At 55.8% G+C, this 115343-nt stretch carries 89 protein-coding genes and 1 pseudogene (2 of these 90 running past the window's edge); 41 read left to right on the top strand and 49 right to left on the bottom strand.

Going from position 1 to position 115343, the window contains the following annotated elements; all coding sequences use genetic code 11:
• The 3 genes from ACYVHX_RS14015 to cysM form a co-directional block, all read right to left on the bottom strand.
• Positions 1-2384, bottom strand: partial view of an FtsK/SpoIIIE family DNA translocase gene (locus tag ACYVHX_RS14015; RefSeq protein WP_460672278.1) — the 5' portion only. The gene continues 121 nt to the left of window position 1, outside the view; only the first 2384 of its 2505 coding nucleotides appear in the window; the start codon lies at positions 2382-2384; the stop codon falls past the left edge of the window.
• Positions 2385-2400: 16 nt separating this feature from the next.
• On the bottom strand, positions 2401-3444 hold the full coding sequence (locus ACYVHX_RS14010; protein ID WP_460672277.1) for a quinone-dependent dihydroorotate dehydrogenase: 1044 nt from the start codon (positions 3442-3444) through the stop codon (positions 2401-2403).
• A gap of 120 nt (positions 3445-3564) precedes the next feature.
• Complete coding sequence (gene cysM / locus ACYVHX_RS14005; protein ID WP_460672276.1) at positions 3565-4440, bottom strand: cysteine synthase CysM; 876 nt, start codon at positions 4438-4440, stop codon at positions 3565-3567.
• A 227-nt stretch (positions 4441-4667) separates the two neighbouring features.
• Here cysM and ACYVHX_RS14000 point away from each other — a divergent pair, with 227 nt between their 5' ends.
• Positions 4668-5114 carry a LytR/AlgR family response regulator transcription factor gene (locus tag ACYVHX_RS14000; protein ID WP_460672275.1) on the top strand — a complete coding sequence of 149 codons (447 nt, stop codon included), beginning with the start codon at positions 4668-4670 and terminating at the stop codon, positions 5112-5114.
• Between the two features lie 36 nt (positions 5115-5150).
• On the opposite strand, the gene ACYVHX_RS13995 is transcribed toward ACYVHX_RS14000, so the two are convergent.
• The 5 genes from ACYVHX_RS13995 to ACYVHX_RS13975 form a co-directional block, all read right to left on the bottom strand.
• A complete protein-coding gene (locus ACYVHX_RS13995; RefSeq protein ID WP_460672274.1) occupies positions 5151-6857 on the bottom strand; it encodes an AMP-binding protein in 1707 nt (568 codons plus the stop codon).
• A 286-nt stretch (positions 6858-7143) separates the two neighbouring features.
• Positions 7144-8127 carry an N-acetyl-gamma-glutamyl-phosphate reductase gene (gene argC, locus ACYVHX_RS13990; RefSeq protein ID WP_460672273.1) on the bottom strand — a complete coding sequence of 328 codons (984 nt, stop codon included), beginning with the start codon at positions 8125-8127 and terminating at the stop codon, positions 7144-7146.
• Positions 8124-9377, bottom strand: a complete 1254-nt coding sequence (locus ACYVHX_RS13985; protein WP_460672272.1) for a glycosyltransferase family 4 protein — start codon at positions 9375-9377, stop codon at positions 8124-8126. The genes argC and ACYVHX_RS13985 overlap by 4 nt, the downstream gene beginning before the upstream one ends.
• Positions 9378-9469: 92 nt before the next feature.
• Positions 9470-10669, bottom strand: a complete 1200-nt coding sequence (locus tag ACYVHX_RS13980; protein WP_460672271.1) for an argininosuccinate synthase — start codon at positions 10667-10669, stop codon at positions 9470-9472.
• Positions 10670-10833: 164 nt separating this feature from the next.
• Positions 10834-11538, bottom strand: coding sequence for a GNAT family N-acetyltransferase (locus ACYVHX_RS13975; RefSeq protein ID WP_460672270.1), 705 nt, complete (start codon positions 11536-11538; stop codon positions 10834-10836).
• 364 nt (positions 11539-11902) lie between these two features.
• On the opposite strand from ACYVHX_RS13975, the gene aat reads away from it, so the two are divergent.
• The 4 genes from aat (at position 11903) to ACYVHX_RS13955 (ending at position 16026) form a co-directional block, all read left to right on the top strand.
• Positions 11903-12529 (top strand): leucyl/phenylalanyl-tRNA--protein transferase, encoded by a 627-nt coding sequence (aat, locus tag ACYVHX_RS13970; protein WP_460672269.1) that lies wholly within the window; start codon positions 11903-11905, stop codon positions 12527-12529.
• A 113-nt stretch (positions 12530-12642) separates the two neighbouring features.
• The gene (gene proB / locus ACYVHX_RS13965; protein ID WP_460672268.1) at positions 12643-13671 is read left to right on the top strand and encodes a glutamate 5-kinase; all 1029 of its coding nucleotides are present in this window, start codon (positions 12643-12645) and stop codon (positions 13669-13671) included.
• Between the two features lie 15 nt (positions 13672-13686).
• On the top strand, positions 13687-14937 hold the full coding sequence (locus tag ACYVHX_RS13960) for a glutamate-5-semialdehyde dehydrogenase (RefSeq protein ID WP_460672267.1): 1251 nt from the start codon (positions 13687-13689) through the stop codon (positions 14935-14937).
• 123 nt (positions 14938-15060) lie between these two features.
• Positions 15061-16026 carry a sterol desaturase family protein gene (locus ACYVHX_RS13955; protein WP_460672266.1) on the top strand — a complete coding sequence of 322 codons (966 nt, stop codon included), beginning with the start codon at positions 15061-15063 and terminating at the stop codon, positions 16024-16026.
• Positions 16027-16241: 215 nt separating this feature from the next.
• On the opposite strand, the gene uvrA is transcribed toward ACYVHX_RS13955, so the two are convergent.
• Both uvrA and ACYVHX_RS13945 read right to left on the bottom strand, forming a co-directional pair.
• The gene (uvrA, locus tag ACYVHX_RS13950; RefSeq protein ID WP_460672265.1) at positions 16242-19142 is read right to left on the bottom strand and encodes an excinuclease ABC subunit UvrA; all 2901 of its coding nucleotides are present in this window, start codon (positions 19140-19142) and stop codon (positions 16242-16244) included.
• A 106-nt stretch (positions 19143-19248) separates the two neighbouring features.
• On the bottom strand, positions 19249-20343 hold the full coding sequence (locus ACYVHX_RS13945; RefSeq protein ID WP_460672264.1) for a 2Fe-2S iron-sulfur cluster-binding protein: 1095 nt from the start codon (positions 20341-20343) through the stop codon (positions 19249-19251).
• Between the two features lie 136 nt (positions 20344-20479).
• Between ACYVHX_RS13945 and ACYVHX_RS13940 the strand changes: the two genes are divergently transcribed.
• Entirely contained in the window at positions 20480-22408 is a 1929-nt protein-coding gene (locus ACYVHX_RS13940; RefSeq protein WP_460672263.1) for a hypothetical protein, read from the top strand.
• 1 nt (position 22409) lies between these two features.
• On the opposite strand, the gene ACYVHX_RS13935 is transcribed toward ACYVHX_RS13940, so the two are convergent.
• The 5 genes from ACYVHX_RS13935 to ACYVHX_RS13915 are packed head-to-tail and all read right to left on the bottom strand — an operon-like array spanning position 22410 to position 27106.
• On the bottom strand, positions 22410-23213 hold the full coding sequence (locus ACYVHX_RS13935) for a sugar phosphate isomerase/epimerase family protein (protein WP_460672262.1): 804 nt from the start codon (positions 23211-23213) through the stop codon (positions 22410-22412).
• A gap of 60 nt (positions 23214-23273) precedes the next feature.
• Positions 23274-24065, bottom strand: a complete 792-nt coding sequence (locus tag ACYVHX_RS13930; RefSeq protein WP_460672261.1) for a phytanoyl-CoA dioxygenase family protein — start codon at positions 24063-24065, stop codon at positions 23274-23276.
• Positions 24066-24091: 26 nt separating this feature from the next.
• On the bottom strand, positions 24092-24988 hold the full coding sequence (locus tag ACYVHX_RS13925) for a sugar phosphate isomerase/epimerase family protein (protein WP_460672260.1): 897 nt from the start codon (positions 24986-24988) through the stop codon (positions 24092-24094).
• A gap of 13 nt (positions 24989-25001) precedes the next feature.
• Entirely contained in the window at positions 25002-26372 is a 1371-nt protein-coding gene (locus ACYVHX_RS13920; protein ID WP_460672259.1) for a Gfo/Idh/MocA family protein, read from the bottom strand.
• A complete protein-coding gene (locus ACYVHX_RS13915) occupies positions 26369-27106 on the bottom strand; it encodes a 3-keto-disaccharide hydrolase (RefSeq protein WP_460672258.1) in 738 nt (245 codons plus the stop codon). The genes ACYVHX_RS13920 and ACYVHX_RS13915 overlap by 4 nt, the downstream gene beginning before the upstream one ends.
• A gap of 116 nt (positions 27107-27222) precedes the next feature.
• Here ACYVHX_RS13915 and ACYVHX_RS13910 point away from each other — a divergent pair, with 116 nt between their 5' ends.
• From ACYVHX_RS13910 to ACYVHX_RS13900, 3 genes are all read left to right on the top strand, one after another.
• Positions 27223-28092: a helix-turn-helix domain-containing protein gene (locus ACYVHX_RS13910; RefSeq protein ID WP_460672257.1), complete on the top strand. Its 870-nt coding sequence runs from the start codon at positions 27223-27225 to the stop codon at positions 28090-28092.
• A gap of 117 nt (positions 28093-28209) precedes the next feature.
• On the top strand, positions 28210-28914 hold the full coding sequence (locus tag ACYVHX_RS13905) for a PAS domain-containing protein (protein ID WP_460672256.1): 705 nt from the start codon (positions 28210-28212) through the stop codon (positions 28912-28914).
• Between the two features lie 12 nt (positions 28915-28926).
• Positions 28927-29754, top strand: coding sequence for a sensor histidine kinase (locus ACYVHX_RS13900; protein WP_460672255.1), 828 nt, complete (start codon positions 28927-28929; stop codon positions 29752-29754).
• A 191-nt stretch (positions 29755-29945) separates the two neighbouring features.
• Here ACYVHX_RS13900 and ACYVHX_RS13895 read toward each other — a convergent pair whose 3' ends face one another.
• The 4 genes from ACYVHX_RS13895 to ACYVHX_RS13880 all read right to left on the bottom strand — a co-directional run bounded on the left by ACYVHX_RS13895 (position 29946) and on the right by ACYVHX_RS13880 (position 36349).
• On the bottom strand, positions 29946-30878 hold the full coding sequence (locus ACYVHX_RS13895) for a sugar phosphate isomerase/epimerase family protein (RefSeq protein ID WP_460672254.1): 933 nt from the start codon (positions 30876-30878) through the stop codon (positions 29946-29948).
• 197 nt (positions 30879-31075) lie between these two features.
• Positions 31076-32077, bottom strand: coding sequence for a glycoside hydrolase family 43 protein (locus tag ACYVHX_RS13890; protein WP_460672253.1), 1002 nt, complete (start codon positions 32075-32077; stop codon positions 31076-31078).
• A 19-nt stretch (positions 32078-32096) separates the two neighbouring features.
• Positions 32097-33593, bottom strand: a complete 1497-nt coding sequence (locus ACYVHX_RS13885; RefSeq protein ID WP_460672252.1) for a DUF1501 domain-containing protein — start codon at positions 33591-33593, stop codon at positions 32097-32099.
• 5 nt (positions 33594-33598) lie between these two features.
• Complete coding sequence (locus ACYVHX_RS13880; protein ID WP_460672251.1) at positions 33599-36349, bottom strand: DUF1553 domain-containing protein; 2751 nt, start codon at positions 36347-36349, stop codon at positions 33599-33601.
• A gap of 526 nt (positions 36350-36875) precedes the next feature.
• Between ACYVHX_RS13880 and nagB the strand changes: the two genes are divergently transcribed.
• The 5 genes from nagB (at position 36876) to ACYVHX_RS13855 (ending at position 44476) form a co-directional block, all read left to right on the top strand.
• Positions 36876-38834: a glucosamine-6-phosphate deaminase gene (gene nagB, locus ACYVHX_RS13875; protein WP_460672250.1), complete on the top strand. Its 1959-nt coding sequence runs from the start codon at positions 36876-36878 to the stop codon at positions 38832-38834.
• 92 nt (positions 38835-38926) lie between these two features.
• On the top strand, positions 38927-40063 hold the full coding sequence (locus ACYVHX_RS13870) for an acyltransferase family protein (RefSeq protein ID WP_460672249.1): 1137 nt from the start codon (positions 38927-38929) through the stop codon (positions 40061-40063).
• Positions 40064-40129: 66 nt separating this feature from the next.
• Positions 40130-43027, top strand: a complete 2898-nt coding sequence (locus tag ACYVHX_RS13865) for a M16 family metallopeptidase (protein WP_460672248.1) — start codon at positions 40130-40132, stop codon at positions 43025-43027.
• A gap of 104 nt (positions 43028-43131) precedes the next feature.
• Positions 43132-43950 (top strand): DUF6597 domain-containing transcriptional factor, encoded by an 819-nt coding sequence (locus tag ACYVHX_RS13860; protein WP_460672247.1) that lies wholly within the window; start codon positions 43132-43134, stop codon positions 43948-43950.
• A gap of 82 nt (positions 43951-44032) precedes the next feature.
• Entirely contained in the window at positions 44033-44476 is a 444-nt protein-coding gene (locus ACYVHX_RS13855; RefSeq protein WP_460672246.1) for a nuclear transport factor 2 family protein, read from the top strand.
• Here the strand turns inward: ACYVHX_RS13855 and ACYVHX_RS13850 are convergent.
• Complete coding sequence (locus ACYVHX_RS13850; protein ID WP_460672245.1) at positions 44452-44820, bottom strand: winged helix-turn-helix transcriptional regulator; 369 nt, start codon at positions 44818-44820, stop codon at positions 44452-44454. The genes ACYVHX_RS13855 and ACYVHX_RS13850 overlap by 25 nt on opposite strands.
• Positions 44821-44911: 91 nt before the next feature.
• On the bottom strand, positions 44912-45268 hold the full coding sequence (locus ACYVHX_RS13845) for a VOC family protein (protein ID WP_460672244.1): 357 nt from the start codon (positions 45266-45268) through the stop codon (positions 44912-44914).
• A 102-nt stretch (positions 45269-45370) separates the two neighbouring features.
• On the opposite strand from ACYVHX_RS13845, the gene ACYVHX_RS13840 reads away from it, so the two are divergent.
• The 3 genes and pseudogenes from ACYVHX_RS13840 to ACYVHX_RS13830 all read left to right on the top strand — a co-directional run.
• A complete protein-coding gene (locus tag ACYVHX_RS13840) occupies positions 45371-46510 on the top strand; it encodes an amidohydrolase (RefSeq protein WP_460672243.1) in 1140 nt (379 codons plus the stop codon).
• Positions 46511-46668: 158 nt separating this feature from the next.
• Positions 46669-47547 carry a c-type cytochrome gene (locus ACYVHX_RS13835; RefSeq protein ID WP_460672242.1) on the top strand — a complete coding sequence of 293 codons (879 nt, stop codon included), beginning with the start codon at positions 46669-46671 and terminating at the stop codon, positions 47545-47547.
• A gap of 63 nt (positions 47548-47610) precedes the next feature.
• Positions 47611-48057: pseudogene (locus ACYVHX_RS13830) on the top strand (DinB family protein); the annotation flags it as partial.
• Here the strand turns inward: ACYVHX_RS13830 and ACYVHX_RS13825 are convergent.
• Positions 48026-48994 carry a sterol desaturase family protein gene (locus tag ACYVHX_RS13825; RefSeq protein ID WP_460672241.1) on the bottom strand — a complete coding sequence of 323 codons (969 nt, stop codon included), beginning with the start codon at positions 48992-48994 and terminating at the stop codon, positions 48026-48028. The pseudogene ACYVHX_RS13830 and the gene ACYVHX_RS13825 overlap by 32 nt on opposite strands.
• Before the next feature lie 232 nt (positions 48995-49226).
• On the opposite strand from ACYVHX_RS13825, the gene ACYVHX_RS13820 reads away from it, so the two are divergent.
• From ACYVHX_RS13820 to ACYVHX_RS13810, 3 genes are all read left to right on the top strand, one after another.
• The gene (locus tag ACYVHX_RS13820) at positions 49227-49946 is read left to right on the top strand and encodes a glucosamine-6-phosphate deaminase (RefSeq protein ID WP_460672240.1); all 720 of its coding nucleotides are present in this window, start codon (positions 49227-49229) and stop codon (positions 49944-49946) included.
• 328 nt (positions 49947-50274) lie between these two features.
• Positions 50275-52548, top strand: coding sequence for a catalase/peroxidase HPI (gene katG / locus ACYVHX_RS13815; RefSeq protein WP_460672239.1), 2274 nt, complete (start codon positions 50275-50277; stop codon positions 52546-52548).
• Between the two features lie 150 nt (positions 52549-52698).
• A complete protein-coding gene (locus ACYVHX_RS13810) occupies positions 52699-53757 on the top strand; it encodes an acyltransferase family protein (protein WP_460672949.1) in 1059 nt (352 codons plus the stop codon).
• 54 nt (positions 53758-53811) lie between these two features.
• On the opposite strand, the gene ACYVHX_RS13805 is transcribed toward ACYVHX_RS13810, so the two are convergent.
• Positions 53812-54798 (bottom strand): FAD:protein FMN transferase, encoded by a 987-nt coding sequence (locus tag ACYVHX_RS13805; protein ID WP_460672238.1) that lies wholly within the window; start codon positions 54796-54798, stop codon positions 53812-53814.
• 671 nt (positions 54799-55469) lie between these two features.
• Here ACYVHX_RS13805 and ACYVHX_RS13800 point away from each other — a divergent pair.
• The 6 genes from ACYVHX_RS13800 to ACYVHX_RS13775 all read left to right on the top strand — a co-directional run bounded on the left by ACYVHX_RS13800 (position 55470) and on the right by ACYVHX_RS13775 (position 65090).
• Positions 55470-55832, top strand: coding sequence for a hypothetical protein (locus ACYVHX_RS13800; protein WP_460672237.1), 363 nt, complete (start codon positions 55470-55472; stop codon positions 55830-55832).
• A gap of 120 nt (positions 55833-55952) precedes the next feature.
• Entirely contained in the window at positions 55953-59138 is a 3186-nt protein-coding gene (locus tag ACYVHX_RS13795; protein ID WP_460672236.1) for a SusC/RagA family TonB-linked outer membrane protein, read from the top strand.
• 10 nt (positions 59139-59148) lie between these two features.
• Positions 59149-60597, top strand: a complete 1449-nt coding sequence (locus tag ACYVHX_RS13790) for a RagB/SusD family nutrient uptake outer membrane protein (protein WP_460672235.1) — start codon at positions 59149-59151, stop codon at positions 60595-60597.
• Between the two features lie 47 nt (positions 60598-60644).
• Entirely contained in the window at positions 60645-62369 is a 1725-nt protein-coding gene (locus ACYVHX_RS13785; protein WP_460672234.1) for an amidohydrolase, read from the top strand.
• Between the two features lie 120 nt (positions 62370-62489).
• Complete coding sequence (locus ACYVHX_RS13780) at positions 62490-63656, top strand: LLM class flavin-dependent oxidoreductase (protein WP_460672233.1); 1167 nt, start codon at positions 62490-62492, stop codon at positions 63654-63656.
• Between the two features lie 3 nt (positions 63657-63659).
• Complete coding sequence (locus ACYVHX_RS13775; RefSeq protein WP_460672232.1) at positions 63660-65090, top strand: APC family permease; 1431 nt, start codon at positions 63660-63662, stop codon at positions 65088-65090.
• Between the two features lie 328 nt (positions 65091-65418).
• Here ACYVHX_RS13775 and ACYVHX_RS13770 read toward each other — a convergent pair whose 3' ends face one another.
• Positions 65419-67068, bottom strand: coding sequence for a DUF4980 domain-containing protein (locus tag ACYVHX_RS13770; RefSeq protein ID WP_460672231.1), 1650 nt, complete (start codon positions 67066-67068; stop codon positions 65419-65421).
• A 122-nt stretch (positions 67069-67190) separates the two neighbouring features.
• Here ACYVHX_RS13770 and ACYVHX_RS13765 point away from each other — a divergent pair, with 122 nt between their 5' ends.
• Complete coding sequence (locus ACYVHX_RS13765) at positions 67191-68897, top strand: hypothetical protein (protein ID WP_460672230.1); 1707 nt, start codon at positions 67191-67193, stop codon at positions 68895-68897.
• Positions 68898-68910: 13 nt separating this feature from the next.
• Here the strand turns inward: ACYVHX_RS13765 and ACYVHX_RS13760 are convergent, their stop codons facing one another.
• The 13 genes from ACYVHX_RS13760 to ACYVHX_RS13700 all read right to left on the bottom strand — a co-directional run bounded on the left by ACYVHX_RS13760 (position 68911) and on the right by ACYVHX_RS13700 (position 87161).
• Complete coding sequence (locus ACYVHX_RS13760; protein WP_460672229.1) at positions 68911-69810, bottom strand: SMP-30/gluconolactonase/LRE family protein; 900 nt, start codon at positions 69808-69810, stop codon at positions 68911-68913.
• Positions 69803-71368 (bottom strand): sodium:solute symporter family transporter, encoded by a 1566-nt coding sequence (locus tag ACYVHX_RS13755; protein ID WP_460672228.1) that lies wholly within the window; start codon positions 71366-71368, stop codon positions 69803-69805. The genes ACYVHX_RS13760 and ACYVHX_RS13755 overlap by 8 nt, the downstream gene beginning before the upstream one ends.
• Positions 71349-72761 carry a neutral/alkaline non-lysosomal ceramidase N-terminal domain-containing protein gene (locus tag ACYVHX_RS13750; protein WP_460672227.1) on the bottom strand — a complete coding sequence of 471 codons (1413 nt, stop codon included), beginning with the start codon at positions 72759-72761 and terminating at the stop codon, positions 71349-71351. Before ACYVHX_RS13750 ends, ACYVHX_RS13755 begins: the two co-directional genes overlap by 20 nt.
• A 15-nt stretch (positions 72762-72776) precedes the next feature.
• Positions 72777-74156, bottom strand: a complete 1380-nt coding sequence (locus tag ACYVHX_RS13745) for a sugar porter family MFS transporter (protein ID WP_460672226.1) — start codon at positions 74154-74156, stop codon at positions 72777-72779.
• 20 nt (positions 74157-74176) lie between these two features.
• Positions 74177-75007 carry a phytanoyl-CoA dioxygenase family protein gene (locus ACYVHX_RS13740; protein WP_460672225.1) on the bottom strand — a complete coding sequence of 277 codons (831 nt, stop codon included), beginning with the start codon at positions 75005-75007 and terminating at the stop codon, positions 74177-74179.
• A 12-nt stretch (positions 75008-75019) separates the two neighbouring features.
• Positions 75020-75787: an SDR family NAD(P)-dependent oxidoreductase gene (locus ACYVHX_RS13735; RefSeq protein ID WP_460672224.1), complete on the bottom strand. Its 768-nt coding sequence runs from the start codon at positions 75785-75787 to the stop codon at positions 75020-75022.
• Positions 75788-75818: 31 nt separating this feature from the next.
• Entirely contained in the window at positions 75819-76997 is a 1179-nt protein-coding gene (dgoD, locus tag ACYVHX_RS13730) for a galactonate dehydratase (RefSeq protein ID WP_460672223.1), read from the bottom strand.
• A gap of 18 nt (positions 76998-77015) precedes the next feature.
• Positions 77016-78368: an aspartate aminotransferase family protein gene (locus ACYVHX_RS13725; RefSeq protein WP_460672222.1), complete on the bottom strand. Its 1353-nt coding sequence runs from the start codon at positions 78366-78368 to the stop codon at positions 77016-77018.
• A gap of 175 nt (positions 78369-78543) precedes the next feature.
• Positions 78544-79770, bottom strand: a complete 1227-nt coding sequence (locus ACYVHX_RS13720; RefSeq protein WP_460672221.1) for a Gfo/Idh/MocA family oxidoreductase — start codon at positions 79768-79770, stop codon at positions 78544-78546.
• Positions 79770-81035, bottom strand: a complete 1266-nt coding sequence (locus ACYVHX_RS13715; RefSeq protein ID WP_460672220.1) for a Gfo/Idh/MocA family protein — start codon at positions 81033-81035, stop codon at positions 79770-79772. Before ACYVHX_RS13715 ends, ACYVHX_RS13720 begins: the two co-directional genes overlap by 1 nt.
• 17 nt (positions 81036-81052) lie before the next feature.
• Positions 81053-82825: a RagB/SusD family nutrient uptake outer membrane protein gene (locus tag ACYVHX_RS13710; protein ID WP_460672219.1), complete on the bottom strand. Its 1773-nt coding sequence runs from the start codon at positions 82823-82825 to the stop codon at positions 81053-81055.
• 27 nt (positions 82826-82852) lie between these two features.
• The gene (locus tag ACYVHX_RS13705; RefSeq protein WP_460672218.1) at positions 82853-86029 is read right to left on the bottom strand and encodes a SusC/RagA family TonB-linked outer membrane protein; all 3177 of its coding nucleotides are present in this window, start codon (positions 86027-86029) and stop codon (positions 82853-82855) included.
• A gap of 493 nt (positions 86030-86522) precedes the next feature.
• Positions 86523-87161, bottom strand: a complete 639-nt coding sequence (locus ACYVHX_RS13700) for a GntR family transcriptional regulator (RefSeq protein ID WP_460672217.1) — start codon at positions 87159-87161, stop codon at positions 86523-86525.
• A gap of 416 nt (positions 87162-87577) precedes the next feature.
• On the opposite strand from ACYVHX_RS13700, the gene ACYVHX_RS13695 reads away from it, so the two are divergent.
• The 3 genes from ACYVHX_RS13695 (at position 87578) to ACYVHX_RS13685 (ending at position 90575) form a co-directional block, all read left to right on the top strand.
• A complete protein-coding gene (locus ACYVHX_RS13695) occupies positions 87578-88816 on the top strand; it encodes an esterase-like activity of phytase family protein (protein WP_460672216.1) in 1239 nt (412 codons plus the stop codon).
• Positions 88817-89127: 311 nt separating this feature from the next.
• On the top strand, positions 89128-89376 hold the full coding sequence (locus ACYVHX_RS13690) for a hypothetical protein (protein ID WP_460672215.1): 249 nt from the start codon (positions 89128-89130) through the stop codon (positions 89374-89376).
• Between the two features lie 683 nt (positions 89377-90059).
• Entirely contained in the window at positions 90060-90575 is a 516-nt protein-coding gene (locus ACYVHX_RS13685) for a YcxB family protein (protein WP_460672214.1), read from the top strand.
• 235 nt (positions 90576-90810) lie between these two features.
• On the opposite strand, the gene ACYVHX_RS13680 is transcribed toward ACYVHX_RS13685, so the two are convergent.
• Positions 90811-91545, bottom strand: coding sequence for a hypothetical protein (locus tag ACYVHX_RS13680; protein ID WP_460672213.1), 735 nt, complete (start codon positions 91543-91545; stop codon positions 90811-90813).
• Between the two features lie 421 nt (positions 91546-91966).
• Between ACYVHX_RS13680 and ACYVHX_RS13675 the strand changes: the two genes are divergently transcribed.
• The 4 genes from ACYVHX_RS13675 to ACYVHX_RS13660 all read left to right on the top strand — a co-directional run bounded on the left by ACYVHX_RS13675 (position 91967) and on the right by ACYVHX_RS13660 (position 98775).
• Entirely contained in the window at positions 91967-95242 is a 3276-nt protein-coding gene (locus tag ACYVHX_RS13675) for a SusC/RagA family TonB-linked outer membrane protein (protein WP_460672212.1), read from the top strand.
• An 18-nt stretch (positions 95243-95260) separates the two neighbouring features.
• Positions 95261-97060: a RagB/SusD family nutrient uptake outer membrane protein gene (locus ACYVHX_RS13670; protein WP_460672211.1), complete on the top strand. Its 1800-nt coding sequence runs from the start codon at positions 95261-95263 to the stop codon at positions 97058-97060.
• Positions 97061-97126: 66 nt separating this feature from the next.
• A complete protein-coding gene (locus tag ACYVHX_RS13665) occupies positions 97127-98380 on the top strand; it encodes an alkaline phosphatase family protein (protein WP_460672210.1) in 1254 nt (417 codons plus the stop codon).
• Between the two features lie 140 nt (positions 98381-98520).
• Positions 98521-98775 (top strand): CBU_0592 family membrane protein, encoded by a 255-nt coding sequence (locus ACYVHX_RS13660; RefSeq protein ID WP_460672209.1) that lies wholly within the window; start codon positions 98521-98523, stop codon positions 98773-98775.
• Here ACYVHX_RS13660 and ACYVHX_RS13655 read toward each other — a convergent pair.
• The 3 genes from ACYVHX_RS13655 to treZ all read right to left on the bottom strand — a co-directional run bounded on the left by ACYVHX_RS13655 (position 98671) and on the right by treZ (position 102481).
• Entirely contained in the window at positions 98671-99315 is a 645-nt protein-coding gene (locus tag ACYVHX_RS13655; RefSeq protein ID WP_460672208.1) for a TetR/AcrR family transcriptional regulator, read from the bottom strand. The two genes, ACYVHX_RS13660 and ACYVHX_RS13655, sit on opposite strands and share 105 nt — an antisense overlap.
• A 324-nt stretch (positions 99316-99639) precedes the next feature.
• Positions 99640-100608, bottom strand: coding sequence for a TIGR03885 family FMN-dependent LLM class oxidoreductase (locus tag ACYVHX_RS13650; protein ID WP_460672207.1), 969 nt, complete (start codon positions 100606-100608; stop codon positions 99640-99642).
• Between the two features lie 10 nt (positions 100609-100618).
• The gene (gene treZ, locus ACYVHX_RS13645; RefSeq protein ID WP_460672206.1) at positions 100619-102481 is read right to left on the bottom strand and encodes a malto-oligosyltrehalose trehalohydrolase; all 1863 of its coding nucleotides are present in this window, start codon (positions 102479-102481) and stop codon (positions 100619-100621) included.
• 25 nt (positions 102482-102506) lie between these two features.
• Between treZ and ACYVHX_RS13640 the strand changes: the two genes are divergently transcribed.
• Both ACYVHX_RS13640 and ACYVHX_RS13635 read left to right on the top strand, forming a co-directional pair.
• Entirely contained in the window at positions 102507-102680 is a 174-nt protein-coding gene (locus tag ACYVHX_RS13640) for a hypothetical protein (RefSeq protein ID WP_460672205.1), read from the top strand.
• A gap of 133 nt (positions 102681-102813) precedes the next feature.
• Entirely contained in the window at positions 102814-103278 is a 465-nt protein-coding gene (locus ACYVHX_RS13635; RefSeq protein WP_460672204.1) for a response regulator, read from the top strand.
• A gap of 57 nt (positions 103279-103335) precedes the next feature.
• Here the strand turns inward: ACYVHX_RS13635 and ACYVHX_RS13630 are convergent, their stop codons facing one another.
• Both ACYVHX_RS13630 and ACYVHX_RS13625 read right to left on the bottom strand, forming a co-directional pair.
• Positions 103336-104760 carry a glycoside hydrolase family 30 protein gene (locus ACYVHX_RS13630; RefSeq protein ID WP_460672203.1) on the bottom strand — a complete coding sequence of 475 codons (1425 nt, stop codon included), beginning with the start codon at positions 104758-104760 and terminating at the stop codon, positions 103336-103338.
• Positions 104761-104988: 228 nt separating this feature from the next.
• Positions 104989-105648: a DUF6766 family protein gene (locus tag ACYVHX_RS13625; RefSeq protein WP_460672202.1), complete on the bottom strand. Its 660-nt coding sequence runs from the start codon at positions 105646-105648 to the stop codon at positions 104989-104991.
• A gap of 252 nt (positions 105649-105900) precedes the next feature.
• Between ACYVHX_RS13625 and ACYVHX_RS13620 the strand changes: the two genes are divergently transcribed.
• The 5 genes from ACYVHX_RS13620 (at position 105901) to ACYVHX_RS13600 (ending at position 109387) form a co-directional block, all read left to right on the top strand.
• On the top strand, positions 105901-106089 hold the full coding sequence (locus tag ACYVHX_RS13620) for a hypothetical protein (protein WP_460672201.1): 189 nt from the start codon (positions 105901-105903) through the stop codon (positions 106087-106089).
• A gap of 110 nt (positions 106090-106199) precedes the next feature.
• Positions 106200-106952, top strand: a complete 753-nt coding sequence (locus ACYVHX_RS13615; protein WP_460672200.1) for a succinate dehydrogenase/fumarate reductase iron-sulfur subunit — start codon at positions 106200-106202, stop codon at positions 106950-106952.
• Positions 106945-107712, top strand: coding sequence for an OBAP family protein (locus tag ACYVHX_RS13610; protein ID WP_460672199.1), 768 nt, complete (start codon positions 106945-106947; stop codon positions 107710-107712). The genes ACYVHX_RS13615 and ACYVHX_RS13610 overlap by 8 nt, the downstream gene beginning before the upstream one ends.
• A gap of 309 nt (positions 107713-108021) precedes the next feature.
• Positions 108022-108816, top strand: coding sequence for a hypothetical protein (locus ACYVHX_RS13605; protein WP_460672198.1), 795 nt, complete (start codon positions 108022-108024; stop codon positions 108814-108816).
• Positions 108817-108898: 82 nt separating this feature from the next.
• Positions 108899-109387 (top strand): ferritin-like domain-containing protein, encoded by a 489-nt coding sequence (locus ACYVHX_RS13600; protein ID WP_460672197.1) that lies wholly within the window; start codon positions 108899-108901, stop codon positions 109385-109387.
• A 108-nt stretch (positions 109388-109495) separates the two neighbouring features.
• Here the strand turns inward: ACYVHX_RS13600 and ACYVHX_RS13595 are convergent, their stop codons facing one another.
• The 6 genes from ACYVHX_RS13595 to ACYVHX_RS13570 all read right to left on the bottom strand — a co-directional run.
• Positions 109496-110215, bottom strand: coding sequence for a DUF72 domain-containing protein (locus ACYVHX_RS13595; RefSeq protein WP_460672196.1), 720 nt, complete (start codon positions 110213-110215; stop codon positions 109496-109498).
• 121 nt (positions 110216-110336) lie between these two features.
• Positions 110337-110855, bottom strand: coding sequence for a hypothetical protein (locus ACYVHX_RS13590; RefSeq protein WP_460672195.1), 519 nt, complete (start codon positions 110853-110855; stop codon positions 110337-110339).
• A gap of 6 nt (positions 110856-110861) precedes the next feature.
• The gene (locus ACYVHX_RS13585; protein WP_460672194.1) at positions 110862-112016 is read right to left on the bottom strand and encodes a zinc-dependent alcohol dehydrogenase; all 1155 of its coding nucleotides are present in this window, start codon (positions 112014-112016) and stop codon (positions 110862-110864) included.
• A gap of 72 nt (positions 112017-112088) precedes the next feature.
• Positions 112089-112427, bottom strand: coding sequence for a hypothetical protein (locus ACYVHX_RS13580; RefSeq protein WP_460672193.1), 339 nt, complete (start codon positions 112425-112427; stop codon positions 112089-112091).
• A 147-nt stretch (positions 112428-112574) separates the two neighbouring features.
• Entirely contained in the window at positions 112575-114338 is a 1764-nt protein-coding gene (locus tag ACYVHX_RS13575; protein WP_460672192.1) for an ATP-binding protein, read from the bottom strand.
• 763 nt (positions 114339-115101) lie between these two features.
• Positions 115102-115343: the 3' portion of a response regulator gene (locus ACYVHX_RS13570; protein WP_460672191.1), read on the bottom strand. Its footprint extends 175 nt past the window's final position; the window shows 242 of its 417 coding nt (coding positions 176-417); the start codon falls outside the window, past its right edge — the gene reads right to left on this strand; its stop codon occupies positions 115102-115104.

The raw sequence follows: 115343 nt of genomic DNA, 5'->3' as shown, positions 1-115343 counted from the left end.
CCGGCCCGGTTATACCCCAGTTTCAACCGGCGTTGAATCAGCGAGGTGCTGCCCTGCTGGTGGTTGACCACCAGGCGGGCGGCTTCGTCGAACATCGGGTCCCGGTTTTCCAGGTCAATTTCGCGCTCTTCGCCATTCCCGGAATCGTCACCGGCAAACTCCGGCAGGCTGTAGGCGGATTCATACCCGCGCTGGTTGCCCACAAATTCGCAGATTTCTTCAATTTCGTTCGTATCCACGAACGGGCATTGCAGCCGCGTAATGTCCGAATTGGAGGAGAACAGCATATCGCCCATGCCGACCAGTTGTTCCGCTCCGCCCGCGTCCAGAATGGTCCGGGAGTCGATTTTGGACGTTACTTTGAACGACAGCCGGGCCGGGAAGTTGGCTTTGATCAACCCCGTAATGACGTTCACCGAAGGCCGCTGCGTGGCCACCACCAGGTGAATGCCGATGGCCCGCGCCAACTGCGCCAGCCGCGCAATCGGTTGCTCTACTTCCTTACCTGCCGTCATCATCAGGTCGGCCAGCTCATCGATCACCAGCACGATGTAGGGCAAAAACTTGTGTCCTTTTTCGGGATTCAACCGGCGCTGGATGAACTTGGCATTGTATTCTTTCAGGTTCCGGCACTGGGCATCTTTCAGCAGGTTATACCGGTTGTCCATTTCGATACAAAGCGAGTTGAGCGTGTTGACCACTTTTTTCGTATCGGTAATGATCGGTTCGTCGCTGTCGGGCAGCTGGGCCAGAAAGTGCCGCTCGAGCTTGTTGAACAGCGTTAATTCCACCTTCTTGGGATCGACCAGAATAAGCTTGAGCTGCGAGGGGTGCTTTTTGTAAATGAGCGAGGTCAACAGCACGTTCAGACCCACGGACTTCCCTTGCCCGGTGGCACCGGCCATGAGCAGGTGCGGCATTTTGGCAAGGTCGGCCACAAAGATTTCGTTGGAAATGGTTTTGCCCATCACCACCGGCAATTCAAAGTTGGACTTGGAAAATTTCTCCGTGCTGATCACCGACCGCATGGCTACCATCTCCCGGTTTTTGTTCGGCACCTCAATTCCGATGGTTCCCTTGCCCGGCATGGGCGCGATAATCCGGATGCCGAGAGCCGCCAGACTGAGCGCAATGTCGTCTTCCAGGCTCTTGATTTTGGAAATTCGCACCCCGGCTGCCGGAATGATTTCGTACAACGTGACGGTCGGGCCAATGGTGGCCTTGATGCTGTCGATCGTAATGCCGTAGTTCTGGAGCGTATCAACAATCCGGTCTTTGTTGGCTTCCAGTTCTTCCGCCGACACCTGCGCTTTCTGATTTTCGGGGTATTCGGTCAGGAGTTCGATGGTCGGGAATTGATACCGGGGCAGATCGAGCGTCGGATCATACAAGCCGTGCAGTTTCAGCGCATCTTCATCTACCTCATCGGTCGGACCCGCGTACGGCTCGGCCACGGGCTGCGAAGCGTCGGCGGCCGGCTCGGCTGGCGTTGTGTCCGTAATGGTAAAGGTCAGCGGTTTTTTCACCGACGATCCCAGGCCGTTCACTTTTTCCGGTTTGGGTTCGGCTTCGATTTCTGGCTCATCCAGCGGTTCCGGCGCCGTGGCTACCGGCGGTTGAACCGCTCGGGGCATCGCGCTGGGTTTCGGCTTGACGTCGATAAAATCTTTCACATCCTCATCGTCATCCTCGTCCGGTTCATCCTCCAGATCCTCATCCGACGAGCGGGGCGAAAAAGACGGTTTTTTGGGCAGAGAGACCGAGGGCAGGCGGGTAATACCAAAAAAGAAAACCAGAAAGACAAAGAGAGCAAAGCCAATGATGGCCAAACCTCCCCAGCCGATCAGGTTGAAGAGCCAGACGTTGATTTCATACCCGAGACCTCCGCACCAGACGCTGCCCTGCCCGACGGAATCGGTGGACAGCACGATGTAGCCCGCCAGCGCACTGAACCAGGCCATAAAGAAAAGCGTGGCTTTCGTGGTTCGGCTGAGCGGAAGCAGCTCCCGGTTGAAGGCCAGCTTGCCGCCCGCTAAAAACAGAATGAGTGGCAGCCCGATGGCCGCAACGCCGAACCAGCGGAAAATGAAGACGTGGGCGATGTAGGCACCCAGAACCCCCAGAAAATTCCGCATTTCGTTGCCCGATTCCCGCAGGGGCGCATCCGTCACCTTGCTCAGCACGCTCTGGTCGTCCTGTCCGGTGAGTAAATAAGAGCAAAAAGCCACGGTCAGACCGACGGCCAGCAACATCAGCAACCCGCCAAAGGCCAGCTTCGACCGTTGGTCGGCTTGCCAGGTAGGCCACTTCATCGAAACCGACGAAGGTCGCGCTTTCGTCCGCTCGTTCCGAATAGAGTTTTGTCGGTTGATGGGTTGAGTCATGTTATGTTAAACTGCATTAAACTACCTCTTCTGCCAATACTTTGCAAATCTGTTTAGCTAACGTTGGGCCCTCGTAAATAAAACCCGTGTAAACCTGCACCAAACTGGCCCCGGCCCGCAGTTTTTCGAGCGCATCTTCCGCAGTGGCAATGCCGCCCACCCCGATCACCGGGAAAGCATGACCCGACTGTTGACAAAGATAGCGAATCACTTCCGTCGAACGATGCTTCAGGGGTGCCCCACTGACGCCACCCATTCCGATTTTTTCAACCGTCTGGGTGTCAGTCTGTAAATCGTCGCGGCTAATGGTGGTGTTGGTGGCAATAATGCCGGCAATGCGGGTTTTTCTGACAATGTCGATGATGTCGTCCAGTTGACTGTCGGTCAGGTCGGGCGCAATCTTGAGCAGAATTGGTTTCGGGACCGGTTTTTGGCGGTTTTCGTCCTGCAACCGCTGCAGCAGCGCCATCAGCGGTTCTTTTTCCTGCAAGGCCCGCAGGCCCGGCGTGTTGGGCGAACTGACGTTGACGACGAAATAATCGACCGCATCGAACAGATCGTGGAAGCAGGCCAGGTAGTCGTCCAGGGCCTGTTCATTCGGCGTCGTCTTGTTCTTGCCAATGTTTCCGCCAATGATCAGCTGCGGGCCGGTTTTCCGTTTGCGCAGGCGGCTGGCGGCAGCTTGGGCCCCTTCGTTGTTGAACCCCATGCGGTTGATGAGCCCTTTGTCGGCTTTCAGCCGGAACAGCCGGGGGCGGTCGTTGCCGGGCTGGGGGCGGGGCGTAACGGTGCCAATCTCAATAAAGCCAAAACCGAGGCAGGCCAGCTCATCGACCCATTCCGCATTTTTATCGAAACCGGCCGCCAGCCCGACGGGGTTGGGAAACGAAATGCCAAACACTTCGCGCTTCAGCCGCGGATCATCCAGGGTGAAGAATTGACGGGCCAGCCAGCGACAACCCGGAATCGCCAGCGAAAAGGTCAGGAGAGAAGTAACAAAGTGGTGGATTTGTTCAGCATCAAAACGGAAGAGAAGAGGCAGGACGACGCGCTTGTACATAACACAAATGTACAGAACTGCAGGGATGCCGTGCAAGCCGCCGAATGGATAATTGATGGCGGACGCAACTATTTCGGAGCCGGCCTGGCAACCCTGCGGGATGGAAGCAGCCTTGTTTGGTTACTCGCCAAACAGATCGGAGGACAGATACCGGTCACCCCGGTCGCAGATGATGCAGACCACAACGCCCTCCTGCAGTTCGTCAACGACTTTCAGCGCGGCATGAACGGACCCTCCGCTGCTCATACCGGCGAAAATCCCTTCTTCGCGGGCGAGTCGGCGGGTCATGTGCGTCGCTTCCTCCTGGGATACCTCCACCAGCCGGTCGACCCGCTGGGGTTCGAAGATTTTGGGCAGGTATTCCGCCGGCCATTTCCGGATGCCGGGAATCTGCGAGCCCTCCGAAGGCTGGCATCCGATCACCTGAATGGCGGGATTTTGTTCCTTTAAAAACCGGGACGTGCCCATGATGGTGCCGGTGGTTCCCATGGCCGAAACGAAATGAGTAATTTTACTCTGGGTATTTTCCCAGATTTCCGGCCCGGTTGTGCGGTAATGGGCCAAATAATTGTCGGGATTGGCAAATTGGTTGAGCAAGAAATAAGCGCCTTTGGTGGCTTGCTCTTCGGCAAAGTCACGGGCACTTTCCATGGTTTCCATCAGCACCACTTTAGCGCCGAAAGCCTGCATGGTCAGAATGCGTTCGCGGGTTGAATTCTGGGGTAGAATCAATTCAATGTCAACATTATAAAGGCGGGCAATCATGGCCAGGGCAATACCAGTATTTCCGCTGGTTGCTTCGATCAGCTTCATGCCCGGTTTCAGATCGCCCCGGTCCAGGGCTCCCTTGATCATGCTGTAGGCCGGACGGTCTTTTACGCTGCCACCGGGGTTATGCCCCTCCATTTTACCGTATAATCTAACGTTTGGATTCGGATTAATGTGCTTTAACTCAACCAGGGGCGTGTTGCCAACAAAATCTAATAAGGTCGCCATGACTACGAAATGGGGAGAAGTGATTTTTGAAAAAACGCAAAGGCGCTTTTCAAAGTTGCAATCGGTTTAAATGTTACTGAAAACGATGCTGAAGGTTCGTTAAACGACGAAAATGAAATAAAGTGAAAATATTTTTGCGGCTTGCTGATAAATTGTTGAAAAAATATTGCTTTTATTGGATAATATGCGCCACTTTTGTAGATATTTAATATACACCGGCTACGTATATGAAAATAAACACCCAGTCCGCACCCCGGAACAATTACTCCGAGTATCAATTACAGGCAGTAACCCGTCACCTGAATTTACCCGACATTGTCCTGCCGTTTTGGGGTCATCGGAAGCGCATCCCGGCCTACCGGATTACGTGGCTTGAAGGGAAAGGAAATTACACCGTCGTGCATTTCACCGACGGTTCAGAAATGATCGTATCGTTAACGCTCAAAAAGCTGGAAGGGCGTCTTTCGTCAGAGATCTTCGTGAGACCCCACAAAAAATGCATCATCAATCTGCTGTATTTGCAGGAAATTCGTTCCGGTAAAAACACGTCCATCTGTCTGACAAACGGCTGCGAAATCGAAGTTTCCCGCCGGAAAACCACCCAGTTCATGAAACTGGTCATCGCCTTTCAGCAGGAATTTTTGCCATTGACGGCCCAGTATGCGATGGCGTAATGAAAAAAAGAAAAGCGGTTTTTCAACCGCCTTTCTTTATTTTTTATTCAGCTTTGCGAGTTCCTCATCGCGCAACGGGCGTCGCAGAATTTTCCCTACATTACTTTTGGGCAGCTCCTCCCGAAACTCAATGTGACGCGGTCGTTTGTAGTTGGTCAGCTGATCCTTGCTGTATTTGAGAATCGCTTCGGCCGTCAGGGTCGGATCTTTCCTGACCACGAAGATTTTAACGGCTTCGGTTGATTTTTCGTCGGGAACGCCAATGCAAGCAACTTCCAGCACGCCCGGGCAGCGGGCAATCACCTCCTCAATTTCGTTCGGATAAACGTTGAATCCTGACACCAGGATCATGTCTTTCTTGCGGTCGACAATCCGGAAAAAACCGTCTTCGTCCATAACACCGATATCGCCGGTTTTAAACCAGCCGTCTTCCAGTACCTTGGCGGTTTCGTCCGGGCGGTTGTAGTAACCGGGAAATACCTGAGGTCCCTTTGCCCAGATTTCCCCGGGCATGCCCATCGGTGCTTCGGTGCCGTCTTCCTGCATAATTTTTAGTTCGGTGCTCGGCAAGGGCAGGCCAATCGTTCCCAGACGGGCGGTTCCATCGCAAGGATTCGACGTCAGAATGGGCGACGTTTCGGAAAGGCCGTAGCCTTCGGCAATGGTAATACCGGTTATTTTTTTCCAGCGCTCGGCTACGGCACTTTGCAGGGCCATTCCGCCGGCGGAAGAAATCTGAAGGTGACTGAAATCGACCTCGCCGATCCGCGGGTTATTCACCAAGCCGTTATAAAGCGTATTCAGGCCGACGAACATGTGAAATTTGTACTTCTTCAGCTCGTCGATAAAACCGTTCATATCGCGCGGATTGGTGATGAGCACGTTGAGGCAGCCACTTTTCAGCGCCAGCATTGCGTTCACGGTCAGCGCGTAAATATGATAAAGCGGCAATGGCGTGATCATAACACACTGCGTGGTTTTCAGCCGGTCGATCTGCATCCAATAGCAGCCGGCTTCGGTATTGGCGATGATGTTTCGGTGGGTGAGCGCGGCCCCCTTCGAGACGCCGGTTGTGCCGCCAGTATACTGCACAAACGCCAGATCGGAACCCACCACCCGCACTTTCTGCAACGGCTGGCGGCTCCCCCGGCTCAGGGCGTCACTCAGCGCAACAGCCTCGGGCAGGTGATAGGCCGGGACCATCTTCTTGACGTATTTCACCACTGCATTGACAATCAGCTTTTTGGGAAAACCCAGCAAGTCGCCGATCTGGGTAATGATGACGTGTTTGATGTCGGTTTGATCAATGATTTTTTCCAGATTAGCCGCAAAATTGGCCAGGATAACAATCGCTTTTGCCCCGGAATCCTTGAATTGGTGTTGCATTTCCCGGGGCGTGTACAGCGGATTGGTGTTCACGACCACCAGCCCGGCCCGCAGAATTCCGAAAATAGCCACCGGATATTGCAGCAAATTCGGCATCTGTACCGCCACACGGTCGCCTTTTTGCAGCTTGAGGTCATTTTGCAGATACGAAGCAAAGTGTCCGGAAAGGGTATAAATCTCCTCGAACGTCAGTTGCTTATCCATGTTGGCATAAGCCGATCTTCCGGAAAACCGCTGGCAGCCTTCATCAATCAGTTCGACAAGCGATGGATAAGCGTCGGGATTTATTTCGGCGGGTATGCCCTCCGGGTAGTGTTTCAACCAGGGATATGCTTTAGCCGTGGATGGATTTTCCATGGGTTTACAATGTTTTTTGTAAAAATAAGACAAAACTTGAAACCACCTACGCACTTTCGTCCGTGTTTATAGAAACGAAAAGGATTCCCGGTTTTGTTTGCGGTTTTCAAAATGAATGGGTGCGACAAAGGTAAACGCTTGGCACGGCTTAGCCAGCCGAAGTCGATAACTGGCGGCACCGGGTGAATACTTGACCGGGAAGCGTGGATAGGAGGCAGAAAAAAGCCAACCCCAGGGCGCTGCTTCGGGTTGGCTAAAACAAAAAGGAGTTCGTTGGGACGGTCCGCTAGAAAGCGACGGCTTTCAGGCGCAGACCCGCGTCTTCCGGCAAACCAAACAGCAGATTCATGTTCTGAACGGCGTGGCCCGATGCACCTTTGGTCAGGTTGTCGATGATGCTGCTGATGAGCAGCTGGCCGTCGTGTTTTTCCAGGTGAATCAGGCATTTGTTCGTATTGACGACCTGCTTCACATCCACCGGCGCGTCGCTGAGGTGCGTAAAGGGATGGCCGGTGTAATAATTCTGGTAAAGCTGACGCGCTTCTTCCAGACTCCCGGCGTAAGGGGTGTAAACGTTCGCCATGATGCCCCGGGTAAAGTCGCCCCGGTAGGGCACGAAATGGATGGCCTGATCAAAACCGGGTTGCAGGGCGGTCAGGCTCTGGCGAATTTCCTTCAGGTGCTGGTGCGTAAACGCTTTGTAAATCGAGACGTTGTTGTTGCGCCAGGTAAAATGCGTCGTCGGGCTCAGGGCCTGTCCCGCGCCGGTCGAGCCGGTAACGGCGCTTACCTGAACCGCATCGGTCAGCAGCCCGGCCTGCGCCAGTGGCAGCAGCGCCAGTTGAATGCTGGTGGCAAAACAGCCGGGATTGGCAATGTGCGTTGCCGACTGGATGCGTTCGCGCTGGAGTTCCGGTAACCCGTAGACAAAACCGTTCGACTCATCGCGGAAATCCGTGCTGAGGTCCACCACTTTCAGCGTTTCGGGAATCGGGTTTTCGGCCAGAAACTTCGCGGATTCGCCGTGACCAGAGCACAGGAAGATCACGGAAAGGCCGGTTTGCTTAACGAGTTCGCGGGTGTCTTCGCCCGAAAACTTCAAATCCGTATCGCCCAGCAAATCCGTGTGGGTGCTGTAAACCGGTTTTCCGGCCTGGCTTTTACTGTGCACAAAGGCAATGTTCGCGTTGGGGTGGTTGAGCAGAATTCGCAGCAATTCGCCCCCGGTATACCCCGCTCCGCCGATAATTCCAATGTTAATGGTTGTCATAATAAAGTCTGATAGAGCCGAATGTGCTCCTGGATGAAACGCTCCCACGAGAACATTTGTGCCCGCAAAAGTGCTTTGGTTGTTAATTCATTGCGCAAACCGGCCGATTGAACCACCCGCAAAATGGCCTGCTTCAGGGCGTCGGCGTCGGTGGGCGAAACCTGAATGGCCGCATCGCCCACCACTTCGGGCAGGGACGAGACGTTGGAGGTAATGACCGGCAAACCGCACTGCATGGCTTCCAGCGGAGGAAGCCCAAACCCTTCGAATAGCGACGGATATACGAAGGCCAGCGCCCCGGAGTAAATAGCCGCCAAATCTTCGTCGGGCACAAAACCGGTGAACACCAGTCGCGACCGAATTTGCTCGCTTTTCGCCAGTTCCGTTAAAATTTGGTCTATTTTCCAGCCCTTCGACCCCACCAGGACCAGCTTTATCTCCGGCGGCAGGTCACCGCTCTCGGCCAGGTCGACAAAGCTGCGGATCAGGTGGTCCAGGTTTTTGCGGGGTTCGAGCGTCGCCAGACTGAGCAGGTACGGTTCGTCACCCAAGCCAAAGCGCTGCTGCGTCGTCCTGATGCGGGCGGCATCGGTTACGGGGTAAAACAACTCCGGTGATGCGGCCAGGTGAATAGGCGTCACGCGGGCGGGATCGAAACCGGTGAACTCGCAGAAGTCGGTTTTGGTGGCCTGCGAAACCGTTACCACGCAGGCATCCGGCGGCAGCGTAGTGAGCGCATCCTTCACCGCCCGCTCGCCCGCCGGAAACCATTCCGGATGATGAATCGGAATCAGATCGTGGACGGTCAGCACTTTCCGGATGTGCGGCATCCGGCCGATGTCGCCGGGGATCGCAAAAAACGGCGAATGATAAACCGCCCCCCGGGGAAACAAATCCGCCGAAAACCGGGCCTGTTCGGCCTGAAGCGCTTTGCGACTCCGGTAAAAAAGCTGCCGGATCACCTTCGACGGCAGGCTTTGGGGCGCAAACGGATTCAGCAGCGCATTCTCAAACTTGGCCCAACCCAATTCGCCCGGCCGGTTGACCAGCGAAGGCGCCTGCTTCCCGAAGGTTTCCCGGGCGTAGCGCAGCGTTTCGGCCTGATGGGTTGGTGCCGCCAGCGAGAGCTGCACCTGATCCGATTCAAGCAGGCCCCTGATCAGGTACTCGGCTACGCGACTCACGCCCGTTTTGGCCTGGCGGTGGTAAAACCCAATTCCCGGTAAGCTGGCGTCGATGACGATATTCAACGGATTTGAAATAAGAATGTTGAATTATAAAGGATGAACGATGAATGAGCTGCCGCGGAGCAATTAATTCATCGTTCATCGTTCATAACTCGTCATTGGTTTGATTTTACTTTCTCGTAAATCATCACCTGATTCGACATGACTTTCGAGAAGCCGCGCACGTCGTCGCCGGTCCAGGCGTTGTTCATTTCGCCGTAGCTGCCGAAAGTTGACGACATCAGATCGAACGGCGATTCGATGCCGAGCACCTGAAACCGGTAGGGCGCCAGCAGCACATGCACTTTGCCGGTGACGTGGGTTTGCGTGTCGCTCAGGAAGATTTCGATGTTCCGCATAACAGGGTCCAGAAACTGGCCTTCGTGGAGCATCGTACCGTACCAGTTGGCCATCTGGTCTTTCCAGTATTGCTGCCATTTGGTCAGGACGTGTTTTTCGATGGCGTGGTGCGCTTTCAGAATGATCAGCGGAGCGGGGGCTTCAAAACCGACGCGGCCTTTGATGCCGATGATGGTGTCGCCCACGTGAATATCGCGTCCGATGCCAAACGGCCCGGCCAGCTCGGTCAGTTGCTGAATCGCCTGAATCGGATCACCGGCGGGTTCGGCACCAATGCCTTTGAGTTCTCCCTTTTCAAAGTGCAGCGTAATCTGCTCCGGCTCGGTTTTGGTCACCTGCGTCGGCCAGGCCGATTCGGGCAGAAAACCGTGTGACGTCAGCGTTTCGCGGCCACCCACCGACGTGCCCCACAAGCCTTTGTTAATGGAATAAGCGGCTTTGTGCCATTCCTGCTCCACCCCTTTCGCTTTGAGGTAGTCGATTTCGGCTTCACGCGAAAGCCGCAGATCGCGGATGGGCGTAATGATTTCGGCCTCGGGTGCAATGATCCGAAAGGCCATATCAAACCGGACCTGATCGTTGCCCGCGCCCGTACTGCCGTGGGCAATGGCGTTGGCACCGATGCTTCTGGCGTATTCGGCGACGGCAATGGCCTGGAAAATCCGCTCGGCGCTCACACTAAGCGGATAGGTATTGTTTTTCAGGACGTTACCATAAACCAGGTATTTCAGGCATTGCTGGTAATAATCATCGGTTTTGGCAATGGCGACGTGGTTTTTGACGCCCAGCGAGTAGGCCCGGTCTTCGATGGCTTTCAGGTCGGCTTCCGAAAAACCGCCCGTATCCACCAGAACGGAATAAATCTCGTACCCCAGATCTTCGGATAAGTATTTGACACAGAACGAGGTATCAAGACCTCCGCTAAACGCAAGAACTACTTTTTTCTGTTGGGACATTACAGTGAACTATGAAACGGATGGAAGTAAAACTGCTGGTCTGGCCGGATCGGGGTCCGGCCAGATCGTTGATAATTCGGATTCGGGCACAAAACTAAAAAATCCCTTCCAGCCAACCGCCGAAAGGGACTTAAAATCACTTGACTAACAAGAATATGACCTTATTACCCGACGGTTTCCAACTCACGTTCGGGTTTCCTCGTCCGCGGACGATCTTGAAAACGCATCAGAATACGCTGCTTGATGCGCATCCAGCGTTCGTAGAGTTTGGATTCTTTCAGAAAATTCCACTTCTCGGTTTTTTCCGGTTTTTTGTTCTGCTCGGGATCGTACAGCATACCCGTGCAGAGGCAGTGTTTCCGGTTGGTCCGGCTTAGAATATCATAATTGACGCAGCTCGAGCAGCCTTTCCAGAACGCATCGTCTGCCGGCAACTCATTGAGCGTCACGGGTTCATAACCCAAATCGGAATTTATTTTCATAACGGCCAGGCTCGTCGTCAAACCGATGATTTTGGCCTCGGGGTATTTCCGGCGCGAAAGCTTGAAGGCTTCGTTTTTAATGCGGGTGGCAATTCCGCTCTTGCGGTGATCCGGGTGCACGATCAGGCCCGAGTTGGCGACAAACTTGCCGTGTTCCCAGGTTTCGATGTAACAAAAACCGACCCAGTCTCCGTGTTTGGTCGTGGCAACAATGGCTTTGCCTTCCATCATTTTCTCCATCAGGTACAAAGGCGAGCGTTTGGCAATGCCCGTACCCCGCGCCTTGGCGCTCTGCTCCATTTCGTTGCAGATCGTTTCGGCCAGTTGAAGGTGGTTTTCGTCGGCAACCTGAACTATATAAGTATCGTCGTTTACGTCGGGAATCATCGTCGTTTGATCGAATAAATGCGCTCCTGGCCGGTAGAAAACCGGTTTGGATCTTGAGATCAAAAAGTTTGTTGAAAGTTTAAATCAGAAAAGGATTGAGCCGCAGGGGCGGATGCTCACCGCATAGGCGAACAAATAGATCGGGTCCTTTCGGACCTGAACCGAAATGGCGTTGTGTGGTAGAAAGTCGGTCGATAGACAGGTGTTGCCATTTTATGAAAACCCAAAAGCGCGACAATGATAAATGAATTGTTTCGATTGTGCAATATCATAACGAAAATATTGAGTAAACGTTCATCGATTAGCCCATTTTTTAGAAAATGATATTTTTATACATTTGTTATAAGAACCTTCCGCTTTTGGTATGTACCGTCTGTCCTCCGATGACCTGATTTATGGCTACATCAACGGAATTTTTCCGATGGCCGACACGGACAATACACTGTACTGGTATTCGCCGGACCCCCGCGCCATCATTCCACTGGACACCTATCAACCCGCCAGATCGCTGCGGCCCGTTCTAAACAAAAAAACGTTTGAAATCCGGATTAATACTGATTTTGAGCAGGTTATGCGGGCGTGTGCGCTGCCTCGTTCGGAGAATGATGGCACCTGGATTTCCGACGAAATCATCGACGCTTACGTGAATCTGCACCAGCTGGGAATGGCCCACAGCGTAGAAACCTACGTCGATAATTGCCTGGTGGGCGGCTTGTACGGTGTCGCGCTGGGGGCGGTTTTTTTTGGCGAATCAATGTTTTACCGGGTTCCGAATGCGTCGAAAGTAGCGTTTCACCATTTAATCGAAATCCTGCGAAAACAACAATTTGAGTTGCTGGACACGCAGTTTATCAACGACAACGTCCGGCGGTTTGGCGCCGTTGAAATCCCCCGGCCGGAATACATGAAGTTGTTAAAGCAATCCCTCCCCAAAAAAGCCCATTTTACCGAACCGGTGCTGGAAAACCTGTTCCGGAATCAGCCGGATTAGGTCCGGAGTTTTCGGCTCCTTCATCCGTCTGAATAATCTTTTGTATTTTCGCAGCTTCTTGCACTTCATCGCGAACAAAAGCATCGGTTCGTATCCTTAATGTCTGTTCAATTGTGTCTGTTTTAGTTATTAAATTCGGTACGGCGTCAATTACCCTTCCGGACGGTTCGCTGAATGAAGCGGTAATTGCCGACATTGCCCGGCAGGTAGCCGAACTGCGTCGTTCGTATCGCATCGTGCTCGTTTCGTCCGGGGCCGTGGGCGCCGGCAAAGGGCTGATCGAAGGGTACCGGGGCGAGATGGCCCAGCGGAAGGCGGCTGCGGCCGTTGGTAATCTGCTGCTCCTGAATGTGTACAACCGGTTTTTTTCAGTTTATAACATCCCGATTGCGCAAACCCTCTGCGAACGCCACCATTTTGCGGATCGCCAGCAATTTCTGCAACTGAAAGAAACCGTGCAGGAACTCTGGAAAAATGGCATCATTCCCATTGCCAATGAAAACGACGTGGTCAGCGACCGCGAATTGAAATTCTCCGACAACGACGAACTGGCAACCCTGATGGCCGTCGGATTCGGCGCTTCGACGCTGATGCTGTGCACGTCGGTGGGCGGTTTGCTCGACGAAGAAGGACACATCATTCCAACGGTTCGCCAGGTCGATGAGTCTATTTTTGGGATCGTCCGGAACGAAAAATCGGCGCTGGGACTGGGCGGCATGGCTTCCAAACTGACGTTTGCCAAACTGGCAACCCGCATGGGCATTCGGGTAACGATTTTCGGGCTCAAACAGCCCGACGGTATTCTGCGGGCTCTGCGGGGCGAAACCGGTACGGTTTTTACGCCCCAGGTGGGCTCGCCGTCGTCGCGCCAGCGCTGGCTCGGTAGCGGAAGCCTGACGGCGGGCGTGTTGCGCGTCGATGCCGGGGCGGTGAAGGCCCTGGGCAAAAGGAACAGTTTGCTGGCCGTTGGTGTTCGGACGGTGGAAGGCGAATTTGCCGCGGGTGAGGTGGTTGAGATTTGTGACGAAGCCGGTTCGACCGTGGCGGTGGCCCGCGCCCGTTTGTCGTCCGCCGAACTGGTGCCCCGGCTCAACCAGCAAAATGTGGAAGTGGCCAACGCCAACGATATTGTACTATTGTGAAAAATACCGCCTGCTATGAATCAAGTAACCCCGCTGCTTCAGGAAACGAAATTCGCTTCGGCTTCCGTCCGCCGTTTATCGTCCGAACAGAAAACCGCCCTGCTCAACCGGCTGGCCGATGTGGTTTTCGAAAATACGGGAGCCATACTGATTGAAAATCAGAAAGATCTGGACGCCATGCCGGACGGCGATCCGAAGAAGGACCGCTTGTTGCTGAACGAAAAACGGATTGGTGACCTGGCCGAAAGCCTGCGGGTGGTGGCGCAGTTGCCCGATCCGAGCGGGGCGGTTTTGCTGGAAAAAACGATTGAACAGGGGCTGCAACTCCGAAAGCTGGCGGTGCCGCTGGGCGTGGTGGGGGTGATTTACGAATCGCGGCCCAACGTGACACTGGACGTGGCTTCGCTCTGCCTGCGGTCGGGTAATGCCTGCGTGCTCAAAGGCGGAAAGGAAGCGCATCATTCCAACCAGGCGCTGGTCGGCCTGATTCACCGGGTTCTGGCCGAATTTGGCGTGCCGGAAGCGGCCGTTTCGCTTATGCCGCCCGACCGGGCCGTGGTCAACGAATTGCTGACGGCCACGCGCTACATCGACATCATTATTCCGCGCGGATCGGAGTCGCTGATTCAGTACGTCCGGCAAAATTCGCTGGTGCCGACCATCGAAACCGGTGCGGGCGTGTGTCATACCTATGTGGAACGAACCGGCGATCTGGACAAAGCCCGGGAGATTGTGGTGAACGCGAAAGTGTCGCGACCGTCGGTTTGCAACTCCCTGGATTGCGTCCTGGTCGATCAGGCCGTGGCCGACGATTTTCTGCCGATGCTGGTGGCCGATTTTATGAAGTGGAACGTGGAGGTTTTCGCGGATGAGGAAGCGTTCCGGGTGCTGGCGTCGGTCGATTTTCCGGCGCTCCAGCGGGCCCAGCTGAGCGATTTTGGCCGGGAGTTTCTGGACTACAAATGCGCCATCAAGGTGGTAAGCGGTTTGGAAGAAGCCCTGTCGCACATTCAGAATTATTCGTCGCGGCATTCCGAAGCGGTTATTTCCCGCGATCCGGCGGTAATCGACCGGTTTTTGCATGAAGTCGATGCGGCTGCGGTGTATGCCAATGCGTCGACCCGGTTTACGGACGGGGGCGTATTTGGGCTGGGCGCCGAAATCGGGATTTCGACGCAGAAATTACACGCCCGCGGTCCGTTTGCGCTCGAAAAATTAGTGACCGAAAAATGGGTGGTGACCGGCGACGGGCAGGTGCGTTGGTGAAACCAAAAGATTTTGTAATTTTCGACGATTAGAATTCATTTTTAATTTATTTCTAATCCTAAAACCAATACGAACCGCCTGCCAGTGCCGTAACTTGCGATGTAGTCATCGTAACGTAAGAAAATGGTTGAATACCGGGAATCTCTGCTCTTGCTGATTTCTACTCCACTCTATGCTCTTGTCATCGGAGCGGAGGTCCTTTTTAGCTATCTTCAGCACAAATCGTATTATTCCGTTAAGGGGATTCTGCAAAATTGCTACCTGACGCTGCTCAACATGAGCCTTGACCTACTGGTTCGGGGCTTTTACGTGGGCGTGCTGGTCGGGGTGTACCAATACCGCATTACCGAAATCACCAATCCCTGGCTGTACTGGGGAACGCTGTTAATTCTGGAGGATTTTGCTTTTTACTGGCTGCACCGGGTCGATCACTACTGTCGTTTGTTCTGGGCGATTCATGTCACGCATCATTCCTCCGAAGAATTTAACCTAACCGTGGGATTCCGGTCTTCGGTGTTCCAGCCGCTCTACCGGTTTGTTTATTTCCTGCCGCTGGCGTGGCTCGGTTTTCGGGCAGAAGACATTGTTTTCATGTACTCAGCGACGCAAATTTACGGCATTATCGTTCATACCCAATACGTTGGCCGACTCGGTTTTCTGGAGTGGTTTCTGGTGACGCCTGCTCACCACCGGGTTCACCACGCTTCGAATGTCCGGTATCTCGACCGGAACATGGGCATGATGCTGATCGTCTGGGACCGCCTGTTTGGTACGTTCGCGGAAGAAGTTCCGGCGGATCCGGTTCGCTACGGCCTGACCACGAATCTAACCGACCACTCGCCGAGCAATCTGGTGCTACACGAGTGGAAGAAACTGCTTTCAGACCTTCGTATACCCGGTCCGTTGGCCCAGAAAATAAAATACCTGCTGGCCCCGCCGGGCTGGAGCCACGACGGCCGGAGCCTGACGGCCGAAGGAATGCGTCAGGAACTGGGGTTGAGCACGGTCCAGTCAAGCCTGAACCGGATTGCGGATGAGTTTCCTGAAGTAGAAAAGCTCCAGGCGGCCCCGTCTGAAGTGACCGAGTAAGAAGAACACCACCAAAAAATGACGTTTGCCGGTAAATACAAGCGGTTTATGTCCATCACGGATTGGTGATGCCGGAGGGTGAGGGAATGAAAAACCGTTTTAACGGTTTGTGGATTATCCAGAATAAGCGCGTTATCAGCCCACGGTTTTAAACCGCGGGCTGATAAATGATATGTTTGATCACAATGTAACGCGCTCGTTCTGCCAACCTAGGTTTAGACCTTGGTTTTTCCACCCGCAGCCAACTCCACCGCCAGAAATTTGCCGGTATAACTGCCCTTGACCTTCGCTACTTTCTCGGGCGTTCCTTCGGCAATGATTTGGCCGCCTTTGTTCCCGCCTTCCGGGCCCATATCGATGAGGTGATCCGAAACCTTGATTACATCGAGGTTGTGTTCGATAATTAAAACCGTATTGCCCCGGTCGGCCAGCTTGTTGAGCACATCCAGCAAATGCGAAATGTCCTGAAAATGGAGTCCGGTGGTGGGTTCGTCGAGGATGTACATGGTTTTGCCCGTGTCCTTTTTCGACAGTTCTTCGGCCAGTTTCACCCGTTGCGCTTCGCCCCCCGACAGCGTAGTGGCATGCTGACCCAGCGTGATGTAACCCAGACCCACGTCGTTCAGGGTTTGGACTTTGCGCAGAATCTTCGGCTGGCTGGTGAAAAATTCCAGCGCCTGCTCCACGGTCATGTCCAGCACATCGGCGATGGATTTGCCTTTGAAACGGACCTCCAGTGTTTCGCGGTTGAAGCGTTTGCCCTTGCAGGTTTCGCACATCACGTGTACGTCCGGCAAAAACTCCATCTCAATTTTCTTCATTCCGGCGCCTTCGCATTCTTCGCAACGACCGCCCTTGACGTTGAACGAAAACCGCCCCGGTTTATAGCCCCGGATTTTGGCTTCGGGCAGTTCGGCGAAAAGGCTGCGGATATCGGAAAACATGCCCGTGTAGGTCGCCGGGTTGGAGCGGGGCGTCCGGCCAATCGGCGACTGGTCTACCTCAATCACCTTGTCCAGTTGCTCCAGTCCCTCGACGGATTTGAACGGCAGGGCTTCGCGTTTCGACTTATAAAAATGCTTGTTTAAAACCGGGAACAGCGTTTCGTGAACCAGCGACGACTTGCCACTGCCCGACACGCCCGTGATGGTCACCATTTGTCCCAACGGTAACTTCAGCGTTACATTCTTCAGATTATGACCCGTGGCGCCCTTGATGATGAGCTGATTACCGTTGCCTTTCCGGCGTTCTTTCGGGACTTCGATGGCCCGGCGGCCGCTCAGGTAAGCCGCCGTCGTGCTGCCGTTTTGCAAAAACTGCTCGGGGGTGCCGGAGCCCACCACCTGACCGCCGTGCCGACCCGCGCCGGGACCAATGTCCAGAATGAAATCCGACTCGAGCATCATGTCCTTGTCGTGCTCAACGACCAGAACCGTGTTGCCCAGATCCCGGAGATTCTTCAGCGAATCGATCAGTTTGACGTTATCGCGCTGGTGCAGGCCAATGCTCGGTTCGTCCATAATATACAGAACGCCAACCAGTTGGGTGCCAATCTGCGTGGCCAGCCGGATGCGCTGGGCTTCACCACCGGAAAGCGTCCGCAGCGGCCGGTCGAGCATGAGATAGTCCAGCCCAATGTCGAGCAGAAAACCGATGCGCTTGCGGATTTCTTTCAAAATTTCCTTGGCAATGACGTTCTGACGATCCGACAGGCGGTTTTCCAGATCCGTCATCCAAACCGCCAGTTCGGTAATGTCCATCCGGGCCAGCTCGGAAATGTTTTTGGTATCGATCCGGAAAAACAGCGATTCTTTCTTTAAACGGGCGCCTTCGCATTCGGGGCAGGTTTTCACGACCGTAAAATCCCGGAGCCATTCCTGAATCTTATCGGAGCGTCCCGCCGAATCCGCCGTTTCCTGCTGCCGTTTCAGAAACGTGATGACACCCTCGAACTTGAAGTTGTAGTAATCCTGGCCCGGAAATTTCTTCGATGGCATCGTGGCATCTTCTTCCGTTCCGTAGAGCAGCGCGTGCAGCAACTCCGGCGGATATTTCTCGACCGGCGTCGTCAGGCTTAGTTTGTATTTTTTCAGAATGACCTCAATCTCCCGGAAAAACCAGAGTTCGCGGTATTCGCCCAGCGGAGCAATGGCGCCCCGGCTGATGCTCAGTGATTTATCCGGAATAACCGACTCTTCCGTAATTTCTTCGATGACGCCCAACCCGTTGCAAACCGGGCAGGAACCGTAGGGTGAGTTGAACGAAAACGTGTTGGGCGACGGTTCGTCGTAGCTGATGCCCGATTCGGGATCCATCAGGTTCTGCGAAAAATAGGTTAACTGATTTTTCTCGTCCAGAATCTGCATGGCCCCCTTGCCCTGCTTCAAGGCCGTTTGCACGGATTGACTTAAGCGATACCGGTCTTCCGGTTTGGGAACAACCCGGTCGATCACAATCTCGATATCGTGCACCTTGTAGCGGTCGAGCTGCATTTTCGGCACAATGTCCTGCACGGCCCCGTCAACGCGCACCTTGGCGTAACCCAGTTTGGCAATCTGAACGAACAGTTCGCGGTAATGTCCCTTCCGACCTTTCACGATGGGGGCCAGCAGCGTCAGTTTTTTTCCGGCGTAATGCGTCAGAATCGAATCGATGATCTGATCCTGCGACTGCCGCTCCATTTTCCGGCCCGTTACGTACGAAAACGCTTCCCCGGCGCGGGCGTACAAAAGCCGCAGAAAATCGTAAATCTCCGTCGTGGTGCCGACCGTCGAGCGCGGGTTTTTGGAGGTGGTTTTTTGCTCAATGGAAATCACCGGACTCAGCCCGTTGATCTTGTCCACATCGGGCCGTTCCATGTTGCCGATAAACGAGCGGGCGTAGGCCGAAAAGCTTTCCATGTACCGGCGCTGGCCTTCGGCATAAATGGTATCAAACGCCAGCGAGGATTTGCCGCTGCCGCTGATGCCGGTTACCACCACCAGCTTGTTGCGGGGGATGGCAACATCAATATTTTTCAGGTTGTGTTCGCGGGCGCCCAATACCTCAATCTGCTCGTAGCCCGTTAAATCAATGTCGGTAAGCCCGGTGTTGCGGGCGATGTTGTTTTCTGTCACGTTGTGAAGACCTTATTCTAAACGCTAACAGAAAATAAAGTGATGAAGTTTCGGACCCCCCAAACTAAAAGAGGGAATGGATCGGGCGGGAAAAACCGGGCCGGAATCAGACGTCGAGCACCACCCCCTCGCTGGCCGGATAGCCCGTGCAGGTCAGCACCCAGCCATTGCCCAGATCGCGTTCCGTCAGCACGTCGTTAATGGTCATGTGCACCTGCCCCGCTTTCAAACGCCCGGCGCAACTCGAACACCGCCCCCCTTTGCAACTGTACGGCAACGGAATGCCGTGATCCAGCGCGGCTTGCAGCATGGATTTGTAAGCCGGTACGTCGATGTCGTATTCCGTACCGCGAAACCGCAGCAGCATCCGGTGGTCACGGGCCAGTTCGGGCGGTGGCGTGCGCGTAACGGGTTCAATGACAAAATTCTCTTTTCGGATGTGGTCAAGCGGAATACCGGCATAAACCAGCGTAAACTGCACCATCCGCATAAACGAAAACGGCCCGCAAACGTACCAGAGCGCTTTCGCCCGCTCAAACCGGAGCAGTTCGGGAAGCATCGTTTCCAGCAGCCAGTTGTTCAGCCGACCCCGCCGGATGGTACCGGTTTGCTGCCAGTGGTCCGACGGCTGGCTCAGCAGATGAATCAATTGAAACCGGTCCGGATATTGCTTTCTCAGCGCTTCCAGCTGGGCGTAAAAAATAATCGTCTGTTCGCTGGTGTTGCAATCGAGCAGCGTAATGTGGCTGTTGGGCTCCTCCTGCAAAGCCTGTTGCAAAATACCGTACAAGGGCGAAATCCCGCTTCCGGCCCCGATCAGCACCAGATCGCGTTGCTGGTCAGGATCGGTTTCCAGCGTAAACCGGCCGGCGGGGGGCAAACTGGTGAGCGTATCGCCCACGCGCAAATGATCGAGCAGAAAGCGGGAAATTTCGCCGTTCTGCACCCGTTTAATCGTCAGACGAAGCGGTTTTGAAGCGTCGCCCGGCGAAGCGTCGCCCGGCGCCGAACTCAGCGAATACGACCGGCGGACTTGGTGGCCGGGCGACGCTTCGCCGGGGGGATGAAACAGCAGCGTCAGAAACTGACCCGCGCGGTACGGAACCGTTCGCCCGTCGGCCGGTTGCAAAAGAAGCGTCTTGGTGTCGGCGGTTTCCGGAATTATTTCCGTTACCTGAAGCTGAATCAATTCCTCGTTCATGCGAGCGTGTTACCTTTGTACTAGGGTTTGCCAACTTTCCGTTATAGTTAGCGAACTTTGTTTTGAAAACGGGTTGCGCAAAGTTCGTTAACTTGGAGGGAAAGAGCATCACGTTTGACGTTGAAACCGCAGTTGCATGAATAAGTTTACCGTATTGAGTATCGTTTTGGGGGTGGTTGGAATGATCGCCATTGGCGCGTCGGGAGTCGGCAAAAGAACCGATCCGCGGATGGCCCGGGCGGATACCCTGATTGAAATTCGGAAGGATACCCTGATTGAAAAGTACCTGAAAGACAGCGCCTACAGAGCCATTTTCCAGCGTGACACCACGATGCGGATCGACTCGGCGGCCCTGCGCGCTCAGGCTGACAGCCATAAGGTGGCGCTGCCGGAAGTGGTGACGGGCGACCTGAACGGCCTGGCAGTTTGTGCCGGATCGCCGGTTTCGGTGCCGTATACGTCGTCGGGCGGGCGGTTTTCGCCGGATAACCAGTTTGTCCTGCAACTGGTCGATGCGGCCGGAAAAGTGACGAACCTGAGCGAACCCGCCAAAGCCGGGCCGTTCGGTAACGGCACCCTGGCGGGCGTCATTCCGGTCAGTACGGCGGCCGGCAGCCGGTATAGTTTGCGGGTGGCTTCCACCAATCCCGTGGTCAGCGGCACCGCCAGGGCGCTCCGGGTTTTGCCCGCGCCCACCGCCCGCATCGAACTCCCCGATGGCAGCAATGCCGTGACGGTTTTGCCGGGGCAACCCGCCACCTTCCGTGTCGCTTTGAGCGGGCACGGCCCGTGGTCGTTCCTGCTGTCGGACGGAACCAGGGTGCAGAACACGATGACGACGCCCTACGAGGTAACCGTAACGCCGGATAAGCCAACGATTTACAAGGTAGTCAACGTGAGTGGCCCCTGCGGCAGCGGTACGGTGGCGGGCGAAATTATTGTCAACGTCAACGAGAATCCGAACCCGGAGATTGCCGTCAAAGCACCGAACGGCGGTTTTCGAATTTGTACCGGAACGCCGTTTCAGGTGGCCTTTACGGCCACGGGGAAATACCAGGCCGGGAACGGTTTTGTGGTGCAACTAACCGATTCGACCGGCAACTGGACCACGATTTCTGCTTCCGGAACGGCCAGCCCGCTGGTGGCCCGCTTGCCCTACGGCGTTTCGCCCCGCAACGCCTACAAAATCCGGGTGATGTCTACGCTGCCCTCGATCAGCAGCAACGCCGAAACGCTGACGGTGGCGGCTCAGGCCGTGGCGGTTTTGCGGAACGATACGGTTCGGGTTGATGAAGGAAAAACCGCTGAGCTGACCGTTGATTTCGGGGGAGGAGGGCCGTGGTTCGTTTTGCTGTCGGACGGAACCTACGAAAACAACATTACCAAAAGTCCGCACACCATCCGCCTAAGTCCGAATAACCCGACGCCCTATGCCATCACCTCGGCGGGGGGCGCCTGCGGGGTTGGCGAATACAGTGGCCGGGCGTTTGTGAAGGTGAATATTCCGCCTTCGACCATCGCAACCGGGAACTTGTCGGCCCGCACGATCTGCCACGGCGCGGAAATTACGGTGCCGTTTACGACTGGCGGGCGGTTTTACGCCAACAACAAATACATCGTGCAGGTGGCCGACACCAGCGGGCGGTTTGTCAACCTGCCCACGACTTACAAAGACGGGGTACTGAAATCGGTGATCAGTCCGGCTTATCTGAAAGATACGCTCAATACGGTGCGGTTGCGCGTGGCATCGACCAGCCCGGCCGTGGCCGGTTCTGAAACGACCCTTAAAGTGATGGCTCCGAATGTCAGTCAGGCAGTGGTCGCGGGCGTGGGCACGATCCGGCCCGGGCAGACTTCCAAAGTACGGGTGGCTTTCAAAAACGGCTTGCCACCCTGGTCGTTTGTGCTTTCCGACGGCACGAAAGTGAACGGTACGTTTCTCAATCCGTACGTGCTGACGGTCGCGCCAACCACCTCCACCGAGTACACGGTTACGTCCTTAAACAGTTCCTGCGGCCTGGGAATGGCGATGGGAAGGGCAAAGGTGACCGTGGAGCAAAATTAAGTCAATACCGCGCTTTGAGCAGATTCAGCATAAAAACATTGATGTCCCACTGGCTGGCAACGGGCATCTGGGTGTAGGGCAAAACCGGCAGGTAGGTCGCGGGGCCAAACTCGGTGGTGACGGTCAATACGGTTTTTTGCGCCCGATGACGGGCAACGACCTGGTCCCACCAGGCCAAGTGGGCGTCCAGGGTTTCGGCCCATTCCGGCGCGCGGGGGTCATTGACCTGCGGACCTTCGGGGTGCCCGACCCGGCTGTGAATGTGGTCGGTATGCTGAATGGCCAGTTGAACGGCTTCTGGTTGATTCTCAAGCAGTGATTCGTGGACGTTGCACCAGTGCGATATGTCGAGTGCCAGCCGGATTTCGGGCAATTTCTCTAAATAACCGCGGGTGATGTGGGCCGCAAACAGCGCCTTGCCCCGGTGCGTTTCGTGCGTGATTCGCACCCCGGTTTCGGCCGAAACCCGATCGGCCAGGGCAAAAAGCCGTTGGTTCTGCTCGAATGAATAAAAATCTTTCCCGGTCTGGCAATTGATGAACAGCGGTTGGGCCGAACTCAGGTGGCGCAGGTACTTTTCGTAATTCCGGGCGTGTTCGTCGGGGTCAGTTTCGAGCGACTGCCAGTACTGACCGATCAGCTTTAAACCGTATTTTGCCAGACTTTCCAGCAGGGCGGTTTTTTCGGCTTCCTCAAACGGCAGGGCCATTTCAACCCCATCATAACCAGCTTCTTTCACGTTCCGGCAGAACAGGTCGAAGGGCAGGGTATTTCCCCAGGCGGGTGCAAAAAATTGAATGGTCATGGTTTTACGGACCAGTGAGGTGAGACAAGAGAAGAAAATAACGCGCTGATTTTGTCGCTTTTATTTCTTCACCAGAAAATCAGCCGTCTCCGAAATACCGGCTTCGTTTTCGGCCAGTAAATCACCCGCATAAGGCTCAATGGGCGTGTAACTACTTTCGTGGACGTCTTTGTACGGTTTGTTGCTCGCCAGATTATACGCCGTGATGATCGACCAGCGCGGTTTGTCGGACCGGTTGGCCGCCGAAGCGTGCAGCGTATTGCAGTGGAAAAAAGCCGTGTCGCCGGGGCCCATTTCGAGGTATTCCAGCGGCATGATCTTCAGGGCCTGGTCTACTTTTTCCTGATCCGCCCCCACCTGTTCGCCGGTAAAACCGTGTTCGACGCGGCCCATTTTGTGCGAGCCTTTGATCATTTGCAGACAGCCGTTTTCCTTCGTTGCGGGGGTGAGCGCCGTTAGCACCGAGAGCATGTCGGGAAACAGAAAACCGTTGTTTTTATACCAGTAGCCGTAATCCTGATGCCATTCCCAGGCCCCGCCCGTGCGCGGTTCTTTCTGCATCAGCTTGGAATGATAATGGGCCGCCGTGCCGCCCAGAATCCGCTCGACGCCCTCCAGAATCCGGGCCGAGCGGGCAAATTTGCTGTATAAACTGTCGTCCAGCGTATACCAGAGCGCCAGCCGGGTTTTCATCCCCGACGCATCGACCCGGTCGTAGGTTTTGCTGTTCAGCACTTCGTCGCCCACGGCAATGTCGTAAAGCCGCTCTACTTCCGCTTCGGAAAACAGATTGCGCACAATGACGTACCCGTCGCGCTGGTAGGTCTGGAGGTGATTGTTGGTGAATGTCATGGAAAAAAAGGATAAGGGCGGAAAGGTTAACGGTGGGCCAGCCGGTTTTTATACTGTTGCCAAACGGCCATCGTGTTGCGTAAGTTGGTGGGTTTGTCGCCCTTCATGGCGTAGCACTGCACCCCGATCGGTCCCCGAAAATTCAGGTCCTGAACCGTGTAGCGCAGCAGTTCGTAGGTGTCGAACGAGCCGGTTCCCAGCGGCAGAATATACTGGTTCCAGATGCCGGTCGGGCCGTTGTCCATTTTCTGGGCATCCACGTCGTTCGCTCCGCTGATGGTAAGCATTTTCAGGTGCGGTTTCAGGGTTCTCAGCGTGCCTTTCCAGTCGCCCCGGTGGGCCTGGGGCGTGGTGGCCAGCCAATGGCAGAGGTTGAAGGTCAGGCCCACCTGCGGCCGGTCGATCTGCCGCACGAGTTGCAGGGCGTGGTCGACCCGTTCGACGTAAAAGCCAAGGTGCGGATAGATGGCTACCGGCAAATCAGCACTTTTGGCCCAGTCGGCCAGGTGGCCGATGGACCGTACGGCCATGGAATCGGCCTGCGCCGAGGGGGCCGTAAACCGCTTTTTGTCGCTGACCAGGTAAGGTGCCAACACGGTTTTGCTGCCTTTCAGGGCCCGGATGGCGGGTTCGATGCGCGCATCCAGGGGCGCGTCCAGGTCAATTTTGATGTAAAAATAAGAGCCGGTAAACTGGTGTTTATCCAAAGCCGCTTTCATGCCGTCGAACGAATCGAGCTGGTTAATCTCCACGCCGTCGAAACCGAGGCTTTTGATGAAAGCCACCTGCTGATCAAAAGTTTTATAGGTCGAATCGCCCCGGATGGCGTTGTGCAGCACAAAAAAATGGTTCTTCGGGCTGCGCTGCGCAAAACCGTACCCGCTCAACAGCAGCAGAACAAACAGCGAAGCGATCTTTTTCATGGTCGGGTTGGGGTTACATCACCCATTCTTTCCGGGCCAGCGGAGCCGCCAGCAGGGCATTGGCCGCGTTGTTGCCCACAAACAGTTCTTTTTCCGGATTCCAGCTTAATTTCTCGTTGATCTGGCAGGCAATCAGGCCAATCTGCGAAATCGAAATGGTGCGGTGGCCGGTTTCAATCGGTTCCAGCGTTTTGCGCCCGGTTTTAACGGCTTCCACAAAGTCGGTTTTGTCCCAGAGCGTTTTCGACAGATCCAGTTCCTGACCCGACGGTTTGGACGTGAGCAGCGCCGGATGGCTGCAGCTGATCACACCGGGGTAATTGTCGACCAGAATCCAGCCTTCTGAACCGATGTATTTGATAGCCGGTTTGCTGGTCGGCGACTGCTGGCAGGTCATTTCGACGCCGTTGGCGTAGCGGTACGTCACCGTGAAGTTGATCATGGAGTTCCACAGACTTTTCGGAAACTCGCCTTTGCCTTCAATTTCCACCGGCCCCGAATATTCGCTGTTGTTGGCCCACTGCGCCATGTCAAAATAGTGGGCGCCCCAGTTGGCAATCATGCCCTGCGCGTAGGTGTCGATCCGCATCCAGTTCGGGCGTTTGCCCATGTCGAAGGGCGTGTGAACCCGCATGTCGGTGTAGGGAACGTACGGCATCGGCCCCAGCCACAGGTCATAGTCCAGCTCTTTGGGAATGGGCATATCGGCCTGCGCCGGAACCGGGGGCGGGTCGGCGGGAAACGAAATCTCGATTTTTTGCAAGGTGCCGATGCGGCCGTTCCGGACCAGCTCGACGGCCTGATTCTGGGGGCGAATGGAGCGGAATTCGCTGTCCGTCCGGTTGACAACCCCGTATTTTTTCAGCGCATCGACCAGCGCCCGGCCCTGGTGGACGCTCATGCTGAGCGGTTTTTCGCAACTGATGTGTTTTTTGGCCTTGGCCGCCAGAATCCCCATCGGTACGTGCCAGAAATCCGGCGTCGAAATCATCACGGCGTCGATGTCTTTGCGGGCGATGATCTCCCGAAAGTCGCGGTGGGCCGAGCAGCCTTTGTAGTTGCCGGTGGCCGTTTTTTTGGCGTAATGACCGTCGACGGTTTTCCGGGCTTTGTCCAGCCGCCAGCTATCCACATCGCAAACCGCCACCACCTGGGCATCGGGCAGGTCGAGCCAGCCCGGAATGCGTACGCCCAGACCGCTCAGATCGGTACCCTGCAAATTCTGGCCGTAGCCCTGCCGACCGGTGCCAATCAGGCCGACCGTAATCCGGTTGGACGGGGCTTTTTTGCCAAATACCGTTGCGGGCACGAGCGTGGGTACGCCAAAGGCCGAAGCCGTGCCGGCCGCAGCAAAACCGGATTTCAGGAAGTGACGGCGGTTCATGGCAAAGGCTTGATTTTCAGGTTCCGAAACGCGACGCTGTGGCCGTGATCCTGGAGCAGAATGTGGCCTTCCGGAATCTGGGCAAAACCCGCGTAATCCTTGAATTTACTGTCGGTTACACCCTGCCGGAACGCATCGGAGGTGCGGTCAGCTACCAGCACTTTCACCCCGTCGAGCCAGTGTTCGATCCGGTTGTTGTTGACCACAATGCGCGACTGGTGCCACTGCCCCAGCGTCACATCGGGTTTGTCGGCGGCCACCACGTCGTAGATCGAAGCGGTTTTAAGGTCGGCGGGCAGGTGCTTATCGTTATAAATATAATCGGCATCGTCGATCAACTGGTATTCGTACCCCGCCTGCGACCCTCTGGCCGGTTTGGGCTGGCGTTCTTCAATAAAGTACTTGACCCCGCTGTTGCCGCCTTTGCCCAGTTTCCAGTCGAAGGCAAATTCGAAATTGCGGTATTTTTTAAGGGTCACAATGTCGCCGGCATCACCCGACTCGGCCCCTTCGTGCAGTTCGCCCCGCAGTTCGCCGTCTTTCACCACCCAGCCTTTGGCCGGAAACTGCCCGGCGTAGGCACCCCGCCAGCCCGTGGTGGTTTTTCCGTCAAAAAGCAGCTGCCAGCCCGCCTTGCGCTCAGCGGAACTGAGCGTATTGGCGGACTGCGCAACGGCATTCAGGGTTAGCAAGCTGGAACAGAACAAAAAGAGTTTAGGAATAATCGAATTCATAACAGCAAAAAACGGCTATTTTCTTTCATTTTTCTGATAGGTGATTTGCCAGTTTTATCACGTAATTTGCACCTCGTCGTATCCCTGATAGAATACCTGCAAATTAATCCGTTTCCATGCGTCCCGACCGTCTGCTCGTTCCCCAACAACCGTACCGCTCGTTCGATCTGCGGCACGAACGGCTTGCCTTTTTTACCAATCCCTGGCATTTTCACCCGGAAATCGAGCTGAATTACGTGGTGAGCAGCGCCGGAATGCGGTTTATCGGCCACAGCATTGAGCGGTTTTCGGCGGGCGAAATTATTTTGCTGGGGTCGAATCTGCCGCACTACTGGAAAAACGATGCGGTTTATTCGGAAGGCGGAAACAGCCGCCCGGCAGAAGCCATTGTGGTGCGGTTTGCGCCCCATTTTGCGGGGGAGACCTTCTGGGAAATGCCCGAAACCAAACCGATTCACCGCCTGCTCAGCCGCGCGGGCGTGGGTCTGAAGCTGTTGGATCCGTTGCGGGCCGAGGTGGGCCGCCAACTGGAAAGACTGGTGGAGCAGGAGGGGTTGATTCAGTTGACGTCGCTGCTGCACATTCTCGATCAGATTGCGCGCTCCGAAGCCGTGGAGCCCATTTCACCGACCTACGTGCCCAGCCAGCAGCTCATCCGGCAAAGCGAGCGGCTCAGCCGGGTAATCGGTCACCTGATGCAGCGGGTCGATGCGCCGTTTTCTTTGTCCGACATTGCCGAACTAGCCAACATGAACCCGGCGGCTTTTTGCCGGTATTTCAAATCCCAGATGGGCCAGACCATGACGCAGTTTGTTACTGATCTGCGCATCCGGTATGCCTGTGATCTGCTGACCCGATCCGACGAAAGCATTACGCTCGTGAGCGAGCAGGCCGGATTTGAAAATGTTTCTTATTTTGTGCAGGCTTTTCGGAAAAAGCAGGGAATAACGCCCGCCCGTTTTCGGCAACAGTTGCGCGCGGTCTAGCCCCTGGCAGAGACGGCTGAACGCCGGGCGCGTGGGCCTGCGTTAAGACTTGAATTCTGATTCTAACAATTAAGTAAGTGTGTCTGTTTATACCAACGACCGACAGCGATTGATTCTATGAGCGTTTCTACGACGAAGTATTCTGAAAATACTCCTCTTTTCTACCAGATTGTTGCGAACAGCCAAACCGGCGTGGTCGTATTTGATGCGGTTTACGACGAAACCGGACAATTTTCAGACTTTCGTTTTGCGTTTGTCAACGCGGCAGGGGCCGCCATTTTAGGTCGGTCACCGGAGCAACTCCTGGGCAGGAGTTATCGGACTTATTTCCCGCAGACTGAAAACACTGATTTACCGGGTTTCTACCGGCAGGTATTGACCACCGGCGAACCGCTTCGGGTGCCCGAACTGGCTTACTTCGCCGACGGGATTCAGGGGTGGTTCGATCTGTGGATCAGCAGGTTTGGTGATTCGGTGATTGTCACCTTTACCGACATTACGGCCGCCAAACAGAGCCAGCTCGCCCTCGAAGCGCAGACGTATCAATTGCGAACCACCCTGGATGCCTCCATCAGCAGTATTTTCTACATGACAGCCGTGCGGAATGAGCAGGGAAACGTTATTGACTTTTTGATGGTGATGTCTAACAAAGCCGTGTTGCGGAGCAATAACATGACGCCCGAGCAGGTGGAAGGCAGGCAACTGCTGGAGGTGTTCCCGGGGAATGTGGACAACGGTTTTTTTGACCTCTATGTACGGGTAACCGAAACCGGTCAGCCGGAAAGCAGCATCAGTTACTACCGCGATGATGTAGGCCTGTAAGGCTGGTTCGAGGTGTCGGCGGTGAAGCAGGGCGACGGAATTGTGGTGACGTTTATGAACATTACGGACCAGAAAAAAACCGAAAGCGAACTGCAGCAGAAGAATGAGGCCCTGCAACGCTCCAACCAGAGCCTGCAAACCTTTGCCTACGTGGCCAGCCACGATTTACAGGCTCCACTCCGCAAAATCCAGTCGTTCGGAAATTTACTGACCACGCAGTACGGCCCGGATTTAAAACCGGAAGCCCGGGATGTTCTTCAGCGACTCAACGCGGCTACCCAGCGGATGTCCAGCCTGATTCAGGACTTGCTGATGTACTCCCGAATCACCACGCAACCCCACGAACTGAAGCCCGTTACCCTGTCAAACGTGATCGCCGAAGCCATCAGCGATCTGGACCCGCTGATTCAGGAAACCGGCGCTGCGATTGAGGTCGATAGCCTGCCCATAGTCACCGGCGATTCCGTCGAGCTGGGACAACTGTTTCAGAACCTGCTCAGTAATTCGCTTAAATTCCGGCGTCCGGACGTGCCAGCGGTGGTGACGATCCGGTGTCTGCTGATGGCCCGGGCCGACCTGCCCGCTTCGGTGCTGCCCGGTCATCCGACCGCAACCCGGTTTTATCGGATTGCCGTGGCGGATAACGGCATTGGGTTTGACCCCAAAAATGCCGAACGGATTTTCCAGATGTTTCAGCGATTGCACACCCAGAACGAATACGCAGGCACGGGCATTGGGCTGGCCATTTGCCAGCGGGTGATCGAAAATCACGGTGGAGCCATTACCGCCATCGGAAAACCGGGGCAGGGCGCTGTTTTTGAGGTGTATTTCCCCGCTTAAGCGAACAAAATAGATTCGGTCAGTAGAAAACCGGTTCAGGTGGCTTCTAAGGCTACGGACACGGAACCGGATTCCGTACTTTTCGTGAAGAAACCGTGCGCTCTTGTCCACTTACCGTCTCTATCAGAACCAGCCCGGATCAGTGATCCGGGCTTTTTTAGGGTTCCTGAAATTGGTAACGGACTCGCTTTTTATCCCCAGCTTTCCTTCTGAATGTAGTCGATGCTCATTTTGATGCTTTCCAGCGGAGGGCGTTTGCAGATGTCCTGCTCTACAAAATAGTGTTTTAGACCCGCTTCGTCGGCCTGCGCAAACAGCGCCCCAAAATCAATCGAGCCGGTGCCGACTTCGGCAAATTCCTGTTCGGGCGTTTTGGCCATGTCCTTGACGTGCCAGAGCGGAAAACGCCCCGGGTATTTGGCAAAATAATCAATGGGTTTCTGGCCCGCTTTCGTGATCCAGTACAGATCCACTTCCATTTGCACCGACGTATTTTTCAGAATCAGGTCATACGGCATCTGATTGTCAACCCGTTCCGTAAACTCGAAATCGTGGTTGTGATACCCCAGCGTCATCCCGGCTTTTTTCACGGGTTCTTCGCCTTTGCTAAGCAGCTCGATCAGTTGTTTATAATCATCCGGTTTTCGTTCGTCGGGAAACAGGTACGAAATCACGACGTATTCCTGACCAATCGCGGCCGCATCATCGACCAGCCGCTGCCAGTTGCGGGTCAGGCCGTCCGTGGCCCCCATCTGCTTGGACCGGCCCGTTACTGCATGGCCGCTCGGGGCCGACAAGCCGTTATCTTTCAGAAGTTTCAGGTACTCGACCGGCGTTTTTCCAAAGAACTTGCCTTCGTTATAGCCAAAATTTTCCACTTCCTTGTAGCCCAATTTGGCCACCTGCGCCAGAATGGCTTCGATGCCCTGTTTCTGAATGTCGTCCCGGAGGGTATACAATTGCAGCCCGATGGTTTTGGTCTTTGCTTCCCCGGCTGCACCGGCGCTGGCAGTTGAGTCGGAACCGGTTTTCGAGTCGGAGCCCGAATTGTTGCAGGCATTCAGCGCAAGCACTGAGAGGGCGCTCAGGCCCAATGAACTTCCAAGAAAATTTCTACGATTCATGTGTTTCACGTATCAATCCGTCTGTTTTACGCAATGATACAAGATTTTAGGGAGGCACGCCCAGTTTGCAGGAAGGAATAATTTAATTTTTTCGTTTTTTAATACCGAATTAATTCACCCGTCTGATGGGAAGCGAGAAGCGGTCCCGCTGAGTTTTTGCTACCGCTGCGAAGACGGAGCCGAAAAACCGTTCATTTTCAGTGAGGAGTGTACGGCTTCCCGACCAGCAGTTTATCGCCCGTAAAGTCGACTTCAAATAAATGCGGATACCGGATGGTCCGGCCATTGACGCTTCTGTGACTATGCACGGACATCAGCCATTTGCCGTCCAGGGTCTGGAACAGCATACCATGACCAAAATTCGGTGGGGTAATGGGCGCTTTTTCCTGGACCCAGGGACCATCCAGCGTGCCGCTTTTCGAATAAGCAACGCCCTGGGTATACACATCATAAACCCAACTGGTCCAGATCATGCCCAGCCGGCCGGTTCCGGTCCGGAACAACCAGGGGCCGTCCGTCACTTTGTTGGGACCAATCCGGTCTTTGGTGTTCTCCCGACTCCACGGACTGTCGCTGGCCCGAAAAAGCAGCTTTCCGTCGCCGACTGAGCCGCTTAAATCCGGCTTGAGCTCTACTTTTTCAATGGTTCCGTTCAGGTTTTGCAACCATTCGTAACAATACACCATATACGTTTTTCCGTCCGTATCCACCCAAAATGTGCCATCCAGCGTGGGTTTGTCGGCGGGCAGATAGGTCGGGTCTTTCATGGGGACATAAGGCCCCTCGGCTTTGTCGCTGACCAGCACATGGCTGGCCCGGCGTTCGATGATGTTCTCACCGACCGTATCAATTTTCACCGCCCGGTTGGTGAAGGTCGCAAAGTAGTAGTAGTTATTCTTGTACAGGTGCAGTTCGGCGGCCCAGATCATCGGGTTTTTGCCCATCCAGGATTCCGGATCAGTCTGGGCAACGGCAAAGGGACCGGTCCATTTTTTCAGATCTTTGCTTTTCCACAACCGGCCTCCCGTACCGGTCATGTAGTAGGTCGCCGTGTTTTTATCCGCCAGAATACACGGGTCGCTCAGGCGAATGGAGTCCAGTGGCACGTCCTGCCGGATGACAGGCTCCCGGTTTTGCGAAAAAACCGGGTTCAGCGTACCCAGTAGCAGGAGGGCCAGGAAAAACGCTTTTTTAATCATGGCGCGAAAAGTTACCTCACTACGCCAAAACCGGCTTGACCACTTTTCCGGCCACGTCCGTTAAGCGGAACGGACGCCCCTGAAACTGGTAGGTAAGCTTGGTGTGATCGAAACCCAGCAGGTGCAGAATCGTGGCCTGAAGGTCGTGAACGTGCACTTTGTCTTTGGCTGCGTAATAACCAATGTCGTCGGTTTCGCCGTAGCTGAACCCGCGTTTTACCCCGCCCCCGGCCATCCAGACCGTGAAGGCATCCAGGTGGTGATCGCGGCCCATGAACGGCAGCGTCTGGCCATCCCGGTTTTCCTGCATGGGCGTCCGGCCAAATTCACCGCCCCAGACCACCAGCGTTTCGTCCAGCAAACCGCGTTGTTTCAGGTCTTTGAGCAAAGCCGTTACCGCCTGATCGGACTCCGTACACTTGTCCCGCAAGCCGGTTTCAATCGAACCGTCCTTGCTGGTGCCGTGCGTGTCCCAGCCCCAGTCGAACAGCTGCACAAACCGGACCCCCCGCTCAATCAGTCGCCGTGACAACAGGCAATTACGGGCAAAGGAGCCTTTGTTGGGATCAACCCCGTATTCCTTTAGAATGTAATTGGGCTCGCTCTTGATGTCCATCGCGTCGGGCACCGACATCTGCATTTTGAACGCCATCTCGTACTGCGAAATCCGGGTCAGAATTTCCGGATCTTTTACATCATCGTACTGCTGCTGATTGATGTCGTTAATCGCGTCGATGGTTTGCTTCCGGATGTCGCGGTTCATGCCCTTCGGGTCGGAAACATACAAAACCGGGTCGCCGTCGGTGCGGCACTGAACGCCCTGATAGACCGTCGGCAGAAAACCGCTGCCCCAGACCGATTTGCCCGCATCGGGCTGTTTGCCACCCGACGCCAGCACGATAAAACCGGGTAAATTATCATTTTCCGACCCCAGACCGTACGTCACCCACGAGCCAATGCTGGGCCGGCCCAGGCGCGCGTTGCCGGTATGCATCAGCAACTGCGCCGGGGCGTGGTTGAACTGGTCGGTGTGCATCGATTTGATGAACGTCAGCTCGTCGGCCACGGTTTGCAGGTGCGGCAGGTAATCCGAAATCCAGGCGCCCGACTGGCCGTGCTGCGCAAACTTGCCCTGCGGTCCGAGCATCTTCGGCACACCCCGGATGAAGGCGAACTTTTTGCCTTCCAGCAACTCCTGCGGACAGTCTTTGCCGTGGTATTTCTGCAGCTCCGGCTTGTAATCAAACAGCTCCAGTTGCGAGGGCGATCCGGCCATGTGAATGTAAATCACCCGCTTGGCTTTCGGCGAAAACTGCGACGGACGCGGCATCATCGGCTCGTTGGAAACCGGGGCACCAACCGCCCGGTTTTCTTCCTTTTTATCAAAAAAACCGCAGCTCGTCAGGGTGGAGCCCAGCGCCATCGCGCCCAGACCCGTTGAACAGGTGTGCAAAAAATGCCGCCGGGTTTCGCGCTGTATGGCCGCTTCCTGAAGTTCTCTGAGTAATTTTTTCATCGGGATTATTCTTTCGTAATCACTTCATCCAGGTTCATCATGGTATTGGCCGTCACGGTCAGAGCCGCCAGCTGGGGCGTCGCATCCTCGCAGGCCAGCAGCGTCTTCGCTTCTTCCGGATGTTGCTGATAATAGGTTTCGGTATTGCGGTACAGTTTGGTCAAAACCGCCAGTTTTTTCGGGGCCAGATCGCGCAGCATGATCAACCGAAAACCGGATTGGATCTGCTGTTCGGGCGTTTTGCCGCGGAGTTTCATGGTTTCGGCCAGGCGCTGGGCGGCTTCCACGTACACCGGGTCGTTGAGCGTCACCAGGGCCTGTAGGGGCGTGTTGGTGCGCAACCGGCGCAACTGGCAGAATTCCCGGCTGGGGCTGTCGAAGGTGATCATTGACGGATAGGGGGCCGTGCGTTTCCAGTAGGTATACAAGGCCCGGCGGTAGCGGTCTTCGCCTTCGCTCAGGTTCCATTTTTCTCCGCTGTAGGGCGACTGCCAGATGCCGTCGGGCTGGGGCGGCATCACGCTCGGGCCGTATAATTTGTTGCTCAATAAACCGGTTACGGCCAGCGCCTGATCGCGCACCTGCTCGGCCGCCAGCCGAACCCGTGGGCCGCGCGCCAGCAGTTTGTTGAACGGGTCTTTTTCCAATAATTCGGGTGAATAAACCTCGGACTGCTGACGATACGTGGCCGACAGCACGATTTTTTTCAGTAATTTCTTAACGCTCCACTGGTCGGTTTCCATAAAATCGGCCGCCAGCCAGTCGAGCAGTTCGCGGTGCGTCGGCGGAATGCCCTGCGTGCCCACATCTTCGACGGTTTCGACGATTCCGGTGCCGAACAGTTGCTCCCAAAACCGGTTGACGGCAACCCGCGCCGTCAGCGGATGTTCGCGGCTCACCATCCATTTGGCCAGTCCCAGGCGGTTTTTGGGCAATTCTTTCGCCATTGGCGGCAGCGATTTGGGCACGTCCGGTTTTACTTCCTTGCCCTTCACCAGCCAGTTGCCGCGTTCAAAAACGTGGGTTTTCCGGGCCAGATCGCCGGTTCCGTCCTGCATGATGGGCGTCGTTTCGGGCCGGGAGTTCAGAATTTCCGTCAGTTTCAGGTCCATTTCACCCAATTCGTGAGCAGGTTGGCCGGGCAAAGCCGTCTGGAACGACACCCATCGGATCTGCACCCAGTCCTTCGGCGTTTCGGGGCTGTGCAGCGTCCAATACAGATCGTGCCGCCCCGAAACCGCCGGTAAGGCCACGATGATGGTCGTGTCGCGGCCATTGGTCGGGGTCGGCAGGGTGAGCAGAACCGGCCCGTCGGTTTTATCCTGATGCAGGGTCAGAACGGCGTTTTTGGCTTTTGTTCCCCATTGCATGATCAGCCGGTTTTTGCCGGTCAGATCGATGTTTTTGATCCGCCCCGAACCGGTGTCCATGACCCCGAAAAATTTGGCGTCAATCAGCGACGCGTTGACGTACTCATCGAAGTCGTGGGAGTTGATTTTCGGCTCCGTAATCCGGACAAAATGCATCACATCCTGCGCCTGCCGGGATTGTTTCGCATGGCCCTGCAACCAGCTATTCAACTCCGCAACTTTCAGGGAATCTTCTTTTTTGTAAAACCGCAGTGTTGGTGTTTCGGTCGTCACATCTTCGTCGCGGGCGTTGTTGAAAAACGCCATGTACTTGTAATACTCGTCGTTGACAAACGGATCGTACGGGTGCGTGTGGCACTGAACACAACCAAAGGTCGTTCCCTGCCAGACGTCCCAGGTTGTATTCACGCGGTCGATGACAGCCGCCACCCGGAACTCCTCGTCCTGCGTACCGCCCTCGTCGTTGGTCATCGTGTTGCGGTGAAAACCGGTCGCAATCAGTTGATCATCCGTTGGCTTGGGCAGTAAATCGCCGGCGAGTTGTTCAATGGTAAACTGGTTGAACGGTTTGTCTTCATTGAACGCTTTGATGAGCCAGTCGCGGTACCGCCAGATGGTGCGCCCCGGATCGCGTTCGTAGCCCTTCGTGTCGGCATAACGCGCCAGATCGAGCCACATGCCCGTCCAGCGTTCGCCGTACGCGGGCGACGCCAGCAGACGATTCACCACTTTCTCGTAGGCATTCGGCGCCTGATCGGCCACAAAATCGGCCACTTCTTTTTCCGTGGGTGGTAAACCGGTCAGGTCGAGCGACACCCGGCGAAGGAGCGTGGCACGATCGGCTTCGGGCGACGGTTTCAGACCCTCCGGTTTTAGTTTGTCAAGGACAAAATGGTCAATTTCGTTTTTCGCCCACGTCAACTCGTCGTTTTCGACAAGGCCCAGCCTTGACCAGAACGTGCCAATTTTCGGCACATCCGGTTTTTCGACGGATTGGTAGGCCCAGTGATCCCCCCATTCGGCACCCTGGTCGATCCATTTGCGGAGTAATTCAATTTCGTCCGGTTTGAGCGGGGGCGCTTCGAGCGGCATCCGTTCGTCGTGGTCGGTGAGCGTCAACCGGCGAATGAGTTCGCTGTTGTCGGCGTCGCCCGGAACAATGGCCAATTTGCCGGACTTGGCCGGTGCCAGGGCTTCGTGTTTAAAGAGCAGGCTGTAATTCGATGCTTTTTTAACCCCGCCGTGGCAGGCAATGCAGTTTTTATTGAGGAGCGGTTTGATCTGGGTATTAAAATCCACCTTGTCCTCGAAGATTCCGAGAAACGACGAAAGCGTAAGCGCAACCACTACGGCCAACCCGCCAACCACCAGGAGTTGAGGTTTCATATCAAAGGTTCAGGTTTCAATTCATCGACTCTTTATAAAGAGTTCGGAACTGGTAATGTACTGAATGTTACTACAAAAATTATAAATTTTCCGGACTTTTCCTCATTAATCCTTGCAGCAGGCTTAATTTATCCTAGTAATCCCGTGCACGATGCAGCACTACCACCTGCCCAGCCCGGCCGCCCAACCCCGGCCGGGGTTGACGGTGAATAACCCTGTACGCAGTGCGGGGTTACCGTGGCGTGCCCCGCCGAATCCAATCCTGAAGAGGTTGCCGTGCTGTACCACGTTGGTAGGTCAACCCCGGCCGGGGTTGTTGGACCTTTTCGGATTGGCGAGGAAATTTTTGGGAACCAGTAGTACAAGATGCGTTGAAAACCGTAACACGATCAATCCGAATTTGCAGCGATTCCGTAATTTGAGGGGCATCCGTACTTCTTAAAAAAATTTAAAATATTTTTATTGGTGTTACGAATCAATATGCCGAATTTTGCCGCTCCGCTCGAACCACAATCTACCATTCGTTATGATTTCTGAAGCTTCCGTTACCGAGAACGCGTCGGGTCGCCAGCCGGGAGAGCCGGTGCAATCGGCCATCACGTACGAGAAAATTCCGACCCACATTTACGCCGATGCGAAAGATGCGTCCCGCGCGGTGGCCCGCGAAATTGCCGAACTGATCCGCGAAAAACAGCAGCAGGATAAGCTGTGTGTACTGGGTCTGGCAACCGGCTCTTCGCCCAAAACCGTCTACGCCGAACTGATCCGTCAGCACCGCGAAGAAGGACTGAGTTTCCGCAACGTGGTGACCTTCAACCTGGATGAGTATTATCCGATGGAGCCCGATTCGCTGCAAAGCTACGTTCGGTTCATGAAGGAGCAGTTATTCGATCACGTCGATATTCCGGAAGGCAACTACTTCATCCCGGACGGAACCGTTCCGACGAATAAGGTGGCCGAATTCAGCCGGGCGTACGAAGAAAAAATCCAATCCTACGGCGGTCTGGATTTCCAATTGCTCGGAATCGGGGGCAACGGTCACATCGGTTTTAACGAACCTGGTTCGCTGATCAACTCGCACACCCGCCTGATGATGCTCGACCATTCGACGCGGGCGGCTGCGGCCGGTGATTTCGGCAGCCTGGCCAAAACACCCAAAAAAGCGATCACGATGGGCGTGGCGCCGATCTTGAGCGCGCGCCGGGTGGTGCTGCTGGCCTGGGGGGAACGCAAAGCGCCGGTGATTCAGTCGGCCCTGGAAGGCACCGTGACCGAGCAGGTTCCGGCTTCGTACCTGCAAACCCACCCCAATGCGCTCTTTGTCATCGACGAAGCAGCCGCGTCGGATCTGACCCGAATGCAAACGCCCTGGCTGGTGGATACCGTGACCTGGGATAACCGCATGATCAAGAAAGCCGTGACCTACCTGTCGCGCGCGCTGGGCAAACCGGTTCTGAAACTGACCAACAAGGATTATAACGACAATGGGATGAGCGACTTGCTGGCGCAGGTGGGCCAGGCGTATGACCTGAACATTGACGTTTTCAACCAACTGCAACATACCATTACGGGCTGGCCGGGCGGCAAACCCAATGCCGACGACGCCAACCGCCCTGAGCGGGCCCTGCCCGCCAGCAAACGCTGTCTGATTTTCAGTCCGCACCCCGACGACGACATCATTTCGATGGGCGGTACGTTCCAGCGGCTGCACGACCAGGGCCACGAAGTTCACGTAGGCTATCAGACTTCCGGGAACATTGCCGTGGCCGACGACGAAGCGCTGCGGTTTGCGGATTACGTGGTGGATTTCAACGAGAAATTCGGCATCGACAGCCCCGACGCCACCCAGATTTTCCGGGATGCGGCCGAATCGCTGCGCGAGAAGAAGGGCAGCGAAATGGATACCACCGAGGTTCGCTACATCAAAGGCCTGATTCGGAAAGGCGAAGCAAAGTCGACCTGCCGGTTTGTCGGCATCCCGGTCGAAAACGCCCACTTCCTGAACATGCCGTTCTACGAAACCGGAAAGGTGGAGAAAAAACCGCTGGGCGAAGACGATATTCAGGCGGTAATGGACGTGATCCGGGAAGTAAAACCGCATCAGATCTATGCCGCCGGCGACCTGGCCGATCCGCACGGCACGCACAAGGTCTGTCTGGATGCCATCATGGAAGCCGTGCGTCGCCTGAAAGACGAAGCGTTCATGAAAGACTGCTGGGTGTGGCTCTACCGCGGTGCCTGGGCCGAATGGGGCATTCACGAAATTGAAATGGCCGTGCCGATGTCGCCCGACCAGCTGATGCGCAAACGGCTCGGGATCTTCAAACACCAGTCGCAGAAAGACGGCGTCGTCTACCAGGGCACCGACTCGCGCGAGTTCTGGCAACGGGCCGAGGAGCGCAACCGCGCCACCGCCGGGCTCTACAACCAGTTGGGGCTGGCCGAATACGAAGCCATGGAAGCGTTCGTCCGCTGGCATTTTTAGGCCTCTATTGATAAAGATTCATTTTGAAACTTGCCCCGGCTGTGATGGCTGGGGCATTTTTGATACCCCCGGTTAGACCGGGGCTGGTCGATATGCAACACCAAACCTCAACCCGGCTCGTGTCGCTCGACACCTTTCGGGGCATCACCGTGGCCGCCATGGTTCTGGTCAATAACCCCGGCGACTGGGGGCACATCTACGCACCGCTGGGCCACGCACACTGGCACGGCTGGACGCCCACGGATTTGATTTTTCCGTTTTTCCTGTTCATCGTCGGCGTGTCCATTTCGTATGCGCTGAAGAAGGAAGCCGGGCCGACGTTCGGAGGGGAAAAAAGGACGCAAGGAGTGGTCTGGAAGATTGTGAAGCGGAGCTTAATTCTGTTCGGGCTGGGGCTGTTTCTGAACCTGTTTCCGAAATTTGAGTTGACGACGGTCCGGATTCCGGGCGTGTTGCAGCGGATTGCGCTGGTGTACCTGGCCTGTTCGCTGATCTACCTCAAAACCGCCACCCGAACGCAGGCCGGGCTGATCGGTGTTTTACTCGTCGGCTACTGGCTCCTGATGGCGTTCGTGCCGGTGCCGGATTTCGGACCGGCGAATCTGGAACCCGAAACCAACCTGGGGGCCTGGCTCGACCGGACGCTGCTGGGCGGGCACCTCTGGAAAACCGCCAAAGTCTGGGACCCGGAAGGGCTCCTCAGTACGGTGCCGGCGGTTGCCACCGGGTTGTCGGGCATTCTGGCCGGAACGCTGCTCAAATCGAAGCGGTCGGAAGCCGAAAAAACCGCCTGGCTGTTCGTTGCGGGCTGTCTGTCGCTGCTGGGCGCCTACGGCTGGAACGGTTTCTTTCCGATCAACAAATCCCTCTGGACCAGTTCGTTCGTACTGCTGACCTCCGGACTTGCCTTGCAGGCGCTGGCGCTCTGTTACTGGCTGATCGATGTACAGGGGTTTCGAAACTGGACCCGGCCCTTTGTGGCCTTTGGCGTGAATGCCATCACGGTTTTCTTTCTCTCCGGCCTGATTCCGCGGATTCTGAACCTGATTCAGATCCCGCAGCCGAATGGCTCGGCCATCGGCGCGAAAGAATGGCTCTACCAGACGGTATTTGTGCCGTATTTCGCCAGCCCCTACAACGCATCGCTGGCCGGGGCGCTGACCTTCGTGCTGATCTGGTTCGTCATTCTGTACGCGATGTATCAGAAAAAAATCATTATTAAAGTATAAATAATACCAGTACTTTCGGGTTGATTCCGGTAAACGCGCTATGAACCGTAAAGCCAACCTGAGATAATGAAGAAGATTCTTGCAACCGGACTGATCCTGGCCCTGCTGGCGTCCGGTGCGAATGCCCAAAAGCCGAAAAAAACCGCCCCCAAAAAAGCCGGTCCGCCCGCCAGAACGCTCCCGGCGAAAACCGTAGCGGCCGGCATCCCCGTTGAACTGAAACAACCCATTCCGTTCGATCCGGACGTGAAAGTTGGCAAACTGCCCAACGGCCTGACCTACTACATCCGGAAAAATACCGAGCCCAAAAACCGGGCCGAACTGCGGCTGGCGATCAATGCCGGGTCGATCCTGGAAACCGACGATCAGCAGGGACTGGCGCACTTCATGGAGCATATGGCCTTCAACGGCACGAAGAACTTTCCTAAAAATGAGCTGATTAGCTTTCTGCAATCGTCGGGTGTGCGGTTTGGCGCCGATTTGAACGCATCGACCGGTTTTGACGAAACCATCTACCAACTGCCGGTTCCGACCGACTCGGCCCGGCTTTTTGAACGGGCGTTTCAGATTCTGGAAGACTGGGCGCACAACGTGACGATGGACCCCGCCGAAATCGAGAAAGAGCGCGGGGTGATTCTGGAAGAAGCGCGCTCGGGGCGCGGGGCGGGGCAGCGGATGCGCGAAAAATATTATCCGCTGATTCTCAACAACGCCCGGTATGCCAGTCGTTTGCCCATTGGAAAAGATGACGTTATCAAAACCTTTAAACCGGAGGCATTGCAGCGGTTTTACAAGGACTGGTACCGCCCGGATCTGATGGCCGTGGTGGCCGTCGGTGATTTCGATGTGACGCAGGTGGAGGAAATGATCAAAGCGAAGTTTGGCCGGATTCCGGCGGTGAGCCAGCCAAAACCGCGTCTGGAATACCCGGTTCCTCCGCATAAGGACACCAAAATCGCCATTGTGACCGATCCGGAGCAACCCAACACCCTGGTGCAGATTATGTACAAGCGGCCCGAAATCAAGGAGAAAAACCTGTATGACGTCCGCGAAGCCATCAAGCGGGTGCTGTTCAACTCCATGATTGGCAACCGGATCAACGAACTCACCCAGCAGTCGGACCCGCCGTTTCTGGCCGGTTACAGCAACTACGGCGGTTTTCTGGGCGATCAGGATGCCTTTAGCTCCTACGTCGTTGCCAAAGACGGGAACGTAAACCGGGCCGTGACGGCCATTCTGGACGAAAACGCCCGCGTCGACCGGTTTGGGTTTACGGAAACGGAACTGGACCGGGCCAAAAAACAGTACCAGAAATACGTGGACCGGGCGTATCGCGAACGGGACAAAACGTCGTCCAACAGTTACGTGAGCGAATACGTGGAGCATTTCCTGAACGGAGATGTGCCGGTCAGCATTTCGTTTTACAACGATTTTATAAAAAAATACCTGGGCGGCATTACCGTCGGGGATGTCAACAACCTGGCCAAACAGTTCATTACGACCGAAAACCGGGCGGTGGTGGTTATGGCGCCGGAAAACCGGAACGCCGGCCCGGGACAAGCCAAACTGCCCACCGAAAAGCAGATTCTGGCCCTGATCGATCAGGCCGGGAAAAACCTGACGGCTTATGTCGATAAAACGCTGGACAAACCGCTGCTGGCGACGCTGCCGGTGGGCAATCCGGTGACGGCGGAAAAGGAAATCAAGGACCTGAACGTGACGGAGTGGACGCTCCGCAACGGCGTTCGGGTGGTGCTGAAACCGACTGATTTCAGGAACGACCAGATCATTTTCTCCGGCAACAGTCCGGGCGGGAGTTCGCTCTACGAAAACAAGGATTTCGAGTCGGCCCGCTTTGCTTCGGCGCTGGCCCAGATGAGCGGAATTGGGGAATACAGTCAGATTCAACTGGGGAAATACCTGACCGGAAAAACCGTCAGCGTAGCGCCCTACATCGGGGAGACCTCCGAAGGCATCAGCGGCAGCACCACGCCCGACGACCTGGAAACGGCCCTGCAACTGGTGTATGCCTACTTTACCGCGCCCCGCAGGGATGCCGATGTCATCAAGGGCTTTCTCTCCAATCAGAGAAGCATTTTGCAGAACCAGCAGGCCACGCCTACGCCCCAGAAGGTATTTCAGGATACGGTGCAGGCGTTTCTGGGCGGCTACCATTTCCGGCGCTTGCCGCTGACCCCCGACCGGCTGGAGAAAGTCGATGCCGAGCGGGCCATTTCCATCTACAAGGATCGGTTTGCCGACGCCGGTGATTTTACCTTTTTCTTCGTCGGGAATTTTAAAGAGAAAGAAATTAAACCGCTGATCGAGAAGTATTTGGGTGCTTTGCCGGTGACGAACCGGAAGGAGAAATACCGCGATCTGGGCATCCGGATTCCGGCCGGAAAGCTCGAAAAAACCGTCACGAAGGGCATCGAACCCAAAAGCACGGTGCAACTGGTGTTCAGTGGCGATTTTGTCTGGAACGCCGAAAACGCGACCCTGATCGACGCGCTGGCCGAAGCGCTCGAAATTAAACTGACCGAAACCCTGCGCGAAGAAGAAAGCGGGGTGTACGGCGTGAGCGTCGGTGGGGCGTATTCCAAAATACCGGCGCAGCGGTACACGTTCCGGATCGGGTTTGGCTGCGCACCCGAAAATGTCGATAAGCTGACCAGCCGCACGCTGGCCGAAATTGAGAAAATCAAACAGAACGGCGCCGATCCAAAAGACATTGACAAATTCAAGGCCGAAACCCGGCGCGAAACCGAGCTGCGGCTGAAACAAAACAATTTCTGGCTGTCGTATCTGTCGAACCAGTATTTCAACGACGACGACCCGAAGGAAATCCTGCACGAAGATGACCTGCTGAAACAGGTGACGCCCGAACGCACCAAACAGGCCGCTAATCAGTATTTCGGCCCGAATTTTATCAAACTGCTGCTGCAACCGGAACGGAAACAGTAAGCGCGGGCCGGGAGCCGCTTGAGATACAGGAATTTACCTTTCAATAAATCCCCAGAAGGCTTTACTGGAAAAACCGTATCTTGCTGTAAACCTGGATCCGTCGTATGTTTTATCAGAAGCATCAGCCGGCTGCTCACCTGCGCCCGTTTGTCGAGTGTTATTACGTCTGGGAGCACACGCAGCCGATCATTCAACCCCTGACCGTGGAGTCGCCCCCGAACGGCTACGGGTCGCTGGTCTTTAATTACGGGACGCCCTGCGAACTCCAGACTCCGAAACGCGGCCGGGTGGTGGTGCCGACGGCTTTTCTGAGCGGGCAGGCCACCGGGAGTTATCAGTTGCAGTTGCAGGGCCAGATTGGCATGATTGGGGCGGTTTTCCGGCCGGCCGGTCTGAGCAGCCTGTTCGGTTTGCCGATGTACGAATTTACCGACGAACGCATCGACCTGGCGGCCGTGCTGGGCGACCGGATCAAAACCGTTCAAAACCGGATGCACGAAACCGGGTCGACTGCCGGGCGGGTTGAGCTGCTGGAAATGTTTCTGACCAGCCAGCTGGTGCGCACGGGCGCCGTGACCGACCGGACGGATTACGTCGCCGATGTGATTGTGCAGCAGGGCGGGATCATCAACATCAACGAGCTGATGGACGAACTGTACGTTTGCCGGCGGCAGTTTGAGCGGAAATTTCTGCACAAAGTGGGGGTCAGCCCGAAATACTACGCCCGCATCCGGCGCATCAGTTACCTCTGTGCGCAGCTGGCCGTCAAACGCTGGAATGTGCAGGACTGGCACGACCTGGTCTACCGGGCCGGTTATTACGATCAATCGCACTTTATCCGGGAATTTACCGGTTTTACGGGCCGCCGTCCCTCGTCGTACGTCCGGGACAATGCCGAGCTGGCGAATTTTCTGCAAGCGTGACCGGTCCGCAAAATGTCGCATTTGTACAATAAGGCCGTCGGGATGTCGGGTACTTTTGGGGCATCCATTAATTAAAACGACCATGAAAACGACACAAACCGAATCCCTGACCGACTTGACCCGGAAAGGCACCAGCATCGAATTTTTCTCCGCCTACCAGGAGCGCGATATTGAACGAATGATGGCCCTGTTTGACCCCGCCGGCGAATTCTGGCTGATGCCGCTTGGCCCCGATCCGCAGGGGACCATCGGCGAGCTGGGCCGCACCTTCTGGACGGGCGTGATCGGCGCCTTCCCCGACATTGATAATACCGTCGATAAAGTAACCGCCGACGGCGACAAAATCATCTGCAATGTGGCGTTGTTCGGCACGCAGGTGGCCGATTTCGCGGGAATTGCCAACAAAGGACTGCGGTTCAACAGCGACCACATTTTTATTTTCCGCTTCAACGAAGACGACAAAATCGGGGCGGTTGCCATTGACTGGGACCACACCAGTTTTCAGCACCAACTGGGCGTCGAATAAAAAACCGGGTGGTCTGGCTTTCTGGCAGTCGGACCACCCAGCTTATTCTCTGGATTGAATCCGGCGCGGTGCTGAAGGCCCCAGTCGGCCATCGCCTGAATGATCGGGTTCAGTGAGTTGCTATACGCCGTCGATTCGTACACGACCAGAACCGGCGTCTTTGGGTAGATGTGGCGCACCAGAAATTCATTTTGTTCCAGTTCCTTCAGTTCTTTCGACAGCAGTTTGGGTGTGATCCCTTCCACCCGGCGCTGCAAATCCCTCAACCGCTTGAGTCCTTCCGACAAGGCGATGATACGGGGCAGTTTCCATTTGCCGTTCAGGACGTACAGCGCGTCGCGCACCCCGCTCAGACTGCGGGTGCATGCAGCTTTGGTGTGATGTCATACCTTTTTCAACAGGCGGATTTTCTGGCCTAAACCTACGGATTTGGGGTCAATCCATGAATTGCAGCAGCTCGAAGCGGTTGTCGAACGGGTCGTGGAAGAAAAACCGCTGCCGCCCGTCGATGTCCGACGAATAGGTGATGGCGATGCCCTGGCTTTCGAGGTACTGTTTGGTTTCGTCCAGGTTCGTTATTTCAAAAGCCGGGTGCCGTTTGGAGTAGGGGCCCGGGGCTTCTTCGCGCAGGTGCAGTTCGAGATCGGCCAGGGCAAACCAGAGCGCCCCGCCGGGGTGTTCGCCCGGCACCTCGGTCAGCCCCAGCACCCCGCCGTAAAAAGCCCGGGCTTCGGCGCGTTTTCCTTCCGGAATGGCAATCAGAATGTGGTCGAGACGCTTGAACTGGATCATGACGGAACGCGCGGTTTTCGGACGGTTGGCCCGCAATATCGCACTTTTTCGCTACCTTTAACCACGACCGGTTTTATCATTCATCCGCCTGAGCGCCGTTTTATGCCTGCCGAACAACCCGATGCTTTTATAAACTTCCGCCGGGAACTGCACCGTTTCCCCGAAATTTCCGGGCAGGAGTTTGGCACCCAGCAGCGCATCAGGGCGTTTGTGGCGGCTTTTCAGCCCGATGCGCTGGTCGAAGTGGCCCAAACCGGCTTGTTGCTCCAGTACGGCCCGGCCCCCGACGGCCCCGTCACCCTGATTCGGGCGGACATCGATGCGTTGCCCATTCAGGAGGTCAATGCGTTTGCGCACCAATCCGGCACGGAAGGCGTTTCGCACAAGTGCGGTCACGATGGCCACACCGCCATTCTGGCCCGGCTGGCCTCGCTGCTGGCGGAAAAACCGCTGCGGCAGGGCCGGGTTTACCTGCTTTTTCAGCCCGCCGAGGAAACCGGTCAGGGCGCGGCTGCGGTTCTGAACGATCCCGCCTTTGCCGCTATTCGGCCCGACCGGGTTTTTGCGCTGCACAACCTGCCGGGCTACCCGACCGGTACCATTGTGTGCCGGCCCGGCCCGTTTACGTCGGCGGTTCAAAGTCTGCTGGTGCGGTTTCGGGGGAAGGTGTCGCATTCGGCGGAGCCCGAAAAGGGCCTGAATCCGGCCTATCTGATGGCGGACTTTACGCTGAAAACGAAACCGTTCATTCATCCGGATAGCCATTCCGACGAATTCGCGCTTATTACGCCGGTATATACCACGCTGGGCGAAACCTCGTACGGCATCTCGGCGGGATACGGCGAAGTCCACCTGACGCTCCGCACCCGCACCAGCCAGAAGATGGAACGCCTGACGAATCAACTGGAAACCATTCTGTCCATCCTGAGCGTCGGCACGGGTATCGAAATCGAAACCGCCATTACGGAGGTTTTTTTTGCCAGCCAGAACCACGGCGATGCGTTCGCGGAAGTCCGGGACAGTGCGCTCCGGCTGGGCTTTCCGTTTACCGAAAAACCGGAACCTTTCAAATGGGGTGAAGATTTTGGTCTGTTTACGCAGCACCACCCGGGGGCCATGTTCGGGATTGGCAACGGTGAAAACTCGCCCGCACTGCACAACGACGACTACGATTTCAACGATGAACTGATCGAACCGGCCGCCCGGCTGTTCCGCGAACTGATCGATCGGCACCACGCGTAAAACCGTCTTCTGGTTTCGGTTAAAAGTCTTGTTTTGCCGCTTAATCAATTGGTAGCGAGAAGATTGCCGTATGCTCAATACCTGGCAGCGAATGCGGTTTTTTGTCTCTATTTTAAGGGCTGATTCCGGACTACTCACTGCATTAAGCGAAAACCGTCATGCTTGGTAAAATTTTCAAATGGATCGGCATTGGTGTCGGTGCCGTTGTGGTATTGCTGCTGCTTTTTTACACCTTCGTTTATTTCCAGACCGAATCGCGGGCCGACAAAGTCTATGACGTACACCTGCAATCGTTAACCATTCCGCGCGACTCGGCTTCCTACGCCCTCGGCAAACACATCGCCGGCATTCGGGGGTGCGCCGAATGCCACAATGCCGATTTCAGCGGCCGGGCTTTCTTCGACGCCAGCACCCCCATCGGTATTCTATTCACCTCCAACCTGACCACCGGAAAAGGCGGAATTGCCTATACCGATCAGGACTGGATTCGGGCGTTGCGGCACGGCTTGGGAAAAGACAACAAATCGCTGTGGTTCATGCCCTCGCCCGAAGTCAGCGCCCCGCTGTCGAATCGCGATATGGGCGCGTTGATTTATTACCTGAAAAGCCAGCCCCCCGTCGATAAAATTCACCCCGCTAAGGAAGTAAAACCCCTGGGGCGGCTTTTGGCCTTTACCGGCGATTTGCCCCTTTTTCCGGCGGAAGTCATTGACCACCAGGCCAAACCCGCCGAGCATGTGCCGGCTGTGGTGGATGCCGATTACGGAAAATACCTGGCCGTGACCTGTTCCGGTTGCCACGGCGCCGGTTTCAAAGGAGGCCCCGGTCACGGCCCCGGCGAACCGTATATTGCGGACCTGACCCAAACCGGCAAAGTCGGCAAATGGACCTCCGACCATTTTGTTGCCGCCATCAAGACGGGAAAAACTCCGGATGGACGCGTGCTTAACGATTTTATGCCCTGGAAATATTTCGCCACCGTGTATACCGACGATGAGCTGAAGGCGATTTATTTATACCTTCACGAACTGAAGTAATGGACGAAACCGCTGCGGTTTTGTCTCCTCGCTGACCCTCCATTTGTTAAACTCGAAAACCGTATGGCGCTCGATCACCTGCTTGATTCGGTCGGAACGGCCCGAAAGGGCTTTATTGCCTATGTCCAGCAATTAACGGAAGAACAGGCGCACTGGAAACCCGATCCGGAGACCTGGAGTGCGGTCGACAATACCGAGCATCTCTACTGGGCCGAACACGGCGGCATCTGGGGCATGTGGAAAATTCTGCAAGCCAAACGGGACGGCAAACCGCCGGTTTGGGCGGGTGAGCTGGTGCACCGGGGCCTTTCGATCGAAGAAATCATTGCCCGCACCTGGCAAACCCGCGAAAAAGTGCCGACCATTGCCGCCCCCCGCATGGGCGGTTCGCTGGCTTTCTGGCTGGCCGCGCTGGAAAGCCTGCAACAGCCGCTGGCGGCATTAAGCCGGGAACTGGCCGGGGAAGACTTCGAAGCGATTATTCATCCGCACCCGATTTCGGGGCCGCTCGACGTTCGGCAGCGGTTTGAGTTTTTGCGGTTTCATATTGACCGCCACCGGAGTCAGGTGGCGGATTTGCGGGAAAGGATGCCGGTTTAGCCGGGTCCGGTTTTCCGACCGGCGGGCGATACGGCTGAAACGGAATCCGGAGCAGATTGCCGATCCGCGAATGTTCGTGCGTTTCCGGGTGCGTATCGACCCCGTAGTGCAACGCATCGCGCTCCATCCGGGCATACGTGCCGAACAGCCGGTCCCAGAACGGAAAAATATTGCCGTAGTTGGTGTTGGTTTGCGGCAGGACGAAATGGTGGTGAACGTGGTGCATGTTCGGCGTGACGAACAACCAGCCGAGCGGACGGTCGGCCCAGCGGGGCAGGTGAATGTTGGCGTGGTTGAATTGCGACAGCAGCACCGACAGCGCCTGGTAGAGCATCACAATCCCGATGGGTGTTCCGGCAATGAAAACCGCCAGCGTGGTGAAAACAAACCGGAAAACACTTTCTCCGGGGTGGTGCCGGTTGGCCGTGGTCGTGTCCACGTAGGCGTCGGTATGGTGGATCAGGTGAAATTTCCACAACCACCGGACGCGGTGTTGCAGCCAGTGAATCAGCCAGGCTCCGATGAAATCGAGCAGCAGCAGGCCGGCAACAACCTGCGCCCAAAGCGGCAGTTCGAGCCATTGCAGAATGCCAACGTGTCGGGCAACCACAAAATCACTGGTTTTGAGGAGAATAAACGCCAGCACGAAATTGACGGCGACGGTCGTGAGCGTAAAAAAAAGGTTGATGCCGGCATGCCCGGTTTTTCGGTACGACGCATCAGTTTTGCCAAACTGAAACAACGGAACCGCACTCTCCACCAGCCAGAAAAACGTGATGCCACCCGCCAGAATCAGGCTGCGGTGCGCCGATGGAATGGTTTCAAAATACTGAATCAAGCGCTCCATATCGTCTTCAACAGCCTCAGGTTCAATTTCCTCTATGAAAATTACAAAATAGTGCGACGAAAGACAAAACCGCCGGAGCATTTGCGGCTGTTGGCTCCGATGCCCGAAGGCTAAACCGACGAATCGGAAGCCGGGCGGTCGGTCGGCGGTTTTCGGAAATAGATTTTAAGTTTTTGCGGGCTTGTCCCCGGCTTCCGCGTATTTTAGCGGCTGAACCAGAAACCTCTCAACCATGAATTTTCAGATTTTCGCCGACTACGAAGCTCTTTCCCGTTACACCGCCCGTCACATTGCCGATTTGTTGAACCGCAAGCCCGATGCGCTGATTTGTGCGGCCTCCGGCGATACGCCCGTGGGAACGTACCGCGCGTTGGTTGAATTGGTCAGAAAGGGCGAAACCCGCGTGGACCGCTGCACGTTTGTCGGCCTGGACGAGTGGGTGGGTCTGGGGCCGGAAAGCGAAGGGAGTTGCGCCAATTACCTCCAGCGCGAACTGTTTGGTCCGCTGAATATTAGCCCGGAACACTACCGTTTGTTCGACGCCAAAGCCGCCGACCTGGACGCGGAATGTGCCGATATGACCCGGTTTGTGGACGATCGGGGCGGTTTTGACCTGATTCTGGTGGGCGTTGGTCTGAACGGTCATATTGCGCTGAACGAACCGGGTACGCCATTTACGCTGAAAGCCCACGTTTCTGAACTGGCCGAAACAACCATCACCGTCGGCCAGAAATATTTCTCGACCCCGACGCCCCTGACGCTGGGCGTGACGACCGGTTTGCAGCAACTGATGGACGCCCGGGAAGCGATTCTGATTGCCAGCGGCAGCAAAAAAGCCGATGTTATTAAAACCGCCCTGGAAGGCCCCATCACCGAAGAATTTCCGGCCAGCATCATGCAGCAGCACCCCAACAGCTCCATCTGGGTGGACCAGGCGGCCGCCGGGCAGTGAGCGGATTTTGTTGCGCTGACCGAACCCGGTTTTTCGCCAGGCCCGCCGATGTTGCGGGCCTGGTGCGTTTAAAGGGTTCCGGTTTTTGATTGCGGCCGGAAAATCCTGATTTTTCTGATCCGGTGTTGAGTGTACCGGTTTATTCCAAATGGAAAAACCGCATTAAATGCGCAGTCAATCCGGCCCTACCGCACCCAGTGGGTAGTTATAGATTTTGACTATTTGAATATAGAATTTATCGATTGTGATTATTAAAACAATATCATGTTATTGCGTCTGCAAAAGGCCAGATGCGGTCCAGTGTCTGATTAACTATGACCCTATAGCAATGGAAAAAGAATCGAATGACATCAGTAAATGTCCGTTTCACAACGGCACCCTGAACCACAATGTTGCCGGTGGCGGCACGCGAAACCGGGACTGGTGGCCCAATCAGTTGAAGGTAAGCATCCTGCGTCAGCACTCGTCCAAATCCGACCCGATGGGGGAGGGTTTCGACTACGCCGATGCCTTTAAAAGCCTCGATCTGGAAGCCGTGAAGCAGGACCTGCACGCGCTCATGACCGATTCGCAGGACTGGTGGCCGGCCGATTTCGGGCATTATGGCCCGCTGTTTATCCGCATGGCCTGGCACAGCGCCGGTACGTACCGGGTGACGGATGGCCGGGGTGGTGCCGGGGCGGGACAACAGCGGTTTGCTCCGCTCAATAGCTGGCCCGATAACGTGAGTCTCGATAAAGCCCGGCGGCTGCTGTGGCCGATCAAACAGAAATACGGTCGGAGCCTGTCGTGGGCCGATCTGCTGATTCTGACCGGCAACGTCGCCCTGGAATCGATGGGCTTTAAAACCTTCGGCTTTGCCGGTGGACGCCCGGATGTGTGGGAACCGGACGAAGATGTGTACTGGGGTTCGGAAAAAACCTGGCTGGGGAACGAAGAACGGTATTCAAAAGGCGTTCCGGGCGTAGCCGAGCACGGTGTGGTCAGTTCGGATGAGGATGCGGATGGTCAGATCCATTCGCGTGACCTGGAAGAACCGCTCGCAGCCGCTCACATGGGCTTGATTTACGTAAACCCGGAAGGGCCGGACGGCAACCCGGACCCGATTGCTGCGGCCCGGGACATCCGGACCACCTTCGGCCGGATGGCCATGAACGACGAAGAAACCGTGGCGCTGATCGCCGGTGGCCATAGTTTCGGCAAAACCCACGGTGCAGCTCCTTCCGAGCACGTTGGCAAAGAACCCGAAGCCGCTGACCTGGAATTGCAGGGCTTCGGCTGGGCCAACAGCTTTGGTTCCGGCAAGGGTGCCGACACCATTACGAGCGGGCTTGAAGTCATCTGGACGAAAACGCCGACCCAGTGGAGTAATAATTTCTTTGAAAACCTGTTCGGCTTTGAATGGGAGCTCACCAAAAGTCCGGGCGGGGCGCACCAGTGGATTGCGAAAAATGCCGAGGGCATTATTCCGGATGCGTTCGACGAATCCCGGAAGCACGCGCCCCGGATGCTGACGACCGACCTGGCGTTGCGGCTTGATCCCGAATACGAAAAAATATCCCGGCGGTTTCTGGAGAACCCCGATGCGTTCGCCGATGCCTTCGCCCGGGCGTGGTTTAAACTGACCCACCGCGACATGGGTCCCCGGGCGCGTTACCTCGGTCCGGATGTGCCCGAAGAAATCCTGCTGTGGCAGGATCCGATTCCCGCTGTTGACCATGAACTGATCGGTGAAAGTGACATTGCCGCCTTGAAGGCCAACATTCAGGCTTCCGGATTGAGCGTTTCCGAGCTGGTTTCCACAGCCTGGGCTTCGGCGTCCACGTTCCGGGGTTCGGACAAGCGCGGGGGCGCAAACGGTGCCCGCGTTCGCCTGGCGCCCCAGCAAAACTGGCCGGTGAACAATCCGGCGAGGCTGAAAAAGGTGCTGGGCACGTTGGAAAGCATTCAGAGCGAGTTTAACGGCACGCAGGCCGGCGGTAAGAAAGTGTCCCTGGCCGATCTGATCGTGCTGGCCGGCGCGGTTGGCGTCGAAAAAGCAGCGGGTGATGCAGGACAGGCCGTTACAGTTCCGTTCACGCCGGGCCGGATGGATGCCTCGCAGGAGCAGACCGACGTGGAATCAGTCCGTTATCTGGAGCCCATGGCCGACGGTTTCCGCAACTACCGCCAATCCAACCTTTCGGTATCGACCGAAGAATTGCTGATCGATAAAGCGCAATTGCTGACCCTCACCGCGCCTGAGCTGACGGTGCTCGTGGGTGGTCTGCGGGCGCTCGATACGAATTTCGACGGCTCGAAACACGGGGTGTTTACCCAGCGCCCCGGCAAACTGACCAACGATTTCTTCGTGAATCTGCTCGATATGAACACGGCCTGGAAAGCAACCGGACCGGATCGGGAGTTGTACCTGGGCACCGACCGCGCCACCGGCCAGCCCAAATGGACCGCTACCCGCGCCGATCTGGTATTTGGTTCCAACGCCGAGCTGCGGGCCGTTGCCGAGGTGTACGCCAGTGCCGATGCGCAGACCAAATTTGTCCGGGACTTTGTGGCGGCCTGGAGTAAAGTGATGGATCTGGATCGGTTCGATCTGGCCTGACGGGCCACCAGGACCCTTTTGGTCATCCAAAAACAAAAACCGGCTCAGGTTACCTGAGCCGGTTTTCTGTTCTGTATTCGTTCAATCGAACGTATTTTTGCGGTTTCGTAAGGAGAAACAGATGAACCCCATACAACCCGTCGGCGTCCCCTGACGACGAAGCACCATTTTGAAATTTTAGACGGTCTGCGGGGCATTGCCGCCCTTGCCGTGGTCCTCTTTCATTTCATGGAATTTATTGCCCCCGATTACCACGATAATTTCATTGCCCACGCCTACCTGGCCGTCGATTTCTTTTTCTGTTTATCCGGTTTTGTCATTGGGTATGCCTATGATCAGAAACTCCGGCAAATCGGCCTCATGCGGTTTTTCAAGCTGCGGCTGATTCGCCTGCATCCCCTGGTTCTTATCGGTTCGGTAATCGGGTTGCTGGCTTTCATTTTTGATCCCTACAGCGACCTCTACCGCGTTTACGCCGATAAAACGCCGGCGCTGTTTGTCACCTCCTGCCTGATGATTCCGTATCCGCTGGTGAAGGAACGGTACTTTAATCTTTTTCATTTAAATCCGCCCACCTGGTCGTTGTTTTGGGAGTACAGCACAAACCTGCTGTATGCCCTCGTTCTGGTTCGCTTATCCCGTAAAGCCCTGGGTGTCATAACTTTTGTGGCCGCTCTGGCGCTGATTTACGAAGCGCACCAGTCCACGTTTCTGGGCGTAGGCTTCGGCGGGGATAATGTTACCGGCGGAGGCATCCGGGCGTTCTATTCGTTTCTGGCCGGGCTGTTGGTATATCGTTCCGGGTGGACCCTGCCCTCCCGCCTGGGCTTCGTTTCGGTGGGCGCTCTGCTGGCCGTGAGTTTTCTGATACCCTTCTCAAAACCGCTCAACTGGTTGGTCGATTCCGGGGTGGTCATTTTCTACTTCCCCTTCCTGATCGTCCTGGGAGCCGGGGCGCGTCCCGAAGCGGCTTTCAAAAAGCTCTGCCGGTTTTCGGGCGAAATTTCGTATCCGCTCTACATGATTCACTATCCTTTTTTGTGGCTCGTTTTAAGCTACATCCAAGTCAAAAAACCGACGGTTCACCAACTGACCGGTATGACCATCGCCGGCACTATTCTGCTGATCATGCTGGCGTATCTGGTCATGCGGTTTTTGGACGTTCCGATCCGGCGCTATCTCAAAAAGGGCCTGAAAACCGCATCCTAGGGTGGCCATCCTGCCCGAATAGAGAATGGTTTTGACCGGGTAAAAACTGGATCGTTACAGGCTGTATTTTTTCACGTCCAGCCCCGGCGTGGCGACAATCCGGCCGTCGTCGGTGATCAGAATACCGCTGTAATCCGGGTGTTTTTTCAACAGTTTCAGGCCCGCTTCCCGGCCCAGCACCATGATGGAGGTGCTAAACCCGTTGGCCCGTTCGGCACTGGGGCCAAAAATCGTCACACTGCACAAACCCGTAGCCGGGTAGCCCGTCACGGGATTGATGATGTGGGCATACCGCCGGCCGTTAAAAACCAAAAACTTTTCGTAGCTGCCGGACGTCACCACGGCGCTCTGCCGCAGCGGCACGATGGCAAAAACCGTATCGTTGTGGATGGGATTGGTGAGGCCCACCGTCCAGTCACTGCCGTCCGGTTGTTTGCCCCAGGTGCTCATATCGCCCGAACCGTTGACAATCCCGGCCCTGATTCCCCGGGCCCGCATCAGGTCGCGGCAGCGGTCGGCGGCATACCCTTCGCCCAGCGCCCCGAAGCCAATTTTCATGCCTTTCCGCCGGAGAAAAATCGTGGACTGCTTCCGATCCAGCACAATGTCTTTGTAACCCACTTTTTCGACCGATTTTTTCACCGCTTCCGGGCTGGGCATCGCCGTCATCGAGCCGTCAAACTTCCAGATCCGGTCCATAGCGGCAAAACTGATGTCGAAAGCGCCCCCGGTGATGCGGGAGAGGTGCAGCGCCCGTTCGGTGAGGGCCAGCACTTCCGGATCGACGCGCACCGGCGCAATCCCGGCGTTTTTATTGACCTGCGAAATCTGGGAATCGTCTTTCCAGTCCGAAATCAGATTTTCGATCCGGGTCACTTCGGCAATCACCGAGTCGATCTGCTGGTCGGCCGTCAGGGTGTCATTCGCAACCAGGGTGATGTCAAACCGGCTGCCCATCAGCTTGACGACGCGCTTCCGCAGTACCTGGGAATGGGCCTGGAAACTCACTACAATCAATACTAGAAAAAAGACTGGTTTCATCCGTACGTCGCGCTGCTTTGCCGGTTTTCACCCAACCGGTCAGCCCGTCGGGGCAAAAGTACGCTGAATCGGTTTTTCGGCAAATGAACCGCCCAAAACACCCCGTTCATTCGCTCGCGCTAATTTCCTTTTAGCTCCGAAAAATCCGTATTTTTCTTTTTCTATTTAACTATTTGGTTGATGAATAGAATTATAGCATGAATTATTGCCTGTCTTAAAATAAATTAGAAAAGAGAGTTGCTTTGTACGGTTTCGATTAGCTTACTTTGTCTCCTGACTTAGTAGAATTATAGTTTCAAGCCCCAGACTTTGTTAACCACCAGCAAGGGATTTGGGAACAACTAACTTTTTCATTTACGACAATGAAAAGAATCTGTACGTCTTTTTCGTCATCGCATCCGATGACGCCGGTGGTGTGTGTACCCTGTTCTGACCGGCCCGCAAGGGGCCCGGCAAGCGTCTCCCGCTGCTGTTTTTGCTGATCTGATTTCCTTCTGCTTTCACGCGTTGAGTACTGGCTGATACCCCGATAGGCAGGCCCGCAGGGCTTATCTGAATTTTCGGTGGTTGATTATTCCTATGGGCCCACTGGCCTGTCTATCGGGTTTTCCGCCGGTCTGGTAAACTGCGTTCTTTGTTAATATAGTTATTTTATAGGATTTATAGGCAGTATGGCGCTGTCTGCCAAACCGGTACGCAGTCCGGTAAAAGGTCAGGTGCTGTTTGCAGGACAAAATCCGCCGAGCAGCCGCGCAACCCGGGATGGCCGCGAACCGGAAAACCGGGGCCGGCGGGAACGGGCGCCCGGAAAAGACCAAAACCGGACCACGGGATTCCGAAGGACGCGCGGGCCCTCATCAGCGAAGAAGACCACAAAATCGATCCCCCGCCCGGTGAAGCGCAACCGCATGATGGGTTCGCGGGGGATCCTGAGCGGCATCGACGAACGGAAAGACTCCATTCGCGTCGTGCTGGACCGGGTGAACCGGACGTATGCGCTTTCGAAAAGCACCCTGCAGGCCGGAACCTATTGACCGATTCGTTCAAAAACCGCTTCGGCGGCTGGCTCAACGTCCCTTTTGATTTTAGGACCTGCGGACGGTGCCGACGCACCGAAACCGCAGGCTGATCACCACCTTATTCACTTTGTGTCCATGAAAAAAACAACTACACTCGTTTCGGCCGCGCTGCTACAAACCGCTTTTCTGCTGGTTTTGATAACGGCAACGGCCTTTGCCCAAACCCGAACGATTACGGGAACGATTACCGGTCAGGACGACAAACAACCGCTGCCCGGCGTCAACCTGGTGGTGCAGGGCACCAACGTGGGTTCGCAAACCGACGCCGGTGGCAAGTTCTCCCTGTCGGTTCCGCCGACCGGCAAAACGCTGGTGGTGACCTCCATTGGCTACATCACGCAGGAACTTCCGCTTGGAAACCGGACGTCCTTCGACATTGCGCTGACGGCCGACACGCGCCAGTTGAGCGAAGTGATCGTGACCGGTTATTCCAGCGAAAGCAAAAAAGCGTTTACGGGCTCGGCGTCCAAGGTTTCGGCCACGCAACTGGAAAACCGCCCGGCGCAGAGTCTGGATCAGTTGCTGGGCGGGCAGGCTGCCGGGGTCAACATCGTGCAGCCGAGCAGCGCCCTGAATGCCACGCCGGTTTTCCGGATTCGGGGGGTCAACTCGATTACGTCGTCGGTGTATCCGCTGATCATCGTCGATGGCGTGACGGTTTTTACCGGTTCTTCGGGCGGTTCGGTGGGCAACAACCCGCTGGCCGACATCAACCCGAGCGATATTGAAACGATTGATATTCTGAAAGATGCCTCGGCGACGGCCATTTACGGCTCGCGGGCGGCCAACGGGGTCGTGGTCATTACCACCAAAAAAGGCAGGAAAGGACGCACCAAAGTCAGCTACGACGGTTGGGTGAGTTTCAGCAAACCGTTCAACCTGCTGCCGTTGCTGAATCCGGCGGATTACGTGGCAATCAAGAACGAAGCGCGGGTCAACGCCGGTTTGTCACCCGGTTTTGTGCTGGGCAAAAATGCCGACGGCAGCGATGTGGGCACCAACTGGTACGATGTGGCTTACCGGACGGGGGTGTCGCAAAACCATACCGTCAGTATTTCGGGCGCCAACGACGCCACGAGTTATTTCCTGTCGCTCAACCACTCGGACCAGAACGGGATTCTGAGAACGAACACCTTCAAACGGCAGTCGGCGCGGCTGAATCTGGAGCACAAGCTGAACCGCAGCATCACCCTTGGCACCAACCTGACGTACAGCAAATCCGTGAATGCCGGACCGAATTCGGGCGCGATCGGTCCCAACTCGGTGGCGTCTTCGTCCGGTAACAGCGTCAATACGCAGTACATTGGCTTGCAGCCGCTGGCCCGGATGACGTACATTCTGCCGGCTAACGTTCCCGTTTACAATGCCGACGGATCGTATAACATCAACAAAGCCAATGGCAACATCGGTTACGGCCCGAACAGCACGGCGCTGGGTGTTTTCAACGCCTACAACCTGCAAACCATTCTGGATCTGGACAAGAACTCGTCCGAAAACAACACGCTGATCGGGAGTGTGTTTGCCGAAATTGAAATCCTGAAAGACCTGCGGCTGAAAACCGTGTACGGCATCGACCATTACGTGGTCGAGAACAAGGAGTTCCGGAATCCGTACAGCGGAGACGGTTTTGCCACGAACGGAGCCGCCACCAACTCCAACACGGTTTATTACCGCTCGAACTGGACCAACACGCTGAGTTACAGCACGACGTTTCACGACGATCACAACCTGCGGGTACTGGTCGGCCACGAGGAAATTTACCGGAAAGTCGACGGCTGGGGGGCCAGCCGCTCGGGTCTGGCCGATCCGTTCTACACCAACTACCAGGGCGGTTTTACGACCATTACGCCCACGGCCAACGTGTACTCTGAAAACGGTCTGCTGTCGTATTTCAGCAACGTGAGTTACGATTACAAACGCAAATACCTGTTCAGCTTCAACTTCCGGCGCGATGGGTTGTCGGCGCTGGCCGCGGGCAACCAGTGGGGCAATTTCGGCGGGGGTTCGGTGGGCTGGAACCTGTCGGAAGAGGCATTTTACAAAAACATTCCGCTGGCGCAGACGCTGAACGACGTGAAAATCCGGGCCAGTTATGGCGTGGTGGGCAACAGCAGCCTGAACGATTACGCGGCCCTGTCGCAGTTTGGTTCGGGCACCTACGCGGGCGTCGCCAGCCTGGCGTTCGGGCAGGCCGGCAACCCGGATCTGCGCTGGGAGTCGAGCAGAAAAATTGACATTGGCCTGAACCTCGGCCTGTGGAACAACCGGGTGACGGTGGAAGCCGATTACTACAAAAACACCATTGACGGCCTGATTCTGAACGCGCCCCAGCCGTCGTCGAAGGGAATTCCGGGCAACTCGATTGCCGCCAACGTGGGTTCGCTTTACAACGAAGGCGTCGAACTGGCGATCAATGCCGGGATTCTGACGAAAGGCAAATTTGGGTGGAATGCCGGTTTTAACGTCGCCACTCTCAAAAACCGGGTGACCTCGCTGGGCACCGGGGGCGACATTTACCCGACCAGCCTGAGCACGTTCGGGATTCAGAACATCACCCGCGTGGGCTACTCGGTCGGGTCCATTTTTGCGGTTCCCTCGCCGGGCGTCAATCCGGCCAATGGGAATAAGCTCTACCGCAACCGCAACAACGAAACCGTGCAGTACGACGCGGTGACCAAGCGGTTTACGTACCTCGAAGGCGGTACGGCCCCGTCCATCGACAACTACGCCGACGGCCGGATTCAGGGCCCGTCGCTGCCGACGTATTACGGCGGTCTGAACAACAACCTCAGCTACGGCGACTTCGACCTCGCGGTCAATATCATCTTCTCCGGCGGCAACAAGCTCTACAACGGCACGCGCGCGACGCTCTCGGACCAGCGGTATTTCAACAACGGCACCTTCATCAAAGATCGCTGGACCACGCCCGGTCAGGGAACCGACGTACCGAAACTGGTCTGGGGTGACAGCTTCACGGGCGGTTTTTCGTCGGCCAACACGACCAACGTGGAAGACGGCTCGTTTGCCAAGCTCAAAAATGTGGCGCTGGGCTACCGGGTGCCGGTGCAGCGGATCGGCATTGCCCGATACATCACGTCGGCGCGGGCGTACGTGCAGGCGGCTAACCTGTTCACCATCACCAACTACACCGGCTCCGACCCGGAAGTTTCGATCAACGGCAATTCGATCAATTCCGGAAAAGACCAGAATGTGCCGGTCAATGCCTCCGTTTTCACGATCGGTCTGAATGTCGGTTTTTAATTCTATCCCTATGAAAATCAATCCATTTGTAATTTATATAAGTCTGGCTGTAACGGTTTTTCTGACGGCCTGCCAGAACGATTTGCTGGATAAACAGCCCGTTACGACCATTTCCAACGAAACTGCCTACAGCACCCCCGCCAAGGTGCTGGCGCAGGTGAACGGCTTGTACGCCAATTTCAGCCGGGAGTCGTTCTACGGCGGGCGGTTTATCGTCTTTAACGAGCAGCGCGGCAACGAATTCAGCCAGAACGACGGCAACAATTCCACAGGCGCCAACGTCTGGAACCAGACGATTTCATCCTCCGGCGATTTCGTCAACGCGGTCTGGAGCGCGGCCTATACGACGATCAATTCGGCCAACCTGCTGATCGACAACCTGGCAACTTCGACGGTGGTGGCCGACTCGCTCCGCAGAAATTACATCGCCGAAGCCAAGTTCCTGCGGGCTTTCAGCTACCTGAGTCTGGTGCAAACCTACGCCCAACCGTTCGCGCAAAGCAGCACCAGCCCGGCCCTGCCGCTGCGCCTGAAACCGGAAACCTCCGGCAGCAACAACGATTTTGCGTTTAGCACGGTGGCCGAGGTGTATGCGCAGATTATCAAGGATCTGGACGAAGCCGAAGCGGATTTGCCAACGGCCCATGCCACGGCCATCCTGACGGCATCGCGGGCGCACAAAGCCACGGCCATTGCGCTGAAAACCCGGGCCTATCTGGCGAAAGCGGACTACGCCGGTGTCGTTACCGAAGCCGCCAAACTGGTTCCGGCGACGGCTCCTTTTCAGTACGTTTCGGGAACGCTGACCCACCGGCTGGAAGCCAATGTAGCGACGGTTTTCGGCGGCTCGTACGTGGGAAATGAAGTCTTGTTTTCGATCCCGTTCGTGAATCCGGCCGAAGCACCCGGTTTGCAAAGCGCACTGGCGGCCAACTACTTATCGCCGGTTTTGTACCTGAACCCCACCGCCATTGGGGCTGACCCGGTTTTTGCATCGGCCAGCTCGGCGGACGCCCGCAAAAACCTGATCACGACCAATGCGGCCGGGCAGAAACTCCTGCGGAAATTTCCGAAAAATGCCGCGCCGTATACGGATTATGTTCCCTTGATCCGCTACGCCGAAGTGCTGCTGAATTACGCCGAAGCGGCCGCCCAAACCGGCAACCTGACCACCGCCACCGCCCTGCTGAAAGCCGTTCGCCACCGCTCCGACGCGGCCTATACGTTCACGACGGGCGTTGGCACCCAAGACGAACTGGTCAGCACGATTCTGAACGAACGGCGCATCGAGCTGCTGGGCGAGGGCTTCCGGACGCCGGATCTGCTGCGCCGGGTGCAGGCCCTGCCCGCCAAAACCGGGAATGCCGGAACCGCCCCCGAGATCGCGCCGACGGCAGGGAATTATGTCTGGGCCATTCCGAGTAATGAGCTGGCTTACAACGCGCTGGCGCCCCGATAACGCGCACAACTACTCCTGAATAGTCTGTCAATTTAATTCCGTAAACCATGAAAAATACCCTTGCTGCCCTGGCGCTGGCCGGTCTGCCCTGCTGGAGTTTCGCGACCGATCCCGTTGCGGGCAAATCGCCGAAGGCCGTGGCCGACAAAATTTACATCAACGGAAACGTCATCACGGTCGATGCCAAAAATTCCGTGGCGCAGGCCGTTGCGGTCAGTGCCGGAAAAATTGTGGAGGTTGGTTCGACCGCAGTCATTACCCAACTGAAAGGCGCGAAGACCCAGGTCATTGATCTGGGTGGAAAAACCGTCATTCCGGGTCTGATCGACGGACACAGCCACTTTATGGGACTGGGTCGCACGAAGATGGCCAACGTGGCGGCTCCGCCGGTGGGACCGGTGAAAACGCTGGCCGATCTGGTGGCCGAACTGCAAAAACACAAAGCCGCCAAAAAAATCGCGGACGGCGGGTGGATCACCGGTTTTGGGTACGATGTGGATCAGCTGGCCGAAAAACGTCACCCGACGAAGGAAGATCTGGACGGCGCTTTTCCCACCAATCCGGTCGTGATTACGCACGTTTCGGGGCATATGTCGGTGGCCAATTCGGCGGCCCTGAAAATCGCCGGAATCGACCACCAGACCAAAGACCCGGCGGGTGGCCTGATTGTCCGCAAACCGGGGGGCACCGAACCCGACGGCCTGTTGCAGGAAAAGGCCCAGGGACTCATCCGGGGCTTTGTGGAAAGCAAAGCCCCGACGCTGGACGATCAGCTCAGCGACCTGAAAGACCAGCAGACGTTTTACGCCAGCTACGGCATCACGACCGCGCAGGACGGCAGCACCAGTTTTGAATCGCTGCAACTGCTCAAAAAAGCCGCCGAACGCAACGCCCTGTTCATCGACATCGAAACGCTGCCCTCGTACGGCATCATCGACAAAGTGCTGGGGAATCCGGCTTTCAAATACGGCTCGCTCGACAACCACCTGAAATTGAACGGATTCAAGTTTGTGTCCGACGGGTCTCCGCAGGGAAAAACCGCCTTTTTCGGAAAACCGTACCTGACCAACGTGCCGGGTTGCGACAATGCCGAGTGCCGGGGCTTTCCGGTGACGACGCAGGAGCAGTTCAACGCGGCCGTCAAAAAAGGGTTTGAAAACAACATTCAGGTATTCGTGCACTGCAACGGCGATGCCGCCATCGACATGTACCTGACGGCTATCGAAAACGCCAACAGGGCACTGAAAACGACCAGCACGAACCGGCGGCCCGTGGTGATTCATTCGCAGTTTGTGCGCCCCGACCAGCTCGACCAGTACCAGAAACTGGGCATGGTGCCCTCGTTTTTTACGAACCACACCTTTTTCTGGGGCGACGTGCACGTGCAGAACCTGGGCGAAAACCGGGCGTTTTTTTCCAGTCCGCTCAAGTCGGCGCTCAAGCGCAACATCACCTTCACGAACCATACCGATTACGTCATCACGCCGGTCAACCAGATGTTTCTGCTGTGGTCGTCGGTCAACCGGCAGTCGCGCTCGGGCAAAACCATTGGGCCGGAGGAGCGGGTGACGCCCCTCGAAGGGCTGCGGGCCATTACGATCAACGGCGCCTACCAGTATTTTGAGGAAAAGCTGAAGGGCTCGATTGAAAAAGGCAAACTGGCCGATCTGGTGGTGTTGTCCGACGATCCGCTGACGATTGATCCCCTGAAAATCAAGGACATCGTTGTGCTGGAAACCATCAAGGAAGGCCAGACGATCTACAAACGCTAGATCGCTTTACTTGACAGAAAAGTTAGTTGTATGAGCATAGTGGGGAGCGCCTTGACTCCCTGCTATCTTTTTCTTTCTGATCGGACTTCTCCTGGTTCACTTCTTTTTCTCCCGCAAATCATGACTTTATCCACTATAAAAACCGTCCCCATCCGGACCCCCCAGCGGGTGGCCGAAATTTCCTGGTTCAACGACATCATCGGGGGCGACACCGAATTTCTGGGCGTTCTGGACGAAGACCGCCGGAGCACCTTCGACCATTGCCGCGACATTACGCGGGAAGCCGACCGACTCGGGTTCAGCTCGCTGCTGTTTCCCACCGCCTACACCGTCGGGCAGGATGTGCTGACGTTTGCCGCCGGAATGGCGTCCGAAACCGAATCGATTAACCTGCTGACGGCCATCCGGACCGGCGAAATTCACCCGCCGATGCTGGCCCGCGCCATTGCCTCGCTCGACCACATGCTGCAAGGCCGGTTGATTCTGAACATCATCAATTCCGATTTGCCGGGAACGCGCGAAAACGCCGATTTTCGGTATAAACGCTGCGCCGAGGTGATCGAGATTCTGAAACAGGCCTGGACGCAGGACCACATCGATTTCAAGGGCGAAATCTACCAGTTCAACATGCCCGCCGACCCCGTAAAACCGTACCAGCAAAACGGCGGGCCGCTGCTTTATTTCGGCGGTACGTCCCCCGGTTCGCGGGAGGTGTGCGCCAAATACTGCGACGTGTTTCTGATGTGGCCCGAGTCGGAGGAAAGTCTGTACGCAACCATGCAGGACCTGAGCGCCCGGGCGGCTGCCGAAGGCCGGACCATTGATTTTGGCCTGCGGGTGCACGTCATCGTGCGCGAAACGGAAGCCGAAGCCCGCACGTACGCCCGGCGGCTGATGTCGAAATTTGACGAGCAACGCGGCCGGGAAATCCGCAGCCGGGGGGAAGACTCACGCTCGCTGGGCGTCGTCCGGCAGGACGAACTGCGCGAAACCGCCGATGACGACGGCTACGTGGAAGACATTCTGTGGACCCACATCGGCAAGGTGTTTTCGGGTTGTGGGGGCGGGCTGGTGGGCAGTCCCGAGCAGATTCTGGCCAAGCTGAATCGCTACATGGACATGGGCATCCGGGCGTTTATTTTTTCCGGTTTTCCGTTGCTTGAAGAAGCCGGCTCCTTCGCCGAGCTGGTGTTGCCGCACCTGCCGAACGTCTCGATGCCGGTTTTGCAAAACCGGATTCCGGCCGAAAAACCGGTGACCCCTTTAACCACCGCCGTTCTGGTCTGACGCATGGAAGAACTGCAGGTTCAGGCCGAACCCACCACCCTGAAGCGGGAAATCGGCCTGCTGGACGCTACGCTGCTGGTGGCCGGTGGCATGATTGGCTCCGGAATTTTCATCGTCAGCGCCGACATTACGCGCCACATCGGCTCGGCGGGCTGGCTAATCGCCGTCTGGCTCATCAGCGGTTTTATGACCTTGACGGCGGCTCTGAGTTACGGCGAACTGAGCGGCATGTATCCGAAAGCGGGCGGGCAATACGTCTACCTGAAAGAAGCCTTCAACCCGCTCATTGCGTTTCTCTACGGCTGGAGTCTGTTCGCGGTGATCCAGACCGGCACGATTGCGGCCGTGGGCGTTTCGTTTTTCAAGTTTCTGGCTTATTTCGTGCCCGAACTGAGTGAGGACGTGACGCTGCTGAGCCTCGGTTCGGTCCGGATTTCGCCCGCGCAGGTGCTGGCCATCGGCCTGATTCTGTTCCTGACGTATGTGAACACCAAAGGCGTCCGGGGCGGAAAAATCATCCAGACCACCTTCACGGCCACGAAAGTGCTGAGTCTGCTCGGCTTGATTAGTTTTGGGTTTCTGTACCTGAAATCGGACGTATGGGCCGCCAACTGGAGCGATGCCTGGTCCATCCGGAAACTGATGGGCGACGGTTCGTTTCGGGACTACGTAGGCATTCCGGCCCTGGGCGGGGCCCTGGCGGCTGCGATGGTGGGCTCGGTGGTGAGCTACGACGCCTGGAACAACGTCACGTTCGTGGCCGGAGAAATTACCAATCCCAGGCGCAACATCGGTCTGAGTCTGTTGCTTGGCACCCTGCTGGTGACGGTTTTGTACGTGGCTCTGAATGTGATGTTCACGGCGGTGTTGCCCCTGCAACACATCGGTTTTACGGAAAAAGACCGGGTGGGCATCGCGGCCGCGCAGGCCATTTTCGGTGCCAGCGGCACGGCCCTGTTCGCGGTTATGATCATGATTGCCACCTTCGGGTGTAACAACGGCCTGATTCTGGCCGGGGCGCGGGTCTATTACAGCATGGCGAAGGACGGGTTGTTCTTCCGAAAAACCGCCCACCTGAACCGCCACGCGGTACCGGAATACGCCCTCTGGATTCAGAGCATCGTGGCGTCGGCGCTCTGCCTGAGCGGGAAATACGGTGATTTACTGGACATGATTTCGTTCGTGGTGGTGCTGTTCTACATCCTGACGATCTGGGGGATTTTCATTTTGCGGAAAAAACAACCCCACCTCCCGCGCCCGTACAAAGCCTTTGGCTATCCGGTTTTGCCGGCCATTTACATCCTGATGGGCGTTGCGTTTTGCGGACTGCTCATCATTTACAAACCCACGTACACCTGGCCGGGATTAATCATTACCCTGATTGGGGTGCCGATTTATTACGGAATGGCCCGACGAAACACCGTTGCGCCCTAAACCGCTGTCAAGATGCGCGAAAAAGGCTAAACACCTTTGAAGTCATCGGCAACTCGTACGTGGCGATTCACGATGCGGAACACCTGGCCGGAAAGTCGAAACGGCCCGCCGGGCCATACAGCAACCTCGGACCGTTTTAGTTTCTGGGCCGGGGCCAGAAGTTTGACCTGCAAACCCGAAAACCGTTGCCTTCGGGACCGCAACGGCCCCACGAGCCGGCCGGATAACGTTCACCCAGACTTCCCGCCAGTTCTTCGGAATGGAATACGAAAAAACCGGTCAGCATGGACCGGTTTTTTCGTGAAAAGCCGCCGATGGCGTACCGGTTTTATTTCCAGATGGATTGCGCCGTAAACAGTTCAAGGTTCCTGACGTCGATGCGGTTTCCCCAAAACTGAAGGCCATCCCGGTTGGTCGCAACCGGTTTTCGTTCCAGCGAATACGAATACGCCCCGCCATCGATAAAAACCTCGATGGACGTCCGGTCCACGTAGATGTCGGCGGTAATTTCCGTGCTGGTCATGTCCTCCGGCGAATAGAAAACGCCGTTCACCAGGTTGGAATTCAGGTCGTAGTCGAGAATTCGCTGACCCGCCAGCGATAGGCCCGCGCTGGTGGCGTGGGAAAGTTTCAGCGTCGTCCGGATCCGGAACCGGTCCATCGACTGCAGGGATTTCAGCTGCTCATTCGCATCTGCGGCACGCAGCGACGCCCATTGCCCGGTGCGCTCGAACAGCTTTTCGGTTTCCTTCACCGGCACGCTGCTCAGGCGCAGGCCCTGTTTTGTGGTCCGCAGCCGCAGTTCGGTGGGCAGCAGCATCTGGTGGTTAAAGGGCATGCCGGGTTGCGGAATCCGGCCCCAGCCGATCTGAATGCGCCGGGGATCGCTTTCGGGTAGGTTGGTAAAGGTCTGGGCCGCGTAGATGCTGCCGGTCGTGTATGCATGTTTGCCCGATTCCGGTTTAAAGGTTTTGCCGTCGAAGGAGCCGATCATGTAGGTCGTGGAAGCGCCGTACATCACCCATTTCGTCCGGTTTTTGTCGCCGTCGACGGGCAGCTCGAACAGGTCCGGGCATTCCCAGAAACCGGTCACATGGCTCTCGTAGCGCCATTCTTTGGCGTTTTTGGAGGTATAGATGGAATGCCCGTCCCGTTCGTTGAGCACCATCACCCAGTGCTGGCCGGGTCGATACCAGAAAACGCGCGGATCGCGGGTGTCCTTGCTGTTCCATTTCGCCTTCGAATCGATCAGCGGATTGCGGGTATACTTGGTCCAGGTGCGCCCTTTGTCCAGGCTGTAGGCCAGGCACTGAACCTGTTTTTCCGGATTATCCACCGTAAAAAAAGCGAGCATGGCGGGCGTGTTGCCCCGGTTGAAACCGGCGGTATTGGCGTAGTCGATCACGGTGGAACCGGAAAACATGGTGCCCAGGCTGTCGGGCGAGAGGGCGGTGGGCAGTTCGTCCCAGTGCACCAGATCCCTGCTCACCGCATGTCCCCACGACATGTTTTCCCATTCCCGTTCGTAGGGGTTGTGCTGGTAGAACAGGTGGTATTCGCCCTCGTAAAAGATCAGGCCGTTCGAGTCGTTGATCCAGCCCCGGCGGGTTGAGAAGTGGAACTGAGGGCGGTTTTTCTCCCGGTAGAGCGAATCCTGACCGGCAATGGTATCGTCCTGATAAATGGCGCCCAGCCCCGCCGGTTTTCCATCGTACTGAATGGTGATGGTCTGGCCTTTCAGGGCCGTCACATCGCAGAACACCCAGTAGTCGGGTTTGTCGCTGGCGAGCCGGATCTTGAACGAGCGTTCCGGTTTGTTTTGAATCCGGAATTGCATGGTCCCCCGGTTTTGGGCCTGCGACACCGGCAGGTTCAGGTAGCGTTTCGTAATCGTCAGGGAAAGGGTCTGCGCCGGAAGAAAACGACTGCCGAACACCATCGACACCGTCAGGGCGATGAGCAGTGGGGTTGATTTCATCGAGTGGGGAATTTCGTGCTGTATGCCTTGAAGTAGATACGGAACCATTTATACTTGTACCCCTGAAATGGGCCGGCCGAACCGCCCGGTTCGATGGGCCGCGATTTCCTAAAACGACCTGTATGATTCCACGTTTTTTCCGTCGGGGCCTCCCGGTTTTCCTGTTTCTGGGTCTTTTGAGCGGGCTTGGTGTGGCCTTGACCGGCGCCTTCGTCCGAAAACCGCCCGTCGGCGCTCCGGCCAAACCGGAACCCAAAATCGTGAACATTGTCAACTTTATCCGCCTGCTGGAGCCCCGCGATCCTAAAATCACCCTGGAGGTGCTCTACCAGACCGTGGTGAAGCAGGTGGAACTGATGAAGCGGTACCAACTGGGCGGCACGTTTCTGTTGCAGTATGACGCCCTGATCGACCCCCGTTACCAGAAACTCCTGAAAAGCCTGCCGAAAGGGACGTTTGAAATCGGTGCCTGGTGGGAGCTGCCCCAGCCGCTGGTCGAAAAAGCCGGATTGCGCTGGCGCGGCCGGTTTCCCTGGGACTGGCACGCGGACGTCGGTTTTTCAACGGGCTACACCCCGGCCGAACGGGAGAAGATCGTGGATGTGTACATGCGGGATTTTAAAGCCATTTTCGGCTACTACCCCAAATCGGTGGGCTCGTGGTTTATCGACGCGCACACGCTGAACTACCTGTACGATAAATACCGGATCGTGGCTTCCAGTAACTGCAAGGATCAGTACGGCACGGATGGGTACACGCTCTGGGGCGGCTACTGGAATCAGGCGTACTATCCGAGTCGGCTCAATTCGTACATGCCCGCCCAAAACGCGAAAAACCAGCTTCCCGTACCGGTTTTCCGGATGCTGGGCAGCGACCCGATCCGGCAGTACGATACCGGCCTGGGTTCCAGCCGTCAGGGCGTCATTACCCTTGAACCCGTTTATCCCGAAGCGGGTGGCGACAGCACCTGGGTCCACTGGTTTTTCCGGGAACTGGTCGATGGCGAGTCGCTGGCGTTCAACTACGCGCAGGCCGGACAGGAAAACTCGTTTACCTGGGATGCGATGGCGAAGGGCTTTGCGATTCAGATGCCGTTGATTGCCCGTTTGCGGAACGAAGGGAAAATCCGGGTTGAAACCCTGGAAGCCTCGGGCAACTGGTTTAAAAAGACCTTCAAAACGACCCCGGCCACCTCGTTCGTCGCCAGCCGCGACCTGCCCGGCCAGGCTCGAAAAACCGTATGGTTCAACAGCCGGTTTTACCGCCTGAACCTGCTGTGGGAAGCGGGCAGCCTGCGGATTCGCGATATTCACCTGTTCGACGAAACGTTTCCGTCGGTCTATACCACCCAAAAAGCCAGCTCGAATGAGTGTTCCTTTTTTACCCTGCCGGTGGTGGATGGCTACCTCTGGAGCGAAAAACAGGGGCTGCTGGCGGGCCTGCGGTTTAAAAACCGGGTCAACGGAAACCAGGAGCTACTGAAAGGGGGCGACCCGGTCGTGACCAGCCCGGCCCCGGGTAAACTGCATATTTCGTGGCCCCTGCTGAGCCGTAAAGGCGTTGTGGCGCTGCTGATCGACGAGCGGAAGGTCACCATTTCAGTGGAAGGCGATGCGTCGGCGAGCTGGTATCTGGAGTTCGATGCGGCCGCATCGAAGGCCTTGCCGTTTAAAACGATTGGCAAAAACCGGCTCGACTGCGAGTTTGAGGGCATGACGTATTCCGTGCTGGCCAGCACGGGTTCATTCGCTTCCGCGAACACGAAAAACCACTTCACGGTTCTGCCGGCCAATGGGGTGATCGAACTGGATCTGGCTGCGGGAAGATAAGCGGGTCAACAAATCAGACGGGCGGTTTTACGGCGAAAAGGCAGCCCGCCAGGGGTTGTTTATCCTGTTCCTGCTGGTTTAAACCGGTTTTGGCCGAGGTGATAAACAAAACGTCCCGATCACGACCACCGAACGCGCAGGAGGTGATTCGGGCTGCGGGCAGTGAAATCTGGTGGAGCCGCTGGCCGGTGTGCGGATTGTAGCGGACCACACTCCAGCCGTCCCAGAGCGCAATCCAGAGCATACCGGCCCGGTCGATGGTCATGCCATCGGGAAAACCGTCGGCGTCTCTAAATTGAACAGCGACCCGCCGGTTCCGGATCGCGCCCGTTGCCGGGTCGTAGTCATAGGCAACGACCTGCCGGGTGGGGGAGTCGATGTAGTAGAGCGTTCGCTCGTCCAGGCTCCAGGCCAGTCCGTTGGAACAGCTCACGTTTTCAATTTTCACGGAAACCGAGCGGTCGTGGTCGAGCATGTACAAGGCACCGGCCCCCGGTTTGTCGTCCAGCGCCATGGTTCCGGCCCAGAAACGCCCGGCGGGGTCGAGCTTGCCGTCGTTGAAGCGGTTGTTGGGTAAGTGTGCTTCCGGATCGAAAATCGAGGTCACGGTTTGGTTTTCGGGCGAGACTTCGTAAAAACCGTGCTGGAGAGCCGCCAGAAGCTTGCCGGACGGGTGCAGGGCCACGGCCCCGACCATCTGGCCGACGTTAAAAACCCGGTGTTCGCGGCTCACCGGATCGAGCGAATGAATGTCGCCGGGCAGAATATCCACCCACAAAATTCGCCCCTGCTGGGCGTCCCAAACCGGGCCTTCGCCCAATTGGCATGGATAATCCAGGACCACTTCCCAGGGCGTCTTCAGCATCGTACGGATCGGTTTCAGGGCGGTTTTACCCGGCAAAGCGTCAGGCATAGCGGACGTAAAAATACAGAACCGCAGCCGTAATAAGGGCCCACCAGATAAACGGATTGCGCAAACCGCGTTGTTGTTCGCGTTCTTCCGGCAGGAGCATCAGGCTTTCCTTGTTCCAGATCAGCCCTTCGAGTTCGGCTTCCGGTTTGGGTTTGGTCACCAGACTCACCAGCACGCACAGGGCCATGCAGGTCCAGAAAACAAGTCCGGTGCGGTTGAAAAACGGCATGTGCGGAAACACAAATTCCAGGGCGATGGACAGCGGAATGGTCAGGATTCCGGCGGTCAGGGCCCCGGCGTGGGTGGTGCGTTTCCAGAGAATACCCAGCAGAAACATTACGGCAATACCGGGCGTGAACAGGCCGTAGGCATTCATCAGGTACAGAAAAACCGGCTTGTCGGACTGGGTGATGAACAAGCCCGTGCAGAGAATCCCGGCCACAATGATGACGATTCCGGCAATGCGGCCAAACCGCACGGCCTGCGCTTCCGACGCGTTTTTCCGGAAATACGTCAGGTACACATCCACCGTCAGAATGGTGGTGCAGGAGTTGATGGCCCCCGACAAATGCGACATCACGGCCGAAATCAAACCCGCCATCACCAGCCCGACCAGGCCCGTGGGCAGCAGATTTTCCACCAGCGTTGAAAAAAGCAGATCCGGCTTTTCGAGATTCGGGAATAATTTGGGCGCCACCAGCGCCGGAACCGTGATGATGACGGGAATCAGAAATTTGAGGTAATCGCCGAACACCACGCCCATGCGCGCGTGCCACTCGTTTTTGGCTGCCAAAACCCGCTGCACAATGAACTGGTTGGTGGCGCAGTAGAAAATGCTGATGCAAAGCGTGCCGCCGAGGTACATCGTCCACGGAAAATCCGGATCGTCGGCGGGCAGAATCAAATCCCAGTCTTTGGAGGTTTCCGTTACGGCCGAAATACCCCCGGCCGCATTGACGGTGGCCACCGTCAGGGCTACTCCGCCCAGAATCAGGACGACCAGTTGCAGCATTTCCGTCCAGATAACCGCCCGCAAACCGCCCGCAATGGTGTAGATACCGGTAAAAATAGCCAGCACCAGCACGCTTGTGACCACCGGAAAACCCAGCAGTGAATGCAGCGAAAGCGCCCCCAGATACAGCACGGCGCTGATTTCCACGAAGATGTACGTCAGCAGAATCAGCGTGGCGTAGGTGGTGCGGGCGGCAGCGCCAAACCGTTTCTGGAGAAATTCGGGAATGGTGTAAAAACCGTTGCGGATGTAGAACGGCAGGAAAATCCAGAGCAGGGCGTTGAAACCGATCAGAATAGCGCCCCACTCCATCGCGATGGCGACAAAGCCCCGGCTGTAGGCCACGCCCATGGCGCCCACCAGGTGATGGCTGCTGATATTGGAGGCAATGATGCTGCCGCCGATCATCCACCAGGGCAGTTTGTCGCCCGCCAGGAAGTAATCCCGCTTGGTTTGCTGGCCTTTGCGGGACGCATAAATACCCAGCGAAATAACACCCAGAATGTAAATGCCAAAGATGGAAAGGTCAAGCGTTGAGAGGTTCATGCGGAGTCAGGTTGCGGGTAACGTGAATTGCCTGGTCGATGAGCAATTCCAGAGAGCCTTTCTCAAACGGAGTTTGCCAGACGGGGTAGAGGTCGTTGCCGTACAGCTCTTCGGGCGGTAAATAACCGGTGGAACCGTTGACGATATTCATGACGGCCACGGCTTTGGGGGCAAACTGCTGCCGGAGTTTTTGCTGAAAAACCGCATAGGCTTCGTTGGGCTGCCCCACCAGCACCGCATCGCCCAGGTGCCAGACCCAGAGCGGCATGTTCGTCACGGTGCCGTCGCCGACGGTTTTTCGGATGCCGCGTTTGCGCCAGAGCCGTTCTTTCAGCACGTTGTCATCGCAGGTTTGCCATTCATGCTCGATTTCGGCCAGCGTCGCCAGCGGTTTCAACGGAAATTCCACCTCCGCCCGTTCGGCCCGCAGCGTGGTGGAAGGCGCGTAGGCGGTTTTTTCCCAGATGGCCAGCGGAGCCCCCGACTCCACCACGCCGGCAAACGAAAGCCGGGTTTGGGCCGGTAAAACCGCTTCGAGCGTCGAGAGCACGGCATAACCCAGCTGCCGCCCGTAGGCGTCGGCAATCCGGACGTCGCCCACGTATTGCTCCCGGGGCGACAGTTCGCCCGAGGCTCCCTGCAAAAACAGACAGGGCGCGTGGGTGGTTTGCTCCACCACCTCCCGCATGGCGCCGATGTAGTCGGGGGAAATCAGCCGGTTTTCCCAGGCCAGCGTCGTCGGGTGGCAGGCGTAGTTGACGAGGGTACCGAGCACCCGGTTCTGCTCATCGGCAATCTGCCCGACCAGCAGGGTATTGTCGGCGCTTTTCTCGGGATTCAGGCCGCAGATGTACCGGTTTCTTTCACGATCCGGCAAATCGCGGTTGACGGCCAGATCGCAGGTTCCGTAGCTCCAGGTCAGCGTGGCGGGTTGCGCCCCGGCCAGCGCCGTCCGGATGGCCCGGATGGTCTGTTCCTGAAGCTGCTGCAAATACGGTTCGACCAGATGGCCGCCCGCTTTGGTGGCATCGTCGCGGCTCAGGCTCGGTCCGGCGTGGGTGTGCGACAGGCAGAATAGCAACCGCGATTCGTCCAGCGAAAGCGCTTCCAGAATACCGCTTCGCAAAAACCGTTCGTCGTCGGAACTGCGCCACCAGCCCAGATCGGCCCCGATCAACACCAGCGGCTGCTCCGTGGGGGCGGTCTGAAACGTCGCGCAGGTGAGCATCAGCGGGCGGTGAATGCCTTCGGCCACTTCGTGGGTGGCCGCGCCCCAGTTGCGGGCGTAGATACCAACCGGCGGGGTAATGTCTTCCTGGGCGACACCGATCAGGCCGGCGAAAGCGGATTGTTCAAGGGTGGGGTAGTGGGGTTCGGTCATGGAGCGATTCATGTTGGAATTCAGGGGTTAGGGTTTTTGCCGGTGCCGGACCAGCCGTTCAATTTCTTCCAGCGTTCGCCCTTTGGTTTCGGGAACGTTCCGCCAGACAAAAACGAAATACAGCATCAGCAGGACGGCGTACACACCAAAGGTGCCCGACAGCCCGAGCGTGGATTTCATCAGGGGAAAGGAGCCGAGCACCAGGAAGTTGGCCAGCCAGAGCGACAGGGTTGCCAACGACATGGCGCGGCCGCGCACCCGGTTCGGGAACACTTCGGAGAGCAGCACCCACGTAACCGGGCCGATGGTTGCCGCGTACCCGGCGATAAACAGCAAAATGAAAACCAGCGCTGCGTAGCCGGAAAGCCGAAAATAAAAAACCACCGCCAGGGCCAACAGGTCGAATGCGAGGAAAGCCGCCCCGGCCAGCAGCAGCTTCCTGCGTCCGGCCTTGTCGATGGTGAAAATGGCTACGAACGTGAAAAGGCAGAGGATAAAACCCAGCAGGACGGATTGCAGAAAGGCCGAGTCTTCGGCGATTCCCACTTGTTTGAAAATCTCGGGCGTGTAGGCCACCAGCGGTCCGCCGATCTGGGAGAAAAAGGCGACCACAATGCCGATCAGAATAACCGGAAAGACCTCGCGGTAAACCGTATACCCGGTTTTTTTTCGGCTTTCACCGCTAAAACTGGCCCGGATGGCCGCGCTTTCGTCCGTGGCATACGCCCGCCCGCCAATCCGTTCGAGCACGTTTTGGGACTGGGTGTCGTGGTTTTTGCTGAGCAGCCAGCGGGGACTTTCGGCCACGAAAAACAGGCCGAAGAAGAACAGCAGCGCCGGAACCGATTGCGACGAAAACATCCACCGCCAGTTGTTGCTGCCGGTATGCAGGAGCAGAAAATTGGACAGGTAAGCCAGTAAAACCCCGAGCGTTACGGCCAGCTGGTAAAACGTGACCAGCCGTCCGCGCAGCCGGGCCGGAGCCATTTCGGCGATGTAAATGGGACAAACCAGAGCCGCGCAGCCGATGGCGACACCGCTCAGCAGCCGAAACAGGATAAAAAGCGGAAAAGAAGGTGCCCAGCCGGTGCCTACGCCGGTGATGGCAAACAGAAAGGCGCTCAGGAGAAGGGTTTTTTTACGGCCGATCCGGTCGCTAAGCCGCCCCGAAACCAGGGCGCCGACGGCGGAGCCAACGCTGATGCAGCCAACGGCCCAGCCGGTTTTCAGGTCGCTGAGCTGAAAGTGCTCGCCCAAAAACCGGATGGTGCCCGAAATGATGGCGGTATCGAATCCAAATAAAATACCGCCCAGGGCGGCAATTGCGTTGATCCGGTAGAGATACCGTTTATTGTACCGGACGTGTCCGGAGGCCAGAGGGTCGTTAGCCGCGAGTACAAAAGCCATTTCGGTCGGATTTAACGTGCTTATGCTTTGGCTCTGGCCTGTTCGGCGCTCAAAAACCGGGTCGAATCTTCTTCGATTCCCAAAACCGCTTCGTGCCGCCGTAACGCATCGTCCGGGACGGTTTGTAAGGGCGCAATGCTGGACGGGGTATCGGTGATGTACGGCGGATTGGACTGCCGGTTGTAAGCCGAAATAAGCGACCAGCGGGGCTGTTCGGAAAGGTTGGCCTCCGACCGGTGCAAAAGGTTACTGTGAAAAAAGAGCAGATCGCCGGGTTGTAACACCACGTAAACCCGTTCCATCGTCTGCAACGCAAACTCCACGTACGGCAGGGACGCGCCCACCTGTTCGCCCGAAAAACCGTGTTCGATCCGGCCCATTTGGTGGGATTTTCTGATGACCTGCAAGCACCCGTTTTCGGGCGTGGCTTCGGTGATGGCCAGCATGACGGAGATCATCTGATCCGGAAAAAGATAGCCGTTTTTATACCAGTAGCCGTAATCCTGGTGCCACTCCCAGGCCCCGCCAACCCGGGGTTCTTTCTGCATCAGTTTGGAGTGAAAATGACAGACCGGGGCCGTGCCGTCCAGAAGCTGATCGACCGAGTGAACCAGCCGTTCGCTGCGGGTCAGTAATCCGTAGGCGTCGTTGCCCGGCGTAAACCACAGGGCGAGCTTTGTTTTTTTGCCGGTTTTGTCGTCCAGGTCAAAACTGTTTTTCCGGATGGCTTCATCCTCCAGCGCCACCCGGTGGAGCTTCGTAATTTCCTCTTCCGTTAGAAAACCGGGTAGAATCAGGTAACCGTTTTCCTGAAACGATTCAACCTGCTCGTCAGTCAAGGTAAAGGCCATGTCGGTATCGGGTTAGGTCAACAATGAAAGTCCTCCATCCATCAGCAGCGTGCTGCCGGTCATGTGTTCGTTGTCGGGGTGGCAGAGCTGAACCACCTGCCGGGCCACGGCTTCCGAACGGATCAGTTTCTGGATCGGCACCCGCATCCGGGCCTGTTCCTGAGCATCCGGGTCTTTTTCCCAAAACCGGGCGCTCAAGCCGGCGTTGACGTAACCGGGTGCAATTTCATTAACCAGAATCTGGTGCGGAGCCAGTTCGAGCGCCAGGCACTGGCAAAGCATCCGCAAGCCCGCTTTGGAAACGCTGTAGGCCGGAATGTGCGGGTGAACCGCGTGAGCCGCCCAGCTCCCGACCAACACCACCCGCCCCGGAAGGCCGTGAGCCAGCAGCCGGGCCGTGGCGCTCTGGGCCATAAAAAACGCCCCGTCCAGGTTCACCCGGAGTTCGCTCGACCATTCTTCGGGCGTTATTTCGTGGACGCGTTTGGGCGTCACCGTTGCGGCATTGGCAATGATGATGGTTGCCGTTCCAAGCGTCTTTTCAACGTCGAGCACCCAGTCCTGGACGGCCTGGGCATCGGTCACGTCAACCGGCGTGTAGTGAGTGGCTACCCGGTATGGGGCCAGCTCACCGAGAAACGCTTCTGCCCGCTGGGCGGGACTAATGTCGCCCAGGGCGATGGCGGCCCCTTGTCGGGCAAATTCCAGGGCAATGGCCCGCCCGATGTCGCCCAGTCCGCCACTGATCAGGACGGTATTTTTTGCAAATAATGAGTCCAAGGTCCGTCCGCTTTAGGTTCCAACCATCCCGTTACCAGTCGCCGACGCTGCCGTCTTTGTAGAAGGTCCGTTGCAGAACTTCCTGCTGGAACGGGTGTTTTTTTACTTCGTTTTCGTCGATTTCGATGCCGAGTCCCGGCCGCTGGTTCGGGTACACAATCCGGCCTTTTTCCTGCACCGTAAAACCCTCGCTGACCACGTCGATGCGCCAGGGAACGTCGCTGTGGACACTTTCGCAAATGCAGTAGGAAGGCGTGGCAAAACCGAATTCGATGGAGGCCGCCGTGCTGACCGGTCCCTGCGGGTTGTGCGGGGCCACGGCCACCCGGTACGCTTCGGCCAGGGCCGCAATCCGGCGCACTTCGCTCAGGCCACCGCAGTGCGTGATATCCGGCTGAATGACGCTGACGGCCCGTTTTTCCAGCATATCGCGAAAGGCGTGAATACCCACCAGCCGCTCACCGCTCGCGATGGGCGTTTTGACGGCGCGCTGAATCAGGGCAATGTCTTCGATGGTTTCGGGCCAGCAGGGCTCCTCGAAAAAATACAGGCCGTAGGGTTCCAGGGCTTTGGCAAACTGCATGCCCATGCGGGGAGACGGGCGGGCGTGGCAGTCGACCATAATATCAATACTGTCGCCGACGGCATCGCGCATCGCTTTCACGCAGGCTTCGGCGTAATGGATGGGTTGCAGGCCTTCCAGCGGCATGGTTTCCGGAACGGCCATCGACTTGAAAGCCGTAAAACCGTCGGCCACGGCCTGCTGGGCGAGCTCGCCAAACCGGTCGGCATCGCCGGGGCGGGTCTGGTAAAAATCTTCCATTTTGCCCCCGCCCAGGTGACAGTACAGCCGGATGTAATCGCGCACCCGACCACCCCAGAGTTCGTGGCAGGGAACGCCGTGAATTTTACCGAGAATATCCCAGAGGGCAATGTCGATGCCGCTGATGGCCGTTCCGCGCACAATGCCGTTGCCGTGCCAGAAATGCTGGCGGTACATCATCTGCCAGAGGTGTTCGATGCGCCGGGGATCTTCGCCGATCAGTAACTGAGACAGGTCTTCGATAGCCCCCACCACCGAGCGGGTGTGCCATTCGAGGGTTGCTTCGCCCCAGCCCCACAAACCGGGCTGGTCGGTAAGCACTTTGACAAAAATCCAGTTCCGCATCCGGGCGTGGCACACCAGCGTTTCAATAGCCGTAATCTTCATTCGGGTCGGTCAGCTTAATCAGGCGATTTGAGAATGGGGAACTTGCTGAAACAAATGGCTCACCACGTCCTCGGTTTTTTCGAGCGTTTCTTCAATGTCCTGCACCGTATGGGCGAACGAAATGCTGCCCTGTTTGATCGGCAGCGGGAAATTGAAAATTCCCTTTTCGATCAATTTGACGCGGTAGGTTTTGTCCAGCGCAAAGTCGTGGTTGGCGGCAATATCGTGAAAATCGACCGGTGCGTGATCCATGAAATACAGGCAGTACGCCGACCCCTGCCGGGCCAGGTGGAACGGCCGGCCCGTTGAGGCAAAAATCGAGTTCAGGCCGTTTTCCAGCCGTTGCCCCAGCCGGTTGACGTGCTCGTATACGCCGTGTTCCGGCGAAGCCAGTTTTTGCAGCGTGGCGATGGCGGCCACGGTCGTCAGCGGAAAGGCGTTGTAGGTGCCCGCAATCAGAACGCGCTTGTCGCGGTCGGGGTGCACAAAATAATCCATGTATTTCTTTTTTCCGCCGATCACGCCCAGCGGATACCCGTTGGCAACGGCTTTTCCAAACGTGCTCAGGTCCGGCTGAATCCCGGAGAGGCTCTGATACCCGCCGATGGCGTGCCGGAAACCGGTTTTCACTTCGTCGAAAATAAGCAGAAAACCGTGCTCGTCGGCCAGTTGCCGCAAGCCTTCCAGGTACCCCGGTTTGGGTTTGACGATGCCGATGTTCTGCAGAATCGGTTCGAGGATCAGGCAGGCCACCGGATACCGCTTCAGCACGTATTCCACCGAATCCAGGTCGTTGTAGTTGATGATGTGGACCAGCGATTTATGGACCTCCGGAATCCCGGACGACAGCGCGTCGAAGGGGTATTCGCCGGGGCTGGTGCGCGGCCCCACGTCGCTCAGGCTGCTGATGACGTTGCAGGCCACGTCGTTGTGCCAGCCGTTGTAGCCGCCCTGCATCACAATGACGTGGTCGCGTCCCGTTACGGCCCGGGCAATCCGCATGGCGTGGTAGGTGGCCTCCGAACCAGTCGAGGTGATTTGCAGGCTCTCGACGGTCGGAACGTGCTGGCAGAAAAGCTCGGCAAACTGCCCTTCCAGATCGGTCGGGCCGGCGCCCATCAGCACGGTGTCGTTGCTGAGTGCCTGACGAACGGCTTCGGTAATATCCGGATCGTTATGGCCGAGGAACGTAGCCGCAAAACCGGCCTGGTAGTCGATGTATTCGTTTCCCTCCATATCCCAGACGCGACTGCCAACGCCTTTCGTAAAGCAGATATTCGGGTCGGATTTCCGGTTGAGCGATACCACGCCACCGGGTATCCACTGTTCATTGGTTTTGAGAATTTCCTGTGATTTCGGCCACTTATTCATTGTCTATTCAGGTTGCTTCAGTTGATGTTTTTTTACAGTCTACGGTTTTCAGTTTTCGCCGGGCCGGCGCTACGGTGGGCTGACGCGTTCAGAAAAGCTTGCGCCAGTCCCAGCGGGGAACCGCACCGTAGCGCCGGCCCGGCGAAAACTGAAAACCGTAAACCGAGTACTTCTTTCAGTCAAAGCTGGGAATTTTCAGGTACTCGCCCCCTTTCAGCGCCGATTGGTGGGCCACAATACCGGGGGCGGTATACGCCAGTGCTTCGTGGATGTTCACCAGCGGCTGGCGGTTGTTGAGAATGGCGTCGATGAATTCGTGGGTGATGAACGTGTGCGAACCGCCGTGACCGCTCTTGTGCCGCAAGGGAGCAGGAAGCAGGTCCGTTTCCCACCACATAGGCTGCTTGTAGGTCTCCACGATGTTTTTGGCCACCTGAAAACCGCCGTGGTCCAGGGCTTCCTTGCCGTCCATCCGGACCAGGGTCGATTCGCCGGGTTCGGAATGGGGCATGAAGAAGCTCATTTTCTCGCCCCGCCATTCCCCCCGTTCGACGTTCCGCAAAGCCCCCCGCCAGTTTACTTCCACCCGAAACGGGGTGCCCCGGTTGCTTTTAAAAAAGGCGGTTTCGTTCCAGAACGGGTTTTTGTAGAGGTTGCCTTTTAAAACCGGGCTGTCGTCTCCCCACCCCAGGCCGCTGACGTGGGTCAGGCGCTCGCCCGTCACCGAAATCAGAAAAGCCGTGCAGTGGGTCGGATACAGCATCGGGGGCAAGCCGTGCCGCCAGGTGGGTTTGCCATTCTCGAAATACAGCGTTTCCAGTCCGGGGTGATTGTATTCGGCGGCCGCACTGAACAACTTGCCAAACGCCCCTTCCTGGTACATCTTCCGCACCGAAATCGTGGTTTGCATAAACGCGCTGGTTTCGGCCATCATGTAGGTCAGGCCGCTTTGCTTGACGGCATCCTTCAGTTTGCTGCAATCCTCCAGCGTCAGAGCGGCCGGAACCGCACACAGCACGTGTTTTCCGGCTTTCAGGCTGGCCAGCACGTGGTTGACGTGATCGGGGGCGGGCGTCGCCAGAAAAACCGCTTCGACCTTCGGGTCCTTCAGCAGTTTATCCAGCGACTCGTAGCTTTTCGTGCACTGGTAGGTTTTCATCAGGGCATCCCGGCGCTCGGGCCGCAGATCACTGACGGCTTCGACGAGGCAGTTCGGGTGTTCGTTGAAGTAAAACCCCAGGCCAAACCGCCCGCCGATCACGCCAACCCGCACTTTGCGGTCGGGGGCCGTGGGGGCCGCAAACGCAAACCGGGGGGAGACTGACAAAGCCGCGGCCGACACACCGGCCATGCCGAGAAAATCGCGCCGGTTTACTGAATTTCTGGTTTTGTTGGTCCCCATCAGACTAAAATTTTGTACTGCGGAATTTTCAGGGTTTCACCGTCTTTCATGGCCGAGTGGTGGGCCACAATGCCGGAAACCGTCAGGTTCAGCGCCACCGCGATGTTGACCAGCGGCTGCCGATCCTGCAAAATGGCGGTGATGAACTCATCGGTCAGCCGGCCGTGCGAGCCGCCGTGACCGCCGGATTCGACGCCGGGCGGCAGCGCCGGCCGAACCAGATCGGGCAGGGCTTTTTCCTGCCCTTCGTATTTTCCGTAGAACGACCCTTTTTGGCCGCGAATGCGGCCCCGTTCGCCGTGGTCGCCGGGCGTATCCCAGCTGACGGCCATGCGCGACGAACCGCCTTCGCTGGTCCGAAACATCGCGATTTCGGAGCCGAAGGGGTTTTTGTAGCGGTTATTGGCGGGTTTCAGCTGATCGACGATGCTCGGCATCCCCAGGCAGGAAACTTCCGTAAAGCTGCCGCCGGTAACGCCAACGTAATAGGCGTTGGAGTGGGTGGGGTAGTACTGCGGGGGCAGCCCGACGCGCCACTCCTTGTAGGACGGCAGCGGATCATTCATGTAGTGATAATATTCGCCCTCGGAATACACGAGTTTTCCCAAACCGCCCGCGTTGTAAATCTGGCGCATGGCGTACAGATCCTCGTGGAAGCAGGACGTTTCGAACATCATGTACTTCTTGCCGCTGGACCGGACCGCTTCGTACAACTGATCGGCTTCTTCCAGCGAACCGAATACCGCCGGAACCGCCGAGGCCACGTGCTTGCCGTGTTTCAGGGCCAGAATGGCGTGTTTGGCGTGGCTGGGCGCGTCCGTGGCGACAAAAACCGCTTCGATCGTGTCATCCTTGACCAGTTCCTCCAGCGAGGGGTACGTTTTGGAGCAGCGACACGCTTTGGCCAGTTGCTCACAGCGATCCGGGAAAAGATCGCTCACGGCCACAATTTCGACGTTCGGGTGGTTCTGAAAACCGAACTCGGCCCCGAACTTACACAGGCCGTAGCCCACGATGCCGACCCGGATTTTGCGGTCCGAAACCGGGGTCCATTTTTTGGCCATGCCCGCTTCCTGCGTGCGCTCAAAACCCTGAATGGGTTGCTGTCCGGTAGTAGCCTGAGTGGGTTGTCTGCCCGTCGAACAGGCCAGCGGCAGCAAGCCCAAAGCCGTGGCGCCCAGGCCCGCCGAACGCAGAAACGAGCGTCGGTTGAGGGCGTCCTGGTCGGTCGGACGGGCCGAGGGAGGAGTGTTAGGTTTTTTCATGGGGGGCTCGTCAGAGGTTAATAGCCGGGGTTTTGTTTCAGGGAAGACTGACCGTCTTTCTTGCTCAGATCAATCTGGGCCTGCGGAATTGGATAAATTTCGTTTTTTCCTTTCGTAAAGAAAGCGCCCTTCATATAATCCTGGTTAAAATAATTCGGAACGGCGGCTTCGCGGGCGAGGTACTTGTTCAGAAAAGTCGCCATATAGCCCGTGCCGTTGTCGTAGCGCTGAAGATCAAAAAACCGGTGGTGTTCGAGGGCCAGTTCCAGCCGGCGTTCAAAGCGGACGGCTTCGCGGGCAAACTCCTTGCCTTTCTGCGCAAATTGCCCCGTATACAAACCAATTTTGTAGTTGGCCGCCGGTTCGTTGGTGAATCCTTTCAGGGGGGCCGCATTATCGACGTATTTTTTCACAAAACCGGCCGGATTGGCCGCCCGCGCCCGGATCTGGTTCACGTAGGTTTCGGCCTGCGCCAGACTACCCACTTCCACTTCGACCTCGGCGGCCCAGAGCAGCACGTCGGCAAACCGGATCAGGTTGTACGGGTTGTTGGTGCTGGCATTTTCCCGGTCGGTGGCAATCCGGGCCTGCCAGGCGATGTTTTTGATGACGCTGTAGGGACCGCCCGTGTTCTGCTGGCGAATCCAGGCCATGCCCGGGTGCAGCCCCCAGTCCAGATACGGAATGCCCCGGCGACCTACGTTCCAGTCCAGGCGGGGGTCCAGCGTTCCCGTGTGCGGGGTGAAGGGGGCGGAGGACGCAATGCCCTGGTCGTGTTTGACCGGCGTTTTTTCATAGCTGTCCATGAGCGGCAAACCCGTTTGCGGATCAGTCTGGTAGGCGTTGACCAAATCGAAGGAAGGTTGCAGCCAGCCGTAACAGCAGGAGGGAGGTCCGCCAAACGGGCCGTTGTAGTAGTCGCCGGCATTGCCGTTAGCCCCGTTGGAGCGGTCGTAAACCGACATCTGAACGGTGAAAACCGCTTCCGGGCCGTGTTTTTTATCCGTGCGGAAATTGTCAAAATATTGCTCGGCCAGTGCGTATTTTTTGCCATTGGCCGTTACGCCGTTCGCCATAATTTCGGCCAGCAGCGGTTTGGCTTCCGTGTATTTGTGCTGAAACAGGTAGGTTTTCGCCAGAAACGCCTTGGCGGCCCATTTGTTGGCCCGGCCCACGTCGGATTTGGTGGCGGTCAGGTTATCGGCGGCAAACTTGAAATCCGCTTCAATTTTGGGCCAGATCGGGTCGGTATTGCTGACGTTGTAATTGCCGGCGTCGTACGTAACGGTTTCGTCAATGTAAGGCACGTTTCGCCACAATTTGGCGGCATCCAGGTGATACACGGCCCGGAGGAACTGCGCTTCGGCCTTCATCTGCGTGACTTCGTCGGTGGTCAGGCCCGGCACTTTCGGCAGCAACCGCAACACATCGTTGGCCCGCTGAACGGCGGCATAGGTTAACTGCCAGCGTTCGTTGGTGGATGAACTGGTGGGATCGTGCGTGTAGGCTTCGTAAGACGCCAGTAAACCGTTGGGTTCCGTGCCGACGTGGGCGTCGCTCGAGGCCATACTCGACAAAACCGTGAGGCTGCTCCAGAAGCTGCCGCCCGTGGCGCCCACGCCGTCGAGCAGGGAATACGCCCCGATCAGAACGCCCGTGATGCCGGATTTGGTCGCCAGGGTGCTTTCGCTGATGGAGCCAATCGGTTCTTTTTCCAGAAATTCATCTTTGCAGGCCGACAAAAAGAGGACGAAGCCTGTCAGAATCAGTTTAAAAGAGAGTCTTTTCATGATTGCTTGGGTCGAACAGGATCGGGGTTAGAAAGAGAGGTTGACGCCCAGCAGGAAGTTTCGCTGGTTGTTGGGATAATTGCCGTAATCGATGCCGAAGTTGGAACTGCTGCCGCCCAGTTCGGGGTCCAGTCCCGTGTAGTTCGTGATGGTGAACAAGTTAGCCGCCTGACCGTAGACGCGCAGTTTGCTGATGCCCACTTTCTGCAGCAACACGGGTTTGAGGGTGTAGCCCAGAATCAGCGAGCGCAGCCGCAGGTACGAACCGTCTTCAATGAAATAGGAGTTCAGCGCCCCCGACGTACTGAGCGACGTGCCGGTTTCGATTTTCGGAACGGTCGTGTTGGTGTTTTCCGGCGTCCAGGCATTCAATAACACGTTGCTTTTGTTGCCCACATACCCGGCGTAAAAATGGGTGTAGGACCGGATGGTGTTGATGATTTCGTTGCCCTGCGATCCGTAAAAAATCGTCGAGAAATCGAACCCTTTGTAGTTCAGACCCAGGTTCAGACCGTAGGTGAAATCCGGATTCGGGCTACCCAGAAAGGTCCGGTCTTCGGGCGTAATGGCCCCGTCGCCATTGACATCCCGGTATTTGAATCGCCCGGCAGCCGCGCCACTTTGGGCCGGCGACTCGGCCACTTCCTGAGCCGAATTGAACAGGCCGATCACATCATAGCCGAAAAACGAGCTAACGGGCTGCCCTTTCTGGTTGCGCACCATGTTGCCCAGCCCCTGCAAACTGGCCACGTCGAAATAGCCGGGGTTCGGAATGTCCACCGCCGTGTTTTTATAGGTCGTGATGTTGGTCCCGACCGAGAATTGCAGGTCGTTGGCGATGCGGCCCCGGAAGGTGACCGACGCGTCCAGCCCCGTGTTCTGAATGTCGCCGATGTTGACCACGGGAGCCGCAGCACCCCCAACCGTGGCGGGCAGGGGTTGCGTAAACAACAAACCGTTGATTGATTTTTTGTAGTATTCCACCGAAACGTCCAGCCGGTTATTCAGGATCGTGGCATCGAATCCGAAATTGGACACCACGTTTTCTTCCCAACCCGTTGCGGAGTTTCCGATCCGGGTCTGCGTGAAACCCTGCTGAACGGTACCACTCGTGCCGGCAATGTCGTAATAGGCCGTGCCGTAGCCCCCGCCGTACAGGCTGTAGGCGTTTTCCGGGCTGACGTTGTTCTGGGAGCCCAGAACGCCGTAGCTACCCCGCAGTTTCAGTTCGTTCACCCAGGTAACATCCTTCATGAAATTTTCGCCGGATACGCGCCAGCCCAGCGATACGGACGGAAAAATACCGTAGCGCATGTCGGCTCCGAACCGCGACGAGCCATCGCGCCGGATGGTGGCTCCGATGATGTATTTGTCGGCGTAGGCGTAATCCACCCGGCCGAACAGGGAGTACAGGCTGTTGACAAAGGCGTTGCTGAAGTTCGTCACCCCGGCGGTTCCGTTGCCCAGCACGAGGTAGTTGTAATTGGTGGAGAAAAACGCCTGCGAGCCGCCCCCGACCCCCCGGCCCGAGTTCTTGACAATTTCCGACCCAACCAAAACCTGAAGGTTGTGTTTGCCAAACAGGTTGCTGTAATTCAGCGTGTTGGTCCACATCAGCGTGCTGTTGAAGCTGGCGCTTTCGCTGTAGGCGTTGGGCGAACTGTTGCCCTGCTTGTTGTCGTACTGCGTAAACGAAAAATTCTGGCTGTACGCGTTGATAACGGTTCCGCCAAAGCTGGTGCGGGCGGTGAAGTTTTTCAGGAAATCCACTTCCGCGTACACGTTGCCGACGATGTTCCAGGAGTGATCCCGGTTGTTGATGGTCCGCTCCTGCATGGCAACCGGGTTCTGGTTGCTGCCCAGCGACGGCCCGGCGAAGGTGCCCCCGTAGTTGCCCATGATGTCGCGCACGGGAATGATGGGCATCATTTTGTAGACGGCGGAAAGCGTACCAAATTCCGCCTGGTTACCAAAGCCCGGGCTGCTTCGGTAATACACGTTGGCGTTTTCGCCCACCCGGATGTTTTTTCCGATGTTGAACGAGGTGTTGATCCGGGCGGAATACCGCTTTAAATACGTTTCGAGCAGGGTGCCCTGCTGGTTGATGTAGTTCAGGGCAAAGAGGTAGGTCGATTTTTCCGTGCCACCGCTGGCCGTCAGGCTGTGGCTGGTCATCGGGGCCGGTTTGAAAAGTTCCTGGAACCAGTTCGTACCGGTTTTGTTCACCTGCTGGATCAGGTAGTTGTTGGCGGTGTTGATGGGGTCGAAGCGGTATTTTGCGGGATCAACGGCGGGGTCTCCGGCTTTGGCCACTCCGGCCACGCCCGGTCCGGCATACAGAAAATCAGGCATTCCGTTGGCAAAAATCGGGTTGTTGGGCGTGGCAATCTGCACCACTTTCATAAAATCCTCCGCGTTCAGCAGGTCAAACGGATTACCGGGCAGGGGGCGCTGCGTGCCGTAATAGGCGTCGTAGGTGATGGTGGGTCGCCCGGATTTGCCTTTTTTTGTGGTAACGACAATGACCCCGTTCGAACCGCGCACCCCGTAAATGGCCGCGGCCCCGGCGTCTTTCAGCACCTGAATGGATTCGATGTCATCGGCGCTGATGTTGTTCAGATCGGCCTGAATACCGTCGACAATAACCAGGGGCTGGGTGTCGCCGAAGGACGTAACGCCCCGCACAAAAATCCGGCTGTTGGCCCCCGGCACGCCCGAACTGATGACGTTGACGCCCGACGCCTGGCCCTGCAATGCCTGAACCGCGGACCCCGCCGGGAAGGATTTCACGGCTTTCATGTCGACAATGGCCACCGAGCCGGTGATGTCTTTTTTGCGCTGGGCCGAGTAGCCCGTTACGACAATTTCGTTCAGCGACTGCACATCCGTCGCCAGCTCGACAGTCAGGTTGGTTTGCGTTCCGACCGGAATTTCCTGGCTAACGTACCCAATAAACGAAAGGATCAGAATGTCACTGGTTTTGGCGCCGATGGTAAACCGTCCATCGGCATTGGTGGTGGTTCCGCGGTTGGTGCCTTTAATGAGCACGTTTACACCGGGCAGCGGAACCTGGCCGGTTTTTTCCAGTACGGTTCCCTGTATTTCGCGGGTATCCTGAGCGGTCAGTTGACCGAGTGTACTGAGAAACAAGGCAAGTATCAGGACTAACCCCCGTCCTGGCTGGTAAAGGTTTTTTCGTTTCATACGCCAATCGGTTTAAACAGGATTTATGGAATGACTCACTACTCAATACTTCAATCTGAGCTATAAAATCCCCGGGTGTGGCCGGATGCACGAAAGGAAACTGTATATAAAATTCGGATTAGTCTGTTTACGGATTCGGTACGAATGACTAAGCTGAATTTGTTTTCCTGTACAGAACTAGGGTAATTAACGTTGAGAATGGAATTGTTAAAGAAGATTTTGGTTTCGGATGACGACCTTCACCAGATAAAAACGCCATTTATTGCCGGTATTTGATTACAAAAATATTTAAATTTTGTTTACAAAAAATATTTCAGTGAAATTTTTCGACAGGAGAAGGGATTAGTTATTTACAAAATGAAACGCAGCAGGCGGTGAGCAGCCGAAATGGGCTGACCAAAACAGGAGGTCGTAAAACGTTGGGGTTGGGTAAAAGGCGGGGAAAGGAAAATCGCAATGCTTACCGGCCGGCTGATGTCGGCCGAACGGGGCTTTACTCGAGGTCCAGGGAAGCAACTTCGCCCCGGATCAGGTGTTTCGTCAGGGTTTCTTCGGCCAGTTTCAGGTTTTTTTCTTTCAGCGCCTTCAGAATCTGGCGGTGTTCCATGTCCGTCAGCTCATAATCGTCCATATGGGTCTGGGTCTGGCCTAATTTCTGGTGGAAAAGCGGAATGTTTCCCGCCTGGTAGAGGTTTCGCAGCTTTTCATTATCCGCGCTATCAATCAGCGTTTCATGAAATTTAACATCGGCCTCGCAGGCTCCACTGAAGTAACCCCGCTGAATCATGGACGTAAAATCGTTGCAAATCCGTTCCAGCTCGTCAATATGACGATTGTCAATTTTTTGTATCGCCAGCCGAATGGCACCGATCTCCAGAATTTCCCGCAATTCCCTGATTTCCTGAATATCAGCCACCGTGAGTGACTTTACAAAAAAACCGCCTTTTTCGCCCAGAACCACCAGTTGTTCGCCCAGCAGCCGGGTCAGGGCTTCCCGGATAGCCATTCGGTTTACATCTAACCGTGTTGCCCATACATCCTCTTTGAGTCTTATCCCGGATACGAGTTGGTTGGATAAAATTTTCCTTCTCAACTCACTATACGCTTTGTTGGCCAGTGAATCTTCTTTCATCAGTTGAAATTTGTAAACAATATAGACACTTTGGGGTAAACAAAATATTCTGTATACAAAATTAAGGAATAATTACGGTGCGCCAGCTACCGGTTTCTGTACAAACGTACGCTGCTTGATCGGGAAGGTCCGGGTGGTCAGCGGAGTTCTGTTTTTGAGCCAGAACCTGAACATTAGCGCGAACAGCCACGAGTCTTGTTTCGGTGCAGGGACTCAGGAACCCATTCCAGGCAGGGTGGCAATTTTATAGTACCTTAATAGTGACGGTGGTTTGCGTTACATGGGCTTAACATTGGCGATGTAGGTTTGCATCGGTATAATCCTGCCCATTTGTTTCTATGAAAACACCACTATGATCGTATTTTAAGGGACCGTTTTCGCTGGTCCTCGGCTCCTGTTTCGTCTTTTCCTGCAGCGTGCAGGATCACTTAAATCCGGTTACGTACCCGCTGTACGCCGAAGCTGGCAATCCTAAAACGTTGGCAACGGCGGCCAACGGAACGGTTCTTTACAACGGCGGATTTGGTTCTGCCATCGCGGCTGATCCGAATGACCCCACAATCTTTTATTTGCTGACCGACCGGGGACCCAATGCCGCCGGTTCGGCGGCCAATACGATCATTTTCGGGAAGATTGATTTTATCCCGCAAATCGGCAAGTTTCGACTGGTCAACAATCAACTGGTGCTGGAAGAGACGATCCTGCTGAAAAATGCAGCCGGCCAGGTGCTAACCGGCCTTCCGAATCCGACGGGTCAGGGCAACACGGGTGAAATTGCGCTGGATCTGAACGGGCAGTCGGTGGCCCCCAATGCAGACGGCCTGGACTCGGAAGGCTTGGTTTTGGCCAAAGATGGTACTTTTTGGGTGAGTGACGAGTACGGACCGCACCTTGTCCACTTTGATGCCAGCGGGAAGACCCTCGAACGGATTAATCCCTTTGGGAGCGTTACCGGCGGTCGGACTCTGCCCAAGGTGCTGGCCAAGCGCCGGCCCAATCGCGGGATGGAAGGGCTGACCATCACACCGGACGGCAAAACCCTCGTGGGACTCATGCAGTCTCCCTTGTATAATCCGTCTTCAGCGGCCGTTTCGGGCTCTACTGTCCTCCGGATTTTAACGTTTGAGCTGGCAACCGGCCTTACCAAACAGTACGTGTATTTAATGGAAAATGCCAGTTTAACGGGTTGCAGCGAAGTAGCCGCCCTAACCAATACGACCTTCCTGGCTCTGGAACGGGATGGCGACTATGGCGGTAATCCGGCCAAACCGGCGACCTTTAAGCGGATCTATAAATTTGATTTGGCGGGCGCCACCGACATTTCGGATGCAACCAATCAGGATTCCGGGAAACTGTATGGTGGTCAGACGGTCGAACAACTGAAAGATAAGGCAGGATTGCAGAGCGCGGGGGTTGTGCCCGTTACCAAAACGCTGGTGTTTGATCTGCTGACGGAGATTTCGCCGGTTTACCCGCACGATAAAGCCGAAGGAATTGCTCTGGTGGGCGGGAACAAACTAGCGATTTCGAATGACGATGACTTTGGGGTGGTGGACAACGGCTCCAATAGTTTTATGACCAAAATCCTGCCGGCCACCAAGGCCGTTGACCTGAACCGGATTTATTTCGTTACCCCGAAAGTTCCGTTAAAGTAAGGCTGGGCATCCCGTTTGGCACTCCTTTCCTGAGTGCTTCCTTCGAAACGTGGCGAATCGGGCTTCGCTGTTGGCGCAGGCTGGTGTTGCCTGCGATGGTGAGACTGTTTACAAGGCTAGCGGAGCATTGCAATGCTCCGCTAGCCTTTTGGAATCGTTGACCTGCCGAATTATCCCCCGAAGACGGTTTTTGCATCCACGGTCCGATGTAAAAAAACCGTAAACTAAATGACTAGACGAGTGGTATCGTTTTTGTCGTTTATACAAAACCGGGTAGTCACCTACCCATCGACAAGTAATTGAACTCCACAATGGCCCAACGATTAAAAGCAACCTCCAAGAATATCATCAGACTTTGGTTCGGGGAAAATACCTTATTACGCCAGCAGAAAATTGAGGCCAATCCGGAGCTCTGGGATGCCTGTCTGCGGACCAATCAAACCATTGGGGGGCTAATGGACGGCCTGGAGAAAAACCGCTCCCGGAAAACGGCGCAGGAATCGTTTGCCCGGGCGGTTCAGCAGGAACTGGAAGCACAACCCCTGCTGGCAGACCAATAAAAAACCCGGTTTTTTAGAACCGTAGCCATACCGCAGCGACAAGCGCTGTTTTTTCATCACCTCGACTGAGCCGGCCTACCGGAAAGTGGAGCGCCGGAACGACCTTCCCAACTGGGCCTGCATGGCCCACGATCTGGATTTGGGCGACGGACCCTTTTCCCGTCACGACCAGCGTCTGCGCCTGTCCAAAAGCAACGGAACCGGCAGGAATCGTGGACGCATACGGTTTTTTCCTGCCAGACGAGACGCTGACAAACCGCTGAATTCTTCTTCATAAAGTAAAGTCCCTCCTTTTGAGTGAACGATCGACTCCCCGCGTGAGCTATCAGGACGACCGTTTACAGGCTCTACACAAAATCTAAACTGCTCACGCGGAATTTCATACCGTTTACGCTGCGCTTTTTTTTACGCTCACTTCGAGCTGCTACGTTTGGGTCATTAACCGTTGACGCCCAACAGGCGGTGTTACCATCCAGCTGATTTTTTCCGACTAAAAACCGTACTGCATTTCAGCCCCAACAACTCCCTGGCAGCGTGCTAAAATTGCTAATGGGTTGAACGGCGGCAGGAATGACTCTTTCTGAAGCAGGCAATGGGTGAAGTGGTGAATAAAAACCGTCGTCATTGCCTGAAATAAATAGCGGCCGGGGTGTCGGCATTCACTCTAATCACTTGATCCAGCCATGATTCAAATCGTCTTTCAACTCACCCGGAAAGAACTCTTTGCGGGTGTGATGGCCATTGTAAAAAGCCGTCTTGGTACCAAAGTGTCCCAAATTGTCGGCCTGCTGTTCGTACTGGGGAGCGTTGTGATTATAATCAGCGAAATTGTTTATATGCAGCGTACCTCCCTGTATGCCTGGCTGTTCCTGGTATTCAGCCTGTTTATTACTTTCTATCTGCGCATCCTGATCTGGTTCCAGATTAAAACGTTAGTCAAACGAAAAGCGCAGATTACCGAATCCGTGACGTATACCTTTACTAAAACAGACTATACGCTTACGGGAAAGAGTTTTTCAACCCGTATGGATTACGATAAACTTTACGAAGTGCGGGTTATACCTGATTTTATTTTATTAAAAGTGTCCGAAGTTTCAGCCCATGTGATACCCAAACGGGCTTTGTCAGACGATCAGTTTGATGCGCTTAAAGAAATCATTCAATCCATACCAGAACTGAAATCGAAGTTTCATTCCTAGAGTTGTGTTAATATCGCCGGCCGTACGGTTTTAGCCTCCTGAATAGCCGGGCGGTTTTGCCGGAATTGGAACAGGGTTATCACAGGCAATTACCAGTGAAGGCAACCCGGTTTTTTTCCATTTTGTCCAATTCCTCAGGGTGCTACAATACGAGCATCCCAAGGACTTGAAACCCATTGCCAGGAAGGAGCCAAAAACACACCCAGCGTGACACGCGGGATCAAATACCGCCATATTAGCCTGCTTGCCCGAAAAAATACATAAGAATCGCTAAACTGAGCATCAGGAATGACCAGCTAAGAACAGCTCGCCTTTTCGGTACGGGGCCGGTGATCAATACCTTCCTGCCGAGCGGTACAAAGGCAATGCCCAGACCAAAAGTCGATAATACCGACACGGGTGAAGCTCCTTTCAACACGCCGAGCATCAAAGCAGACATCAGGCCCAGGCCAATGGCGCCAACCGGGCCCAGCACCCCCGATCGATACGCCCCAATAGCCAGGATAACCCAGCCAAACAGGATGGCGCCTGACAAACTGGATACGATGTGAAACGCTCCGTAGGAATCGGCAACAGCCTGGATTGCCAGTTTCAGGTTTTGCACCTCCACCAATTGAAACGCTAAATGATTGATCTCGTAGTGGAAAGTGCGGGCAAATAACCCCAGCATAACCAGCGAACCGCCCCAGTATGCCCAGGCGGGTGCTTTGGGTCCAATCAGAGTAGTTAAGGTCAGTACGGCGGGCCACAGCAGGATATTGCCCGCCAGAAAGCAACTGTAGGCCGTGATCAGTTGGGTTGGGTGCTCGTCAAAGGCTTTGAGTTGTTGGGGAAAGAAGAAATCAAACTGGATCCGGAGCAATTCTGCCGCAAGCAGGAGCAGTGGCCCGATGATCATTGAAATTCCCCCAATCCAGCGGCCGGGGAACCAGAAAACCGGTAGTGCGGGTACATCGTTTTTCAAATTCATCCTTTCTTTTTTGCTTGAAGGTACGTGTTATGCAAAGTACCTTGCAATGCCTATTACATCAGCGGGTTTAATTTGCTTACTAACGGCAAAGGAAGAAAGGAGACCACGCGCGGGTGACCGTTAGCAGTCGTTCAAAGAGCACACGTTTCCTGGTGCTGTAGCCATTTCCTGAACTCAATTCTATGGTAAAACGAGGGTGAAATTTGTCCTCTCCGAAACTGTATGGTCGAAACGCCTAAGGAAATTTATTTACGAGTTGCCTTACTTCTGAAATTTTTTATTAATTGAATGTTCAATTAAAATTTAACGAATTTATAACATTGCCTTAAAATTAAAATCCCGTTGAGTCAACACCTTTGTGGTAACGTTAGTAACCCGAACCGAGTCGATTTTTTTCATTTTAACAACAGTCATCTATATGATGAGAAATTTATCTAATCCACTGAAAAACAAGGCGTCACGGTGGTTGCTGTGGCTGCTCACGGCCTTTCTGACCGGCTTTTCTTCCGCATCCTTTGCCCAGGTCGATGTTCAGGGGGTCGTTACGTCAGCTGATGGAAGCGGAGCCCTGCCGGGCGTGAGTGTGCTGGTGAAGGGAACGCAGCAGGGAACGGTTTCCGACAGCGACGGAAAGTACGCGATCAAGGGGTTGAAACCAGAATCGGTGCTGGTCTTCTCGTTTATCGGCTACACATCGCAGGAAGCCACGGTCGGCAAAAACAAGTCGATTGACATTGTGCTGCAACTGAATGCGGCCGACTTGCAGGAAGTCGTGGTGGTGGGCTACGGGGCCCAGAAAAAGGAAAACCTTTCGGGAGCCGTGGATGTCGTCGACAGCAAAATGCTCGAAGCCAGACCCATCCAGAATGTAGCGCAGGGGTTGCAGGGGGCCGTGCCGAACCTGAACATTGACTTTGTGAGCGGTGAGCCGGGACAGGCGCCCAATATCAACATTCGCGGTTTTACGTCGATCAACGGTGGCAATCCGCTGATTCTGGTTGACAACGTGCCGATAGATGCCGCCGAATTGAACTACATTGCGCCTTCGGATATCAAGAGTATTTCCGTTTTGAAAGATGCATCGTCGGCGGCCATTTACGGGGCCCGCGCAGCGTACGGCGTCATTCTGATCACGACCAAATCCGGCACCGGCGACCGGCTGAGCATTAATTACTCCAACAATTTTTCGCTCGGTAAACCGACGGTGCTCCCCGATAAACTTACCGATCCGTATATCTACATGCGTCTTTTGGAAACCTCGACGGACAACACCCCCTGGGACAATGTAAACTACACCGCCAGCCAGTACCAATGGGCCAAAGAACGCTCGGACAATCCGGCGGGAACCGATCCCATTCGTCTCAACCCGGTGGATAACTCCCTGTACGAGTACATGGGCAACCGCGACTGGACGAAGTATTTTCTGGACAACGCCACCCTTTCGCAGCGGCATAACATTTCGCTGGTCGGAAAATCGGGCAAAACCAGCTATTACCTGTCGGGAGCGTATGATTCACAGAACGGGGCGTTGCGAATCGCGGAGGATAAGTTTGACCGCTACACCACGCGCGGCAAGATTAGCTTTCAGCCGTTCAAATGGCTTACCGTGGGCAACAACACCTCCATTGCCCTGACCAATCGGACAAAACCGTATCAGCTTTCGATTCAGAATCTTTTTAACCTGTTCCCGACCTCGGTTGACAAAAACCCGGACGGAACCTGGGCGAACACGGATGTCGGCAGGGTAGGGGCCCAGCTCACCAACGGCGGCCGGTCCGATGAGAAGGACAACATGTTCCAGACGACTTTTAACACCGAGATGACCTTCTTCGAAAATTTGCTGAAGGTCAATGCGGACTTCACCACCCGGAGGCAGAACCTCAATTACGCCGGAAACCAGTCGAAAGTACGCATTGGTTACGGCCCGACGGATATCCGGGAAGAAGGCAATAACATTGCGTATCGCCGGGCGGACAATCTTTCGTATACGGTTTTTAACGCCTACGCCACGCTCAGCAAAGCCTTTGGGTTTCACCAGCTCAGTGCAATCGCCGGTTACAACCAGGAGTCGAACCGGGCGGATTTTTTTACCGCTCAGAAAGCGGGCGTCATTTCGGCGTCTCTCCCCAGCATCGGGCTGGCCACGGGTGAAGCGCTGGTCAATGAAGGCATCCGGGAGTGGGCGATCCGGGGCGCCTTTTACCGCTTGAATTACATCTATCGTGACAAGTATATTGTCGAATTCAATGGGCGCTACGATGGGTCTTCCAAATTTCCGAAAGACCAGCGGTTCGGTTTTTTTCCCTCGGCATCAGCCGCCTGGAAAGTAGATGGCGAACCTTTCTGGAAGCCCATTTCGAACCTGGTCAACCATTTCAAAATCCGGGGATCGTACGGTTTGCTGGGCAACCAGTTCGTGGATGAATACGGGTATATCGCCACCATGGGCACCCGGCGGGGGAGTTACCTCATCGACGGAACGATACCGCAGGTCGTGACCTCGGCCCCCCTGGTTTCTCCGAATTATACCTGGGAAAAAGTCGCATCGGCCAACATTGGAGCCGACTTTGGTTTCTTCCAGCATAAAATCAGTGCCACTTTCGATTACTTCAACCGGGCGACCAAAGGAATGCTGACCCAGGGCCGCGATTTGCCGGATGTGCTCGGGGCCTCGGAGCCGAACGAAAATGCGGCCGACCTGCGAACCAAAGGCTGGGAATTGTCAGTAGGATATGACGACGACTTTAGCGTTGGAGGAAAACCGCTGCGGTTCAACAGCAAATTCACGCTGGGCGACAGCCGCTCCTTCATCACCAATTTCGATAATCCGAACCGGAACCTGACGCAGTATTACAAGGGGATGGAATTGGGTGAAATATGGGGACTGCGGAGCGACGGTCTGTTCCAGACGCAGGAGGAAATTAAACAGCTCGATCAAAGCCAGATCATTCCCTGGGGCGCCTTGTCTGTCGTGTCGGGCTGGCCGAAATACCAGGATCTGGACGGCAATGGCAAAATCGAAAAAGGAACCACCGTGGATGCCCCGAAAGACCTCTCCAGGATCGGTAACTTAACACCCCGGCTGCGGTTTGGATTCAATCTGGGCGCTGAATGGAACGGTTTTGATATTCGGGCCTTCGTGCAGGGCATTGGAAAAATGGACTACTACCCGCTCAATTACCTTTATTGGGGTTTCTACCAGCAACCCTACGCCGGTGGGTATGGACACCTGCTTGATTTTTACCGGGGAACGCCGGACAGCGAGGTCCTGCGCGCGCAGCATTCACAGGCTTACCTGAATGCCGGTCTGGCCGATGCCAATACGGGGGCGTATTATCCCGTCCTGCAATCCTGGCTCGCCGACCGAAACCTGGGCGAACGCATTGATCAGGCGCAGGGGCTGGCCATTCCGCAAACCCGTTACATGCTGAGCGGAGCGTATCTCCGGCTTAAAAACCTGACGATCGGCTACACCTTTCCCTCGGCCCTGCTTGACAAGATTAAGATTTCGAGACTGCGCATCTACGCCAGTGGCGAAAACCTCACCGAGCTGTCGAAGGTGAAAAAATTCTTCGATCCGGAATCGATCACGGACAACGTGGATAAAGTGGACCCGTCCAGAAGCACGGCCAGTGGTTGGGGGTATGCCTATCCGTTTCAGCGGAGGTTTTCGTTCGGCCTGGAAATCCAGTTCTAATTTAATCAGGATCTGACAATGAAACGATCTATTCAAATGCTGCTGGCAGCGGGCCTGCTCACCCTTTCGGGCTGTAATGATGAGTTTCTGGACCGCGTTCCGCAAACGGAAATCTCCAAAGACAACTTTTTCAATAGCGAACAGGACCTGGAAACGTACATCCTGGGCCTGTATAATTTCGCCGGAGTCGGCATTTATGTCGATGACGCTTCGACCGATAATGCCGCCACAACCGGGGCCACCGAGATCAAAAGCATGATGGTCGGCAATCCGTCGGCCAATACGATCAACACCGGCTGGAATTGGACGGCGCTGCGGGACATCAACTTTTTCCTCGACAACTTCCGCAAAGCGCAGATCAGCGAAGAAGCCCTAAACCATTACGAGGGGCTGGCCCGGTTTTTTCGGGCCCGGTTTTACATGGATAAAGTGAAACGGTATTCGGATGTGCCCTGGTACGACCACGTTTTAACGACCAACGACGAAGCGCTCAACAAACCGCAGGACAAGCGCGAATTGGTAGTTGGGAAAATTTTTGAAGATTACGCCTTTGCGGCCAAGCACGTGCGTAATGACAGCCGCTCGGGAGCGGTCAACAAAGCCGTGGTGCTGGCTTTTATGGCCCGACACGCCCTGTACGAAGGAACGTACCGAAAGTACCACGCGGAACTGGCCCTTCAGGCGTCGGCCAGCGGTTTTTTGCAAACGGCGAGAGACGCGGCCAAACAAATCATCGACGGTGGAGCGTATACGATTTATACCACCGGAAAACCGAATGAAGATTATGCCGCCCTGTTCAACAATACAAGCCTGGAATCCAATAAAGAAGTGATTTTGGGCACGTTTAATGAGCAGGATAAAATCAATAGCGGCTGGTGGGGAGCGTTTATGTTTGGAAATTACGAGGCCAGTCCGGCGCGCGACTTGCTCCAGACGTACCTCATGAAGGATGGGACGCCCTACACCAGTCAGCCCAATTACGCGACAAAACTTTTCACGGAAGAATTCAAAAACCGGGACCCGCGTCTGTCCCAGACCTTCGCCTATCCGGGCTGGGAGCTGGTGAATGCAACGACGTATTCGCAGGGGGCTGGCGTCTACGTGCAGCAGTTCGCTAAAAACCAGTCGGGTTACCACCAGTTGAAAGGTTTTATCAATGTTCGGGAAGTGGCTGCGGCCAACAGCCTGGATACCCCGCTCCTGCGCTACGCGGAAGTCCTGCTTTCCTACGCCGAAGCCAAAGCGGAATTGAACGAACTGACGCAGGCCGATCTGGACCTGACGGTCAACAAGGTGAGGGCCCGTGCGGGCATGCCGGCTTTACTGTTGGGTGCTGCGACGGATGCCCTGCTGAAAGCCCAGTACCCGACCGCAACCAGCAACACCCTGGGCGCCCTGCTGGAAATCCGTCGCGAAAGACGGGTTGAACTCGCGATGGAAGGATTCCGGTTTGATGACCTGATGCGCTGGAATGCCGGTAAGCTGATCGAAAAAGAACCGGAAGGATTGTATTTTCCGGGCTTGGGAAATTACGACCTGACGGGCGATGGCGTTGCCGATGTGAAACTGATTGCCCTGGCAGCGTCTATTCCGGCAGAGGCCGACAAAGAATCGAACTCATTGGGGAAAAAGCTAATTTACTACCGCGTAGGGCCCGTGGGCAGTGATGCTTCGTTTTTCCTGAAAAATGGTACCAGCGGCACCATTGTGACCGATCCCGAACGCGGCACTTTTCAGGAGCCTAAGTTTTACTACAGACCCGTCCCCCAGGCGCAGGTCACGCTGAACCCCAACCTGAAGCAGATTTTTGGTTGGTAACAAGACCTCCCCGTAGCGAAGAGCTGCGGGGATTTTAGTACTATAGTGCAACGAAACCAGAACCCCATGTTCATCAAACCAGCGTTTTCCTTCCTCTTCGCTTTAGTCATGTTTCACACGGCCTGTCTGGCGCAGAAAGGGCAGAAAAAGGCGGTTTTCGTTATTGTCGACGGTATTTCCTACGAGCAATTGAAAAAAGTGGCGACGCCGAATCTGGACGCGATTGCCAAAGTAGGCGGAATGACGCGGGCTTATGTGGGTGGTGAGCGAAAAACGTACTCCCAAACGCCGACGATTTCGGCAGTTGGCTACAACAGCCTGCTAACCGGTACCTGGGTCAATAAACACAACGTTTGGGATAACGACATCAAAGCGCCCAATTATCACTACTGGACCCTTTTCCGGTTTTTCCGCGAAGCGTATCCGGCCAAAAGAACGGCGGTCTATTCGACCTGGCTCGACAACCGCACGAAGCTGATTGGAACCGATCTGCCACAAACCGGCGCGATGAAAATGGATTATTTCTTTGACGGCTTTGAAGTGGATACCGTCAATTTTCCGCACGACAAAAACGCCCAGTACATCAGTCAGATCGACGGGAAAGTGGTCGATGAAGCCGTTCGGCACATCAAGGCCGAAGCGCCTGATCTTTCGTGGGTGTATCTGGAGTTTACGGATGATATGGGCCACCGGTACGGAAACAGTGAACAATTCTTTAATGCCGTGAAACGCATGGACGCGCAAATGGGCCAGTTATGGGAAGCGGTGAAGGAACGGGAAAACAAGCACGGTGAAAACTGGCAGGTGTTTATTACCACGGATCACGGTCGGAAAGAACCCGCCGGAAAAGACCACGGCGGCCAGTCCGACGCCGAGCGCAGCACCTGGATTGTAACCAGCGCCAAAGGCTTGAATAGCTATTTTACCAAGTCCGCCCAGAATAAAACCACGCCTTCCATTGTCGATATCATGCCTACCCTGGCGCGGCACCTTGATCTGAAAATCCCCAAGGAACAGTTTTTTGAACTGGACGGTATTCCGTTGACCGGAAAGCTGTCGGTAACCGACCTGGCCGTCAAAAAAGACGCCAACACCATCGAGCTAAGCTGGACTGCTCAGGAAACCGATGGCGAGGTAAACGTGTGGCTTGCCGTGACCAACACATTTGAAACCGGCGGCAACGACCGGTATCTGCTGATGAAACAGCTTCCGGTTTCGGCCGGAAAAGCCTCGCTCGACATTAGCAAACTTCCCAAAGGATTCTACAAAGTCGTGGTCGAAGGAAAATACAATACCGTAAACCGCTGGATTGTCGAATAGCGACCGTCGCCCTGACCAGCGATAATCCCGGCACGCAACGACTCGCGGTTTCAGTGAAAAGAAGGGATTACGAGCACGTTAATTGCCAGCAAATGGGTACTTTTAATCCCGTTGCCGACAATTAACGTGCTCGTAATGCGATGATGATTTTCCTGATTGAACTGGCTGGTTGGCTGGGAGTCCTGTCTTACCTAAGCGCTTACTTACTGCTTTCGCTGCGAATCCTGCGTTCCGATACGTTCGTGTACCACGCTTTGAATGTGATCGGAGCGGTTGGACTCATTGTTAATTCATGGCACACGCACGACCGGCAGAGCATTGCCGTCAACGTGGCCTGGCTGCTGATCGGTCTCTGGGCGGTTTACCGCATCCGCCGGCCCCGGCAAAGTTTTTAAATGCAGCAACAGCAACGCCTGCTGCTTGTATTTTTCCAGCTTTTGTTCGTATTCCGTTTTGTCCTTAACCAGACTCAGGTAGTAATAAGCGCCGTCAACGAGCACAAAAATCATGTCGGCGGTTTGGTAAGCATCTTGCGTACGCAGCGCTCCCGAATCGGCACCATCTTGGATTAGACTGGCCAGCTTCTGACGGAGCGAATCCAGCAGGGTCTTGTACCGGGTCTGGATCTGGGGGTTTCGAAAGGTCAGCGAGTAGCAGCTGTAAAACAGGCCGTCATCAAACAATTGATTCCATTCTTTGGAAAACAGGCGGTCGATCACCTTCAACAAAACCGTCTCTGCGTTATCCGAACCCTTGACCGGGGTGCTGAAAAGCAATTGGTATTTGTCCAGCATGAAGTCAATCAAACCCGTAATCAGATCATCCCGGGTCTGAAAGTAGTGGATGATCAGGCTAGGATTAATCTGCATGACATTGGCAATCTTGGCAATGGACGTGTTTTCCAATCCTTCTTTTTTGGCTACCCGGTAAAACATGCGGATAATTTCTTTTTGCCGCGTGTCCTTTAAGCTTTTTCTGCCCATTCTGACTTGAAATCCAGCTGCTATCCTAAAAATTGTGGTCAAATATAGGATAAAAACCGACTACTATTCCACCTTCTGTTAATTGACTATTCAAGCAAGAATGGTGCCGCCGATGCCCGAAGCGCCCGCTTCCCACGTGGCAAAACCTGCGGTAGATGGTGCGCGCTTCGGGCGCTCAGCGAGCCGGATAGGCGGAGGTTCCTTCCCCACGACGGGGTGATCGGCAGTGGACACAAGGATGGACCGGTGATGCTGTTGACGGCCAGGAACCGTTGCTTAGGCTGACTTTAGCAGCGAAGGCAATACCGCTGCGCCAAAATCCTCGATAAACCGCTGCTGTTCCCGGTTTATGTTGTGCAAAAACAAGCGCTCAAAACCTAGTTCCCGATCCTCCGCCAGCCAGGCCATCTGCTCGTTGACATCGGCAGAAATCCGGACCATGCTGTCGATCTCTGACAGCTTGACCAACGAACCGGCCATCTCAAACTGCTCGGGCGTTCGCAGTTCGGTCAGCATCGCATTCGGGAAAATGTTGGACCGCCATTGCTCATAGGCGCCCTGTTGAGCGGTTTTCCGGTTTTTACCGTACGAAAGCTGCACTTTCAGGTACATCGGTTTGCCTTCGCCACCACCCCGCCGGAAGGCGTCCACCACGGCCCGCAGCTGGTCTTTGGGCTGGGAAATGGTCAGCAGACCATCGGCCCAACCGCCAATCCATTCGGCGGTTTTGCTGGTGACGGCGGCTCCAAAAAGCAGCGGTGGTACGGCCGGGCGGGTGTACAGCTTCGCGTCTTCCACCGTCACCAGACCCTGGTGCGAAACCGTTTCGCCGTTCCACAACGCCCGGATGATTGCGACGCATTCGTGCAGGCGCGCATTTCGCTCGGCTTTGGCGGGCCACCGGTCCCCCGTAATGTGTTCATTGAGCGCCTGTCCGGTACCGACCGCCAGCCAGAACCGTTCGGGAAACAGCTCGGCCAGGGTAGCGGCAGCCTGGGCAATGATGGCCGGGTGGTACCGCTGACCGGGCGCGTTGACCACGCCAAAGGGCAGCGTCGTGGCTTGCAGGGCGGCTCCCAGCCACGACCAGGCAAACCCGCTTTCACCCTGCTGGCTGCTCCACGGATGAAAATGATCCGAACAGGAGACCGCCGTAAAACCGGCCTGCTCGGCTACCTGAACATACGAAAGAAGCGCACTTGGTTTAAACTGTTCATGCGAGGCATGGTATCCAATTCTGAACATACTGATAAGGTTAAAAAGCGGTGAGCGAAGTCCCAAAAATGACCAGGGATTCGGGCTGAATGGTCAGGATTTCGGCCGGGGGCAGCGCAGCCGAACGATCAGCCGGAGCGTCCGGCTGCGGTTGCCAGTGCGGCTCGGACGAGTCGAACAGTTTTTGCCCATGCGCGCCGGCCAGCAGGGGCAGGGTCTGGGGCTCCTTCGCAAAATTCAGGACACACAAAACGTGGTGTTCGCCGTGCCAGCGGTGGAGCTGAATGATCTGTCGCTTCTCGTCGGCCACCACCTGCAGATTCTGACGATTCAAATGACACAGGGCCGGGTGCGCTTTTCGTAAAGCAATCAGGGTTTGGTAGTAGCGGAACAGGGTCTGGTGGGGTGGCCGGTCGAAACAATCCCACGGCAGTTTCGAGTGCAGGAAAGTGGCTTCGGCCACCGGGTCCGGCACTTCGCCCTGCCCGTGAAAATCCGCGAATTCTTCCTGACGCCCCTGCCGGACGGATTCGGCCAGATCGGGGTCGGTATGGCTGACGAAATACTGGAAAGGACTCGGTGCGCTCCACTCTTCGCCCATGAACAGCAGGGGCAGGTAAGGACTCACCAAAACCGCCCCCGCCAGGAGTTTCTGCATCTCGAAACTCACCAGCTGGCTGGTCCGTTCGCCACCCATCCGATTGCCAACCTGATCGTGGTTCTGGGAAAATACAATGAACTGGCACCCCGCCTGCGTCGATGCTTTCCGGCCAAAAAACCGCTGGCGGTGCGCCGAGAACTGTCCATCATATACGTAAGCATCCTGATACGATTTGGCCAGGTGCGTAATCCCCTTAAAATCCGCGTAATACCCTTTGCGCTCTTCCCCCGCCGACACCCGCAGCGTGTGGTGAAACTCGTCGTTCCACTGGGCATCCATGCCGAAACCCCGCTCGGTCAGCGGGTCAATAAACCGGGGATCGTTGAGGTCATTCTCCACCATCAGGTAATGCCGTCGTCCGGTGGCTGCCATCAGAAGGTCAAGCTGCTCTCTGAGCTCCTGCAGAATGTGCGTGGGGCTAAAATCCTTGATGGCGTGTACCGCATCCAAACGCAGGGCGTCGATGTGAAAGTCGCGGAACCACATGAGGGCATTCTCCAGAAAATACCGCCGGACGCCATCGCACCAGGCATCGTCAAAATTCACGGCATCCCCCCAGGGCGTGCAATATTTGCTGGTCAGGTAAGGCCCGAAATCGGTGAAATAGCTTCCCTCGGGACCAAAGTGGTTGTAGACCACATCGAGCACAACGGCCAGTCCTTTCTGGTGACAGGCATCCACCAGCCGCTGCAGCCCCGAAGGGCCGCCGTAAGAATTCTGGACGGCATAGGGAAACACGCCATCGTAGCCCCAGTTGCGGTCGCCGGGAAACTGGGCGACGGGCATGATCTCGATGGCGTTGACACCCAGCGCTTTCAGGTAATCCAGTTTCTGGCAAATGCCGGCGAAAGTGCCTTCGGTCGTGAAGGTTCCGGTATGAAGCTCGTAAAGGATAAACGTCTCCAGATCAGGGGTATTCCAGTCCTGATCATGCCAGTCAAAACCGCCCGTATCGATGGCTTCCGAGGGGCCGTGGACACCCGTGGGCTGGGACAGCGAAGCCGGGTCGGGCCGCAGCAAATCCCCGTTCAGTCTGAACTGGTAGCGATCGCCCGGTTTCAGTCGATCGGTCGTCGTTTTCCAATAACCCAGCAGGTGTTTTTCCAGCGGGATGGGGGCGGTTTGGTGCTCAGGCACCAGGTCTACGGTTTTGGCTTTTGGTGCCCAGACGCTTAAGTGGGCGTTTCCGTTTTTCTGAAACGTGAGGCCCAGTGAACGCTGGTGTAAAGGTAAATCGTGCATGGGTGGAATCGGTACTAAATTAAAAATGGCAACTCTTTTCCTGTGCTGGCTGTCGGCCGCCCCCCGCTGCCGGGATTCCAGAAACGCTTTGGTTTCGTCTGGAAAACTCCTCCGGAATAGGCCCTGCGTCGGGGGTCAAAGCCCGCAGGAATGGTCGTCAGGTGACCAGGGCTCGACCGGCGGCAAACGCCTGCTGTAGTAGAAGAACCGGGGCCGGTCGCGCCTTTCCGCGAATTAGCCCATCAAATTAGAATGTGGTCCAACCGGGGCCGTTGGCTAACTGACGCGCCGGGTTCGAGTCGGTTTGCCCGCTGAATCGATTTTAAATCAGTATGGACACAGCCGCTCAAAAATCACAGTCCAGCCCGTCTTCCCAGCGCCCCGCTAAGATTCTGGTCGTTGAAGATTCGGCTGATCAGTGGCTTTTATTCCAGAAAGCCATTCAGCAGGTCAATCCTCACCTGATCCCGGTTCTGGCCCGAGATCAGCCGGAGGCCGTCGAATTCCTGGAAAAAGAACTCCGGAATGAGTCTTCATCCCTGCAATTGATTCTTTTGGATTTGTATCTTCCCCGGCGCAAGGAAGGCTGGCAGACCCTGCAGACGATTCAGGCTCTATTACCCCCCGCCAGACAGGTGCCTATTTTCATTTTAACGTCTTCCCACGATCTGGAGGAAACCATTGATAGCTATCAACAGGGAATTCAATCGTACCTAATTAAGCCGAAAACGTTCCCCGACTGGCTGAGCTGCTGCCAGATCCTGAGTGATTACGTGCTGGCCTATGCCCACCGCTGAACGACCAGGGATTTCCCGTCTTTGCGGTTTTAACTAAAAAAACCGCAAAGACCCGCTTTACCAGACGTAGGTGCCCACCGCCCCGGCGGCCAGCGTTGCCGCGACCTGTTTGCCCTGGTAGCGGAGGGCAAAAGACTGGGCCGACCCGCCGGGGTTCAGCACAATCACGACCCGGCTGCTGTCGGGTGTTTTGAAAGCCACGTTCGGCAGTTGACCCAGGTCGGTTGACGCAATCCGAACCGAACCGGGCCGCACAAATTTGGAGGCCACGGCGATGGCGTAATACGCCGGATTGCGCCGGACCGAATCGCCAGCGAGCGTAACGGCTCCCAGGCACTGGTCGCAGCCACCCGGCGTATGCGGTTTTTGCTGGGGGTCGGCGGCCAGGTTCCATTCCAAAACCGTGCGACTCCAGTTGCGGGTGGCTCCAATGATCAACGTTTTTACGTGCCAGGCCAGATCACCCCGCAGATCGCCGGGGGCGCCCGTCCACTGCTCCGTAAAGTAGAGGTTCTTGTCCGGATGCGCCCGGTGCACTTGGGTCAGCGCTTCGATGGGCCCGGCGTACAAATGAAAGGCCGAACCGTCAACGTACGGTTTTACGTCCGGGTCGTTCAGAATGGAAATCGGGTAATCGGGCCGGTCGGCATTATGATCGTAAAGCAGGATTTTGGTATCGAGTTTAGCCGCCCGAAACGCCGGTCCCAGGCTGGTTTTAATAAAGGTTGCCTGCTCCTGCGGCAGCATCAACATACTGGGGTTATTGCCCGGATGCAGCGGTTCGTTTTGAATCGTAATGGCGTCGATCCGGATGCCTTCCGCTTGCATATCCCGAATGTAGTTCACCAGATACCGGGCGTAGGTTGGGTAGTAGTCGGGCTTCAGACTGCCGCCCTTTGGGCTCTGGTTGGTTTTCATCCAGGAAGGCGGTGACCAGGGCGAACCCAGGATTTTGATGGCCGGATTGATGGCCAGAATCTGTTTCAAAACCGGGATCAGGTGCCGCCGGTCGGGATCGAGGCTAAACCGGGTCAGTTCCGGGTCGGTCTGTCCAGGGGGCAAATCGTCATACGAAAACACGCGCTCATCCAGATCCGAAGCACCGATACTGACCCGTAGATAACTGACTCCGATGTGGTTGCCATCGGTGGCAAAGAGCTCCTGCATCAGAGCGGCCCGGGCCTTCGGCGTCATGCGGCTGAGGAGCATCGCGCTGCCGCCCGTTAGCGTATAGCCAAACCCGTCGATGGTCTGGAAGGCTTGCGCGTCATCGACCGCGATGGTCGGCGACGGCGCGGTTTCGGGGCCGAAACTCAGGCTTTGAGGTTGTTTCACGAACAGGGCCGACCGGTCCGGATTGGTCAGCCAGACGGCTACGGACTGGTTTTCGGAATGCCCCGCGTCGTTTGTTTTTCGCTGGCAACTGGCTAAAACCAGCACCAGGCCGGTGAGGACCCCGAGCATTTTGGAAGCGCGTTGCATAAGCAATGTTTTGTCTGGAAGATGAACACCCAAACGTATCATAACGACGTTTAACGACCAAAAACCGGGCGGTTTTTTCTTTATACCCCGGATTCTGGTGCGGCCGTCGGTAGCTGGAGGTGGAAACCGAAAAACCGATTTTTACCCCTGCGTTTCCAAGCTCGACGGACGAGATTTTTCGAAATAGTGCCGTTCTTCCCGCTGCGATAACGAGAAAAACCGGGTCATTTACTCGCCGGTCTGGCTGTTGGGAGCGTCAACCGGTTTGGACTCGGGGGAGCCTTTCTGGCGAAGAAAAATTGAAAGAAGCACAATGGATAGCACCGACAAAAATTCACTTTGCCAGTTTTGCAACGACTGAAACCAGAATTCATTGGTACCCATAAACTCAAACAGGGTCAGCGATTCGGGTTTGCCTTTCAGCAGTTGCTCGGTGTTGTACTGCTTCATGCCCCCAACCGCGTGTAAGAAGAACGACAACAGGAACAACAGAAAAAAAGCGATGCTGAGCGAATAGTTGTATACCCGCAGCAGCCAGCCACCCCGACGAACCGGCCAGGGCGCCCCCGCTCGCCCGGGGTCGGGCTCCCGGTCAACCTCCTCGGATTGGTCCGGGTCTTTGGACTCGGAGGAGCCTTTCTGGTAGAGGAAAACCGTTAAAAGTACATACAGACCCATTTGCAGAAATTCACTTTCCCAGTTCTCAAAAACCGACTCCACGCAATGTCCACTGGTCAGGTAGCTGACAAACGGAATCGCAGCCCGGCCATACTCGTTCAGTTCGTTATTGAAATTCTGCCAACCGGTAAACAAATTGCCGATAAGGGTGAGAAGCGTCAATACGAGCAACACGAGTGACAACCCATTTTCGCGCATTGTTTTTTTCATAGGGCAACAGGACTAGGTGAATGCGGTTTTGCCGGTTATTCGGAAAACTTGCTTTAATGCGGATTGTTTGCCTCCGGAAATGAGCCCGCCCGAATCCTCACTTTTTTGCGAATAATCCCCTTTTTATAAGCCACACGGGTTCTCTGTTGTGAAGTTGGGTCGGTTTGCTGCCGACCGACTCCGGAGGAAATAGGATAAACCACGCGATTCGCTCAGTCGATTCTGGGCCGGTCGTTTTAACCACGTACTGATATGGCAGACAAGGATTTGAAAGAGTACGAAGAAATGCTCGGCGGTGGCGAAAAAGGCGATAAGCAGAATAACGGTCCGCAGCACGGAGCAACGGGTGGACGCCGGGGCACCTCGAAAACAAACGGCAACAAAGGTGGCCATAGCGGGGGTGGTTCGAGCGGAGGCACCAAAGGCGGACACAGCAGCTAACCCCAGACAACCCCAGCCCGACATTGAGTTTCGGGCTGGGGTTTATGCGACCATTCCCTGCTTTTCGATTCGCAGATTTTCCCAAGATGTCGTATTAAAAACCGTATGCGATGAACGTAACCCTGAAAGTGTGGCGGCAAAAAAATAGCCAGACAGCCGGTAAACTTGTGGAGTATCAACTGACCGATCTGTCGCCGGATATGTCATTTCTGGAAATGTTCGACGTGCTCAACCAGGATCTGCTGCACCGGGGTGAAGACCCGGTGGTGTTCGATCATGATTGCCGGGAGGGCATTTGCGGCTCCTGTGCGATGTTCATCAACGGACGGGCGCATGGTCCCCAAACCGGCGGAGCAACCTGCCTGCTGCACATGCGTAGCTTCGAGGATGGAAGCACCATCGTCGTGGAGCCCTGGCGCGCGCGGGCTTTCCCCGTCATTAAAGATCTGGTCGTTGATCGATCGGCTTTTGACCGGATTGTGCAGTCCGGGGGCTACATCTCCGTCAACACCGGGTCGGCACCCGATGCCAACGAAATTCTGATTGCCCGTGAGCAGCAGGAAAAATCCATGGATGCAGCCGCCTGCATTGCCTGCGGGGCTTGTGTGGCGGCCTGTAAAAATGCTTCGGCGATGCTGTTCACGGCGGCCCAGGTATCCCGATTTGCGGTTTTGCCGCAGGGCCAGGCCGAACGTCAGCTCCGGGCCGAACGCATGGTTGCCCAGATGGATGCCGAAGGCTTCGGGGCTTGCTCGTTTATGGGAGCCTGTTCGGTGGAATGCCCGGCGTCCATTTCCCTGGATCATATCACGCGGCTGAATCGGGAGTATCTGGGGGCTAAACTCACTTCAAACAATGACTAAACGGAACAGCGGCCCACCGATTCTGGGCGGGTTACTTTGCATTCTGCTGATCGGATGCGGAGGAAAGAATACGTCCTCGAATGTCGAATCGCCGGGGGGCGAGAAAACCACCAAAACGGAAGTGCTCGAAACCGGGGCCGATCTGTTGCAAAACAAAGCTCCCCTCAAGGCCATGAGCATGTACCTGGACGGTTTTCATTTCTACAATGGCCACCTGGATCATCAGATGGAGGCCCATCACTACTGCACCCAACTAAACGACGATCTGGTCCAGTGCCTGATTTTTGACGGCAACGGCAAGGATGCCAAGATTATGGGCGTCGAATACATCGTTTCCGAACGCTTGTTTAAAACGCTGCCCGCCGAAGAAAAGAAGCTCTGGCACAGCCATCAACACGAAGTGAAATCCGGTAGCCTGATTGCCCCCGGTTTGCCCTTAGTGGCTGAACACGAATTAATGGAAAAGCTGGTTTCGACCTACGGCAAAACCTTCCATACCTGGCATACCGATCAGGATCTGAAACTACCCCTGGGGCCACCCCTTATCATGATGGGATTTACCAAAGAGGGCCAGTTGGCCGATAGTCTGCTTGCCCAGCGGGACAAGCGGTTTCGGGTCTCTACGTCGGAGAAACGTCAAAACCGGGCCGATATTCCGACTCCGGCCGTTCAGCCGGGGGCCAACGCCTGGGAACAGGGCGAAATCCGGCAGTTGACCATCAGTAAGGAAAAAGAAGCCCTGCCCGGTCATACGCACTAAGTGAGGGCCGACCCTTCAGTAGCAGGGGTGATGAAGGGTTTTAAACAGAATGAACGCAGCCGATTTGACAAGCTGCGTTCATTACCCCTCACCAATCAGTATTCCCTCTTCGGACCGTTCGGCCGAACAATCCATTCCCTTCTCTAACCGGTTTTTGCACCGTGGGCTCTCCCAGCAGAGAAAGAATGAGGATTCGGTCCCGACCGGGCCAAAACCTCATTTTATCGCTTTCCAGTCACCGGACAAGTGCCATTCCGGTTCTTTTTAAGGAAATGGAAGTACCGGTTTAATTTCACTAAAAACATTCACATGAAGATTGATTGGAGTATGCTGCCCCTGCTGGGTCTGCTGGCCTGCGGAGGAGGTGGCGCTGGCAGTGCCGACAGCGATAGTGGCGGGGGAGGACGCCACGCTGCGAATGAACTCGGCCGCCAGGTGAGTGGAAGTCGGTTGTTGAGCGAATCGTACCAGTATGCGATGCCGTGCGATTACATCAGCGAATCGTCGATTGAATCCATGTTCGAGCTGACAGCCGAGACGCCCATCACCTGGACGCAATCCGAGAACGCCTGCGAAGTGGTGGTGAACAACAAAAAAATAGTGGTTCTTTCCACCACCAGCCGTCGGCCTTTTGAGTCGGTTTTTCACGCCGACTATTATTTTAACCGGCTTTATCAACCCAGCGCCCTGACGAACCGGGGCCGAAAGCGGCCTTATACGGGTCCGGAGCCCGAAGGCACCGGCGCCGAAAGTCCGGCTGCGGGTACCGGCGGTAATCCGTCGGTGGAAAGCGGAGCCGTCGCGGGCGCTCCGAACGATTCAGCCCAGCACCACGCGGCACCGGGCAATCTGGCTACTTCTCAACTGAACGATAACGATGAGGAAAGGGCCGGCACGCAGCCGGTTCCGGGCGCCTGGGAAAAAGCCGTCTGGAATGCCAAAAGCCGAACGCTGCACATCCTGAATCTGCAACACGTCTTTCACATCACGGTCAATCACGGTCCTACGGCGGCCGCCGACAGCCTGAATGCCGCTAAACTGGGCTCCTTGCTGATCAAGGATGTAGAGGACGAGGCCAATCAGGGAGATCACCCCATTTATTAATCCCGGACGGGATTGCAGTCGAAACAGCGTATTTAAAAGCAATAGTCAATTAAATCAAAATCAGTTAATTAATCCATTCGATATGAAAACCATTGAAGAATTCATGGAGCACACGATTCAGGATCTGTACTCGGCCGAAACCCAGGCACTGGACGCCATGCCCCAATTGATCCAGCGCGTGCAGAGCGACCAGTTGCGGCAGGCTATGGAGGTTCACCAGCGGGAAACCGAGCAGCATGTGCAGCGGCTGGAAGTGATTGCCCAGCAAATGGGCATCGAGCCGGATGGAGAAACGTGCCTGGCCATGCAGGGCCTTATTGATGAGGCTCAGGATTTACTGGAGCAACTCGAAGATGGTCAGTTGGCCGATGCCGCCATTATTGGAGCGGCTCAAAAAATGGAGCATTACGAAATTGCTTCCTACGGAACGGCCCGAACGCTGGCGCAGCAGGCTGGTCAGACCCAAATTGCCGATTTGCTGCAAACGACCTTAAAAGAAGAAAAGGCAACCGATGAAAAGCTGACGTATATCGCCACCACGTCCGTCAATCAACAGGCGGTTCAATCGTAATACAACCTGAATAAGACCGCAACCGCCGGAGTCGATTCGGAGGGTTGCGGTCTATTTTTTTAGGTCGAACTGAAGGGAAACACCGGACAGTGGTCCCGGTGGCATACCTTACCGGTTTTCCAGTAGCTTTTTAAAAAGCAGCGCATCCTGAAACATGTGGATGTTGTTGAAAAAGACGTACGACCGCTGGCTTTCGGGCAGGAGTTCCAGCAGGTCCGACAGTTCCTGCTCTTCGTATTGGTACCGCCAGCCCTGGCGTCCGTGAAGGCGAAAATAACACTGGTCCGGTGTGACGGTCCGGGCGGTAAACGGATCGACCACGTGCCAGAGGCTAAGGGTCTGGCACAGGTCTTTCACCAGCTGCCGATCCCACGCACCACGGGGTTCCCAGGCCAGGTTCAGCTGCTGACGGTCGATGCCGGAAAAGAAGCGTTCCAGATTCGCAACGTTTTCCCGGGTGGGTTTGAAACTGGCCGGACATTGGAACAGGACGGTTTTTGCCGCCAGGGCATTGGCACAGGCCAGGGTCAGTTGCCAGGCTTGCTGCACGAGTTCCGATGGTTTAAACGAACCGGCCTGCTGGCGATCTTCTTCCGAAAGTGGCTGTTTTAAGCGCTTGTACGTCGGGCTGCGGGCTTCGTGGGTGATGAGCTGCCAGGCTTTGAGCGTGAATTCAAATTCGGGGGCGAGTTGCCGACGCCAGTTTTCCAGGGTAGAAAGCCGGGGGGGCTGGTAAAAGGTTTGTTGCACTTCCACACCCGACAGAAATTGGGCATAGTCGGTTTTCGGGCGGGGAAAACCGCAGGTGCCAATTGTTACCTTGTTCATCATCAAGCAGCAAAGAAAAACACGTAGACGGTTTTCACGAAACCGGGAGCCGGTACTTGACGGAAAAAGTTGCTCCGAAAACCGGCCGGTTTTCGGAGCAACTTTTTCCGTCAAGTACGGCCTACTTCTTTCGGCGGAACAGCATAAAAACCGCCACGGTGACCGCTGTTCCGATGAGCACTTTTTTGGTTAGGCCCTGCGGGTTGTGTTTCCATTCCGCTTTCCAGCCTCTTTCGGCGAAAATATTGGGAACGTGCCCCTGTTTAAGGTCATCGATGATGCCTTCCATCACGTTGACGCGGTCGGCCAGCAGCAGCGGCAGCCAGTGACCGTATTCGGATTCGCTGTATTTGAAGGCATACCGGCGGATCGCTCCACTCCAACCGGAAGGAGGAGTTGATGTCCCAAAAACCGCACTGACCGTGGGTCGTTCGGTGGAACGAAGGACTTCCACGTCAACCGGTTGCTGGGTGGGCCGTTCCCAGGTATAGCCCCGTTGCTCGTCCAGTCCGTCGAGGCCTTCCGGCCGGTTTCGAATCGGGTACGTCGGATCGTTTTTCGGATCGGCATCGATGCCCCAGCCCTTGATGTGCGAATAATCCCGGGCAATTGCTTTTGAATCAGTGGTTGTATTTTCCATTGGCGTTTACATTCTGGCAGAGGGTGGAATAAGAACAGGTTTGATGCAGTTGTCGAGCTTATCGGAAAACATTCGGTACGCGTCGGCCGCTTCTTCCAGCGGAACGCGGTGCGTGATGAGCGCTTTCGGATTTAAAACGCCGTTCTGAACATGCTCAATGAGCCGCGGCAGCAACCGTTTGACCGAAGCCTGGTTGGCCCGCAACGTCAGCCCTTTGTTGACAACGTTACCGATTGGGACCAGGTTGTCGGTTGGCCCGTAGACGCCTACGATGGAAACAATACCGCCTTTTCTGACGGAGTTGATCGCCCAGTGCAGGGCCGTTGCCGAACCCGCCTGCAGCAGGGTTTTCCGACCGGTTATGGTTTGCAGGGCGCTACCGGCCGCTTCGGCGCCGACCGCATCGATGACCACATCGGCGCCCATCCAGTCGGTAATTTTCTTGATAAAAACGACCGGATCATCCATTTCCTTGAAGTTATAGACTTCACAGTTGGCGTAGTTGCGGACAAACTCCAGCCGGTATTCGTATTGATCGAGGACGATAACGCGCCCCGCGCCAAACAGCCAGGCACACCGGGCGGCCATGATTCCAACCGGACCCGCGCCAAAAACGACAACCGTATCGCCGGGTTGAATACCGCCCATCTCAGCGGCCTGATAGCCCGTCGGCACCACATCGGTCAGCATCACGGCATCATCCGGGTCCATACCGGGTGGAATCACCGTCGGTCCCACGTTGGCGTAAGGCACCCGAACAAATTCGGCCTGCCCGCCGTCGTAGCCCCCCGCGGTGTGGGAGTATCCGAAAATGCCGCCCACCGCCGTGGCCTGCGTGTTCGATTCATGGCAATTTCCGAACAGCCCCTGGCGGCAGAAATGACACTTGCCGCAGGCAATGTTGAAGGGCACCAGTACGTGATCACCCACTTTCACCTTGTGGACTTCCGATCCAATTTCTTCGACAATTCCGATGAATTCGTGTCCGAATGTCATACCGACCCGCGTATCCGGCACATTGCCATTGTAGAGGTGCAGATCGGAACCGCAAATACAGGAGCGGGTTACGCGAACAATCGCATCTTCAGGATGCTTGATTTCGGGCATGGGTTTGTGACTGACGCGAACCCGTTGCGGTCCGCGGTAATTCATGGCTAGCATAGAACTGAGGTTTACATTTGCAATTTCCGAAACCGGCTATTGCATGATAACTTTCGAAAATGAGCAGTGAGTTTAATTAATGAGCATCCGGCCCCGGGAGTCATTTTCAGAAACCCTGTTTTCAAACTCAGGCAGGCCGTTGTGTCCGTTGAATAGCCGTATCTCTCCAAAACGCCTTCCAGCCAACCGCGCAGAAACCGCATCAGGATACTCAGAGCTTCGCATGGGGCCGTAAAATTCAGGCCCTAAATTAGCAGCAACCCCCGTAGCTCCGGTTGATGGAGAAAGCAGGGCGTCCCGTTCAGGAGTGGGTTTGAGGATCATTCGGTTGCCGAATTTGGCTGGATCGGACCCGGTCCATACCACTGGTCTGGAAGCGTTGATGCCGATTCGGGAAAGGCGGCTTGCCATTCGCAGGGTGGTCGTTCCCGCCAATTCGATCAGGCCGGGAATTCAATGAACCGAGTAGTTGCCGCCGTGCAGCAGGATGACGGCTTTCCGGCAGGATTTTCGGGTGCGACGTTGCGTGGCTATCCCACGGTATTGCTTTCCAGCCCGTTAGCCGTTGACAATGGGTAAAAAGACCCTGAAAGTGGCTCCGTTTCCTGGCTCGCTGCTCGCCGTGATGGATCCTCCGTGGTTCTCCGCCACCCGCTGGCAAATGGCTAACCCTACCCCGGTGCCAGGATATTCGCCTTTGCCATGCAATCGCTGAAAGACCTGAAAAATCCGGTCCAGGTACTTGGGATCAAATCCAATGCCCTGATCCTGTACGCTTAGCTGATAGTAACGTTTTGCGGAATGAGCCGGACGAGACGTTTGCGGCAAGTCGGTTGCAAGCTGCTCCGTACAGGATATTTTAATCCGGGGGGGCAGATTCTCCGGAGTGAATTTCAGGGCATTGGAAAGCAGGTTCTGAAACAACTGCCCCAATTGAGACTCATCGCCTTTGACCACGGGCAACGAGTCCACTTCAATCTGGGCATTGCGTTGACCGATTGCCCAATCCAGTGTATTGAGCACTTTGGTAATAATAGCATTCAGGGAAACATCGCCAAAATTCTGCTGACGGGTCGAAATGCGGGAATACATCAGCAGGTCGCGAATCAGAATCGACATCCGCTCACCGGCTGAGGCCATACGCATCAGCATATCCGTTCCCTGCTCACCCAATTGGGCACTGAACTGCTGCTGAAGAATGCTGCTAAATGATTGAATCTTGCGCAGCGGTTCCTGCAGGTCGTGGCTCGCAATGTAGGCAAACTGCTGCAAGTTTTCATTCGACCGTTTCAGATCCCGCACCGAGATTTCCAGTTGCTGGGTTCGCTGGCGGACTTGCTCATCCAAATGGCTCGAAAAGAGCCGGTAACGCTCCTCGCTCTGGCGCAGGGCGGTTTCGGCCCGGGCGCGTTCGAGAGCCGCCCAGGTGCGTTCGGCCACCTCTTCCAGAAGATTAAGCTCCTGCGCTGAAAAATCATGGGGATTTTGATAGTGGATAAACCACGCGGCCAACAGGTGGCCATCCTTAATTAAAGGCTTGCTAACGGCCGCGCCCAATTGCAGCAAACGGCGAGCTTCTTTCTCGGAGTCGGTAAGGGTGGAATCTGCCGCTATATCAGGGCGAATCACCGTTTGTCCCGCCCGAAAATCCTTCATCAGCAACGAGTCATAATCCGCGTACCGGTAGACACCCTTGATATCCGCTACGCCATTGATGTAGTTTCGGGTCACGGCAAATGTCTCGCCATCGCCCCGATCTTCCGCGAAGCCGACCCGGTTAGCTCCCAGATAGTCTCCCAGCACACAAGCGGCCTGGTACTGAATCTCGTCCGGGTCGGCCAGTGGACGCAGGCGATCACTCAGCAGAAGCAGAAAGGCCTGTCGGGCCTCGCTCTGGCTTAGAGTCTGTTGCGCCAGAATGGATTGGGTTATCTCCTGTACAATGCCACTAAACCGGGTGAGCTGTCCCTGCTGATTGCGGATGGTTCGCCCTTTTGCCTGTACCCAGCGGAGCGCATTCGTATCGTTGAGAGTCCGAAAAACGACATTGTGTTCCTGCGTATTGGCAGGGTTCAGCGCCAGCGCGTTGGCTTTCGCTACCCGCTCCCGATCATCCGGATGAACCTGCGCCAGAAGGATGGCGGCCGATACGTCGTTTTCGGGAGCCAGCCCGAATAGTTGCTTACAGATCGTCGACCACTGAACGAGTCCCGTCACCAAGTTATAATCCCAGGTGCCAATCCCGGCGGCTTCCAGCGCAAAGCGTAATTGCTCGTTTTCAACCACCAGGTCACTTGCGGCCAGATCAGGTAATGTACTCATGAATTCGCTTCCGGGTTGTCGTGGCGACCCAGACGTTGGTAATAGCTAATGGATGAATTGCCTCTTTCTAAAACCGTTGTTTTGTCGGCGAAAGCTCCTACAGTTTAGACAAAACTTTTGAGGTAATCAAATGAAATTTCAATCAGGCGGGAATCTTCGCCAACACGACAATGAACACACTAGCGGGTAAACCAAAACAAAAAAGTACGTGCTGTTCTCCTAAGCGATTGACTTTCAATAGCCATCAGTCGGGGAAAAGCCAGCGGCTTGCTGACTGCAAGGATGCGGCCCGCCTGTTATGAGTTGCAAAGATTTTGTGAGCGGGTTCGCTCGCCAGGTTCGATAGGAATAAAAAACCGCCGGTTGAAGAACACCCGTCTTGCCTTTTTTCACGACCCCGATTGCTGGATGGCCACCGGCTGAGTCATAATCCTGATCCGCACCACTCCCGGAGTTGGTGGTGGACCAGCAGCTGCTGGTCCACCACCTATTGCTGAACCATTTTCAAATAACCGAGGTCTTTCCGTCTAATAATATATCTAGTTATTTTTACTCATTGAATTTAATAAGTAATAACTTGCTGGCCTATAAACCATAAACTACACTGGCAGTCTGGTAATCAGGCTGTTTTTGTCGGAAACGTAACCCCTTTTATGAACAAATCTTCGGAACTTGCTTTCAAGGCCGCCCTGGTTTTGATTGGATTGATTGGCCTGTGCATCCTCCTCAGTCTTTTTTTGTTGTGAGCCGAGCAGAATACGGATTAAGCCGCCAGCCCAAATTCCTGGGTGGCAAAATCGGGTTCTGCCGCCGGCAGTAGCCGCTGAATCTGATCGAGCAGCAGGTGATTCGTAAATGGTTTGGGTAAAAATGCGTCGGGGGAGGCCGTTATGACGCCTTGACGGGCGATGGTCCGCTCGGCGGCAGACATCAAAACGACAGGCGGTTTTAGCGAACGGCTTTGCAAAAAAGACAACACATCCAGACCGCTAAGTCGGGGCATCA

This window comes from Larkinella ripae (genome assembly GCF_054780775.1).
This window is presented reverse-complemented; position numbering and strand designations above follow the sequence as displayed.

What these genes read in the sequence shown, in the direction of transcription:
- ACYVHX_RS14010 (WP_460672277.1), bottom strand. Translation starts at nt 3,444, where the DNA reads ATGTACAAGCGCGTCGTCCTGCCTCTTCTCTTCCGTTTTGATGCTGAA.
- cysM (WP_460672276.1), bottom strand. Translation starts at nt 4,440, where the DNA reads ATGGCGACCTTATTAGATTTTGTTGGCAACACGCCCCTGGTTGAGTTA.
- ACYVHX_RS14000 (WP_460672275.1), top strand. Translation starts at nt 4,668, where the DNA reads ATGAAAATAAACACCCAGTCCGCACCCCGGAACAATTACTCCGAGTAT.
- ACYVHX_RS13995 (WP_460672274.1), bottom strand. Translation starts at nt 6,857, where the DNA reads ATGGAAAATCCATCCACGGCTAAAGCATATCCCTGGTTGAAACACTAC.
- argC (WP_460672273.1), bottom strand. Translation starts at nt 8,127, where the DNA reads ATGACAACCATTAACATTGGAATTATCGGCGGAGCGGGGTATACCGGG.
- ACYVHX_RS13980 (WP_460672271.1), bottom strand. Translation starts at nt 10,669, where the DNA reads ATGTCCCAACAGAAAAAAGTAGTTCTTGCGTTTAGCGGAGGTCTTGAT.
- ACYVHX_RS13975 (WP_460672270.1), bottom strand. Translation starts at nt 11,538, where the DNA reads ATGATTCCCGACGTAAACGACGATACTTATATAGTTCAGGTTGCCGAC.
- aat (WP_460672269.1), top strand. Translation starts at nt 11,903, where the DNA reads ATGTACCGTCTGTCCTCCGATGACCTGATTTATGGCTACATCAACGGA.
- ACYVHX_RS13960 (WP_460672267.1), top strand. Translation starts at nt 13,687, where the DNA reads ATGAATCAAGTAACCCCGCTGCTTCAGGAAACGAAATTCGCTTCGGCT.
- ACYVHX_RS13955 (WP_460672266.1), top strand. Translation starts at nt 15,061, where the DNA reads ATGGTTGAATACCGGGAATCTCTGCTCTTGCTGATTTCTACTCCACTC.
- ACYVHX_RS13945 (WP_460672264.1), bottom strand. Translation starts at nt 20,343, where the DNA reads ATGAACGAGGAATTGATTCAGCTTCAGGTAACGGAAATAATTCCGGAA.
- ACYVHX_RS13940 (WP_460672263.1), top strand. Translation starts at nt 20,480, where the DNA reads ATGAATAAGTTTACCGTATTGAGTATCGTTTTGGGGGTGGTTGGAATG.
- ACYVHX_RS13935 (WP_460672262.1), bottom strand. Translation starts at nt 23,213, where the DNA reads ATGACCATTCAATTTTTTGCACCCGCCTGGGGAAATACCCTGCCCTTC.
- ACYVHX_RS13930 (WP_460672261.1), bottom strand. Translation starts at nt 24,065, where the DNA reads ATGACATTCACCAACAATCACCTCCAGACCTACCAGCGCGACGGGTAC.
- ACYVHX_RS13925 (WP_460672260.1), bottom strand. Translation starts at nt 24,988, where the DNA reads ATGAAAAAGATCGCTTCGCTGTTTGTTCTGCTGCTGTTGAGCGGGTAC.
- ACYVHX_RS13920 (WP_460672259.1), bottom strand. Translation starts at nt 26,372, where the DNA reads ATGAACCGCCGTCACTTCCTGAAATCCGGTTTTGCTGCGGCCGGCACG.
- ACYVHX_RS13915 (WP_460672258.1), bottom strand. Translation starts at nt 27,106, where the DNA reads ATGAATTCGATTATTCCTAAACTCTTTTTGTTCTGTTCCAGCTTGCTA.
- ACYVHX_RS13910 (WP_460672257.1), top strand. Translation starts at nt 27,223, where the DNA reads ATGCGTCCCGACCGTCTGCTCGTTCCCCAACAACCGTACCGCTCGTTC.
- ACYVHX_RS13905 (WP_460672256.1), top strand. Translation starts at nt 28,210, where the DNA reads ATGAGCGTTTCTACGACGAAGTATTCTGAAAATACTCCTCTTTTCTAC.
- ACYVHX_RS13895 (WP_460672254.1), bottom strand. Translation starts at nt 30,878, where the DNA reads ATGAATCGTAGAAATTTTCTTGGAAGTTCATTGGGCCTGAGCGCCCTC.
- ACYVHX_RS13890 (WP_460672253.1), bottom strand. Translation starts at nt 32,077, where the DNA reads ATGATTAAAAAAGCGTTTTTCCTGGCCCTCCTGCTACTGGGTACGCTG.
- ACYVHX_RS13885 (WP_460672252.1), bottom strand. Translation starts at nt 33,593, where the DNA reads ATGAAAAAATTACTCAGAGAACTTCAGGAAGCGGCCATACAGCGCGAA.
- ACYVHX_RS13880 (WP_460672251.1), bottom strand. Translation starts at nt 36,349, where the DNA reads ATGAAACCTCAACTCCTGGTGGTTGGCGGGTTGGCCGTAGTGGTTGCG.
- nagB (WP_460672250.1), top strand. Translation starts at nt 36,876, where the DNA reads ATGATTTCTGAAGCTTCCGTTACCGAGAACGCGTCGGGTCGCCAGCCG.
- ACYVHX_RS13870 (WP_460672249.1), top strand. Translation starts at nt 38,927, where the DNA reads ATGCAACACCAAACCTCAACCCGGCTCGTGTCGCTCGACACCTTTCGG.
- ACYVHX_RS13865 (WP_460672248.1), top strand. Translation starts at nt 40,130, where the DNA reads ATGAAGAAGATTCTTGCAACCGGACTGATCCTGGCCCTGCTGGCGTCC.
- ACYVHX_RS13860 (WP_460672247.1), top strand. Translation starts at nt 43,132, where the DNA reads ATGTTTTATCAGAAGCATCAGCCGGCTGCTCACCTGCGCCCGTTTGTC.
- ACYVHX_RS13855 (WP_460672246.1), top strand. Translation starts at nt 44,033, where the DNA reads ATGAAAACGACACAAACCGAATCCCTGACCGACTTGACCCGGAAAGGC.
- ACYVHX_RS13845 (WP_460672244.1), bottom strand. Translation starts at nt 45,268, where the DNA reads ATGATCCAGTTCAAGCGTCTCGACCACATTCTGATTGCCATTCCGGAA.
- ACYVHX_RS13840 (WP_460672243.1), top strand. Translation starts at nt 45,371, where the DNA reads ATGCCTGCCGAACAACCCGATGCTTTTATAAACTTCCGCCGGGAACTG.
- ACYVHX_RS13835 (WP_460672242.1), top strand. Translation starts at nt 46,669, where the DNA reads ATGCTTGGTAAAATTTTCAAATGGATCGGCATTGGTGTCGGTGCCGTT.
- ACYVHX_RS13825 (WP_460672241.1), bottom strand. Translation starts at nt 48,994, where the DNA reads ATGGAGCGCTTGATTCAGTATTTTGAAACCATTCCATCGGCGCACCGC.
- ACYVHX_RS13820 (WP_460672240.1), top strand. Translation starts at nt 49,227, where the DNA reads ATGAATTTTCAGATTTTCGCCGACTACGAAGCTCTTTCCCGTTACACC.
- katG (WP_460672239.1), top strand. Translation starts at nt 50,275, where the DNA reads ATGGAAAAAGAATCGAATGACATCAGTAAATGTCCGTTTCACAACGGC.
- ACYVHX_RS13805 (WP_460672238.1), bottom strand. Translation starts at nt 54,798, where the DNA reads ATGAAACCAGTCTTTTTTCTAGTATTGATTGTAGTGAGTTTCCAGGCC.
- ACYVHX_RS13800 (WP_460672237.1), top strand. Translation starts at nt 55,470, where the DNA reads ATGGCGCTGTCTGCCAAACCGGTACGCAGTCCGGTAAAAGGTCAGGTG.
- ACYVHX_RS13795 (WP_460672236.1), top strand. Translation starts at nt 55,953, where the DNA reads ATGAAAAAAACAACTACACTCGTTTCGGCCGCGCTGCTACAAACCGCT.
- ACYVHX_RS13790 (WP_460672235.1), top strand. Translation starts at nt 59,149, where the DNA reads ATGAAAATCAATCCATTTGTAATTTATATAAGTCTGGCTGTAACGGTT.
- ACYVHX_RS13785 (WP_460672234.1), top strand. Translation starts at nt 60,645, where the DNA reads ATGAAAAATACCCTTGCTGCCCTGGCGCTGGCCGGTCTGCCCTGCTGG.
- ACYVHX_RS13780 (WP_460672233.1), top strand. Translation starts at nt 62,490, where the DNA reads ATGACTTTATCCACTATAAAAACCGTCCCCATCCGGACCCCCCAGCGG.
- ACYVHX_RS13775 (WP_460672232.1), top strand. Translation starts at nt 63,660, where the DNA reads ATGGAAGAACTGCAGGTTCAGGCCGAACCCACCACCCTGAAGCGGGAA.
- ACYVHX_RS13770 (WP_460672231.1), bottom strand. Translation starts at nt 67,068, where the DNA reads ATGAAATCAACCCCACTGCTCATCGCCCTGACGGTGTCGATGGTGTTC.
- ACYVHX_RS13765 (WP_460672230.1), top strand. Translation starts at nt 67,191, where the DNA reads ATGATTCCACGTTTTTTCCGTCGGGGCCTCCCGGTTTTCCTGTTTCTG.
- ACYVHX_RS13760 (WP_460672229.1), bottom strand. Translation starts at nt 69,810, where the DNA reads ATGCCTGACGCTTTGCCGGGTAAAACCGCCCTGAAACCGATCCGTACG.
- ACYVHX_RS13755 (WP_460672228.1), bottom strand. Translation starts at nt 71,368, where the DNA reads ATGAACCTCTCAACGCTTGACCTTTCCATCTTTGGCATTTACATTCTG.
- ACYVHX_RS13750 (WP_460672227.1), bottom strand. Translation starts at nt 72,761, where the DNA reads ATGAATCGCTCCATGACCGAACCCCACTACCCCACCCTTGAACAATCC.
- ACYVHX_RS13745 (WP_460672226.1), bottom strand. Translation starts at nt 74,156, where the DNA reads ATGGCTTTTGTACTCGCGGCTAACGACCCTCTGGCCTCCGGACACGTC.
- ACYVHX_RS13740 (WP_460672225.1), bottom strand. Translation starts at nt 75,007, where the DNA reads ATGGCCTTTACCTTGACTGACGAGCAGGTTGAATCGTTTCAGGAAAAC.
- dgoD (WP_460672223.1), bottom strand. Translation starts at nt 76,997, where the DNA reads ATGAAGATTACGGCTATTGAAACGCTGGTGTGCCACGCCCGGATGCGG.
- ACYVHX_RS13725 (WP_460672222.1), bottom strand. Translation starts at nt 78,368, where the DNA reads ATGAATAAGTGGCCGAAATCACAGGAAATTCTCAAAACCAATGAACAG.
- ACYVHX_RS13720 (WP_460672221.1), bottom strand. Translation starts at nt 79,770, where the DNA reads ATGGGGACCAACAAAACCAGAAATTCAGTAAACCGGCGCGATTTTCTC.
- ACYVHX_RS13715 (WP_460672220.1), bottom strand. Translation starts at nt 81,035, where the DNA reads ATGAAAAAACCTAACACTCCTCCCTCGGCCCGTCCGACCGACCAGGAC.
- ACYVHX_RS13710 (WP_460672219.1), bottom strand. Translation starts at nt 82,825, where the DNA reads ATGAAAAGACTCTCTTTTAAACTGATTCTGACAGGCTTCGTCCTCTTT.
- ACYVHX_RS13705 (WP_460672218.1), bottom strand. Translation starts at nt 86,029, where the DNA reads ATGAAACGAAAAAACCTTTACCAGCCAGGACGGGGGTTAGTCCTGATA.
- ACYVHX_RS13700 (WP_460672217.1), bottom strand. Translation starts at nt 87,161, where the DNA reads ATGAAAGAAGATTCACTGGCCAACAAAGCGTATAGTGAGTTGAGAAGG.
- ACYVHX_RS13690 (WP_460672215.1), top strand. Translation starts at nt 89,128, where the DNA reads ATGGCCCAACGATTAAAAGCAACCTCCAAGAATATCATCAGACTTTGG.
- ACYVHX_RS13685 (WP_460672214.1), top strand. Translation starts at nt 90,060, where the DNA reads ATGATTCAAATCGTCTTTCAACTCACCCGGAAAGAACTCTTTGCGGGT.
- ACYVHX_RS13680 (WP_460672213.1), bottom strand. Translation starts at nt 91,545, where the DNA reads ATGAATTTGAAAAACGATGTACCCGCACTACCGGTTTTCTGGTTCCCC.
- ACYVHX_RS13675 (WP_460672212.1), top strand. Translation starts at nt 91,967, where the DNA reads ATGAGAAATTTATCTAATCCACTGAAAAACAAGGCGTCACGGTGGTTG.
- ACYVHX_RS13670 (WP_460672211.1), top strand. Translation starts at nt 95,261, where the DNA reads ATGAAACGATCTATTCAAATGCTGCTGGCAGCGGGCCTGCTCACCCTT.
- ACYVHX_RS13665 (WP_460672210.1), top strand. Translation starts at nt 97,127, where the DNA reads ATGTTCATCAAACCAGCGTTTTCCTTCCTCTTCGCTTTAGTCATGTTT.
- ACYVHX_RS13660 (WP_460672209.1), top strand. Translation starts at nt 98,521, where the DNA reads ATGATGATTTTCCTGATTGAACTGGCTGGTTGGCTGGGAGTCCTGTCT.
- ACYVHX_RS13655 (WP_460672208.1), bottom strand. Translation starts at nt 99,315, where the DNA reads ATGTTTTACCGGGTAGCCAAAAAAGAAGGATTGGAAAACACGTCCATT.
- ACYVHX_RS13650 (WP_460672207.1), bottom strand. Translation starts at nt 100,608, where the DNA reads ATGTTCAGAATTGGATACCATGCCTCGCATGAACAGTTTAAACCAAGT.
- treZ (WP_460672206.1), bottom strand. Translation starts at nt 102,481, where the DNA reads ATGCACGATTTACCTTTACACCAGCGTTCACTGGGCCTCACGTTTCAG.
- ACYVHX_RS13640 (WP_460672205.1), top strand. Translation starts at nt 102,507, where the DNA reads ATGGCAACTCTTTTCCTGTGCTGGCTGTCGGCCGCCCCCCGCTGCCGG.
- ACYVHX_RS13635 (WP_460672204.1), top strand. Translation starts at nt 102,814, where the DNA reads ATGGACACAGCCGCTCAAAAATCACAGTCCAGCCCGTCTTCCCAGCGC.
- ACYVHX_RS13630 (WP_460672203.1), bottom strand. Translation starts at nt 104,760, where the DNA reads ATGCAACGCGCTTCCAAAATGCTCGGGGTCCTCACCGGCCTGGTGCTG.
- ACYVHX_RS13625 (WP_460672202.1), bottom strand. Translation starts at nt 105,648, where the DNA reads ATGAAAAAAACAATGCGCGAAAATGGGTTGTCACTCGTGTTGCTCGTA.
- ACYVHX_RS13620 (WP_460672201.1), top strand. Translation starts at nt 105,901, where the DNA reads ATGGCAGACAAGGATTTGAAAGAGTACGAAGAAATGCTCGGCGGTGGC.
- ACYVHX_RS13615 (WP_460672200.1), top strand. Translation starts at nt 106,200, where the DNA reads ATGAACGTAACCCTGAAAGTGTGGCGGCAAAAAAATAGCCAGACAGCC.
- ACYVHX_RS13610 (WP_460672199.1), top strand. Translation starts at nt 106,945, where the DNA reads ATGACTAAACGGAACAGCGGCCCACCGATTCTGGGCGGGTTACTTTGC.
- ACYVHX_RS13605 (WP_460672198.1), top strand. Translation starts at nt 108,022, where the DNA reads ATGAAGATTGATTGGAGTATGCTGCCCCTGCTGGGTCTGCTGGCCTGC.
- ACYVHX_RS13600 (WP_460672197.1), top strand. Translation starts at nt 108,899, where the DNA reads ATGAAAACCATTGAAGAATTCATGGAGCACACGATTCAGGATCTGTAC.
- ACYVHX_RS13595 (WP_460672196.1), bottom strand. Translation starts at nt 110,215, where the DNA reads ATGAACAAGGTAACAATTGGCACCTGCGGTTTTCCCCGCCCGAAAACC.
- ACYVHX_RS13590 (WP_460672195.1), bottom strand. Translation starts at nt 110,855, where the DNA reads ATGGAAAATACAACCACTGATTCAAAAGCAATTGCCCGGGATTATTCG.
- ACYVHX_RS13585 (WP_460672194.1), bottom strand. Translation starts at nt 112,016, where the DNA reads ATGCTAGCCATGAATTACCGCGGACCGCAACGGGTTCGCGTCAGTCAC.
- ACYVHX_RS13580 (WP_460672193.1), bottom strand. Translation starts at nt 112,427, where the DNA reads ATGGCAAGCCGCCTTTCCCGAATCGGCATCAACGCTTCCAGACCAGTG.
- ACYVHX_RS13575 (WP_460672192.1), bottom strand. Translation starts at nt 114,338, where the DNA reads ATGAGTACATTACCTGATCTGGCCGCAAGTGACCTGGTGGTTGAAAAC.